The organism is Kitasatospora sp. NPDC085879, assembly GCF_040686255.1.
GTDB lineage: Bacteria > Actinomycetota > Actinomycetes > Streptomycetales > Streptomycetaceae > Kitasatospora.
The window spans coordinates 1-114,315 of the sequence record NZ_JBFBJZ010000026.1 but is presented as its reverse complement, the minus strand read 5'-3'; the positions used below and the strand labels follow the sequence as shown (position 1 = coordinate 114,315).

At 70.5% G+C, this 114,315-nt stretch carries 75 protein-coding genes and 4 pseudogenes; 30 read left to right on the top strand and 49 right to left on the bottom strand.

The window, feature by feature from the left end; all coding sequences use genetic code 11:
- Positions 1 to 94: 94 nt before the first annotated feature.
- From AB0P35_RS21005 to AB0P35_RS20995, 3 genes are all read right to left on the bottom strand, one after another.
- On the bottom strand, positions 95 to 1,582 hold the full coding sequence (locus AB0P35_RS21005; protein WP_363512595.1) for a twin-arginine translocation signal domain-containing protein: 1,488 nt from the start codon (positions 1,580 to 1,582) through the stop codon (positions 95 to 97).
- A 239-nt stretch (positions 1,583 to 1,821) separates the two neighbouring features.
- Complete coding sequence (locus AB0P35_RS21000; protein WP_363512593.1) at positions 1,822 to 2,118, bottom strand: hypothetical protein; 297 nt, start codon at positions 2,116 to 2,118, stop codon at positions 1,822 to 1,824.
- Positions 2,115 to 2,465, bottom strand: coding sequence for a TetR/AcrR family transcriptional regulator (locus AB0P35_RS20995; RefSeq protein WP_363512591.1), 351 nt, complete (start codon positions 2,463 to 2,465; stop codon positions 2,115 to 2,117). The genes AB0P35_RS21000 and AB0P35_RS20995 overlap by 4 nt, the downstream gene beginning before the upstream one ends.
- Positions 2,466 to 2,696: 231 nt before the next feature.
- Here AB0P35_RS20995 and AB0P35_RS20990 point away from each other — a divergent pair.
- Positions 2,697 to 3,317 (top strand): annotated as a pseudogene (locus tag AB0P35_RS20990) (IS5 family transposase); the annotation flags it as partial.
- Between the two features lie 174 nt (positions 3,318 to 3,491).
- Here the strand turns inward: AB0P35_RS20990 and AB0P35_RS20985 are convergent.
- Positions 3,492 to 5,543, bottom strand: coding sequence for an AMP-binding protein (locus AB0P35_RS20985; protein WP_363512589.1), 2,052 nt, complete (start codon positions 5,541 to 5,543; stop codon positions 3,492 to 3,494).
- 14 nt (positions 5,544 to 5,557) lie between these two features.
- A complete protein-coding gene (locus AB0P35_RS20980; protein ID WP_363512601.1) occupies positions 5,558 to 7,132 on the bottom strand; it encodes an APC family permease in 1,575 nt (524 codons plus the stop codon).
- A gap of 750 nt (positions 7,133 to 7,882) precedes the next feature.
- On the opposite strand from AB0P35_RS20980, the gene AB0P35_RS20975 reads away from it, so the two are divergent.
- The 5 genes from AB0P35_RS20975 to AB0P35_RS20955 all read left to right on the top strand — a co-directional run bounded on the left by AB0P35_RS20975 (position 7,883) and on the right by AB0P35_RS20955 (position 18,384).
- Positions 7,883 to 8,632: a hypothetical protein gene (locus tag AB0P35_RS20975; RefSeq protein ID WP_363512587.1), complete on the top strand. Its 750-nt coding sequence runs from the start codon at positions 7,883 to 7,885 to the stop codon at positions 8,630 to 8,632.
- 341 nt (positions 8,633 to 8,973) lie between these two features.
- On the top strand, positions 8,974 to 9,555 hold the full coding sequence (locus tag AB0P35_RS20970; RefSeq protein WP_363512585.1) for a sigma-70 family RNA polymerase sigma factor: 582 nt from the start codon (positions 8,974 to 8,976) through the stop codon (positions 9,553 to 9,555).
- Between the two features lie 14 nt (positions 9,556 to 9,569).
- Positions 9,570 to 11,141 carry a hypothetical protein gene (locus AB0P35_RS20965; protein ID WP_363512583.1) on the top strand — a complete coding sequence of 524 codons (1,572 nt, stop codon included), beginning with the start codon at positions 9,570 to 9,572 and terminating at the stop codon, positions 11,139 to 11,141.
- Positions 11,138 to 15,568 (top strand): FtsK/SpoIIIE domain-containing protein, encoded by a 4,431-nt coding sequence (locus AB0P35_RS20960; RefSeq protein WP_363512581.1) that lies wholly within the window; start codon positions 11,138 to 11,140, stop codon positions 15,566 to 15,568. Before AB0P35_RS20965 ends, AB0P35_RS20960 begins: the two co-directional genes overlap by 4 nt.
- 284 nt (positions 15,569 to 15,852) lie before the next feature.
- The gene (locus tag AB0P35_RS20955) at positions 15,853 to 18,384 is read left to right on the top strand and encodes a hypothetical protein (RefSeq protein WP_363512579.1); all 2,532 of its coding nucleotides are present in this window, start codon (positions 15,853 to 15,855) and stop codon (positions 18,382 to 18,384) included.
- Positions 18,385 to 19,689: 1,305 nt separating this feature from the next.
- Here AB0P35_RS20955 and AB0P35_RS20950 read toward each other — a convergent pair.
- Complete coding sequence (locus AB0P35_RS20950) at positions 19,690 to 20,550, bottom strand: methyltransferase domain-containing protein (protein ID WP_363512577.1); 861 nt, start codon at positions 20,548 to 20,550, stop codon at positions 19,690 to 19,692.
- Positions 20,551 to 20,701: 151 nt separating this feature from the next.
- On the opposite strand from AB0P35_RS20950, the gene AB0P35_RS20945 reads away from it, so the two are divergent.
- Positions 20,702 to 23,566, top strand: coding sequence for an AAA family ATPase (locus AB0P35_RS20945; protein WP_363512575.1), 2,865 nt, complete (start codon positions 20,702 to 20,704; stop codon positions 23,564 to 23,566).
- 34 nt (positions 23,567 to 23,600) lie between these two features.
- Here the strand turns inward: AB0P35_RS20945 and AB0P35_RS20940 are convergent, their stop codons facing one another.
- The 8 genes from AB0P35_RS20940 to AB0P35_RS20905 form a co-directional block, all read right to left on the bottom strand.
- A complete protein-coding gene (locus tag AB0P35_RS20940; RefSeq protein ID WP_363512573.1) occupies positions 23,601 to 23,918 on the bottom strand; it encodes a hypothetical protein in 318 nt (105 codons plus the stop codon).
- Between the two features lie 44 nt (positions 23,919 to 23,962).
- A complete protein-coding gene (locus AB0P35_RS20935) occupies positions 23,963 to 24,325 on the bottom strand; it encodes a hypothetical protein (RefSeq protein WP_363512571.1) in 363 nt (120 codons plus the stop codon).
- A 435-nt stretch (positions 24,326 to 24,760) separates the two neighbouring features.
- The gene (locus tag AB0P35_RS20930; protein ID WP_363512569.1) at positions 24,761 to 25,138 is read right to left on the bottom strand and encodes a roadblock/LC7 domain-containing protein; all 378 of its coding nucleotides are present in this window, start codon (positions 25,136 to 25,138) and stop codon (positions 24,761 to 24,763) included.
- Between the two features lie 48 nt (positions 25,139 to 25,186).
- Positions 25,187 to 26,305 carry a sensor histidine kinase gene (locus AB0P35_RS20925; RefSeq protein WP_363512567.1) on the bottom strand — a complete coding sequence of 373 codons (1,119 nt, stop codon included), beginning with the start codon at positions 26,303 to 26,305 and terminating at the stop codon, positions 25,187 to 25,189.
- Positions 26,306 to 26,580: 275 nt separating this feature from the next.
- Positions 26,581 to 28,227 carry an APC family permease gene (locus tag AB0P35_RS20920; RefSeq protein WP_363512565.1) on the bottom strand — a complete coding sequence of 549 codons (1,647 nt, stop codon included), beginning with the start codon at positions 28,225 to 28,227 and terminating at the stop codon, positions 26,581 to 26,583.
- Between the two features lie 577 nt (positions 28,228 to 28,804).
- Positions 28,805 to 29,080, bottom strand: a complete 276-nt coding sequence (locus AB0P35_RS20915; RefSeq protein ID WP_363512563.1) for a hypothetical protein — start codon at positions 29,078 to 29,080, stop codon at positions 28,805 to 28,807.
- Positions 29,061 to 29,645, bottom strand: coding sequence for a DUF5317 family protein (locus tag AB0P35_RS20910; RefSeq protein WP_363512561.1), 585 nt, complete (start codon positions 29,643 to 29,645; stop codon positions 29,061 to 29,063). Before AB0P35_RS20910 ends, AB0P35_RS20915 begins: the two co-directional genes overlap by 20 nt.
- Positions 29,646 to 29,963: 318 nt before the next feature.
- Positions 29,964 to 31,775: a helix-turn-helix domain-containing protein gene (locus AB0P35_RS20905; protein ID WP_363512559.1), complete on the bottom strand. Its 1,812-nt coding sequence runs from the start codon at positions 31,773 to 31,775 to the stop codon at positions 29,964 to 29,966.
- Positions 31,776 to 32,363: 588 nt separating this feature from the next.
- Here AB0P35_RS20905 and AB0P35_RS20900 point away from each other — a divergent pair.
- Positions 32,364 to 35,369: a ricin-type beta-trefoil lectin domain protein gene (locus AB0P35_RS20900; protein ID WP_363512557.1), complete on the top strand. Its 3,006-nt coding sequence runs from the start codon at positions 32,364 to 32,366 to the stop codon at positions 35,367 to 35,369.
- A 326-nt stretch (positions 35,370 to 35,695) separates the two neighbouring features.
- Positions 35,696 to 36,214, top strand: a complete 519-nt coding sequence (locus AB0P35_RS20895; protein ID WP_363512555.1) for a sigma-70 family RNA polymerase sigma factor — start codon at positions 35,696 to 35,698, stop codon at positions 36,212 to 36,214.
- Between the two features lie 18 nt (positions 36,215 to 36,232).
- Here AB0P35_RS20895 and AB0P35_RS20890 read toward each other — a convergent pair whose 3' ends face one another.
- Complete coding sequence (locus AB0P35_RS20890) at positions 36,233 to 37,015, bottom strand: hypothetical protein (protein ID WP_363512553.1); 783 nt, start codon at positions 37,013 to 37,015, stop codon at positions 36,233 to 36,235.
- 183 nt (positions 37,016 to 37,198) lie between these two features.
- Complete coding sequence (locus AB0P35_RS20885) at positions 37,199 to 37,990, bottom strand: response regulator transcription factor (protein ID WP_363512551.1); 792 nt, start codon at positions 37,988 to 37,990, stop codon at positions 37,199 to 37,201.
- Positions 37,991 to 38,290: 300 nt separating this feature from the next.
- Between AB0P35_RS20885 and AB0P35_RS20880 the strand changes: the two genes are divergently transcribed.
- Positions 38,291 to 38,614 carry a type VII secretion target gene (locus AB0P35_RS20880; protein ID WP_363512549.1) on the top strand — a complete coding sequence of 108 codons (324 nt, stop codon included), beginning with the start codon at positions 38,291 to 38,293 and terminating at the stop codon, positions 38,612 to 38,614.
- Positions 38,615 to 38,644: 30 nt separating this feature from the next.
- Here the strand turns inward: AB0P35_RS20880 and AB0P35_RS20875 are convergent, their stop codons facing one another.
- From AB0P35_RS20875 to AB0P35_RS20830, 10 genes are all read right to left on the bottom strand, one after another.
- On the bottom strand, positions 38,645 to 42,199 hold the full coding sequence (locus tag AB0P35_RS20875) for a right-handed parallel beta-helix repeat-containing protein (protein WP_363512547.1): 3,555 nt from the start codon (positions 42,197 to 42,199) through the stop codon (positions 38,645 to 38,647).
- A 168-nt stretch (positions 42,200 to 42,367) separates the two neighbouring features.
- A complete protein-coding gene (locus AB0P35_RS20870) occupies positions 42,368 to 49,528 on the bottom strand; it encodes a TcdA/TcdB catalytic glycosyltransferase domain-containing protein (protein WP_363512545.1) in 7,161 nt (2,386 codons plus the stop codon).
- A gap of 183 nt (positions 49,529 to 49,711) precedes the next feature.
- Positions 49,712 to 51,607, bottom strand: a complete 1,896-nt coding sequence (gene iolD / locus AB0P35_RS20865) for a 3D-(3,5/4)-trihydroxycyclohexane-1,2-dione acylhydrolase (decyclizing) (RefSeq protein ID WP_363512543.1) — start codon at positions 51,605 to 51,607, stop codon at positions 49,712 to 49,714.
- Positions 51,604 to 52,524: a 5-deoxy-glucuronate isomerase gene (gene iolB / locus AB0P35_RS20860; protein WP_363512541.1), complete on the bottom strand. Its 921-nt coding sequence runs from the start codon at positions 52,522 to 52,524 to the stop codon at positions 51,604 to 51,606. The genes iolD and iolB overlap by 4 nt, the downstream gene beginning before the upstream one ends.
- Positions 52,525 to 52,613: 89 nt before the next feature.
- Positions 52,614 to 54,518: a 5-dehydro-2-deoxygluconokinase gene (gene iolC / locus AB0P35_RS20855; protein ID WP_363512539.1), complete on the bottom strand. Its 1,905-nt coding sequence runs from the start codon at positions 54,516 to 54,518 to the stop codon at positions 52,614 to 52,616.
- Positions 54,515 to 55,429, bottom strand: coding sequence for a TIM barrel protein (locus tag AB0P35_RS20850; RefSeq protein ID WP_363512537.1), 915 nt, complete (start codon positions 55,427 to 55,429; stop codon positions 54,515 to 54,517). Before AB0P35_RS20850 ends, iolC begins: the two co-directional genes overlap by 4 nt.
- Positions 55,426 to 56,475, bottom strand: a complete 1,050-nt coding sequence (locus tag AB0P35_RS20845; RefSeq protein WP_363512535.1) for a Gfo/Idh/MocA family oxidoreductase — start codon at positions 56,473 to 56,475, stop codon at positions 55,426 to 55,428. Before AB0P35_RS20845 ends, AB0P35_RS20850 begins: the two co-directional genes overlap by 4 nt.
- Before the next feature lie 92 nt (positions 56,476 to 56,567).
- Positions 56,568 to 57,359 carry an ATP-binding cassette domain-containing protein gene (locus AB0P35_RS20840; protein ID WP_363512533.1) on the bottom strand — a complete coding sequence of 264 codons (792 nt, stop codon included), beginning with the start codon at positions 57,357 to 57,359 and terminating at the stop codon, positions 56,568 to 56,570.
- On the bottom strand, positions 57,356 to 58,405 hold the full coding sequence (locus AB0P35_RS20835) for an ABC transporter permease (RefSeq protein WP_363512531.1): 1,050 nt from the start codon (positions 58,403 to 58,405) through the stop codon (positions 57,356 to 57,358). The genes AB0P35_RS20840 and AB0P35_RS20835 overlap by 4 nt, the downstream gene beginning before the upstream one ends.
- Positions 58,402 to 59,439, bottom strand: coding sequence for a sugar ABC transporter substrate-binding protein (locus AB0P35_RS20830; protein ID WP_363512529.1), 1,038 nt, complete (start codon positions 59,437 to 59,439; stop codon positions 58,402 to 58,404). The genes AB0P35_RS20835 and AB0P35_RS20830 overlap by 4 nt, the downstream gene beginning before the upstream one ends.
- Before the next feature lie 282 nt (positions 59,440 to 59,721).
- Between AB0P35_RS20830 and AB0P35_RS20825 the strand changes: the two genes are divergently transcribed.
- Positions 59,722 to 60,741, top strand: coding sequence for a LacI family DNA-binding transcriptional regulator (locus AB0P35_RS20825; protein WP_363512527.1), 1,020 nt, complete (start codon positions 59,722 to 59,724; stop codon positions 60,739 to 60,741).
- Here the strand turns inward: AB0P35_RS20825 and eccB are convergent.
- Positions 60,719 to 62,143: a type VII secretion protein EccB gene (gene eccB, locus AB0P35_RS20820; RefSeq protein WP_363512525.1), complete on the bottom strand. Its 1,425-nt coding sequence runs from the start codon at positions 62,141 to 62,143 to the stop codon at positions 60,719 to 60,721. The two genes, AB0P35_RS20825 and eccB, sit on opposite strands and share 23 nt — an antisense overlap.
- 51 nt (positions 62,144 to 62,194) lie before the next feature.
- Positions 62,195 to 63,586, bottom strand: coding sequence for a type VII secretion integral membrane protein EccD (gene eccD, locus AB0P35_RS20815; RefSeq protein WP_363512523.1), 1,392 nt, complete (start codon positions 63,584 to 63,586; stop codon positions 62,195 to 62,197).
- Between the two features lie 181 nt (positions 63,587 to 63,767).
- On the opposite strand from eccD, the gene eccCa reads away from it, so the two are divergent.
- Entirely contained in the window at positions 63,768 to 67,739 is a 3,972-nt protein-coding gene (gene eccCa / locus AB0P35_RS20810; RefSeq protein WP_363512521.1) for a type VII secretion protein EccCa, read from the top strand.
- A 101-nt stretch (positions 67,740 to 67,840) separates the two neighbouring features.
- Entirely contained in the window at positions 67,841 to 70,210 is a 2,370-nt protein-coding gene (locus AB0P35_RS20805) for a hypothetical protein (protein ID WP_363512519.1), read from the top strand.
- Here AB0P35_RS20805 and AB0P35_RS20800 read toward each other — a convergent pair.
- From AB0P35_RS20800 to AB0P35_RS20790, 3 genes are all read right to left on the bottom strand, one after another.
- Positions 70,179 to 70,898 (bottom strand): response regulator transcription factor, encoded by a 720-nt coding sequence (locus AB0P35_RS20800; protein WP_363512517.1) that lies wholly within the window; start codon positions 70,896 to 70,898, stop codon positions 70,179 to 70,181. The genes AB0P35_RS20805 and AB0P35_RS20800 overlap by 32 nt on opposite strands.
- A 63-nt stretch (positions 70,899 to 70,961) precedes the next feature.
- Positions 70,962 to 71,690, bottom strand: a complete 729-nt coding sequence (locus AB0P35_RS20795; protein WP_363512515.1) for an ATP-binding protein — start codon at positions 71,688 to 71,690, stop codon at positions 70,962 to 70,964.
- 351 nt (positions 71,691 to 72,041) lie between these two features.
- Entirely contained in the window at positions 72,042 to 72,470 is a 429-nt protein-coding gene (locus AB0P35_RS20790; protein ID WP_363512513.1) for a hypothetical protein, read from the bottom strand.
- A 256-nt stretch (positions 72,471 to 72,726) separates the two neighbouring features.
- Here AB0P35_RS20790 and AB0P35_RS20785 point away from each other — a divergent pair, with 256 nt between their 5' ends.
- Positions 72,727 to 75,609: an AAA family ATPase gene (locus AB0P35_RS20785; protein WP_363512511.1), complete on the top strand. Its 2,883-nt coding sequence runs from the start codon at positions 72,727 to 72,729 to the stop codon at positions 75,607 to 75,609.
- 158 nt (positions 75,610 to 75,767) lie between these two features.
- A pseudogene (locus tag AB0P35_RS20780) lies at positions 75,768 to 75,948 on the top strand (beta-ketoacyl-ACP synthase); the annotation flags it as partial.
- Between the two features lie 61 nt (positions 75,949 to 76,009).
- On the opposite strand, the gene AB0P35_RS20775 reads toward AB0P35_RS20780, so the two are convergent.
- Complete coding sequence (locus tag AB0P35_RS20775; RefSeq protein WP_363512509.1) at positions 76,010 to 76,531, bottom strand: ATP-binding protein; 522 nt, start codon at positions 76,529 to 76,531, stop codon at positions 76,010 to 76,012.
- Between the two features lie 247 nt (positions 76,532 to 76,778).
- The gene (locus AB0P35_RS20770; protein WP_363512507.1) at positions 76,779 to 79,676 is read right to left on the bottom strand and encodes an AAA family ATPase; all 2,898 of its coding nucleotides are present in this window, start codon (positions 79,674 to 79,676) and stop codon (positions 76,779 to 76,781) included.
- Positions 79,677 to 80,065: 389 nt separating this feature from the next.
- Between AB0P35_RS20770 and AB0P35_RS20765 the strand changes: the two genes are divergently transcribed.
- Positions 80,066 to 80,296 (top strand): hypothetical protein, encoded by a 231-nt coding sequence (locus AB0P35_RS20765; protein WP_363512505.1) that lies wholly within the window; start codon positions 80,066 to 80,068, stop codon positions 80,294 to 80,296.
- 407 nt (positions 80,297 to 80,703) lie between these two features.
- On the opposite strand, the gene AB0P35_RS20760 is transcribed toward AB0P35_RS20765, so the two are convergent.
- The 3 genes from AB0P35_RS20760 to AB0P35_RS20750 are packed head-to-tail and all read right to left on the bottom strand — an operon-like array spanning position 80,704 to position 84,703.
- Positions 80,704 to 82,248, bottom strand: a complete 1,545-nt coding sequence (locus AB0P35_RS20760) for a helix-turn-helix domain-containing protein (protein ID WP_363512503.1) — start codon at positions 82,246 to 82,248, stop codon at positions 80,704 to 80,706.
- The gene (locus AB0P35_RS20755) at positions 82,245 to 83,339 is read right to left on the bottom strand and encodes a DUF917 domain-containing protein (protein WP_363512501.1); all 1,095 of its coding nucleotides are present in this window, start codon (positions 83,337 to 83,339) and stop codon (positions 82,245 to 82,247) included. The genes AB0P35_RS20760 and AB0P35_RS20755 overlap by 4 nt, the downstream gene beginning before the upstream one ends.
- The gene (locus AB0P35_RS20750; RefSeq protein WP_363512499.1) at positions 83,336 to 84,703 is read right to left on the bottom strand and encodes a hypothetical protein; all 1,368 of its coding nucleotides are present in this window, start codon (positions 84,701 to 84,703) and stop codon (positions 83,336 to 83,338) included. The genes AB0P35_RS20755 and AB0P35_RS20750 overlap by 4 nt, the downstream gene beginning before the upstream one ends.
- Before the next feature lie 459 nt (positions 84,704 to 85,162).
- Here AB0P35_RS20750 and AB0P35_RS20745 point away from each other — a divergent pair, with 459 nt between their 5' ends.
- Positions 85,163 to 85,408, top strand: coding sequence for a hypothetical protein (locus AB0P35_RS20745; protein WP_363512603.1), 246 nt, complete (start codon positions 85,163 to 85,165; stop codon positions 85,406 to 85,408).
- Between the two features lie 66 nt (positions 85,409 to 85,474).
- Here the strand turns inward: AB0P35_RS20745 and AB0P35_RS20740 are convergent.
- A pseudogene (locus tag AB0P35_RS20740) lies at positions 85,475 to 86,035 on the bottom strand (ATP-binding cassette domain-containing protein); the annotation flags it as partial.
- Between the two features lie 107 nt (positions 86,036 to 86,142).
- A complete protein-coding gene (locus AB0P35_RS20735) occupies positions 86,143 to 86,520 on the bottom strand; it encodes a hypothetical protein (protein WP_363512497.1) in 378 nt (125 codons plus the stop codon).
- A gap of 712 nt (positions 86,521 to 87,232) precedes the next feature.
- On the opposite strand from AB0P35_RS20735, the gene AB0P35_RS20730 reads away from it, so the two are divergent.
- The 7 genes from AB0P35_RS20730 to AB0P35_RS20700 all read left to right on the top strand — a co-directional run bounded on the left by AB0P35_RS20730 (position 87,233) and on the right by AB0P35_RS20700 (position 93,361).
- The gene (locus AB0P35_RS20730; RefSeq protein ID WP_363512495.1) at positions 87,233 to 87,610 is read left to right on the top strand and encodes an ATP-binding protein; all 378 of its coding nucleotides are present in this window, start codon (positions 87,233 to 87,235) and stop codon (positions 87,608 to 87,610) included.
- Positions 87,611 to 88,382: 772 nt separating this feature from the next.
- Complete coding sequence (locus tag AB0P35_RS20725) at positions 88,383 to 88,763, top strand: STAS domain-containing protein (RefSeq protein ID WP_363512493.1); 381 nt, start codon at positions 88,383 to 88,385, stop codon at positions 88,761 to 88,763.
- A gap of 328 nt (positions 88,764 to 89,091) precedes the next feature.
- Entirely contained in the window at positions 89,092 to 90,546 is a 1,455-nt protein-coding gene (locus tag AB0P35_RS20720) for an ATP-binding protein (protein WP_363512491.1), read from the top strand.
- Positions 90,543 to 90,953 (top strand): roadblock/LC7 domain-containing protein, encoded by a 411-nt coding sequence (locus tag AB0P35_RS20715; protein ID WP_363512489.1) that lies wholly within the window; start codon positions 90,543 to 90,545, stop codon positions 90,951 to 90,953. The genes AB0P35_RS20720 and AB0P35_RS20715 overlap by 4 nt, the downstream gene beginning before the upstream one ends.
- Positions 90,950 to 91,303, top strand: a complete 354-nt coding sequence (locus AB0P35_RS20710; protein ID WP_363512487.1) for a DUF742 domain-containing protein — start codon at positions 90,950 to 90,952, stop codon at positions 91,301 to 91,303. The genes AB0P35_RS20715 and AB0P35_RS20710 overlap by 4 nt, the downstream gene beginning before the upstream one ends.
- On the top strand, positions 91,284 to 91,904 hold the full coding sequence (locus tag AB0P35_RS20705) for an ATP/GTP-binding protein (protein ID WP_363512485.1): 621 nt from the start codon (positions 91,284 to 91,286) through the stop codon (positions 91,902 to 91,904). The genes AB0P35_RS20710 and AB0P35_RS20705 overlap by 20 nt, the downstream gene beginning before the upstream one ends.
- A 140-nt stretch (positions 91,905 to 92,044) precedes the next feature.
- Positions 92,045 to 93,361, top strand: a complete 1,317-nt coding sequence (locus tag AB0P35_RS20700) for a cytochrome P450 (protein WP_363512483.1) — start codon at positions 92,045 to 92,047, stop codon at positions 93,359 to 93,361.
- Between the two features lie 100 nt (positions 93,362 to 93,461).
- Here AB0P35_RS20700 and AB0P35_RS20695 read toward each other — a convergent pair whose 3' ends face one another.
- A complete protein-coding gene (locus AB0P35_RS20695; RefSeq protein WP_363512481.1) occupies positions 93,462 to 94,475 on the bottom strand; it encodes a terpene cyclase in 1,014 nt (337 codons plus the stop codon).
- Positions 94,476 to 94,825: 350 nt separating this feature from the next.
- On the opposite strand from AB0P35_RS20695, the gene AB0P35_RS20690 reads away from it, so the two are divergent.
- From AB0P35_RS20690 to AB0P35_RS20680, 3 genes are read left to right on the top strand one after another with little or no spacing between them, the layout of a single operon-like run.
- The gene (locus AB0P35_RS20690) at positions 94,826 to 95,839 is read left to right on the top strand and encodes a polyprenyl synthetase family protein (protein ID WP_363512479.1); all 1,014 of its coding nucleotides are present in this window, start codon (positions 94,826 to 94,828) and stop codon (positions 95,837 to 95,839) included.
- Positions 95,840 to 95,871: 32 nt separating this feature from the next.
- Complete coding sequence (locus tag AB0P35_RS20685; RefSeq protein WP_363512477.1) at positions 95,872 to 96,834, top strand: hypothetical protein; 963 nt, start codon at positions 95,872 to 95,874, stop codon at positions 96,832 to 96,834.
- Positions 96,835 to 96,887: 53 nt separating this feature from the next.
- On the top strand, positions 96,888 to 98,222 hold the full coding sequence (locus tag AB0P35_RS20680) for a cytochrome P450 (protein ID WP_363512475.1): 1,335 nt from the start codon (positions 96,888 to 96,890) through the stop codon (positions 98,220 to 98,222).
- A gap of 96 nt (positions 98,223 to 98,318) precedes the next feature.
- On the opposite strand, the pseudogene AB0P35_RS20675 reads toward AB0P35_RS20680, so the two are convergent.
- Both AB0P35_RS20675 and AB0P35_RS20670 read right to left on the bottom strand, forming a co-directional pair.
- Positions 98,319 to 99,799: pseudogene (locus AB0P35_RS20675) on the bottom strand (aspartate ammonia-lyase).
- 57 nt (positions 99,800 to 99,856) lie between these two features.
- On the bottom strand, positions 99,857 to 100,855 hold the full coding sequence (locus AB0P35_RS20670; protein ID WP_363512473.1) for an asparaginase: 999 nt from the start codon (positions 100,853 to 100,855) through the stop codon (positions 99,857 to 99,859).
- Between the two features lie 222 nt (positions 100,856 to 101,077).
- Between AB0P35_RS20670 and AB0P35_RS20665 the strand changes: the two genes are divergently transcribed.
- A complete protein-coding gene (locus tag AB0P35_RS20665; RefSeq protein WP_363512599.1) occupies positions 101,078 to 101,533 on the top strand; it encodes an Lrp/AsnC family transcriptional regulator in 456 nt (151 codons plus the stop codon).
- A 1,738-nt stretch (positions 101,534 to 103,271) separates the two neighbouring features.
- On the opposite strand, the gene istB is transcribed toward AB0P35_RS20665, so the two are convergent.
- Positions 103,272 to 104,117 (bottom strand): IS21-like element helper ATPase IstB, encoded by an 846-nt coding sequence (gene istB, locus AB0P35_RS20660; protein WP_363512471.1) that lies wholly within the window; start codon positions 104,115 to 104,117, stop codon positions 103,272 to 103,274.
- Entirely contained in the window at positions 104,117 to 105,385 is a 1,269-nt protein-coding gene (gene istA, locus AB0P35_RS20655) for an IS21 family transposase (RefSeq protein WP_363512469.1), read from the bottom strand. The genes istB and istA overlap by 1 nt, the downstream gene beginning before the upstream one ends.
- Positions 105,386 to 105,943: 558 nt before the next feature.
- On the opposite strand from istA, the gene AB0P35_RS20650 reads away from it, so the two are divergent.
- Positions 105,944 to 106,711 (top strand): DivIVA domain-containing protein, encoded by a 768-nt coding sequence (locus AB0P35_RS20650; protein ID WP_363512467.1) that lies wholly within the window; start codon positions 105,944 to 105,946, stop codon positions 106,709 to 106,711.
- Positions 106,712 to 109,396: 2,685 nt separating this feature from the next.
- Here AB0P35_RS20650 and AB0P35_RS20645 read toward each other — a convergent pair.
- From AB0P35_RS20645 to AB0P35_RS20620, 6 genes are all read right to left on the bottom strand, one after another.
- Positions 109,397 to 109,711, bottom strand: a complete 315-nt coding sequence (locus AB0P35_RS20645; protein WP_363512465.1) for a LuxR C-terminal-related transcriptional regulator — start codon at positions 109,709 to 109,711, stop codon at positions 109,397 to 109,399.
- 71 nt (positions 109,712 to 109,782) lie between these two features.
- Positions 109,783 to 109,974: a hypothetical protein gene (locus AB0P35_RS20640; RefSeq protein ID WP_363512463.1), complete on the bottom strand. Its 192-nt coding sequence runs from the start codon at positions 109,972 to 109,974 to the stop codon at positions 109,783 to 109,785.
- On the bottom strand, positions 109,971 to 110,228 hold the full coding sequence (locus AB0P35_RS20635; protein ID WP_363512597.1) for an HNH endonuclease signature motif containing protein: 258 nt from the start codon (positions 110,226 to 110,228) through the stop codon (positions 109,971 to 109,973). Before AB0P35_RS20635 ends, AB0P35_RS20640 begins: the two co-directional genes overlap by 4 nt.
- Positions 110,229 to 111,509: 1,281 nt before the next feature.
- On the bottom strand, positions 111,510 to 111,701 hold the full coding sequence (locus AB0P35_RS20630) for a hypothetical protein (RefSeq protein WP_363512461.1): 192 nt from the start codon (positions 111,699 to 111,701) through the stop codon (positions 111,510 to 111,512).
- A 428-nt stretch (positions 111,702 to 112,129) separates the two neighbouring features.
- Positions 112,130 to 112,519 (bottom strand): ATP-binding protein, encoded by a 390-nt coding sequence (locus AB0P35_RS20625; RefSeq protein WP_363512459.1) that lies wholly within the window; start codon positions 112,517 to 112,519, stop codon positions 112,130 to 112,132.
- Between the two features lie 1,187 nt (positions 112,520 to 113,706).
- Entirely contained in the window at positions 113,707 to 113,976 is a 270-nt protein-coding gene (locus AB0P35_RS20620) for a hypothetical protein (protein WP_363512457.1), read from the bottom strand.
- Between the two features lie 7 nt (positions 113,977 to 113,983).
- Between AB0P35_RS20620 and AB0P35_RS20615 the strand changes: the two genes are divergently transcribed.
- Positions 113,984 to 114,220, top strand: a complete 237-nt coding sequence (locus tag AB0P35_RS20615; RefSeq protein ID WP_363512455.1) for a hypothetical protein — start codon at positions 113,984 to 113,986, stop codon at positions 114,218 to 114,220.
- Positions 114,221 to 114,315 lie beyond the last annotated feature (95 nt).

Here is a 114,315-nt window from a genome sequence, read left to right as displayed (position 1 = left end):
GCGATGATCAGCCTCATGACCCGCCGACTCACCGGCGAAACCACCCCAACCTGGCGCGGAACCTGACGTCCACAGTCAGGGACGAAACGCCCAGTCAGAGCTGGCTCTTGGGGATGGTGCTGAGCGAGCTGGCCACCCCGTAGGAGAACGCGACGCCGCGATTCCACTGTGTGCGGTCGATCTCGGTGTTGACCACGTTTCCGGTGTCGACCTGCACGAGGCGGTGCGGCGAGTTGATCGTTTGGATGGTCGGGACGCCGGCCTGGTTGAGCGCCGTGCCCTCGCCGTAGAGGTCGCCGCCGGCGCCGGGAAGGAGCACCTTGGTCCGTCGGAAGTCCGCGTAGCGGGAGGCCTGGGCCGAGAGGTTCTGCAGGGCGGCGACCGGGGTGGCCACGTGGACGTGGGGTTCCGTCAGGCCCGTGCTGACGTAGGCGTCCCCCTGTTCGACCCACTGGCGGGCACCGAGGTGCTCCACCGTGAAGCCCGCGACGGCCTTCGACATCAGGTCCGGCCGGGTCTCCACGAACAGCTGAGTGCTCTTCAGTCCGCCGGCGCCCTGAAGGTAATGGCCGGTCGCGTAGACGAAGGCGTAGGTCCGCGGCCGCTTGTTCCTCGGCACGCTCGCCAGCTGCCGGGCCATGGCCCTCAGGACGACGCCGCCGTTCTCCTCGATGGCGTTCTGCCCGTCGGTGTGGGTGTTCAGGATGACCACGTCGTCGCTCGCCCCAGGAACCACCGTGACCAGCATGTCGGTGCTCTCCGCGTACTGGTTCGCCGTGAGCGTGAGCGTCGCGCTGACGGACCCCGACATGGCAGCAGTGCGAACGGGGGCGCCTGCGACCCGGTCGAGCATGATCGCCGGAAGGCCCTGGATCGGCAGGGCGTCGGGAATCCACTGGTTCGCGGTGAAGCCGGGCGAGGAGTCGACCAGCATGACGGCGCCTATTGCACCTGCTTGCCTGACGGCCTCGAGGCCGGGGAACGGTGTCGCCCAGGCGAAGCTGATCGGCTCGGTCGGCTGGAACGTGCCGTCCGGATCGTAGGTGCTGACGACCTGGGGGTCGAACGCCGCGAACGGGTACTTGATGAGCGAACCGATCTCGAAGACGGCGATGTTGCCGTTGAGATCGGCTGCGGCGATCTCTTGGGGTGTCCCGGAGTTGACGTAGACCAGCCTGCCGGTGGCACCGCTCGGGGCGGTCTGTCCGGAGTAGGGGAAGAAGTCCGCTACGGTCACGGGGCCGGGCGCCGGACCGTCGTTCATGGCGAGGGCCTTGCCGGTGCACTCCCAGCGGGTGAAGTACTGCGTGGTGCGCTGGACGGTCAGACCGGCCTGCTGCATACCCTGCGCCAGCCAGTCGATGTACTGGTGGTGGGCCGGGGAGCCGGTGAGGCGCGGGCCGAAGCCCACCATGGTGTTCAGGTCGGCCCACAAGTCGGGGCACTGCGCGCTGGCGAGCGGGCCGGTCGGCGACCAGGTGGAAGGCGTGGGGGTGAGTCCCCACCCCTTTCCGGTCCCGAGGAGGGTGGCGGCAGACGCAGCGCCTGCGGTCGTCAGGAAGGAACGACGGGTCAGGTTCATGGCGTTCTCCTGGTGGAGGCGTGGGCGAATCCAGACCTTCCGCGGAGAACGGACTCTCACAATCACAATTGCATGATTGCCCGACTGTCCGTCAACTGCGTTCTCTCGCAGGGAAAGCGGTGAAGCCGCGCGGGAAGGTGGCCGAATCCTATCCACTTTCCGTCCGGCAGGACATGAGCCTGCAGACCCAACCAGATCGCAGGCGGACACAGCCGCCGCCAAATACCTATTTCACGCCGTCATGGCGTGACGTAGGGCAGCAGGTAGCGCTTGGTGATAACCCGAAGCTCCTGCGCGATAACCTCGCCGTACGGCTCGCCCTGAAACGCCAGGTCCAGCAGCCTGGTGACGGTCTCCGATATCTCGAGGGCGATCGCACCCGCACGGGCGCGCTCCATCTCCGGATTCCCTGCACAGATCGCATCCGCAATGAAGGCGGCCGATCGCCGGGTCGACTGTTGATCCAGCTCGCGCAGCTCGGGAACGGCCTGCAGTGCGCGGCGCAGATCGGCGCCGGCGGGGACCTCGGCCCTCAACCGGACGAATCCGTCAATGGCTGGTCGATCAGCGCGTCCCAGTCGCCGTCCTCGGCAAATCCACTGAGCTGCTCTGCCAGGAATTGGCCCCGCAGGTCCTCGAAACGGGCCGACAACTCCTGCACGATCGCCATCTTGTCCGGGAAGTAGGCGTAAAGGCTGGAAATATTGACCTGCGCCCGGGCCGCGATAGCAATGGTGTTCGGGGTCGGCAGTCCCGCTTCCACAAGGATTTCCGTCGCAGCCTGAAGGATCTTCTCGATCGTGCGGCGCGACCTAGCCTGCACCGGCGTCCGCCGCCGGAGCTGGGGAAACCCTTCGAGAGGGGCCGGGGACGAAGCCGACATGCTCACCGTGGTGCCGGTAGCGCCACGTTCAACCAATGATCCACACCGTGCGCGGACGCTACAGAGCAGGTCCCGCCCGCCCAGGCCCGCGGCGCGAAATGTAAGTAATAGTTTGGCTTCTGTTATAGATCGGCTCCGGATGCGTGTCAAGCTCCAGCCTGATGGGCGGTGGCCCAACCGGCCAGCAGCCCGCCGCCGGCGGCACAGTGGTGATGGCTCGTTGCTTGAGGCATGGGGCGGGGTACGTGGAGTTGGATAGTTCCGGACGGGTTGTGGGAGATCGCGAAGCCGCTGATCCCGCCGGACCGGGTGCGGCCGCAGGGTGGTGGGACGCAGAACACGCCCGATGAGACGCTGTTCGCGGCGATCGTCTACGTGCTGGTCAGCGGGTGCGCCTGGCGTGCGCTTCCGCCCTGCTTCGGGGTCTCCAAGTCCACCGCGCACCGCCGCTTCCTCATCTGGTCCCGGGCCGGGGTCTGGGGCTGGCTGCACAAGGCGGGCCTGCAGCGTCTCGACGACGCTGGCCTGCTCGACGTCTCCCGCGTCGTCCTCGACTCCGCCCACGTGAGGGCCGAAAAAGGGGGCGGACTCACAGGTCCGGGCCCCGTGGACCGGGGCAAGCCGGGTTCCAAGATGCACATCCTGTCGGACGCGGGCGGATTGCCCCTGGTCGTCGACGTCACCGCGGCCAACACCCACGACCGCAAGGCCCTGAAACTCGTCGTGGAGGCCCACCTCGCGAGACGGGCCCGGGACCCGGACCGCTGGCGCAAGCCCGGACGCCTCCACGCGGACAAGGCGTTCGACGTGCCTCACCTGCGAAAGTGGCTACGCGGCAAGCGGATCGGCGTCCTCAGCCGCCTGCGCGATCCTGGCCGGGGCCCGCTCGCTGGTCGCTACCGCCGAGCGGGCGGACGGTGCCCTCGGGGCGTGCCGTGTCAGCTTCGCGGCCCGCCGGACGTCGTCAGCGGGGGTGAAGCGGCAGGCCCGAACTCTCAGGCTCGGCCGCCGGCTCCTGAGTATCGGTCAGGTGGTGCTCGGGGGCTCGCCCTCGTGGGGTTCCAGGTCGCGTGCCCATGCGGTCAGCGCTCGCTTGTCGATCTTCCCATTGGGTAGAAGAGGGAGTTCCGTCCTGATCTCGAAGCGGCGGGGGTGCTTGTAGTTCGCCAGCGACTGTCGGCACAGGGCATCGAGTTCACTGGCGCTCACCCCGCTGCCGGGACGGACTGCAAGATAGGCGATTCCCACTTCGTCGTAGAGGGCGTCGGGCATGGGGACCACTGCGGCCGCTGCCACGCCGGGATGCCGCTCCAGTACCACCTCGACCTCGCGGGGGTACACGTTCCGCCCGCCCGACTTGTACATCTCGGTCAGTCGGCCGACCAGCCGTACGTTGCCGTCCGGAAGGCGGAGGGCCTGGTCCCCTGTGTGGAGATAGCCGTCCGCTGTGAACGCCGCGGCGGTCGCCTGCGGCATTCCGAAGTAGCCCTGCATGGTGCAGGTGCTGCGTGTCTGGATCTCGCCGATCTGGCCGTCGGGAACCGGGCGGCCGTGACTGTCGGCAATCCGGAATTCCAGCCCGGGAGTGGGCTTGCCGATGGTGGTGGCCAGTGTGCCGTCGTCGGCGTCGTCGTCGCTGTAGGTGAGGGCCACGCAGGCCTCGGTGAGGCCGTAGATCATCCCGAGCTGGGCCCCGGTGCGCCGGAGCCGGGCGACGAGATCGGCCGGCATGGGCGCTCCGCCCCAGGTGATCCGGCGCAAGGCGCTCAGATCCGCGGCGTCGAATCCCGGCCGTTCGGTGATCATCCGGAACATGGTGGGGATCCCGCCCCAGAGGTTGATCCGTTCGCTCTGCAAGAGTTCGAGCGCCGCGTCCGGGTCGAAGCGCTCCTGGTACACCAGGCACCCGCCCAATGACACCGGCAGGATGCCGACGTCCATCACCCCCGCGAGGTGGTTGACCGGAAGGTAGGCCAGCACCCGGGGACGCGGCGGCTGCTGACGGGCGGCCTGGATGAGGCAGCCGCGGCCGAGGGCACCTGCGGAGATCATCGCGCCCTTGGGCCGACCTGTGGTGCCGGAAGTGTAGACGAGCACGGCGGTGTCGTCCGGGCGGCAGGCGGCGGCGGCTTCCTGCAGTTCGGCCTCACCGAGGGCGTCCCCGTGTGCGACGAACGCCTCGAACGGTTCGCGCGCGGCGAAGGCGGGCGCGAACCGTTCGGCACGGGGCTCGTCCTTCCAGGTGCCGCCGATCGTGACGATCTGGCGAAGCGCGGGAATGCGGGCGGCGAGTTCGGCGGCGTCCGCCTGGTAGCTGCGCCCGTCGCGGTGGGCGAGAGTGAAGAGCATGGAGGCTGCGCTGTCGGACACCACGTGGGCGAGTTCCTCGAGTGTCTGGCCGGGGTCGAGTCCCACCCAGGTCGCCCCGATCTCGGAGAGGGCGAGAAGGATGGTGAGGAACTCGGGTCGGGGCGTGGTGAGCACCGCGATCCTGTCGCCGCGGCTGACGCCGGAGCGGATCAACGCGGCCGCACACCGTCGCACGTCCCGGTCTCCCTCGGCGTAGGTACGGCGGCTGTTTCCGAGGACATCGAGTTCGACGTCGGGTGAGCACCGGGCCCAGTAGTGAAGGAAATCGGCCGGGCGCCATTCGGTGCCGCGCTCGAGTGGTCCGTCGGTGTGCTCTGTGCCGGCGGGTGGGCCAGTGACGAGTACAGAGGTCCGGTCGACGACCATGGCCGGTTCGTCGGAGCCCGCCAGTTCGAACGTGTTGCGGGTCACGCAGTGCAGCAGGCCGGGTTTGTCGATCAGTTCGAGGAGTTGGGCGCGCAGGCGTACGCGGGCGCCCGAGCGCAGGGGTCGCAGGGAGGTGATCCGGTCTGCTCCGTGGCTGCTCCAGCGGTCGGCGGCGAGGCCTCGTGTCAGGTGTCTCTCATAGAGGTCGGCCAGCATTGACAGTAGGTGGGCTCCCGAGAGGTGCAAGTGGTGGAACTCGCGGTCCAAGTCCACCCAGTCGCTGACGAAGAGCTCCTGCCCGACCGATCGGCGCAGCAGGGTCGGGGTGAGTTCAGGGGGCATGACGGGCTCCGGGGTCAGCGTGTCGGCGGGGGCGGTGCGGCATCTTCCTGATCGTCGACGGTGCTGCCGAACCGCGCGTAGGAGGCCGGGTTGCGTAGGCGCAAGAGCAGGGTCCAGCCGGCTGCAGCCAGCGCGAGTGTCACCACGAGCCACGGGAAGCTGTTGACGAGGGCCGATTCGGTGCCGGCGAGGGTGTCGAAGTTGAGCCAGATCAGGACGGTGGCGGCCAGCAGGCCTGCGCAGCCGAGCGAGGGTGCGGCCACGGTGCGCCACCAGTGCCTGGCCGGGTCTTTCCAGAAGTAGGTGACGACCGCGCCCGAGACCAGCGCTTCGAGGAGCACGATGCCCAGGGTGGAGACGCCGCTCATGGTGGTGGTGAGGTTGCGATAGGGGTCGAGGTCGGCCAGGGCGTAGGCGGCGACGACGGCTACGCACAGGGTGGACTGAGCGAGGCTTGCGGTGTGCGGTGAGTGGTGGCTCGGGTGCGTGCGGCCGACGGCGCTGGGCATGAGTCCTTCGCGGCCCAGCGTGTAGAGGTAGCGGGAGGCGGCGTTGTGGGCGGCCAGCAGGCAGGCGAAGGCCGAGGTGATGATCAGTACGTCGAATACCGACATCATGGTGGTGCCCAGGTAGTTGCGGGCCAGTCCCGGAAACAGCAGTCCCTGCTTCTCCTCGGCGGCAGCGCGGGCGTTGTCGACGCCCAGCGCGCCGACCGCGATCCAGGAGGTGAGGCAGAAGAACACGCCGATCGTCAGGACAGAGGCGTAGGTGGCGCGGGGGATGCTGCGTTCCGGGTTCCTGGTCTCGCGGGCGTACACGGCGATGGCCTCGAATCCGCAGAAGGAGCCGAAGGCGAACATGAGGGCCACGCCGGGTGCACCGGAGAACACGGTGTGCGGGGCAAGGGCAGCGGCGGGAAAGGCCGATGCGCCCTCGGTGATCACGATCGCCGTGTCCAGGATCACCAGAATCGAGATCTCGAGGGCCATGAGTACGGCCAGCACGCGTCCGGACAGCTCGATCTTGCGATAGCCCATGACGGCCATGACCGCGATGAACAGGAAGCTGAGGGGCCACCAGGGTGGGTTGCGGTCCAGGAGCATCCGGATCACGAGTTGGGTGAAGTAGCCGATGCCGCCGGCGAGGGCGATGACCAGGGCGTTGTAGGCGATGAGTGCGAGCACTCCGGCAGCGGCTGCGGGAGGACGGCCGAGTGATTTGAGGATGTAGGTGTAGAACCCGCCGCTGGAGAAGATCCGCCGGCTGATCGCGGCGTAGCCGACGGCGAAGCAGAGCAGGGTCAGGGTCGCGAGGAAGTAGGTTCCGGGGACGCCGGCTCCGTCTCCGATCGCTATCGACAGCGGGACGGTGCCGGCGATGGCGACCAGCGGGGCGGCGGCGGACAGGGACAGAGCCGCCACTTTGGGGGTGGACAGTTCGCCGCGCAGGCCGGGCTGCGCGGTTCCGTCTGCGGGTGGGCCTTGCGGGTTCCGGATCAACACGGATCGACTCCCTGGAAGCGGGCTCGTCTCGCGGTGACGGCGGAGGAGCGTGGGCCGTCGACCGCCCGGGGCGGAATGCGTTGGCATCCGCCGTTGTGTGTCGGGGGCATCGAGGCCGTGCGGCACACCCAACAAATGCAAGTTAATACTTGCATTAGGCTACTCCGGCGAAAATGACGCGTCAACAGATCTACGCGTGGCGCTGATCCGTTCAGACCGGCATGGCACTCTCCTATGTCTGCCCCCGTATGTGCGGTCCCTCGGCGAGGCAGAAGACGCTGCCCGGTCCCAGCTCCCAGAGCCGGCCGGCATCCCGCCTCCGTGCCAGGACCCGCCGGGCCCGCAGTCGGGGCCGACCAAGGATCCACGGTCTCGTCGTCGCGGTCGCCAGAACCTTCGGCTTGCGGTCCGGGTGCGCCACGTCGATGGGAAAGCGCACGCCCGGAGTGTGGACGGCGGACGCCGGTGACAGCGGTAGTACGCCGTCCACGCCGCGCCGGCCAAGCAGTCCCCTGCTTCGCGAACGTATGGACATCGCGATCCTGACCAGACCCGCCGGCCGCCCGCCGACGTAGAGGATCGGGGCGCGGGTCTGCTGCGGGCCTTCGGGTTTCTCCAGTGTCCGTACCCACCTTCGATCAGCGATGGCGTCCCCGGCCGACGAAGAGGCGGCGGGCGCCCAGCAGGAGGGTCGCGCCCAGGCCCGAGATGGTCAGGGCCAGGCCGATCAGCAGGCCCGGCGGGGGTTCGTTCCCGGTCTGGGCCAGCCCACTGGTTCCCAGGTCAGCCGCGGAAGTGGTGACCTGCGACTGGCCGCCGGGCGCCGAGGACGCGGCTGTGCCAACCTCCGCGGTGGGGGCGCCGGGGGCTGCCACGGCCACCGGAGGCACGCCGGGCACAGAGGCGGTTGGCGCCGGAGCCGGAGCCGGCGGTGCAGCGGTAGGCCGCGGGTCGGCTGAGGGGATGGGCGGGATGCCTCCCGTGCTGGGGGGTGGCGCCGGAATGGTGGGTGTGCCCGAGGAAGTCGGCGGCACCGGTGTGGTCGGGATGTCCGTCGGCACAGGCGGCACCGGAATGGTGGGTGCGTCCGACGGGCTCGGCGGCACCGGATCGGTGGGTGCGTCCGACGGGCTCGGCGGCACCGGATCGGTGGGTGTGTCCGACGGGCTCGGCGGCACCGGATCGGTGGGTGCGTCCGAGGGAGTCGGCGGCACCGGTGTGGTCGGGATGTCCGTCGGCACAGGCGGCACCGGAATGGTGGGTGTGTCCGACGGGCTCGGCGGCACCGGCGTGGTGGCCGCGCTGGGCGAAGGTGCGGCATCCGACGGGCCCGACTCGGACGATGCGGTGGCCCCACGTGTGGCGCCGCGCGGCGGCGCGGCGTCGACCGTGGTCGATGTGTCCAACGGCGCCCGGTCCCGCGAGGCAGTGGGTGGTTCCGTGGTGGTCGGCTTCGGGGTGTCGGCCGGCGAGCGCGACGGTGAGCCCGCCGCCGGCGTCGAGCCGGGCGGCGCGGTGTCCGCGGCTGCCGCGGTGACGGTGCCGAGGATCGAGGTGCTCGTGAGCACCGCGATCGCGGTGCTTTGAACAACGGTGCGCGCCGTGCGTGCCACGAATACCCTCCATCGACGGGACCGGCTGCCGGGCGGGAGCCCACGCTGCCCGCTGATCTGAATTCAGGAGGGGAAAGCGGCCCGTTTCAATGACTTCGGCGGCATCTGGGGCCCTGGGCCCAAACGGGGCCGGGACAAGTCGGTCCCGGGACCCATGCCCGTCTTCGGCGGCGCCCGTTATGGTCCCCGCACCGTGGTTCCCCGAAGTACCGGCCGGGGACGGCCCTGGCTCCCGCCCGGGTCGTGACGCCCAAGTGGCCGCCCCTTCCGGAACGGCGTACGGCGCCACGGCCCGGCACAGACGAGGACGGTGCGATGGAAGCCACCCGATCCAGGCCGAAGACGCCCGAGTGCCCCGGTTCCCCGGACGGCCGGTGGGAGGAACGGGACGCCTTCGTCCGCCGGCTCTACGCCGATCACGGCGACTGCCTGCTGAACTACGTGGGCCGGCTCGTCCCCCATGACCCGCACAGCGCCGAGGACATCGTCCAGGAGACGTTCCTGCGGGCCTGGTTCCACTTCGCCACGCTGGCGCCCCAGCAGACCTCCCCCCGTCCGTGGCTGTTCACAGTTGCCCGCAACCTCGTCATCGACTCCGTGCGGCGCAGGCGCGCGCGCCCGTACGAAGTGAGCGCGGAGGAGATCGCAGACCTGCCGGACGAGGAGGGGCTGGACAACACTCTCCTCGGGCAGCTGCTCGCAGACGCACTGGCTCAGCTCCTCCCGGCCCACCGGGAGGTGCTGCTGCACGTGCACTACCTGGGCCGATCCGGTCCGGAGGCGGCGGCGCTACTGGGCGTCCCGCCGGGCACGGTCAAGTCGAGGATGCACAAGGCGGTCCGGGCCATGCGGCGCGTCCTGCACGAGCATGGAGTCAACGGGGTGGCGGGGTTTTGAGGCCGACCGGCAGGATGCTGCTGCTGGGGGCGACCGGACTTGCTGTGCTCGGCCCCGCTCCGGCCGCGACCGCCCTCCCCCCGGCGGACAACAGCCCGGCCTCGCCATACCCCAGCGCGCTGATCAGCAACGTCGGAACCACCCGGGTCGCCGATCTCTCCCACCAGGCCCAGTCGGCCGGCCGTGTCCCGGTCGTGGCCCAGCAGCCCGACGGCAGATGGAATCAGGTCTGGCAGGTCGGGCACTATGCGGGCGGGCTCGTGTTGGAGCTTCGTGCACCCGACGGCCGGGTGCACGTGCTGGAGGAGGGCGCGGACACGCTGGCGGTCGGAACGGTTTTCCGCGGGACGGGCGAGCAGGTCTGGTCGCTGGAGACCGGCTCCCATGGCTATCGCATCCGCAGTATGCGGTACGGCAACTGCCTGACCGACCTCGGCCCGGCCCGCCAGTTGGCCGGCCAGCCGTGCGGAACCGACCAAGCACAGATCTGGCGCTTCGACCCCGTCGCGGTCTCCGGCAGCCCTCCCGCCACTCCTGTCTCCAACCCCGCCGGCACGGTCTCCCCGGACCCCGCGCCGTCCGGCCGTTTCGGGCCGGGTCCTGCGGTGGCCGCGGCCCTCGCCGTCCTCGTGCTGCTGGGTATCGTGCTGCTGCGCCGCGTACGCCGACGCACGGCCCGGCCTTCGCGGGAGCCGGGCCGCTCCCGATTCGCCGCGGGGCGCGGACGCGCGGCGACCGCTCGCTCCTTGGCGGCGCATCTCGCGGATCTCCGTCTTGCGCTCCTCGCCGAGCAGGTGGCCGGCGCGGCCGAGATGGTGACCGACGGCGACGGGGGCGCACCGGCCTCGTGGGTGTACGCGGTGCTGTGCGCCGACCGACACGTCACCGTCAAGCTGGCAGGTGCCGACCTGCCCGCGCCGTCAGGGCCTTGGCGGTGCGGCGACGACGGCCGCACCTGGTCCCTTTCCCGGAACGCGATCGCGGCCCTGCCCCCGCCGGCCGGGAGGCCGCCGTCCTGCTATGTGGCGTTGGGATCGACCGATCACGCGGTCGTGCTGATCGACCTGCTCCGGGCCCCGGGGCTGGTCGCTCTCGGCGGAGACCGGGTGCGCCGCACGGCCGTGGCACGATCGCTGATCCATCAGATCACTACCGGGCAACGTTCCCGCTCGGTGGCGCTCCGGCTGAGCGGCGACTTCGCGCCGGACGGCCGCACACTGGCGGACCTGCTCGACGAGCTGGCCGCCTCACCGGACACCGGCGAGGCGGCGGTGCTGTTCTGCGCCGAACCGTCGCCCGGAGAGATCCAACAGCTGGAGAGTCTCCTGGCGGGCCGCCGGTGGCTGCGCGCCGTCGTGGTCGGGGATGACCCGCCCGGCACCCGGTGGAGCCTCGACGCCGCGCAGGACGGCACCCTCACGGCCGCGCCGCTGGGACTGACCGTCCGAACCGGCTCCGGGGAGGCTCTGCCTCCCGACCCGGCGCCTCCCACCCCCGCACTCCCGGCGCCTCCCGTCCTTCCTGCCGGGCTACGCCGGGTGTCCCCTGACCCACGACCGCCACACCGTCCCGAGGAACTGGCATGACCGAGATGCAGCGACTCTCCCTCAGCACGGCCCGCCCGGTCGACGCCACCGTCAGCGACGTCGTCGTCGGCGTCACCCCGAGCATGCGGATCGCTGCGCTCGCCGACACCCTGTCCCGGCACTCGGGCGCCCCGGTGACCGGCCTCTACCTGGACACCACCCTGCTCGACCCCGAGGCACGGCTGGACGAGGTTCCGCTCCGCGACGGCTGCGTGCTCGGCGTGGACTCCCCTGCGACTGGCGACCGGCACCCGCGGGCCGACTGGGCCCGCGGCCAAGGCCCGGTCATCGCCGAACTGCGCACCGTCTCGGGCCCCGGCGCCGGGCAGGTGCACCGGCTCCGGCCGGCGGTGTACGACATCGGATCGCTCGACGGATGCGCGATCCGGCTGCCTCAGGAAGGGGTACCCGAACGTGCCGTCGTGCTCACCGTGGGCCCCGACGGCATCCTGTGCATCTCCCCGGGGCCCGACCCGGGGGCGCTGCTGGACGGCGACGCCCTGGTCGAGCAGCGGCCCTGCCCCACCGGCACCCAGCTGACCCTGGGCACCGTTCTGCTGGAGATCACCGCCCCGTCCACTGCGGACGCCGCCGTCCAACCATCGCAGGGCGAACTCGGCCTCGACTACAACCGGCCGCCCCGCATCTACCCGCTGCCCGTCTTCCACCGCTTCCGGCTGCCCACACCGCCCGCCCGGCCGACCCGCAGACCCCTGCCCATCCTGATGACCACCGCACCACTGGCCATGGGCATTGCCATGGCGGTGATCTTCCACCGGACCTATTTCCTGTTGTTCGCCTGCTTCAGCCCCGTCATGGCCCTCGCCTCGTACGTGAACGACCGCCGCAACGGCAAACGCAGTTACCGCCGACAGTGCCTGGAGTACCAGGAACGCCTCGCCTACGTGGAGGACGAAGTAGCCGCCGCCGTGGAAGCGGAGCGCCTGATCAGGCGCTCCTCCCATCCCGATCCGGCGCAGGTTGCCCTCACCGCCTGCGGTCCCGGCCGCCGTCTGTGGGAGAGGCGACGCAAGGACACCGACCGCCTGGTGCTGCGGGTCGGCACCGCGGACCAGCCGTCCGGCGTGGTGGTGGAGGACGCCGCGGCCGAGGCGACCGCGGCGGCGAGCGACCCGCCGGTGATCCGGGACGCCCCGGTGCTGCTGCCCCTCACCGAGGCCCACGTGGTGGGTGTCGCGGGCCCCGCCGCCGTCCGTCTTTCCCTCGGCCGCTGGCTCGTCGCCCAGGCTGCGACCCTGCACAGCTCGCGCGACCTGCGGCTATGCCTGCTGTCCCTGGAGGGCCGGGAGGAGGACTGGAGCTGGATCAGATGGCTGCCGCACGCCCGGCCGTGGACGGAACCGGGTCCCGCGGCTGCGGTCGGCACCGACCCCGAGACGGTCGGCCACCGGGTCACCGAGCTCGTCGCACTCATCGAGGAACGCACCCGGGCCCGCCGGTCCGCGTTCGGCGCGGCCTCCGCGGCCGGCCCGGACATCCTGGTCGTCCTCGACGGCGCACGCGGCCTGCGCGACGTCCCCGGCATCGTCCAGGTCCTGCAGGAGGGGCCGGCGGTGGGAGTGTTCAGCATCTGCCTGGACCGCCTGGAGCGGCTGCTCCCGGAGGAGGCCCACGCAGTGGTGGCCGAAGAGGCCGGAACCCTCACCGTGCGCGTCCAAGGACAAAAGCCGGCGCACCGGGTACGGCCCGACCTGGTGGACACCGCCTGGTGCGAGCGCATTGCCCGATCACTGGCACCGGTACGCGACGTGAGCGTCGGCGACGAGACGGCGCTGCCCGTATCGGTACGCCTGCTCGACCTGCTGGGCCCCGACCCGCTCACCCCGGACTCGCTCCGCCAGCGCTGGGCACGGCAGCCGTCCGGCACGTCGGTCGTCCTGGGAGCCGGGTATGCGAACCCGTTCACAGTGGACCTGGTCCGCGACGGGCCGCACGCCTTGGTGGCAGGCACCACCGGGGCCGGCAAGTCGGAGCTGCTGCAGTCCCTGGTGGTCTCGCTCGCCGCGGCCAACCGCCCCGACGAACTGGCATTCGTCCTGGTGGATTACAAGGGCGGTAGCGCCTTCAAGGATTGCGCGCGGCTGCCGCACGTCCTCGGCATGGTCACCGACCTGGATGCGCATCTCACCGAACGCGCCCTGGAGTCACTGGGCGCCGAGCTGCACCGCCGAGAGCGCATCCTGGCGGGCGCCGGAGCCAAGGACATCGAGGAGTACCAGGCGATGCGCGTCGCCGACCCGTCGCTGCCCGCACTGGCCCGCCTCGTCCTGGTGATCGACGAGTTCGCCACCCTGGTGCGGGAGGTGGAGCGGTTCGTCCCCGGCCTGGTCGGCGTCGCCCAGCGCGGCCGCAGCCTGGGCCTGCATCTCGTCCTGGCCACGCAGCGCCCCACCGGCGTGGTCAACGGCGACATCAGGGCCAACACCAACCTGCGCATCGCCCTGCGGGTGACCGACGCGAGCGAGAGCAATGACGTCATCGACTGCAACGACGCGGTGGCGATCTCCAGCAGCACCCCGGGCCGGGCACTGGCCCGGCTCGGCCACGGCCAGGTGGTGCCCTTCCAAGCTGGCTACGTGGGAGCCGTACTCGACGACCGGCCGCAGACCACACCGCAGGGCTGGGCGGTCGCCGTGCCCTGGCACCAGCTGGGACGGCCTGTGGCCGCGCCGACGGCGCCCGCCGCGGACAGCACCCCGCCCGGCCCCAGCGACCTCTCCCGGCTGGTCGACGCCATCACAGCGGCCTCGACCGGCCTCGGCCTGGAACGCGCACCCAGCCCCTGGCTCCCCCGGCTGGCCGACCTGCTCCTCTTGGAGGACCTGCCCGCGCCGTCGGCCGAAGCCCGCGCCGACACGCTCGCCCCCGTCCCGTACGGCCTGGTCGACGAACCCGCCCACCAGCGGCAGACCCCCCTCACCGTCGACCTCACCTCCTTCGGCCACCTGTCCGTGCTGGGAGCCCCACGATCCGGGCGGTCCCAGGTACTGCGCACCCTGGCCGGCGCCCTCGCCCGCGCGCACTCCTGCGCGGACGTCCATCTCTACGCCATCGACGCCGCCGGTGGGGCGCTGGCCGTCCTGCAGGAACTGCCGCACTGCGGCGCCGTCGTGCCCCGCGGCGACCTGGAACGCGTCGAACGCCTGCTGGCCCGGACGACCGAGGAACTGCACCGTCGACAGGCCGCACTGGCGGAACACAGCGCGGCCAACGTGACCGAGCTGCGCGGCACACTCCCCGCGGACCGCAGGCCACCGCATCTGATGCTGATGATCGACGGCTGGGACGCGCTGTCCACCGTCCTCACCGAGTTCGACGGCGGCCGTCTGCTGGCACAAGTCGTCCTGCTGCTCCGCGAGGGCGCCGCCGCCGGAATCCACCTGGTCATGACCTCGGACCGGGCCTTGCTCGGCGGCCGGGTCGGGAGCCTCAACGACACCCGGCTGCTGCTACGCATGGCGGAACGCACCGACTACACCGGCATCGGCCTGTCCAGCAGCCGGCTGCCCACCGTCATCCGCCCGGGAATGGGTTGGCTCTCCCAGGGCAGCGCAGTCCAGGTCGCCGTCCTGGACGCGGACCGCAGCGGCCAGGGCCAGGCCGATGCCCTGCGGCGGATCGCCGCAGCCGCCGCGGCGCGGGACGCGGACGTGCCAACCGACCTGCGCCCCGGACGGATCGCCCCGCTACCCGCTGCGATCGGCTTCGCCGACGCACTGCAACACGTGCCGGAATCCCTGCGCCGCCCGCTGTGGGCCATGGTCGGCGTCGGCGGGGACGACCTGTCCGTCCGCGGCATCGACCTCGCCGGACGCTCGGGCGTCTGCGCGGTGGCCGGGCCGTCCGGCTCCGGCCGCAGCACCCTGCTGATGACCATGGGGCTGTCGCTGCTGGCCGGAGGCACCCGGCTGATCGTGCTCGCGCCACGTCCATCGCCCCTGCGACGGCTGACCGAACTCCCCGACGTCCTGGCCGTCCTGACATCCCCCGACCCGTCGGCCTCCGACCTGCACGCCGCACTGAGCGCAGCGACCGGCCCGACCGCCCTGCTGGTCGATGACGCCGACCTCCTCGACCGCAGCGGCATCGACCCCGCACTGCGGGAGATCGTGGCGACCGGTCGCGACCGGGCCATCGGTCTGGTCTACGCAGGTACTGGTGACCTCCTCGGACAGACGATGATGGGATGGCTGGGAAACGCCCGGCGCGCCCGACAGGGGGTCCTGCTCAGCCCGCGGAGCATGGTCGAGGGCGACCTCATCGGCGCCAGGCTCTCACCGGACCTGGTCCGCCGCCCGGCACGGCCCGGCCGCGCCTACCTGGCGGACCCACGCTCGGCCGCGCCGGTCGCCGTCCTGGTACCGCACACGACACTGCGTGTGCCCGGACCGCGTCGACCCGTCTGACGGCGGGTCGGCGACGCCACTGGATCTCTTCCGGGATGCCCCGGCCTCAGACGGCGATGCAGGACATGGACGGGAAGATCGCGAATTCGCTGGCGACGTGACCGGCCTCTCCCCGCGAGGCCCGGTCCTGTGGTCCTGGTGTGTCCCGGGGTGTTGGGGTGACGGGCCCTGGGGTGGGGGTGGTGTGACGGCTAGGGTCTTGACGCCGCCGCACGGGACTTGACGTGCCGGTATTGTCCGACCCGGTGAAGCCGGGACCCGTCACCGGCCGGAGGGCCCCGTTCGTGTCCACCACCCCCGAAGGACTCGTCGCCAAGATCCTCACAGGGATCGAGTACCCCTCCGCCCGCGAGGACGACCTGCTGGTCCAGGCCCACACCTTCCACGGACTCGCCGCCGACCTGCGCGCCCTCCACGAACGCCAGCAGGCCCTGAACACCTACATCCCCGGCTGGCACGGCCCCGGCTACGACGCCCACCGGCAGGCCCTCGACCGGATCCTCGGCGAACACGGCGGACTGCTCGCCCTGGCCGAGCGATCCGACGCGATCGGTGACGGCATCACTTCGACCGCGGGTTCCACCGCGAAGGCGAAGTACCAGTTCCAGCTCACCATCACCTGGGTCCTGGCCTCGGCCGCATGGGCGATCTACTGCGCCGCCTTCACCGCCGGCGCCTCCCTGACCTGGCTGACCGCGATCGAGGCCGCCGCCCGCACCGCACTCGGCCAGATCGGCCAGTGGCTGGTGCGCGCGATCGCCGCGGCCGGCATGGGCGCCCTGATCGTCGCCGGAACCGACGCCGCCGCCCAGGGCCTCGCCATCGCCACCGGCTACGCGGACCACTTCGACGTCAGCTCCTTCCTGATGTCCGTGGCCGCCGGCGCCATGGGCGGCGCAGTCGGCCTCGGCATCGGTACACTCGCCGGCGCCGCCGAGATCGCCGCCCGCGGCACCACCAATCTCACCACCGGACTGCTCGGACAGACCCTCGTCCAGGGAGCCGGCGGCTACGCGACCCAGCTGGTCATGAGCGCCGCCGAAGGACACCTCAACACCGACTGGGGCGGATTCGTCGCCGGCGCCACCGGCGCACTCGCCGGCCACCTGGTGGCCCGCCACAGCCTCGCCACCGACCACCCCACGGCCACCGTCCACGAACCCCTGACCGATCCGGGAAAAACGGCCACGCCCCCCGGCGACACACCACCGGCATACGGCGATGCAGCGCACGGCGGCAGCGGACGGACCTCGGACGACAAGCCGCCGAGCTACCAGGAGACGATCGCAACCGCAGCCCCACGGCACTGGTCGACCGTCCCCGAGAAGCAACTCCCCCTCGACACCAAGACAACCGGGACCACCAAGTGGATGACCGGCCACTCGGACATCCCCACGAACGATCTCCCGACCCCCCTGGAATCGACACGGTCCGCCGATCTCAGCGTCGAACAACGAACCATCTCTGCGGGGCAACAACCGACACACGAAACCGCCATGGCCCACACACCGGAGCAGACGGCGGCGTACGCACCCGCCCGCTCCTGGGGTGCGGACGGTCCAGCCGTCGGCCACCCCGCATCCCTCGCCACCCCGGAATTGTCCGTCCCGGCCGAACACACCGTCAGCACCGCCGTGGGCGGCCTCGGCGCAACAGCACACCCCGAAACGACACACTCTGCTGCGGCACATCCCGGGCAGGCGGGCGCCGTCATCGCGGACACCGCACCAGGGCACACCGCAACCGCCGGTCCCATGCCGGCCAGCCACGCTCCAACCGTCCCCGAGGTTCAGGCGGCCGACAGTCCTGCGGCGAACACGCCGCAGTCGGGCGGCCCGGGGTCTTCCACTCCTACCGTCTCGACCGCACCGGCCATGGTCGGTGAGCAGGCCGCGCCGCACGTCATGGGCCTGGACACCCCGGTGGGAGATCCCGCGGACACCAGCCACGCCGCGATGGGCCCGGCGGGTGAGCAGGCCGCACCGCACATCATGGGCCTGGACACCCCGGTGGGAGATCCCGCGGACACCAGCCACGCCGCGACGGACCCGGCGGTCGCCACCGGGCCCGCGTCCCGGTTTCCCGAGACGGCGGATCACGGTCTCAACGGCGAACCTGAGATCCGATCCGGAGTCCAGGAGGATGCGTACCCGGTGGGCGGTCCACCGCCTGTCGGACAACAGACCCCAGCGGCACCCGGGCACAGCGGACCGGGACCCGTGGGGGGCGCCGCCTTCCACGATCCGCAATGGTTCACGACCGTGGAACGCCCGGTCTCGGAAGGCACGCAGTACACCACCGTCGGCGACCGTGTGCGGAGGGAGGCCCTGCAAGCCTTCCTCCTGGAGAACCCCCAGGCTCCCGGGGGCGTGGCGGGCCCGACACGCGCCGAAGGCCCGGGCACTGTTGCAGTGCCTGCGGGACCCCGTCCTGCCTTGCAGGAAACTGGTATGCGCGGCTTGGGCCGTCAGGAAATCCGCGACGCGCTCAACCCGCAGGGCACAGTCCGGGGGCCCGCAAGGACAGGAGGCGGGTCGGTCTACGACCCGGCCGTCATCGCGGAGGTCCTCAGCCGGGAGCCCCTCCAGGTCTACTCGTACAGTAATGGGTACGGGTTCGCGTATAGGCGCGAAGCGTTCGCGAAGACCGGGGCGACGTCGTGCGACAGTGAACTGGCCGCATCGGGAAACGGGGCCACAAGCCCGACGTACTCCTATGCGACGAGTCCGACCGCGTACTCCTACCAGGGCTCGCTTTCGACGCAATCGCTCGGCTCTAACGGCTCTTACCCGGCTTCGGAGAGTACGGGCCGTTGACCGGCCGACGAGAGGGCGTCGGGCACGGCCTGCCCGACCCGACGGCCCTCGCAAACCCGGAGGATCTCCTGCCCCGACCCCATGACGCCGGTGATCACGCTGGACACCAGGGTGAAGACGAGCGGAGCACCGACGCTTGCAAGGACGGCCTGGACGCGACGCGGCATTGGCGGGGGGTCATGCGGCGCCTCGTACGCCGAGGCAGACCGGTCCCGTTCCCCGTGCAGCCTGGCCGTGTGGGGCGGGCTCGTGGGGCGCGGCCACCACGCAGAACGGGCATCCGCCCCCGATGACCATGGCGCCACACCACCGGCAGGGGCGAGCGGGGGCGGCCAGGACTGCGTTGAGGAGCCCCTGCGGGTCTTCGACAGCCGCAACGAACTCCACCACCCGGCGGGATTCCCACCAGGCGGCCGCTTGCGGTGCCGGGGGAACCTCCTCGGCCGTACACGCTCCCAGGTGCAGCGCCACCGATGCCGGGGCCCAGCCGGTGTTCCTGGGGCCGGGCCTGCCGCGCAACAGCCTGGTCCGGCGCATTACCGTCCTGGCAGGGGGTCGCCGTGCGCCAGCCCGAGCCACTTTGCCGGCGGGGCCGAACAGGGCAGCGAACGCGGTCCACGGCAGGTGCGCCGACAGATGCGCATGCACCGGGACCGACGCGTACCCGGAGACGCTAGACAGACAGGCTCCGATGACCAGCTCACGGGTGAGTACGGGGGTGGCCGTGACCAGATGGGAGGGCTCGGCCACGGCCTCCGAGAGTACGGTGAGTTGACGGGCGAGTACGGAAAGCGCCAATGGCGGGACGTGGACCTCGACGAGGGACAGGGGCGCCGGTTGGAGCAGGCGACGGGCAGTGCGCAGCCTCACCCTGGTGGCGGGGTCCAGCCAGCTCGGGACGACGAGCAGGGTGTGGGTCGCCCGGGTGCAGGCCGTGGCCAGTTCCTCGACCAGTTCTTCGATGTCCTCATGGCCACGGGTGTCGACGGTCAGCAGTGGCGCCGGGACGTCGTGGAGCGGTACGGGGGGTAGGGCCACGGGGAGCACGATCTGGAGCATGCGCCGAAGCCGCCTTTCTGGACTCCCGATCCAATGAGGGGCTCCGGGGCCCGGCAGCCATCGCCGGGCCCCGGAAGGGGGAGACAAGACTCACCCTGCCCATGGCGGTTGTTGAAGACATCCGCCATGAGGCCAGTGGCGGCGTCGGGCGCAGACGGTGTTGGGCTCCTGGGCCTTTGGGTGTGCCCGCGGGCCCCTGATTTCCCTGCGATCAGGTCCAACAGGCATTGGTGTCACTTGCCGTCGTCAGCCGGGCCCGGCGGCTGTTCCCATGAATCGTCTGCCGGCGCGTCTCGCAGAGTCGGCCTGGACGGGGCGCCGACCCATGGCAGAGACGAGCACCGGTGTTGCCATCGAGAAACCGGGGTCGTCCAGAAGGGTGAGCACGGGATCCAGCCGTTCGGCGGAGAGGAAGCCGTGTTCGATCATCCTCAGGCCGAGGTGGGCCACGCTGTTCCGATAGGCACGGGCCTGCGGGGTTGCGCCGCGCAGGACCGCTACCGTCCTGGTGACGGTGACGTCCGTCAGACCGCAGTCGGCGAGGCTGTCGGCCAGCCTGTGCCCATAGGTGGCGTCGTATCCGAGGGAGGCGACGAAGACACCCACGGCGGGCCAGGCTCGGAGCAGGATCGCCTCGGCCTCGGCGGAGTTGACACGCGGTCGGTGCAACGATCCGCCGAACGTGTCGCTCTCGTCGAACTCCTCGATCAGTACCACGCCGCCGGGGCGGCAGGCCGCGGCTGCGGTCGCGAGTGCGGCATCGCGCTCCGGGAGATGGCTCAGCACCAGCCGCGCGTGCACCAGGTCATACCGGTCGGCAGGCAGCGGGTCCGTGCGGATGTCGTGTCGCAGGACGGTGACACCGGGCGGCAGGTTCTGAAGGAACCTGGTGTCGAGGTCCGTGGCGACGACCTCGCCCGAGGCACCGACCCGGCCGACGGCCCACCGGGCGATGCTGCCAGCGCCGGCACCGACCTCGAGGAATGAGCCGCCCTGCCCCGGCCCGAGGGATTCCAGGAGGCCGATCGTGCAGGTGTCCCAGGTGGCTTCGATGCCCTGGACTCGTTCGAGTTCCGCGGCCCGGGAAGGGTCGAACGCATAGGCCATGGTGCGCCTCCCTGTACTGAGGCTCAGACGGTAACGCGCGAGCAGTCCGCTGTCGTGGGCCCGGGATGGGCCCTTGTTGGGCCTGGTGGCCCCTAGATGGTTGGCGGAGGATCAGGATGTTTCGGGCCTTCCGGGCCGATCGGAGGACGTCATGAGTTTCCGGATGCAAGGTCCGGTCCGGCTGGTCGGGCGGGCTCCCGAGGTGGCAGCGCTGGCGGGGCTGGTGCAGGCCACGGCGGACGGCCACGGCGGCAGTGGGGTCGTGAGGGGCGAGGCCGGCATCGGCAAGACGGCGTTGTTGGACACGCTGGCCGCCCAGTGCCGGCGTGCGGGGTTGCTGGTCCTTCGGGGGGCGGGCGCGAAGCTGGAACGGCGGGTCCCGTTCGCGGCGCTGCACTCGTGCCTTCGGTCCCGTGTCGGCGCGCCGCCGTGTGATCTGGACCGGGTGTCGCGTCTGTTGCGCGGTGAAGGCGCGGCCGCGGGCAGCGACTGGGACGTGGCCATCTCGGAGGCTTTCGTGGAGGTGGTGGGCCAGTGGTTCGCCACCGCTCCGGGAGCCCTGCTGCTGGACGACCTGCACTGGGTCGATCCATCGAGTGCTGCGGTACTGGGCCGCCTGCTGGGTCTGTTGAACCACCTACCGCTGCTGATAGTGGCGGCTGGCCGGCCCGCGCCGGAAATGGCAGGGCTGCTGAAGGAGTTCGAGGCCCGCGGGTCCGAGTCGTGGGACCTCGGCCCGCTCACGCCGCCCGCCGTCGCCGAGTTGGTGCACGACCTGGCGGGCGGCCGTCCGGGCGCAAGGCTGCTGAAGCGGGTGGAACCGGCTGCGGGAAGTCCGTTGTTCCTGACGGAGTTGGTGGCCGCCTACGAGCGGCAGGGCGACCTGTGTGTGCGCGACGGCGTGGCCGAGATCGCAACCGGGCCCGACGGCGGGGACGGGTCGCTGCCGGCCGGTTCACTGGACGAGGTCCTGGTCGACCGGTTCGGATGCTTCGCGCCGCAGGAGCAGGACGTTCTGGAGGTCACAGCGCTGCTCGGTGCCGCCGTCACCCCGCAGGACGTGTCCACCGTCCTGGGCATACCGCTGCGGGAGGTCCTGGAGGCGGTCGGCGGGGCAGTCCGTTCCGGCGTACTCGTCTACAACGGAGGCCGGTTGACCTTCCGCCACGAGCTGATCCGACAGGCCCTGGCCGACCGGATGCCGTCCACCACCCGCAGCGCGGTGCTTGCGCACGCCGGGCACGCCTTGGCTGCGGCTGGCACTCCGGTGGAGCGGTCCGCGCAGTATCTGCTACTTTCCGACCAGCCGTTGGACTTCCGCTCGGTGGACTGGCTGGACGCCAGCGCGGACGCACTGGTGATGCGGGCACCGGAGCTCGCCGTGGACCTGCTGGAGCGCTCCCTGCAGGCTGTGCAGCCCGGGGACGGGCGCACGGGGCGACTGCACCATCAGCTTGCCAGAGCCCTGCTGCGGGGCGGGAATCCGGCCGCCGCAGAGCGCTGCGCCCGGGCGGCGCTGTACACCCCACGTGCCGGAGAGCCTGCAGCTGCGGTGGGACAAGAGGCCGCGCTGCGTTGGCAGCTGGCCCTTTCGTTGCTGCATCAGGGGATGCTTGACCAGGCCGTCGAGGAGGCGGAGGCCGCCATCGCCTCGGACGGTGTGGGTGCGGTCGAGGCAGCCCGGTTCCGGTGCTTCATCGCCCAGTGCCACGGTTTCTCGGGGCGGTTGGACCTGATGGCCGCCGCGGCAGAGGGAGCCCTGGCCTGCGGGCGGGCGAACCAGGATGCCTACTCCACCGCATTCGGTCTGTATCTGCTGGCCGGGATGCGGGCGTCCGCTTCGCATCCCGGCCAGGCCTTGGAGCTGATCGACGAGTCGCTGGCGATCCTGGGAGACCTTGATGTCAGTCCCGACCTGCCGATGATCCCGCACTTTGTGCGGGGCTTTGCGCTGGTGGAACTCGACCGTTTCGCCGAGGCGCGCCGCGAGTTCGTCACAGGTCTGCGCGACTGCGAGTACGGAGGCACGGTCTTCCAGGTGTGGTACCACGTCGGGATGACGCAACTCGGGTACTACGGGGGCAGGTGGGACGACGCTCTGACAGAGATCACGGCGGGCGTGGCGACCAATGACCTCCTCGGGGTCGGCGATGCGCTGCGCAGCATGCAGGCGCTGATCGGCGTCCACCGCGGTCGGGCCCGGGAGTTCGCCGACCTGGTCGAGCACCCGGACCGGGGTTTCGCGGCCGACATCTACGAGTTCGCGCGGCGCTGGGCCAGGGCGCTGGTCCGGGAGGCGGCCGGCGCACCGGGCGACGCACTCGATCTGCTCTTCGACTCCTGGAAGTACGGCGTGCGGGAGATGTCTCAGGACTACCTCCGCTGGCTCTGCCCGGACATCGCCCGGCTGTGCCGTCGGTTGGACCGCACTGATCTGCTCGGTCATCTCACCGCGGAGTTGGGGCGGCTGGCGGCACGCGGTTCGACAGTGAGCATTCAGGGCACTGCCTCGCTGGCCCGCGGGCTGTTGGAGAGCGACCCGGATGTGCTGGGGGAGGCCGCAGGAGCGTTTCGTATGGCGGGCCAGCCGCTCGCGGAGGGATACGCCCAGGAGGGAGCCGCCGAGGTTCTCGCCGGTGCGGGTCGCACCGAAGAGGCGGGCGCCGCGCTCGACGCCGCGCTGGCCGTGTACGGGCAGCTCGGGGCGGTGTGGGACGCCGACCGAGCAAAGCGCAGACTCGCTGAGGCGGGTGTGCGTGTGGCCCGGCCGTGGCGGGTCCGGCCGACGACCGGGTGGGGGGCGCTGAGCAGCACCGAGCATCTGGTCACGGCCCTGGTGTCCGAGGGGTGCTCCGACCGTGACATCGCGGGGCGGCTGCTGGTCTCTCCGCGCACGGTCACGCAGCACCTGGTGAGTGTCTTGGGCAAGCTCGGGCTCTCCACCCGCGCGGAGCTTGCCGCGGTGGCCCGCCGGAACGGCACGACTGTACAGGCTCCCGCGTCAGCGCCGTTCTGACGCCTGGCCGGTACACCGGCCCGTCGAGCGGCTTTCACGGCAGTAGTCGCTCCTGCCAGCGGGCGAATCGCTGCACCGCGGCTGCACCGACACCCCACGGCCATGAGGTAACGACGGCGCCGAGCGCTTGGAACACCGTGGCAGCCTCGTCCGGTCGCTCTGCCGTGACCAGCGCATGGGCCAGGAGGTTCAGGTCGGCAGGGGCGGCGGCGTGAGTGAGGGCACGTGGCCTGGTCCAGGATGAGACCGCCTCGTCCAGGGCCTGCCTGGCGACAGGTGCGCTCCAGCAGTGCCGGACGTTGAGACCGCCGACGCCGGGTTGGGAGACCAGCCGCAGGTAGTTGTCGGTCATCGCAGCCAGGTGAAGGCCGACGGCCGGGGTGCCGGGCGAGATCTTCACGGCAGTGCGGCTCTCGGACGTGGCAGCGGGTCCAGGGCGGCCCGCGGGAGGTCGCCGCTCGGGCTGCCGTGGCACTGTCGGAAGTCGGTGGGCAGGCGCCAGAAGATGTTGGTACCCACCTGGCCGGTGTGTCCGGAGAGGCCGAGGTAGGTCGCGGCGGCGATCGCGACCTCTGCGGTCATCAGGCTGAGAAGCGCTCTGGTCGACACGTCAACGGAACGGTGGCGGAGCAGCCCGCACAGGGTGGGCAGGATCCAGGAGACGTGAAGGCCCAGGGCCGCGAGCACCATGCTGGTGAAGTATCCGAACGCCCCGGTCAGGCCGACGGATAGCGCCGTGTAGGAGAGCAGGGCCGGCATGGCCGTCCCGACGCCCGCAGGTCGGCCCAGTCCTTGTGTCACACAGGTGTACAGAGCACCGGTGCTGACCACGCGCCGGCGCAGTGCCGCGCAGCCCACGCAGAAGCAGAGCTGCACGGCTGCGGCGAAGGCAAAGGCTCCGGGGAGTCCTGGGCCGTTACGAGAGCGGGGGCGAGCGGGAGGTTGCCCACCATGCTGGACAGCGGCCCGGCGGCTGCGACCGCCAGGACCGCCACGCGCCCTGCGGACAAACGCCGTCCGACGTCCCGCCCGCCCTTGCCGCCCCTGCCGCCCGCCGCGGGCGGGAGCGTGTTCACCGGTCGTTGTGGCACCCACACAGTTCAGAGGGACGGACTCGACACCCGGAAGGTGCCAGAGGCCCCATTACTGCGGGCCCCGGAGCCCGTTTCGGGGATGCACACGCCCCCTGCGCGGTCATGCTCCGAAATCCGCCGGAGCCGTCGTTGCCGCGGCGAGCTTGTCCACCAACAGGTGCATGCGGAGGGCGACTTCCGCGACGTCCGCCAGCGCAGAGGCGGATACTGCCAGGTAGCTGGTCTCGTCGACGGCCAGGAGGAACACGAAGCCGCCGACGAACTCGATCAAGGTCTGCTGCCAGGGTGTGGCGTCGGGTCCGCACAGTTCGGCCGCTCTGCAGCTGCCGGACTGCAGGGCGGCGAACTTGGCGGCCTGGTCGCCCGCCACGTGACGGGCGATGCTTTGGGGGTGGGCGCGCAGCGAACCGTCGTGGGACAGCAGGATCGCCTCGCGCGTACCGTGGGCGGCGAGAAGGCCGTCGAGCAGCTGTCCCACCGGGTAGTCCGTCGGGTGTGCGTGATTCACAGCGGGTTCCTCTCGGATTCATTCGGCCGGGTGGCCGTTGCGGGTCTGTCTGACGAACTTCGCCATGGGCCGCGCGAGCCCGTCGGCGGCGTGGTGCGGTGCGGTGGGCGCCTCGTCGGGTGCCGGCCGCTCCTGCTCTGCCGCCGCGGCCAACAGTTCGGCGGGGAGAAGGAGCATGGCCTGTACTCCGCCGTGCGGGGATCGGGCTCCGACGTGGACGCGGAAGCCATGGCGGGCCGCCAGCAGTCCGACGACCGGCAGGCCGAGTTGTGGACGGTCGCCGAGGCTGCACAGGGTGGCGGGCTGCGGTCCTGTCAGCATGGCGTTCGCGCGGCGTAGTTGTTCGTCGTCCATGCCCGGTCCGCTGTCGTCGATGGTGATCACTGCGCCATGGGGTGCCAGTTGGATTCCGACGTCGACCAGGGTGTCAGGCGCGCAGTGGCGGGCGGCGTTGTCGAGCAGTTCCGCAAGGGCGACGGCCACCGGTTCGACGGCCTCGCCGACGACAGTTGTCTCCACCGGCAGGCCCGGCTGGATGCGGCGGTAGTCGCGGATGCGCGAGGCGGCGCCGCGTACCACATCTGTCAGTGGTGCGGGCCGGCGGCGGCGGACCGCGCCCGCTCCACACAGAAGCCCGACAGCCTGGGCTCGCCGCCCGAACTGGGCATTGACGTGATCGATCTCCAACAGCCCTTGGAATACGTCGGGATCGGCGTGGCGTCGCTGCATGGCGGCTATCAGCGCCTGCTGTTCGTCGGCGAGTGCCTGGAGGGAGTCCATGGCACTGCTCACTACGATGTGCGCCTTTTGCTCCGCCTGGGATCGGGCCTCCTCGACGACCGCCATGAGGTCCACCACGGTGTCGAGACTGGCCGCGAACGGGGTTCCGGCGAGCCCGCCGTGCCGGGGTGCGTGCAGGTCTTCGGGCGGAGAGAGCAGGTTGTCGGCAGTGGCAGGCAGCGTACGGGTGGCGAGGTGCGCGGCTTCCTCGTCGCGCAGGCGGGCCGCGGTCAGCAGCTCCGTGACCTGCCGGGCGAGGTCGGTCCTCTCCCGTCTGACGCGAAGTAGCCTGGCCTGGCAGAGCAGGAGTACCGCAAGCAGGCACCACAGCAGGGCTATCGCCAGGGATTGCGTCATGAGGGGTTCCTCGGGAGGTAGCGGTTCGGGTCGGCTTTGCCGGCGCTGCGTCAATCGGGCTTTTTGAACGTGTCTTTGTGTGTTCAGAGCGCCTGGTTCCCTGATCCAACCTCACTGGTTTCGCGCCTCGACGTCACTCGTGCACAGTGCACTCCCCTCCGATGTGCACGGTGCCCGATGCAGCTCCGGTCGCCGATTACCGGGTTGCTGTTCCGCCGGAAGGGCGGCGGTGCTGCCGGGTGCGCGCTGCGGCGCGCACCCGGCAGCACCGGGGCTCAGCTCTCCTCGAAACCCTCGCCGGCCATGACCTCAGCGAGCGAGCGCTCCACCGTCGCGGCGGGCAGACAGAAGCGCACCGCCAGGCAGTAGATCGCCAGGCTGAACACGGCCAGGACGGGGAACGCCCAGGTGAAGCCGAGGACTCCGCTGCCGCCACCGAACGGGCCGAGCGCGCTCAGCACGGCAAGGCCCGCCAGCCAGGGCCCGACCCACAGACCGGCCCGCAGGTCGAGCGGCTGCCGGACGCCATGGGCTCCACGCCCGCGCAGGCTCTGCACGGCGAACAGCACGAGACCGAGCAGGATCGCGATGAACAGCTTCCGGTCGGTCTCCCAACCGGTCCAGAACACGATCAGGTTCGAGGAGTAGAAGGCCAGGAACGGGACGACATCGCCGAGCGGGAGCTTGAAGGGCCTTGCCTGGTGCGGCACTCGCCGTCGCAGCGCGGCAACGACCAGCGGGCCCGATCCGAAGGACAGCACCGTGGCGGAGGTGATGAAGCCGACCATCTTCTGCCAGCCCGGGAAGGGCATGAAGAAGACCAGCCCGGTAACGAAGGTGAGGATGATGCTGACCCACGGCACGCCCCGCGGGCTGAGGTTGGCCAGCGACTTGGGCGCGTTGCCGTTCTTCGCCATCGCGTAGGACAGCCGAGAGGTAACGGTGGTGTAGATCAGGCCGGTGTCGGCCGGGGAGATCACTGCGTCCGTGTACAGGAGGGTGGCCAGCCAGGGCAGGCCCAGCAGGGTCGACAGTGCGGCGAGCGGGCCGAAGGCATTGGGGAAGTCCAGCGACGACCAGCCGTGGGCGAGCAGGTCCTCGGGAAGCGCGCCGATGAAGGCGATCTGCAGAGCCACGTAGATCACCATGGTGATGACGATGGAGCCGATGACCGCAATGGGGACGTTGCGCCGCGGGTTCTTGCTCTCGCCCGCCAGGTCGACGCCCTGCCGGAAGCCGAAGTAGGAGAAGACTACGCCGGCGGTCGCGATGGAGGTCACGATCCCGGACAGGCCGTTGGTGGCGAAACCGTGGCTGTGGAAGTTGGCCGGGTGGAAGGCGGTACCGAGCAGGGCGACGACGACCAGCACGATGATGAGCAGCTTCCACCACACCAGGATGGTGTTGGCCTTCTCGAACAGCTTGACGCCTACGACGTTGATCACGCTGAAAAGCGCGAGGAAGCCCACCGCGACGGCGAGTCCCCCACCGGTCAGGACGGGGACACCACCGTCCGAGCGGGTCAACCAGGGTACGTAGTAGGTGGCGTACTGCAGGGCGCCCTCGACCTCGATGGGCGCCACCGACGCCGCCGCCAGCCAGTTGATCCACCCGGTGGTGAAGCTTGCGAACGACCCGAAGGCCAGGTGCGGGAAGCGCACGGCCCCGCCGGACATGGGAAGCATCGCGCCGAGTTCGGCGTAGGCGAGGCCGATCAGCATGATCATGAATCCGCCGAGGATCCAGGACACGATCGCGGCCGGCCCTGCCTGCCGCGAGGTGCTGAGCGCTCCGAAGAGCCAGCCGGAGCCGATGATGGAGCCGACACCCGTGAAGAGCAGCCCAAGCAGTCCCACGTCGCGGCGGAGGCCGCCTGGGGCCTCCGCCGAGGATGAGTGCTTCTGGGCTTGCGCCAGCGTCATGGTGATCCCTCTTCGATTAAGGGGACGGGGGATGTGCCGTAGGGCATGCCTGCGGGCCGCGCGGGGGCACGGGCCGAGGAGGTGGGACGGATGGGAACGCGGCAGCCGACTCCGCGGACGTATCAGGTACGCGGGGCCGAGGCCGAAGGCTTCGACAGGCCGGCGCACCTCGAAGGAGCGCTCGCCGTATCCGCCGTCTGCGCCGGGCACGAGAACGCGGTACCAGGCCGACGGCCAACGCGCACCCGATCAGACTTCCCGGTCGTGGGGGCCAGGTCGTCCCGTCGGAATTCTTCCCGCTCCGTCAGCTCAGGTACCGCATCTCGCAACCGCACTCACCGGGCCGCCCGATGAATCCTTCGCCTTCCCATCGGGGTGGGTTCGGCGTGGGGATTCGATTCGGTTTTCTCATCATGTTCTGATGATTTCTACCCGGCGTTTCCAACCGCTCTGAGCCTCACGTGCCGACCGCCGGGTGTCAAGGCACACCCGGGCACATCTGAGGTTCCCTTGAGGGTCTTTGGGCCCCCGGTACCGGGGCCTACAACCAGCGGGCCCCGCTCAGAGCGGCATGGTTCTACCAGAAGCTGGCGACTCCGATGCCCCAGCCCATGTCGGCCGCCCCGGCCGCCACGACCACGCCGAGCCCGGCGAGGAGCAGCACCGCGCGAAAGCGCCGCACCGGGTGCCCCGTCTTGCGACCGGTATTGTTTTCCGCCATCTTGACCTGACTTTCCCCGGGGATTTTCGGCTCGCTCCGCGGCTGGTTAACCCCCGATTTTTGGGTTTCCGAATTTCGAGGGTAGCGATTCATTGCCGCCGGCCAAAGGTGTTCAGCGGCGATTGGTGCCATGGGCCCAGAGGCGCCGGTTCCCGGCCGGATCGGCGATCATCAGAACGGCGACCAGTTCGGCGAACCCGATGGCCAGCAGGACATCGCCGAAACTGAACATCACGGCGCCGCCGGCAAGCGGGAAGATGTCGCCCAGCCAGGGGAGGGCGGCGTGCGATGTCATGACGACATGTTTGGCGTCCAGCACCCCGCCTGCGGCTTGGGGCACCCCGACCCAGTGAGGGGGCAGAACGACGGGCATCCTGCCGTTGGCTGCGATCACGGCAGCGTTGCATGCGGCACCGGCGGACCCGACGGCCAGTGGCGCGCGTGCGCGCGGCAGGCCGGCGCTGATGTTGCGGACCGCCCACACCCCGATGACCTCGTACGAAACGACCAGGAGCGGGATTCCCTGCGCCCGGGCCCAGTCGCCGGCGACCGGGAGGTACCCGTTCAATGCGTTGACGAGCGCAGCCGCTCCCAGCAGCCAGCCGTACCGCAGGTCGGCATTGCCCAGATTGGCCAGTCGCCCGCCTGCCAGGTAGCCCAGCAGTACCCCGGCGGTCATGGCCGCAAGGACGGTCATCGGGACGGCTCGTGCGAGGCGTTGGCGGGTGCCTGTGCGTCCGGTGCCCGGGGCGCGGCCCGGTGCCCCGTCCGGACACGCTGGGCGGAATGGTCAGGTGTCCGCACGGCTGCCATGCCCATCCCACTCCTCGGTCTTGCAGCTTGCACGGCGCCACTGCGGCCAGGCCGGGAACCGGCTCTCTTGGGCGCGCAGGTTAGCTGGTTCTTCCGCTCGGTCGGCAGGCCCAAATTCGCCGGCGCCGTGGAACTCGCGGTACCCGTGCTCCGGCAGCGCGGAGGGATGGGTCTTGCGGCCTACGGGTCGGCGGGTGACGGGTCAGTGCGCCGGGTCTGCCGGTCGACCGCAGTCGGCCAATTCGAGTTCCCCTAGCGCGGCGAAGGCGAAGAGGGGGTCGCAGATGCTGGAGGCGTTTCCGACCAGTCGGCGGCGGAGCACCTGTTCTGCCCGGCGCAGGCGGGCGCGGACGGTCTGGGTGTGCACGCCGAGCTGTTGGGCGCTGTGGCCGATGTGGCAGTGGCAGGCCAGCCAGGTCCGCACGGTGGTGCGCAGGTCCGCCCTGTCTCTTTCAAGACGGGCCAGGAACTCGCGGGCCCAGGCGCGGACCGTCGGCTGGTCGAGGAGGTCCACGAGTTCCGGGGCCGGTCCGGGGTTCGGGTGCAGCGGGTTGCGGCCCTGCAGTTGGAGGGCGAGGTCCAGGATGGCTCGGGCATGGGCGTGGCCGAGGTCGAGCCCCAACAGGGCGGTGGCGGTGGCCGTCCGGGTTGCCACGGTGTGGCGGTGGAGGCCCAGGACTTCCGCTGCCTGGACGCCGTGGAAGCGGACGGCGATGCGCAGAGTCGAGGTCAGTGGGTCGCGGGTGTCCGACGGTAGGTGGAGCAGCGGTTGCAGGAGGTTCCGGGCCCAGTGCGCGGCGCGGCTGCCCAGGACGGTGGCGAGCTGGGCTCTGGGGCCGATGTCTGCGGACTGCTCTCTGCGGAGCCGGGCGAGGGCCAGGGCTCGGGAGGCCTCGTGGTGGGACCGGGCCGTCTCGGCCACCGGGACGGTTGTGCCGCGGCGGAGGAGGCGTCCGGGCCCGTCTGCCCCGACTTGGCGCAGGACTCTCGCGAGCGCGTCGGTCTCATGAACGCTGCCCCGCTCGTGGGCGGGCTCGACGACGATCAGGCGGTCGGCCGAGACCGGGCAGCGGACGGTGAGGGCCCTGCCTCGCAGGCGGGCCGCGCACTCCCGTTCGGCCTCGTCGCGTTCTCCCGGTGGGACCTCCAGGAGGTGGACGGTGGTGTTCGGCGCGTCCAGCAGACCCGGGGTGATGTCCTCGGCGCAGCGCCTGGCGCCGTCCGTCTCGCCCGCCATCAGCAGATGGAACACGGCCAGGTTCAGGGCGTCCTGCGTTGCCCGGGCACGGATGCGGCCGGCCTCCGCATGGTGGGTCTGAAGCACGAGGGCGAACAGCCCGGCCGCTTGCGTGATGGACTCCTGGGCCTTGCCCCCGAACGGGTCACCGCCGAGGACGGCCAGTACGTGGTGCGGTGGTCTGGGTCCGAGGGCGAGGAGCGCGAACGGCAGTCCGTCGATGTCCGTCCCGGACGGAGTCGGTCGGCCGGCGCGGGTCTCGGAGACCGCTTCAGAGGCATTCGCCAGCTGTGTCCAACTGCCGGCGGGGGCGGCGGCTACCGGTGCCCCCGCCGGACCCACGAGGACGACAGTCGCCCGGGTGGTACGGGCCAGCCAGTCGACCATCCGCTGCGCAGTGTCCGGGCTGGGCCCGTGGCGGACCACGTCGAGCAGTTCACCGAGCCGGTCCGCATGGTGCAGGTCTTCGCGGTGTCGCTGATCGCTGACGTCCTGAGCCAGACGCTGCCAGGACATGCCGGCGGCGGCGGACAGCAGGGGGATGCCGTACCGGGCGGCCTGCCGGGCGAGGACCGGAGAGATGCCACCGCTGCCCTGGCGGGCGGCCACGGCCAGGGCGGAGGCCCGCAGGCTGACCAGTCGCCGCAGTAGGACGTCGGCGCGGTGCGGGTCGGCGAACCAACCGCCTTCGGCCCGGACCGCCACAACCAGGTCGCGCAGCCCGGTCGCGGCGGCGAGTGAGCCCCAGGTCCGGTCACCGTCGAGAGTGGGCCACACGCCGGAGACGGGGCGCGCGGCAGCACGTTCGGAGAACTGGTCGGCGAAACGGAGACCGGTCGTTCCATGGACCAGGGAGCCCAGTGTCGGCACAGTGCGGAGTCGCTCTCATGTCGGGATGGGCGGCGCGCAGGAACGCCGCGGACGGTCGGCTTGCGACTCTGGGCCTGACGGCATCGCGGTAGTGCGGTCGCCTCGGAAATCGCCGGTTCATGGAATCCGAGCCCGGAAACGCTGTCAACGTGTGGCCGGTGCATCTGCGAAAGATGGGCCGCCCAAAATTCGCCCGTTCGCCATTTGGGCCCGTGGGCTCTGGTGCGGCCCGGTGGCACGCAAGTTGACTGATCTTCATTCTGTGCCCGTGCGGCCGCACGGGCGATCCGCCGGGCCCGCTGAACGAGGACGGCCGGGGACCCGGCGCCGTGGTGCCCGCATCCGCAGTGCATTCCTGACCGGCTGCGTGCCTGCGGGGCGGCCCTGTGCCTCCCGCCGTACCGCGGTGCACCGAGTGCCCGCGCACTGCCGAAGGAAAAATGCATGCTGAGAAGGACCCACCGCCTTGCAGTCCGTTCGGGCCTGCTCGCCCCCATGCTCCTCTTCCTCTCCGTCCTCGGGGACCCGGCCGCTCGGGCTTACTCGGATCTCCCGAACGCGTCCCAACAGATCGTCAGCGACGGCGGCAGGGTGCTGGGCGGGCAGAGCGGTGGCGCGGGTGCGCAGGTGCGCCTTCACACCGTCACGGCCGGAGCCGGCAAATGTCTCGGGATGGCCCCTCCCGCCCGGATGGGGGCTCCGCTGGTGCTCTGGGACTGCGGCACCAGCACTGTGCAGTCGTTCACCCAGCAGGACAACGGCGACGGCACCTGGTCGTACTGGGTCCCCGGCACGACACCGGGGTCCCGGTACTGCATTGATTCGATAGCGGGCCACCACAACAACGGGACCGTCATCGGTTTCTACCCCTGCTCCGGGGCCAACGACCAGAAGTGGGTGGTGGGGCCGCGCAGCCAACTCCAGGCGGTGGACAGTCCGGGCAAGTGCATGGACGAGCGATACTCCCGCACGGACAACGGCACCGTGATGTGGCTGTGGGACTGCGGCAACGACCCAGGTCCGATCCCGGCCGGCGTCGCGCGGCTGCCCGCCCCAGGCATCGCCACGACGAAGCCCCCCAAGCCGACGGCCCCTGCTACAAACCCCCTGCCGTCGGCAACCTCTGTAGGTCCGACATCCTCCGCCGCGACCGCATCCGCCGCTCCCGCCCCGTCCACGGCGGCCGGCGGCAGCCGGACCACGCCGGGCGTGTCCTCCCCCAGCGCAGTCCACCCGCTGCCGGTCGGTTCCGAGCCGTCCGGGGCCTCCGGCTCGTTGACGCCCGTGCTGATCGCCCTGTGTGTCCTCGTACTGCTGTGGCGGATGACCGCGTGGCGGCCGTCGCTGTCGGCGTGGCTCACACGGCTGGCCCCAAGGAGGCGGCCGCTGCGGTGGCGGACGGACCGGCTGGCTCCACCCGTCGGCGCCGTTACGGGCCGCACGAGTTCTGTCCTCACCGGGTCGGCCTCGCCAGGCCCCGACGTGCCTTCGCCCTTGGACCCGGCCAGCAATCACTCGGCGGAGGCAGGGAGCGTCACCTCGGAGGACGACGCGGCGCCCACCCCGCCGACCCGGGCGCACGGGCGCTGGGCACGGCTGGTGTCCGAATTCGCGCGTTCCGCCGCGCGCGCCGACAGCGAGGCCTCTGCGCGGCAGACAGGACCGGACTCCTCCTCCGCCTCGCAGCCGTCGGCGGTCCCGGAAGTGCCCGTGCCCGCATCCGGCGAGAACGCGCCCGCCGAACAGGCCCCGGTCACCTCGCCGACAGGGCACGGCACCGCGATTTCGGGCAGTGGCGCCGCTCCCTCCTCCGGGGTCGTACTCGACACTCCGGAGCACAGGCTGGACCCCACGGCCATGGCCCCCTGGTGGCGGCCGGACCCGGACCTGTTCACCGTCTTCGTCCAGTACGACGGGCTCGTGTCGGGTTTCCGCTTCGGGGGGCGCGTGCTCACTCCTCTCCAGTTCGGTGAACTGGTGCGGGGTCAGGAAGACTGGCAGGGCCGCCCCCTCGTTCTGATCGCCCAGGGGCGGATCGGCGGATGGGCCGTACAGCTTCTCGCCGACCAGCTCCAGGTCCCGGTCGTCTCCGGCGACCAGCGGGGCTGGTGGGCGATGCTCCCCCAGCGGCCTGACCGCGGATGGACCCCGGTGGTGCGCCTGGCCGGCTCATGGCCGTTCCCGGACGCAGACAAAGCCCGGCTCCGCCACTCCCCCGATGCCGGCGTGCAGGCGCAACAAGTCCGCAGTTCGGTGGAGGCCATCGAGGTCGACAATCAGGGGCTGGCCCTCCTGAAGCGAGACCAACCAGGTGCACGGCAGCTGTTGGCGGACTTCGCCGACTGGCGTCGAGCCGCCCCGGCGGGCCTGTACGGCGTCGCCGTACAGCGCTCCGACACCGATCCGGGCTGTCCGTACCTGGTAGGCGACAAGCCCCGTTCGGTGTGGGACGTGGCTTGTGAGCTGTGGCGTCTGCGCGAGCACTGGCGGGCCAGCAAGGCGCTGGCGGTGTTCACCGGAATCTCCGACACCGGCCAGGACAGCGAACTGCGTCTGCTCTCGACTTACTTGCAGACTCCGGTGGTCGCGGCGCCGCCAGCGGCGCCCGCGAATCCCGGTGGGGCAGACACGGCCCAGACTGTCATGACGACCGCTGTGTCCGAGGCCGAGACGCCTACCGCGGCCTCCTCGGCCACAGCGCCAGAGGCCGCGTGCCCGCCGGGAGACGCCGCCACGGCTGCTTCGGCCGGGGAAGGAGAGCCCGCCGGTACGCTGCTGGCGCCGGATGCAATGCGGACAGATCACTCCAGTACGCTCCAGGAGCGTTCGGTGCTGCGTGACGCGCTCCATCGCCGATACGACACTCATGCTCGCGCCATCGCCCAGACCCTGGCGACCAATCCGGGTCTGCGGAGGGCGCACTCCGCGCCCAACGACGGCTCTGACATAGGGGACCTGGTCGCCGTACGGGTGCTGGTGTGCGGCGACCGACCGGTGGACCCGCAGGGCCTTCCTTCCTCCCGTGTGGATGCGGCGTGGGCCGCCTGCGTGGCCTCCGGCCTGCGGCGGCTGCCGTCCTACCGAGGGCCGGTTCACTATCAGGGTGTTCCGGCAGGATGGAGGGCCGACACCCTGGTTCCCGGCCGGACCCTGCGCTGCCCGCAGGTGCTCCGCACCTCCCTGCACCCACCCGTCGGCGCCCAGAAGCGGGCCGTGACCGTCGTGTGGTCGTTGAGCGGACGGCGTACGGGCGTCCTGGCCGTCGCCGACACTGCCGAGGAAGCCGTTTTCCCCGGCAACAGCCTGTTTCGCGTGCTGGAGGTCCGCATGGACGACGCCGGCTCGCCGTCGATAGTCCTGCTGAGGGAGCTTCCTGCCGCAGACGGCCATCGGCAGACGGAGAACACGCCCACTGGCGTGCTCGACAAGGATGACCTGACCGTTCGGGCTCTGCTGCTGGCCTGGCTGAACAACGACGGCCCCGGCAAGAAAGCACAGTAGGAATCGCCGTGCGGGTACGATCGCACCCGCACGGCGATTTTCACAACCTTCACGGAAAGGGCTTCGGTCAGAGCGAAGGGCCGCCGAAAAGCATTTTATGATTCCCAGCGAGGCGCCCGGATCACGCCGCACCGGGGTAGCTCTCGAAACCTTGAGAGTTCCCGGTCCACCGGTTCAGAAATACAGAGTCCCTACCTGGACAGAATGCGCCCTCAGGGCCGCTGTCGAACCTGGAAAGGAGGCTCGCCGGAACCTTTCCCGCTCCTCGCACGACCATCGGATTCTCCGCCTCCGCGAGACTCCGATTCAACTTCCCGGGACACGGATTGAGACAGGACAATCGGGCGGATGATTCATTCCTCCGCGACCTGTACGCGGCCTACCACGGCTCTTTGCTGCGCTACGTGATGAAGGTGGGCGGGATCGACTCCCAGGCCGCCGAGGACCTCGTCCAGGAGACGTTCCTGCGGGCTTGGCGGCACTCCGCTACCCTGCGGGAATCCGCCGGGCGGGTGCGGCCGTGGCTGCTCAGGGTGGCACGCAACCTGGTCATCGACGCGAGCCGGGCGCGCAATGCCCGGCCGGTGGAGACGCATTGTCAACCGGTCGATGCCGCCGGTGTTACGGACAGCGCCGAGCAAGTGGTCGAGGCCCGGTGCCTTGCCTTCGCACTTGCCGAGCTGTCCCCTGTACACCGGGAGATCCTGGTGCACCTGCACTGCCTGGACAGGTCCATCGGAGACACGGCGCGCTCCATGGGCATACCGCTGGGGACGGTGAAGTCGCGCAACCACTATGCACTCAGGGAACTGCGGCGCGCTCTGACACGGCACGGAATCCACTGACCGCGGTCCGGCCGGCCTCTACCAGGCCGCCTGGCCGTCGACCCGGTAGGTGACGATCCCCCGCCATTGGTCGACGACCAAGCGCAGGCCATGGGCGTCAAACACCGGCATCAGGCGATGGATACGAGCCCGCAGGGCCCGCAGCGTCATGGGCTCGCGGGCCGTGCCGAGCAGCTGCTTCAGGTAGTGGCAGCAGATCGGCGACCGGGCCTGGACGATCAAGTCGAACAGCAGGCGCTGGCTCGGCGAGGAACCACCGCGCCAGCCGAGCCCCCGTTCCTCGCCGACCGGCAGACAGCGTCTGAGATCGGCCTTGATCCGGGCCGCCAGCTCGGCCAGCGGAACCCCAGGGTCCAAGACGTCGAATGCTCCGGCGCCGAACGCCTCCAACGTGTCCCGCCCCGAAGGGCGCAGCAGCAGCTCCTGCCCCTGCAGGTTCAGCAACATGCCCTGCCCGTGGTGGCGCAGCACCACCACGGGGGCCACCAGCGCGGCGGCCCGAACGAAGTCCGCCAGCCGCTCGCCCTCCACCGAGTGGTGGAGGGCGAGCAGGATCATCGACGGGCGGGGGTCCAGAAGTCCCCGGCAGGCCTTGTTGCTGCCCCAGGGCAGTGCCTTGCCGACCGGCAGTCCCATCCGCTGCAGCCGCGAGACCAGGTCCCTGCTGTATCCCGCATCGACGGTGACCATCACCAGGGGGGTGGCGGTCGCCGATTCCACTGCCGTGCCTGCCCGCGAAAGCGGCGGGGTGGCGGGACGGACTGCCGTGCAGCGCGACGGATCCGTGGCAAGTTCGGTCATCGTGCGCGTCCTCCTGTCGCCGGCTTCCGCCGGGGCCGTGAAGGTGTGTGGGCCTGGGCCTTGGGCCACGGGTTGCCACGAGGATGCGGCGCTCGAAGCCATCGAGACATCCGCCGGGCGACCAGTGATTTGCGCTGTTCTTCGACGGCCCGCCACCGGGCCGGGCTGCGGATCCGGCCGAGATCAAGCGGAGTCGACCTCGGCGCCCAACCACAGGGCCACGGCCGCGGCACGGCTGCGGACCTGGAGCTTGGCATAGATCCGGTTCACATGGTTCTTGACCGTCTTCTCGCTGAGGAAGAGGGTCTTGGCAATCTCGGGGTTGCTCCGCCCGCGTGCAATGTGATCCATGATCTCCAGCTCCCGGCGGGACAGCTCGCCGACACGGCCGCTGCGCGGCGGCGCCACTCTCAGGGTGCGCGTCGAACGGAGCTTCTCGGCCAGGGCGGTGATCGCCCCCGGGGACAGGTGGGCACGCCCCTGGGCGGTGGCCATGACCGCAGTGATCAGTTCGGCAGCAGAGAACTGGCGGTGCACCAGATAACCTGTGGCGCCGACCCGCAGCGCCTGGTCCACGTCGAAGGCCACGTCCCTGCCCGCGAGCACCAGGACCTTGGAGATCCGGGACAGTTCGGCGAGAACGTGCAGTCCCTCGAAGAGCGGCAGGCCCAGGTCCAACAGCACCACGTCGGGGCTCTGCAACTGGGCCAGCTCGAGGGCACGGCAGCGGTCTCCGGCCTCTCCCACGACCAAGGCCCGCCCGTCGCCGTGCAACAGGCTGACCAGCCCCTTGCGGATCACCAGGTCGTCGTCGACGACCAGGACCCGCACCTGGGCCTCCCCCCCGTCGGCCTTCATCTCATCGATCATCAAGTCGCCCCATGCCGGCTTTCCTCTGGCATTCAACGGCGGTCCGCTCCCGGCCGCGCTGTCGAGTTCAGCCTGGCCGGTGCCGGGCGGCGAATGATCCGCCATTCGGCCTGATCGCATGCCTGCCGACCCGCGCCTGGGCCGTCCCCGCCTTTTCGCTGCGACTCTTGGCCAACGGGCCTCGAATGTCAAGCGAGGAATTTCGGCAGATAAAGGCCTCGGCGATAACATTGGGCCGGACCCAGATTATATGGGCCTCGATAGGCCTCTCGATCTCACCTGCGGGCCCGGTACGGTCTACTCCGACCTGCGCTTCAACCCGGTTCTTGAACAGGCGTTCTCAGGATGCGACCCAAGGGCACTGGGCGCACGGACACAATACTCGCCGGTAATTTGGAGAACAAAGTGTCGGACTACACCGCAGTCGATCCGGAGCGTCTGGAAAGGCTCGCCGAGGAGTTCCGGGAGGCTGGCCGGAATCTTTCTGCCTGCATCGACAAGTACACCCAGACCTGCTCGGATCCCCATGACGGCTACGGCACGCTTCCCGCCGGTGTCCAGGCTGCCGAGCAGTACAGTCTGAGCACCGCCGACCTGACCGCCCTCCTGCGGGATCTCCGCACCAGGTACGACCAGTACGCCGACGGACTGCAGGATTCGGCAGCCCTGTACCGGGCCGCCGAGGCGGGCAATCGCGCGGCCGTCGCCGACCTGGCCAGGAGGCTGTGAGGCTGCGGCCTCACAGCCTCCTGGCGCGGTTCAGCAAGCGCCCTCACCCGCCGGAGAAGGCGCGGAGATCTGCGGCAGGTCCTCGGCCAGCAGGGTGCGCAACTCCTCCCCGGTTGGCCTCACGGTGTTGCTGAGGCGCCCCGCCTGGCGGGTCACCATGGTGTCGAGGACCTGCCGGGCGTACCGCCCATTACCGAAGGAGCGTCCGCGCGGCACCGCTTCGAACTGACGCAGGAGCGCCTCGCGCACGGGCGGCGTGCACACATATCCGGCCTGGGCCGCATGCCCGTCCAGGATGGTCACAAGCTCGGTTGGCGTGTAGTTGTCGAACTCCACAATCCGTGAGAAGCGGGATGCCAGGCCGGGGTTGGTGGCGATGAAGCCCTCCATCTCCTCCGAGTAGCCGGCCGCGATCACCACCACCTCGTCGCGGTGGTCCTCCATCAGCTTCACCAGGGTGTCAATCGCCTCCCGCCCGAAGTCGGTGCCGGTATGACCGACCGGGGACAGGGTGTACGCCTCGTCGATGAACAGCACTCCGCCACGGGCCCGTTCGAAGACTTCGCGGGTGCGCTGGGCGGTGTGGCCGACCCACTCCCCCACCAGATCCGCACGGGAGACCTCGACAAGCTGTCCGCGGGAGAGGACGCCAAGCGCACGAAGCAGCCGCCCGTAGAGGCGGGCAACCGTGGTCTTGCCGGTGCCGGGAGGTCCTGAGAAGACGAGGTGTCGGCTGAGCGAGGGCGTCGGCAGTCCGGCAGCCTGCCGGTGGCGCACCGACGCGAGCAGGTTCACCATGTCCGACACCTCGCGTTTGACCTGTGAGAGGCCGACCATGGCGTGGAGTTGCTCCATGAGGTCGGTCAGGGTCTCCTCGTCGCCGGCCCCGGGGAGGGGCGCGCCGGGAAGCGCGGGCGCGGCGACGTCCTCGGGCAGCAGCCGGGTCAGTTCGGCCGCGCTGGCGTCGGGCTGTTCGGCGAGGCGCTGGGCCTGGCGCTCGACGAGTTCCTCGAAGACCTTTCGTGCGGTGCGGCCGTTCCCGAAGTCCTCGTTCCGCGGCAGGAGTTCGAAATAGTGGGTGAGTGTCTCCCGGGTGTTGCGGGCCAGCTCGTACCGGTGGGCTGCGCACATCTGCTCGACGATGGTGACCAGCTCGGCGGCGCTATAGTCCTCGAACTCGACGGTGCGGGTGAAACGGGAGGCCAGGCCGGGGTTGGATGCCAGGAAGCGTCGCATCTCGTGCGAGTAGCCGGCCGCGACCACCACCACCTCGTCGCGGTAGTCCTCCATCAACTTCACCAGGGTGTCGATCGCCTCCCGTCCGAAGTCCGGACCGGAGCCGCCGTCTCCAGACACCAGGGTGTATGCCTCATCGATGAACAGCACGCCGCCGCGGGCCTCCTCGAACCGTTCTGCGGTCTTGATGGCCGTGCCGCCCACGATCTGCGCCACCAGGTCGAGCCGGGCGACCTCTACCAGGTGGCCGCTGCCGAGAGTGCCGAGGGCGGCCAGGATCTGCGCGTACAGCCGGGCAACCGTGGTCTTGCCGGTCCCGGGCGGGCCGGCGAAAACCAGATGGCGGCTCATGGGAGGTGCAGGAAGGCCCAACTCGCGCCGACGTGCCGCCATCTGGTTGAGATTCACCAGATTGGTGACTTCGCGCTTGACCCCGCCCAGGCCGACCAGGCTCTGGAGTTCGGCCAGAGCGGTGGCCAGGGCACCCTGGCCGGTGTCCCGGTTGTCGGAGGGGGTGACCGACTTGGCGGGGTGCAAGTCGGCCCGGTGGCCATCGACGGACGGGAGGGCCGCAGTGGCAGTGGTGGCGGTTCCGGTGTCGGGGGCACGATTCCCCCGGCTGGTGAGGTTCTCCACCACGATGTCCCTGTCGGGGACGGTTCGGCGCAGGCCTGCGCCGCGGTTGTCCCAGGTGTCGCAGTCGCGCACCGCGATCGCGCCGGTGGCCTGGATCAGCAGTCCGTCCGCACCGTTGGCGTACAGCTCGCAGGCCAGGAGCGAGCCGTGGGCCTGGTCGGTGAAGTGGACTCCCCCGCGCCTGCAGTCGTGTACGCGTGCGCGGGTCAGGGACAGTTCGCCGTCGCCCTGCGCCAGTACTCCTTGGGCGGCGGCTCCGGAAACCTCGCAGTCTCGCAGCACTACGCGTCCCCCGGCTCCGACGAGTACCCCGATGTCGGCGCTGCCGGTGATCCGGGTTCCGACCAAGTAGGGGTTGCCGCCCGCGGAAGCCGCCAGGCCAGCAAGGGCGGTCCGCTGGATCCGGGAGTCCTCGATGCGGCCGCGGCCGTCCTCGGCGACCAGGATGCCGTGGCCCTGGCAGTCGGACACCGACACAGCGCGAATCAGAGGGTTCGCACCGGAGCTGATGCCGATTCCGTGCCCCTGCACGTCCTGGATCTGCAGTTCGGTGAAAGTGCCGGCGGACTGCTCCCGCACCACGACCGCCAGTTCCGCACTGGTGTGGAGTCGGCACGAGGTCAAGGTGGGATCGCTTTCCCCGGTCACCCATACGGAGTTGTAGGTGCTCTCGCTGACCTCGCAGTCCTCGAACGTGCCTCGGGAGCGGTCGGCCACATGGATGCCGTCGCCGCCGGGCCGTACGATCCGGCAGCGCAGGACGGAGGGGTCCGCGCCGCCCGTGAGGACGATGCCGTGGCCTCCAAGATCGCTGAACTCGCAGTCCTCGATGACCCCGCGGGCCTTGCCGGTGATGTGGACGGCGGCGTCGCAGGTGTCGTGGATGCGGGTGCGGACGACCGCGGTGGTGCTCTCCTTCTCCAGTCCGATGGCCGGTCCACCGGTGCCGGACAGGTCGCAGTTCTCGATCCGTCCGCGGGCTTGATTGGTCCCGCAGACCGCGTTGCCCTGTACGTCCCGGACCGTGCACTCGCGCACCACGGGGTCGGCGCCCGAGGCCAGGACGAACGCTGATCCGCCGATGTTCTCTACAGTGCAGCGCTCGACCAGTCCGTCGGCCTCCTCCGCGGCCACGATGCCGGAGCCCCCCGGGTTGCGGACGTCACAGTCACGCAAGGCCAGGGTCGCCCGATTGCTCACGACGACCGCGGCCCAGGAGTCCGCCTCAACGGAGCAGTCCTCCATGGTCAGACGGCCGGTGGCCGCCTCCACAGCGGCAGCCTTGGTGTCCCGGTTGCGCAGAACCAGGCCGCGTAGCGTCAGTGCCTCGGCGGCGAGGACGACGGCGCTGCCGTCCACCGCATGGAGGGTGACGCTGCCCCGGCCGTCCTCGGCGGTGATGCTCACCGGGGTACGGACCACCACGCTCTCCCGGTAGTCACCGGGCAGCACATTGATGATCGCACCGTTCCCGGCTTCGGCCAGCGCGTGGCCGATGCTGGGATAGCAACCCGGCTCACGAGCGGAGACATTGAGAATCCGTCCGCTCATCGGCAGCTCTCCAGGGCGGTGCCAGCGAAGGACAGGGCGTGCCCGGGCATCGACGCAGGAGGCGTCCGTGGGCTGTGGGCACCGCCCGACAGAACGTCTATCTGCGGCACGGGCTGCCTTTCCTTGGTTGGTCCGGTCGGTCCCCGGACGGATGCAGGGCATGCGATCGGCCGGAATCGTCCTGGGGATACGGCCCTGCCCGGCGGCCTGCGTCCGGCTCGGCTCGGCAGGGGTCGGGCAGGGCCCCGTCGGCTGCTCAGCGACGGTCTGCGCAGACTATGCGGGACCTGTCGGCGGCAGGCAGGGCCCATGGGCCCGAAAACCCGGGCCCTACCCGAACCACTTCATGATCTTGGCCAGCTGGCCCGGCCCGTTGATGGACACGTAGCCGGGATTGGGTATCCACCCGGTGGGCATGCCGTCGGGGTCAAGATCATAGGTGCCCTTGATGTAGCGCGGTCCGATGCCGCCGGGGAATGCGATTTCCATCTCCCCCTTGTGCTGATGGCCGGGAAGCGCCCGGTTCACGTCGGCACCTCCGGAGGCCTTGACCATGTACTGGTAGTTGGCCTCCCGGCTCAGCCTCTTCTCGCGGCTGGTGCTGACGAACCCGTGCCCGTTCGAACCGCCGCTGTTCATGACGTGGTCCGGCAAGTTCAACTTGGCGGGGTTCATGGACTGGAATCCCGCGGCGGAAACCACGGCCGACTCCCTGTCGTCGTTGCGCCACAGGGTCCCCTTCTCGCTACGCCAGACCCACTGCTGTGCCTCGGCAGCGGCCGCAAGACGTTCCTCGTCCGTGGGACTTGGCACGACCTCGAGATGCCAGGAAGGTTCTCGGGCCGGTGGCTCCAGGGCAGGGGTGGGGGTGGGTACCGGGGTGGTCTCCTGATTCTCGCTCTCTGCGGTGAGCCACTCCAGGCCGTCCCACCACCGCCGTTGTCCGGGGTCGAACGCCACCCTTCGGGAGTCGAACAAAGTGGCCCACTTCGCGCCCGCCGGCCACTCACCCGATGCTCCGAGGAACCTTTCCACCTCGCGCATCAGCCGCCACGGCCCGGTCACGCTCGCTGCATCGTTCCTCATGTCCTTGGCCCTCGCCTGGAACACGGGGTCGTTCGGATCGGGCAGGCTCTCGAGCACTCCCTTCAGGAAGGCCGATCGCGGCTGCGTCACGATCAGGTTGTTGCCGAAATTACCCCGCTTGTACTGGGCTTCCACGGCCGCACTCAATGCCTCGTGCCCGTCCACTCCCCCGGCCCCGGCGGAGGGCCAGCCGTTGTTCCTGAGGATCTGCTCCATGTGCCCCCAGTCATGGATCTGGGGAGCGAAAAAGGGGATCCCGTCGGCGGGCATGGTCAGGGCGTCGGGAAGTTCTGCCCTCCCGGGGCCCAGGTCGACGTCCAGGTAGACACCGCCCTCTCGGTGCAGCAGCGCATAGCGGGTGATGTCCGACGCCATGGCGAAGGCCTTGTGCTCGACCGCAAAGCTGTACAGGTCCCACGGTTTCCGGGCCGGGGACGGCCCTGGGTCAACTGCACTGTCAAGGTGGGCGAAGAGCTCGGCATCAACCGAGGTGACCTTGGCCCCGGCCGCCGCCAGTCCGGCGAAGAAGTCGGCGTTCGCGGACATCGCGCCCCGGTCCGCCCACATGTTCACATGCCAGCCGGCTTCGCCGGCCTTGGCCAGCCACGCATCGACATTGCCGCGAGCAGCCTCGCTCAGAGTGCCGCCCAGCCAGACGAAGTGGAGCTCACGCGGCACGAGCTCGGCGCCGCGGCTCGCGTCGCCGATGACCACTTGGTGGGGCTGATAGTCGACCGACACCACCGCTCGGCGCCGCGTTCGTGTGTCATGCGGCACCGCACCGCCGATACCTTCGTCCGCTCCTGTGCCTGCGGAACGTTCCTTGATCGGGAACCGATCGGCGGTCAAGACGTCCGAGGCGTCCGGTTGCAGCTCCGCCAGCCGTCCAACCAGCCGTTCCTTCAGAACGTCAGTGACTGCGACAGCTCGCTCGTAACCGGTGCGCGACGCCTGGTCGAGGTCGGGAACCGGAAAACGCTTGCCGTTGCCATAGCCGACGACGTCGATCTCGGGAAGTGGCAGTCCCCGCTTCCAGCGTTCGAGTCCCTGGTGTGCCAATTGGTCGGCCAGCACGATCAGGTCGGTTCTGGCAGCGGGAGTGACCGCCTTGTCCCCCCGAGCGAACCGCACCACCGCCCTGTCCAGTGCCAGCTCGGCGGGCTCCACGGGCCGGTCTCGGATCGGCACAGGCTCGGCCGGGTGATCCGCCAGCGTGTTCCCCCCGGATTCGGCAGCGGCCTCCGACGATGGGGCCTCCGCGGTCGGGGACAGCCTCCTGGAGAACCACTCCCGGACCTGCGGGTTGAGCCGTTCCCGGGGTCCGGGTGCGGGATCGTGAAATGCCGCATACGCCTCGGCGAACCATTCGGACGGTGTGGCGAACTGGTAGTTGGAGACGGCGTACCGGCGCTGATCCGCCAGATAGCTGATCCAGCCGTCCTGCGAACTCACTTGGTATATCCGGCCGTCGATGCTCAGGTCCGCGCCACCGCCGTCGGAGAAGGTCCACGGCTCCGCAAGTGCCAACCGCACCCGGCGCAGAGCCTGCTCCCCCTTGTCCCGCAAGCCACCGCCGAACTGGTGAAAGACGTTTCGCAGGTCCTTCCCCTGCCGGTGCAGTGCCAGGCTGGGCGGGTTGAGGACCGTGGCGAAGGCCTCCACCATCGACATGCCGTACTCGTCTTTCAGACCCGCCTCGGCATCGCTCACACCCACGCTGCGCAGAATGTCCCAGGCGATGGCCCTCCGTTCCGCGAACGTCGGGTGGAGACGCCAGCCGCCGAAGATCTCCTGGGACGAGAAGCGGTCCACCCAGGAAATCTGCTGGTCAACCGCGTGGCCGACCTCATGCCTGAGGGTCCACTCCACCAGGTTGCCGTGAGCCAGGACGTCCGAGACCCCCGCCATGACGTCGCGCCGGCGGTCGCCCAGTTCGAGCGCCTTGTCCTCTCTGGCGCTGATGCCCTCGTGGCCCTGCAGCGCGCCATAATCCATAAGCTGGCGCTGCCAGACGACGCCGCGGTCCAGCCGGGTGTACAGCCACGCCGGCATGCCCAACGGGCGGACCACGGCGATACCCCGCTGTTCGCCAATGTACGCGCTGCTCTGGCCGAGGTCCCGCGGGCCAACGAAGATCGAGGCGAGCTCTGGATTGTCCGCCACGTCTGCCCGGGGCAGTTCTCGCAGGACCAAATCAATCTTGTCGAGGAGCGAGTGGCTCAGCCCAGGACGTAGAACGAGGCCATGGCTTCGCCCCAACAGTTCAGCCCGCGCGGGGGCCCCGTGGTTGAAGAGTAGGCCGGCCAGTCCGTGCCCGCCGGTTCCGAGTAGAGTTCGCGTACGGTCGGACACCGGTTGCGGGCCGCCGCGGTCGCGACCTTGTTCCACGCCTTCCTGCGCGTCGAATGACCTGTCCGTATGGCGTGACTCCCAGGACGCACCGGGTTCCCGCAAGTGGGCCGGGAAGGTACCCGCAGGCAAGATCTGCTCGTCACTGCCCGCCCGGTCTGTGACACCGAGCAGATCCCGAGCGTACGGCGGCAAATCCACGGTGCGCATCGGCCGGTTGTTCGCGTCAAGGACATCCAGAGTCACCGAGTCGACCATGTCCCGGAGATGCGGATCGGCGGCGATCATCCCAATGACGGCATCCCACACAGTTCCGGGGGCGCCGTGCTGCTCGGCCACCGGGGCGTAGCGGGCCAGGTTGAGATTGCCGGGCTGGCTGTGAAGCTCGTGCACCAACGAGGCCAACAGCTTGCGTGCCACCTGCACGGTCTCGTGTGCAGTCGGTGCCGCAGGCCTCGCGTCGATCGTCTCGTGCGCTTGGCCGTCGGGTAGCCAGGAATGGTCGGAACGGACAGTGAACACGTCCTCGGCAACCCGGGGCAGGTGGGTGCGAGTCGCGAGGTCCAGCGCGGCGGCCAGCGGCTCGAACACATTTGGGCTGGGGCCGGTGCGGTGCAAGACCTCGGTGCGCACTGCCTGCGGGTTCTGCGGTCGGATCTGTGGGGCGAGCGCGCGATCGGGATCGGCTGGGACCAGGGCGTCCCGGTGGCCGACCATCAGGGCTCCGTTACGAAGGGCGTTCTCGTAGGGGGTGCGGGTGTAGTTGTCGGCCATGGCCTGCTGGTAGGCGTCGAGGAAGTGGTGCCCAGCTGGGGAGATCAGGACTGCATTGGTGTTGCGTCCCATTTCGGTGCCAACGGCGAAGCCCTGGGGCGAGTTGGCGACCCTCAGCAGTTCCGCTCCGAGGTCGGCGGACAGGATGTTGTCGCCGTCGGAGTAGACCCCGCCGAACCGTCTGAGGATTTCGATACGCAGGATGTCGCTGGCCGCTGCGTAACCCGGGCCGATCTGCTTGGCCATCTCGGTCCGGTAGAGGGCCTGGAGTTCCATGGGGGTGCCGGCCGAGAACACTTCGTCGACGTTGACCAGCCTGACATCGTTCTCCTGCGCCCAGTCGAGCATGGATCGGACTTCGGCCAGTTGGGCGGTCGTCCCAGGCTCCATGGGAAGGGATCGGGCAGCATCGAACTGTTCGCGGGGCACATCCGTCCACATCACGACGTCGAAATCGGTGAGACCTCTGGCCGCGGCTCCGACGTTCTCGCGGAAGACGTGCATGGCGCCTTCGTCACGTAGTGGACCCCCCAGCCAGATGGAATGCAGGGTGTGTGGGATCTTCGGGCGTTTAGGCAACCAGGGGGTGTCCGTGCGGCTCACCCACTGTTGCTGTGACGCCGCGACCCAGTCCGGCCGGTGTTCCAGCGCGGAGGGGACCAGGTCTGCGGGGCGGGGCGCCTCGTGTGTCAGGTCCAGTGCCTGGTAGAGCGCGGAGCGCTGGTCCGCCTTGATCCGGGCAAAGTCGTAGCCGTGCAAGAAGTCCGGCGCAGGTGGTGCCTGCCGCAGGCCGAACACGTCCGGCCCCAAGATTCTGGCCAGGGCTGTGGACGGCACCGCCGCGCCTGCCGACGGGTCGAAGTCGTCGCTGAGCGCCGCCCGCAGCTGCCCACTCCCCTCGAACGTGGTAACCGGTGGAGTGGGCGCCACACCGTTCATGTCCTGTTCGGTGTGCCGGAGCTCCGGGGTCGCGAGGCGGTCGGGCGTCGGGTGGGCGGAGGTGCCCGCGGGGGCCGAGGGCAGAGCGGTGTCGGGGGTGATAGGAGGCCGTTGCTCGTGGCCCGGGATCGGGGGCTCCGGTTGTCCATCAAGCCCGCCCGGCACAGCGTCAGGTGGCAGCACAGGCCCGGCACCGTAGTGGCCGGTCGGGTCTAGAACATCGGCCAGTGCACGGGCTGACAGCACCTCACCGTTGTTCCGGTGAGGTGGCAGGACGGCCGGTGCGGCTTCGTGACCAGCCTGCCCCCCTCTGGCAGGCATCGGCTCATGGAGGGCGGTGGCGGGTGGGACCGGGTCCACAGCAAGCCGGTCCGCCAGTTCTTGTATTCCCCTGTCTCCTTCCGGCAGGGCGCGCTCCCAACGGGGTGGGTCCAGGACGGCACCGCCGACGCGCACGGTTGTGCCCGGGTGTGTCTGCAACGGCGCCGTGTCGGTGTGCACAGGGTGGCCGGGCGCGTTCGGTGCGGCGGCCGAGTGGGCGGGCCCGGGCGCGGGTCGGGGAACCGCTGCTGTTGGTTCCCCGGCGACGCCGACGGTCTGGTGGGTCGTGGCGGCGAGGTGGTGCAGGCCTGACGACCGCTCGACGGACGGAATCGGCGGGGTGTACCGGAGAGCGGCGCGCTGCTGTGGGGTGCCAGGGCCGGTCGACTCGTGGGTGCTGCTGTTGTGCGTGGTCGTGGGGAGCACGCTGGCGCCCTCGGCCTGGCGCGGGATGTCCGGTCGGCCGACGAGAGGGCTGTCCGATCGGACGGAGGTGTGAGCAGTGGCACGGGACTCAGGCGCAGGGTGAGGTGTCGGCCGCGGTTGGGCGCCTGCCTCGGCCGGGTGGGACGAGGGTGCCGCAGGGGCGTGCATGTGTTCCGGCCTCGGTGTCACGTGCAGCCACTGCCCATGGGTGGAGGTGCCGGCGCTTCCGCCGGCGGACGGCACGAACAGCGATCGGTCGGGGCTGGCCACGACTTGTCCGTTCGGTGCCGTCACCTTGACCTGCTCGCGCGCTGCGAACTCGCGAACGGCCGCGATCCCGCGTTCGCCGATCGGTGATGCCAGAACCACTTCCGAGACGGTCACTCCTGCGGCTTTGACGTTCTGCCATGCCGGGGCCAAACGGTGCAGAACGGCATCCGTCGGCAGGTCAGGCGTCCCCACGACGAGTCGCGGCCTTCCGTCGGCTGCGGGCGGGATCGCGCGGACTGCTGCCGCGAAGGCCGAATCCTGCGGTGCCTGCCCCCAACCGTCGGGCCGTACCCACCAGTTCCCCTCCCCCACTGCCTCCAGCCAGTGCCCGTCGCCGGTACCGACCCCCCAGCCTTCGCCGCTTGTCGAGGGCCAGGCAACCGAGCCGAAGTGGTCCTCGCCGCGGCCCGGACGGGGTGCGGGCGTCTCTGCCCGGTGCCCCGCAGCTGGTACGGACTCGCCGTGCGGTGCGCCATGGACGTGCAAGGCGGCCGAGCCTGCACCGGCCACGGCATCCGCAAGACTCAAGTTCGCTTTCCCTTGCGCCGCCCCCAGCCCCGCGTTCGTCACCCAGTTCGTGGCCACCATGTTGGCGAATCCCACGGCCCGTTCGGCGGTCGCCCCCGCAGACTTCCCCAGGAGTGCCCCCAGGGTGTTCTTCAGCGCTTCTCCGGCAGGCCGGACCACCAGTCCCAGTGGCAGGCTCACAGCACCGACCACGGCGCCGCCTATGGCGGACTGTGCCAGCGAGTCCAGGTCGAAGGTGTCGATGTCTCCGCGGAGCAGCTCGATACCCTGTGCACTCGCGTCCGCGGCCACCATGAACAGCACACCGCCGGCAATCGCCTTGACTGCGGCCAGCAGCCAGCGGCTGACAGCGGCCAACAGCTCTTCGGCGGCCGTCTGCAGTACGGCCAGCAACTGCAGCGAGGCGCCTCCCGTGATGTAGGCGCTCGCCAGTGCCCAGGCGGTGGAGGCGAGCAGCCAGGCGGCGATCTCCAGGTCCTGGACCTTGGCCTTCACCACTTGGCCGCGGGCGGTGCGGATGCTGTCCGCCAGGCGGGCTGCCGATTCTCGTGTCTGGGCCAGCCCGCTGTTGCCCAGCACATGCCCCACGCCCCGGTCGTGGGCGTCGCGGCTCTCGCCCCGCCAGCCGGGCACGTGAACGGACTGGGCGGACAGCTGGCCGTGCAGGGCGTCCGCGTCCCAGGCGAGCTGGTCGAACACGGTGGCCGCATCGCGCATGCCGTCTTCGTCCGCCGTAGGCCAGTGTCCGACGAGGATTCCCATCACCGGGTGTGCCCACGACGGGATGTTCAGGGACATCGCCGGCCGGCCTCACCCATCGCCGCAGATCGGGTGCGCGGGCGCCCGGGTATGCCGGCCGTATGGAGGGAGCAGGTGTTCATCGCTCCTCCTGTCCGCTCCGAATCTGTCGGAGTCACCCTCCTGCCGGGGGTGTGAAACGTAGCGGACTCCCCCGACAGGACATAGAGCCCCTGGGCCCAGTCACAGGTGGCGGCGCTGGGTGCGCTTGTGCAGCTCGTAGTGTCGGCGTGCGTTCCTGGCTGCGGCACGAGTGGACTCGGCTGCGACCGGCACGTCCCACCAGGGCTGGGCGGTCAGTGCCTTGGGGTCGGCGGGGGCGGTCTCCACGTAGACCGCTGTGCGGTGTTCGGCGGCTCGGGCTGTATGCAGTGCGGCGCGCAGCTGGCTGGTGGTGTCGGCGCGCAGGACGTGAAGGCCGAGGGAGGCGAGATTGCTGGCGAGGTCGAGGGGCAGCGGGTCTCCGGTGTAGGTGCCGTCGGCGGCGCGGTGGCGGTAGGCGGTGCCGTAGCGTTCGGCGCCGACGTGTTCGGAGAGGTTGCCGATGGAGGCGTAGCCGTGGTTCTGGATCAGAATCGGGATGATTTTGATGTTCTCCTGGACTGCGGTGACGAGTTCGGTGGGCATCATCAGGTAGGTTCCGTCGCCGACGAGGGCGAAGACCTCTCGGTCGGGTGCGGCGAGGCGGATGCCGATGGCGGCGGGGATTTCGTAGCCCATGCAGGAGTAGCCGTACTCAACGTGGTACTGGTGCGGGTCGCGGGGGCGCCAGAGCCGGTGCAGGTCTCCGGGCAGGGATCCGGCCGCGTTGACGAGGACATCGCGCGGGTGCATCACTTCTTCGAGGATGCCGAGGAGTTGGTGCTGGGTGGGGCGGGCGTCGGGGTGGGGGGTGCTGTAGATCTCGTCGACGGTGCTCTGCCACTGGTCGGCGGCATGCCGGTACTGGGCGCGGTGGCCTGTGGTGACCTGGTGGCCGGCCAGGCGGGCGGTGAGCTCTTCCAGGGCGGCGCGGGCGTCGGCGACGACGGGGAGGCCGGCGAGTTTGTGCGCGTCGGGGCCGGCGATGTTGAGGTTGACGAAGCGCACGCCGGGGTGGGCGAAGAGTGTGGCGGAGGCGGTGGTGAAGTCGGTCCAGCGGGTGCCGACGCCGATGACCAGGTCGGCTTCGGCGGCGGCCGTGTTGGCGGCTGGGGTGCCGGTGTGGCCGATACCGCCGAGCTGGCAGGGGTGGTCCCAGGGCAAGGAGCCCTTGCCTGCCTGTGTCTCGGCCACGGGAATGCCGGTGGTGTCGGCCAGCGCCGCGAGGGCGTTCTCTGCGGCACTGTGGTGGACGCCGCCTCCGGCGACGACGAGCGGCCGCGTGGCGTTGCGGATCGCGTGGGCGGCGGTCTCGAGTTCGCCGGTGTCGGGGCGCGGGCGGCGGATGTGCCAGGTTCGGTCGGTGAAGAACTCCAGCGGCCAGTCGTACGCCTCGGCCTGGACGTCCTGCGGCAGTGCGAGGGTGACGGCTCCGGTGTCGACGGGGTCGGTGAGGGTCCGCATGGCCTGGACGGCGGCCGGGATGAGCTGTTCGGGACGCCAGATCCGGTCGAAGTAGCGGGAGACCGGGCGCAGCGTGTCGTTGACGTTGATGTCGCCGGCGTAGGGGACTTCGAGCTGCTGGAGGACGGGGTCGGCGGGGCGGGTGGCGAAGACGTCGCCGGGCAGGAGCAGGACGGGGAGGCGGTTGATGGTGGCCAGGGCTGCGCCGGTGACGAGGTTGGTGGCGCCGGGGCCGATGGAGGTGGTGACGGCGTGGGTCTGGAGGCGGTCGGCCTGCCGGGCGTAGCCGACTGCGGCGTGGACCATGGACTGCTCGTTGCGGCCCTGGGCGTAGGGCAGGTGGTGGGGGCCGGTGCGGTCGGTCTCCAGCAGTGCCTGGCCGATGCCGGCGACGTTGCCGTGGCCGAAGATGCCCCAGCAGGCGGTGATCAGGCGCTGGCGTTGTCCGTCGCGTTCGGTGTACTGGTGGGCCAGGAAGCGGATGAGCGCTTGGGCGGTGGTGAGGCGGACGGTGCTCGGGCGCGTGGTGCTCATCGCGGGGGGCCTTCCGTTGGGGCGGTGTAGAGGGGGAGGCGGGGGTCGGTGGGTTCGGTGTGCCAGGTGTCGCGGATCCAGGTGTGGTCGGGGTGGTCGCGGATCAGCCAGGCTCGTTCGGGGCCGGCCATGACGTTGAGGTAGTACATGTCGTGGCCGGGCGGGGCTGCGGAGGGCCCGTGCCAGCCGTCGGGGACGAGGACGATGTCGCCTGTGCGGACCTCGGCGAGAACGTCGGAGTGCGAGTGGGGGCCGGAGGGGGTCACTCGGTGGTAGCCGGTGCCGGGTCCGGAGCCCGGGGGGTCGCGCAGCTCGAAGTAGTAGATCTCTTCCAGCTGTGACTCGGCGCCTGGTCGGTGCTGGTCGTGCTTGTGGGGCGGGTAGGAGGACCAGTTGCCGCCGGGGGTGAGGACTTCCACGGCGATCAGCCGGTCCGTCTCGAACGTGTGGGCGGCGGCGAAGTTGTTGACCTGGCGGCTGGTGTGTCCGGCGCCGCGTAGTTCGACGGGGACGCTGTGGGCGGGGCCGTAGCGGGGCGGCAGGCGCCGCTCGCAGCGGGCGCCGACGAGGGCGAAGCGGCCGCCGGCGGGGCTGTGGAGATGCGCCGTGGTGTCCCTGGGCAGGTAGGCGAAGTCGCTGACGGCGGTGAAGACGTCGGGGCGGCCGTGCAGGTCGAGGTCGAGGCCCTCGCAGTGGACGCGGACGGCTCCGGACAGGGGCAGCACGATCCATTCGCTGTCTGCGGTGTCCAGGCGGTGGTGTCGGTCGGGGGCGAGGTGGAGGACGCGCAGCGAGGAGTACGTCCAGCCGGCGGTGTCAGGGTCGATCCAACAGGGGTGGCCGGGGCGGGCGGTGCTGCCGTGCGGCCGGTGCAGGTCGTTGGAGGCGGGGGTCGTCGGGTGGGTTCCGTGGCCCATGGGCGGGCTCCTCGTGGTGATGCGGACGGGCTGCTGGGGGTGGGCCGGTGTGCCGCCCGGTGTCGGGACAGGACGGCACACCGGTCGGGTCACCGGGCGAGCAGGGACACGGCGGTGTCGACGGCTTCGGCGATGTCGTCGCCGGGCGGGTAGAGCAGGGTGCGGCCCACGATCAGGCCGCGGACCTGGGGGATGCGCAGTGCCTCGGCCCAGGTGGCGTACAGCCGGTCCTGGTCGGTGCCGCCTTCGCCGCCCAGGATCAGGGTGGGCAGGGTGGTGGAGGACATCATGCGTTCCATCTCGGGTACCACCGGGAGTTTCAGCCAGGTGCGGGCCGTGGTGCGGCCGAGGCCTTGGGCGATGTTGTTGGCCCACATCTGGGCGTCTGCGGTGAGTTCATTGCGGACCCTGCCGTCCCGGCGGCGGGAGGCGAAGGGTTCGACGAGGGCGAGCAGGCCGCGTTCGTTGAGGGAGTCCACGGCGTGGGCTGCGCTCTCGAGGGTGGTTGCGGTGGCGGAGTCCTGGGGGTCCAGGCGCAGGAGCAGTTTGCCGCCGTCGAGTCCTGCGTCCTGGATGCCGCGGGCGTCGTAGCCGGTGAAGCGGTCGTCGAGTTCGAAGGCGGCGCCGGGCAGGCCGCCGCGGTTCATCGAGCCGAGGACCAGTTTGCCGTCCAGGGCGCCGAGCAGGGTGAGGTCCTCGATCAGGTCCGCGGTGCCGAGGAACCCGTCGACACCGGGGCGGGCGAGTGCTTCGGCGCAGCGGGCGAGCAGGTCGTGTCGGTCCGCCATGGCGGTGGGGTTTCCCCCGGCGGCCAGGGCTCCGCGGGCGGGATGGTCTGCGGCGAGGAGGAACAGCGGGCCTCCGAACCGGGCCGGGTCGAAGCGGGGGCGGCTGTTCATGGCGCGGCGGACGCGTTCGGGGTCGGCGGCGCGGATCTCGGTGAGGTGCCGGGGAGTTCTCCGGGTGCTCCGGTCGTCACCGGGGCGGGTGCGGGAGGCCGGGGGAACGGCCAGTGGTGGGGCTCCGGCGGGGCGGGTGCGGTGGCGGTGCAGGAGTTCGGTGATCTCCTCGGGGTAGGGCATGTCGTCGGCGCAGGCCGGGCGTCCGGCGACGAGGGCGCCGGCGGCGTTGGCGGTCTCGATGACCTCGTGCAGCGGTCGCCCGGCGAGCAGTCCTGCGGCGAGGGCGCCGCCGAATGCATCGCCGGCTCCGAGGCCGTTGACGACGTGAACGGGCAGCGGTTCGATGCGGATGTCTTCGGTGGGGGTTCGGGCGAGGACTCCGGCGGGGCCCTGCTTGACGACGGCGAGCCGCACGCCGCGTTCCAGCAGGAGGTCCGCTGCCCGGTCGGGGTCGCGGGTGCCGACGGCCACGTGGACCTCGTCCTGGTTGCCGATGGCGACGGTGGCGTGTTCCAGGGCCTTGGCGTACCAGGCGGGTGCTTCCTGGGGGTTGTCCCAGAAGGCGGGTCGCCAGTCCAGATCGAGGACGGTGTCCGCGCTGTGGTGCCTCTGGCCGGCGGCGAGGAGGGTGGTGCCGCGGGAGGGTTCGGTGGCCAGGGCGCCGCCGGTGATCCACAGCATGCGGGCCTGTCCGAGGACGGACGGGTCGAGGTGCTGCGGGGTCAGATGCTGGTCGGGGGCTGTGGGGAGGCGGTAGAAGAGCAGTGGGAAGTGGTCCGGCGGGTGGATTTCGCAGAAGACCACGGGGGTGAGCAGGCCGGGCACGGTGGCCACACCGCTGTCGTCGACGCCGAAGGTGCGCAGTGCGGTGCGGACGTAGGAGCCGAAGGGGTCGTCGCCGACGGCGGTGACGATGTGGGTGCGCATTCCGTGGCGGGCGGCGGCCACGGCGACGTTGGTGGCGGTGCCGCCGAGGGATTTGGTGAAGGTCTCGACCTCGGCGAGTGGGACGTCGGCCTGCTGGGGGTAGAGGTCGACACCGACACGGCCGAGGGTGATCAGGTCGTAGGAGGTGGGGTCGGCGGGGGTCACCGGGGTACCGCCTGGGAGTGGGCGATTCGGGAGAGGTGGTCCAGGGATGCGCGCACGTCGCGGAGCGGCCCTTGGCCGGCGGTCGGGAGCCCGTTGAGGACCGTGTCCTGCTCCATCACGTACCAGCCCTGGTAGCCGTGGGTTTCGAGGGTGCCGATGAGGGCGGCGAGGTCGACGTCGCCTTGCCCCAGCGGCCGGTAGAGGTCCTCGGCGACGGCCGTGGCGTAGGGGGTGCGTCCTGCGCGCACTTCTTGGGCGCTCGCGCTGTCGACGTCTTTGAGGTGGACGTGGGCGATGCGGTCGGGGGCGTGGCGGGCCAGGGAGACCGGGTCGGTTCCGCCGGCGAGGAGGTGGCCGGTGTCCAGACACAGCGGGACGGTGCTGCCGTCGAGGACGCGCAGCACCTCGTCCTCGCGTTCGACCAGAGTGCCGATGTGGGGGTGCAGGGTTGCGGTGAGGCCGCGGCGGGATGCGGCGGCGGTGATGGCGTCGAGGTTGCCGAACAGGGTCCGCCAGCCGGTCTCGTCCAGGGTGGGGCGGCTGTCGTAGCCGTCCTGGCCGGTGGCGGCGGCCAGGACCAGGGTGGTGGCGCCGCATGCGGCGAAGGTGTCCAGCGCAGCGGTGACGGTGGGCAGCGGGTCGTGGTCGGGACGGTGCAGTACGGCCGGCACGAAGCCGCCGACTGCGTCGAGCCCGTAGGAGCGCAGGGTGTCGGCGCGGTTCCGCGGGTCGGCGGGGAGGAAGCCGTCGGGTCCGAACTCGGTTGCGGTGATGCCGAGTTCCCGCATCTCCTCGAGTACCTGGGTCGGCGGCAGCTGGTGGCCCCAGCCGGGGACCTCGCAGACGCCCCAGGAGATGGGGGCGGCCGCGACCCTGCTCATCAGGGGGCGGTGGGTGGGGAGCGTGGTCATCGCAGGGCCTCCATCGGGTCGGCGGCGGTGTCCTTGAGCAGTTCGGCGATGTCGACCGGGGATCCGGTGGCGCGGGAGAGTTCGCAGGCTTCGGCGATCAGCAGGGCGGCAAGGGCGTCCTCACCGGTGCACGGGCTGGCCCGGCGGCCCCTGGCGACGAGGAGGAAGGCGTCGAGCTCTGCGATGTAGGCGCTGCGGAAGCGGGCGAGGAAGTCCCGCCACGGGGCTTCCGGGGGTGCGGCGGAGTCGGGTTCGGCGGAGGTCATGGGCGCGCGGGGCCCGAGGCCGACGACCAGCTGGTCGCGGCTGCCGGCCAGTTCCATGCGGACGTCGTAGCCGGCCTGGTGGTAGCGGGTGGCGGTGCAGGTGGCCAGGGTGCCGTTGTCGAGGGTGAGCACGGCGGCGGCGCTGTCCACGTCCCCTGCTTCGGCGAAGAACGGCTCGCCGAGGTTGGAGCCGACCGCGTGCACCCGCACGACCTCACGGCCGGTGACCCAGCGGATCGCGTCGAAGTCGTGGACCATGCAGTCCCGGTACAGGCCGCCGGAGGTGGGCACATAGGCGGCGGGCGGCGGGGCGGCGTCGGACGTGGTGGTGCGGATGGTGTGCACGAAGCCGAGCCGCCCGGAGCGCAGCGCTTCGCGGGCGGCGACGTAGCCGCCGTCGAAGCGGCGCTGGAAGCCCAACTGGAGGGCGGTGCCGTGTTCGCGGACTTCCGCGAGTGCGCGCAGTGTGCCTGCGACATCCAGGGCGATCGGCTTCTCGCAGTAGGCGGGCAGGCCGGCCCGGGCGCAGCGGGCGATCAGGTCGGCGTGGGAGTCGGTGGCGGTGGCGATCACCATCGCGTCCGGGGCGGCGGCGAACATCTCGTCCACGCCGGTCAGGGCGGTGACGGCGGCCGTCTCGTGCACGAGCGTGCGGGCCGTTTCCTCGGCGCGGCCAGGGACGGCATCGGAGACCAGGAGGTGGGTGACATCGGGGTGGCGGGCGAGGGTGCGGGCGTGGAACGAGCCGATTCGGCCGGTGCCGAGGAGGCCAACGCGCACGGGGGTTCCTTCCGTAGCGGGGCTGACGGTGTGTCGGGGTGTGTGGAGGTGCGGGGCGCCCGGCCCCGGTGGGGGCCGAGCGCCGCCGGGGGTTACTCGTCCCGCGTTGCGGCCTGCAACTCGTGTGCGAGTGCTTCGAGTTCGGCGCCGCCGGCCATCTGTCGGGTGAGCTCCTGAAGGGAGATCTCGCCCTTCTCGTAGCAGCCCAGGCTGCGGCCGCGGCCCAGCAGCAGGAAGCGGTCGCCGACCGGGTAGGCGTGGTGCGGGTTGTGGGTGATGAGGACGACCCCCAGTCCGCGGTCCCGGGCTCTGGCGACGTATCGCAGAACCACGCCGGACTGCTTGACGCCCAGTGCCGCGGTCGGCTCGTCGAGGATGAGCATCCGGGCGCCGAAGTGCACTGCCCTGGCGATGGCGACGCACTGGCGCTGACCGCCGGAGAGTGTGCCGACCGGTTGTTCGATGTCGCGCAGGTGGATGCCCATCTCGGCGAGCGCGGCGCGGGCGGTCTCCCGTCCTGTGCGCCGGTCGAGCCACCGGAGGGGTCCGAGTCGGCGGACCGGCTCGGAGCCGAGGAAGAAGTTGCGCCACACACTCATCAGTGGGACGACCGCCAGGTCCTGGTACACGGTGGCGATGCCCCGGTCGAGCGCCTCGCGGGGCGAGGAGAGGCGGACCGGGACGCCGTCCAGGAGCAGCTCTCCGCTGCTGTGCTGGTGGGCTCCGGCGAAGATCTTGATCAGTGTGGATTTGCCGGCGCCGTTGTCGCCCAGCACGCAGGTGACTTCACCGGGCCGGACGACGGTGTCGATCCCGCTCAGCGCGGTCACGCTGCCGTACGTCTTGCCCAGGTCGCGGGCTTGCAGAATAGGGGGTGTCGTCATCCTCGCACCCTCTCCGTGCGGCGTCGGACGGTGTTGTTGACCAGGACCGCGGAGATGAGCATCGCCCCGAGGAAGAGCATGAACCAGTCGCTGTTCCAGCGGGCGAAGACGATGCCCTGGCGGGCCATGCCGAAGATCAGGGCACCGATCGAGGCGCCCACCGCGGAGCCGTAGCCGCCTGTCATCAGGCAGCCGCCGATCACCGCGGCGATGATGAACTGGAACTCCAGGCCGACGCCCTGGCCCGCCTGCACGGTGGTGTACCGCAGCAGGTTGATCGCGCCCACCAGCCATGCCGCGGCGGCAGTGCCCATGAAGAGCAGCACCTTGCTGCGGACCACCGGCACGCCGACCTGTCGCGCGCTGGGTGCCGAACCGCCTATCGCGAACACCCAGTTGCCGAACCGGGTGCGCACCAGCAGTGCCGAGGCGGCTGCAGTGACCGCAACCCACCACAGGATCGACACCGGGAACGGCGCCCCGCCCACCTGGACGGTGGAGGCGAAGAGGTAGCCGGCCTGCGTGTATCCGTCCGCCTCACGGATGCCCGAGACCTGCACGGTGCCGGTGACCAGCCGGGTCACACCGAGGTTGAGGCCCTGCAGGGCGAGGAAGGTGCCGAGGGTGACGATGAAGCTGGGCAGGCCGGTGCGCATGACCAGCCAGCCGTTGAGCGCCCCCACGGCGAGAGCGAAGGCGAGCGCCGCCGCGAGCGCCGCCCAGACGTTCCAGCCCGCGTACACGGCCAGCAGTGAGGTGATCAGCGCGGAGGAGGCCGTCATCACGCCGACGGACAGGTCGAACTCGCCTCCGATCATCAGGAGGGCCACAGCCACTGCGGCGATCCCCAGGGTCGCCGAGTCGTCGAGCCAGGTGGCCGCGCCCAGGGTGCTGAGGAACTGGCCGCTGATCAGCGAGAAGAAGGTGAGGACCAGCCCGGCGCCGAGCAGAGAGCCCAGTTCGGGCCGCGCCACCAGGCGGGCCAGCAGCCCGACCCGTCCCGGGGCGGAGGAGGCGGTGGCCGCCTGCTGTCCCGCCGTGGTCATCGGGTGCCTCGGTCCGCGAACCGGGTGACCTGGTCGACGTTGGACTTGTCGACGAAGCCCGGACCGGTCAGCACCGGCATGCCGCCGCCGAGGGTGTTGCCGTTGTCGTGGAAGAGCTTGAGCATCACCACCGCGATGTAGCCCTGCTCGTACTGCTGCTGGTCCACGGCGAAGACCACCGTGCCGGCCTTGATCGCGGCCAGCACGTCCTTGTTGAGGTCGAACGTGGCGACCTGGGCCTTCGAGCCGACGGCGGCAACCGCCGTGACCGCGCTCTGGGCCACCTGGGAGTTCAGGGTGAGCACCGCGTCGATGGAGGGATCGGCCTGCAGCGCGCCCCGGATGCGCGCCACGGTGTCCGCGGGATTGCCGAGGTCGACCTGCAGGTTGGTGACCGCGGCCCCGAAGCCCTGCTTGGCGCCGTCGCAGCGCTGGTTGAGCCCGATGTTGCCGGCCTCGTGGATGACGCACAGGACCTTGGTGCGGCCCAGCTTCTTGAGCTTGGCGCCGGCCCCTTGGCCGGCGACGGATTCTTCCTGCCCGACGTGGCCGATGGCGCCGAAGGAAGCACTCGCGGCGGAACCGGAGTTGATGGTCACCACCGGGATCCCGGCGGCCACTGCCGCCTTGATCGATGACTGCAGGGCGTCCGGGTTGGCCATGGAGACGACCAGACCGCCGATGTGCTGGGCGATCGCGTTGTCGATCAGCTTGGCCTGGCCGGCGGGGTCGGGGTCGGAGTTGTAGGAGACCTGGATGCCGAGTTGCTTGCCCGCGTCCGTCGCGCCGTGCTGCGCCACGCTCCAGAAGGAGTCCCCTGTACCGCCGTGCGTGACCACCTCGACGGTCAGCGGGCCGGCGGTGTCCGCGCCCTTGGCCGCGGTGTTCGCGGCAGAGGGCGGCGCGTCAGCGGATGGGCCGCTGCATGCGGCCAGCAGGGCGAGGGCTGCCGCGGCGGCAGCCGCCGACAGGCGCACGCGGCGCCGTCCGAGGCGGCGCGGCCACTCGGGCGCGGTCGGGTTCGACGTCGTCATGGTGCGTCCTTCCACAGGGGTGGGGCCGCCGGCCCGTAGGGCTCGACGGCCGTGGGGGACAGGTGAACACCGCGCCGCAGCGCGGGGCCACGCAGTGATCCCGGATCGCAGCGCCCTAACCGGGAAGCCGGAATTAGAGCGCTCTAATGACTGAAGCGGCACCACGATGTAGCCTGCCGATCGGCGAAGTCAAGACCGCCCGCACGATGGGCGGGAACCGTTACCCGCCGGCGCCGGCCCTGCCGGTAATCCGCAGGCCAGCACACAGCGCAGGAGAGACAGATGGGCCGACCGACCATGGAGGACGTGGCACGGCGTGCGGGCGTCTCCCGCGCCCTGGTCTCACTGGTGATGCGCAACTCGCCGCAGGTGAGCCCGGGCCGGCGTGAGGCCGTGCTGCAAGCAGCCGCCGAACTCGGATACGCCCCGCACGCCATGGCGAGGTCGCTGGCCAGTCACACCTCGACGGTGCTCGGTGTGCTGGTGTCCGACCTGCACAACGCCTTCTTCGCCGAGGTCGTGGACGGGCTCGACGCCGCGGCCCGGGCCGCGGGCTTCGAGCTGGTCTTCAACACCGGCTGCCGGGACGCCGCGCGCGAGCAGAAGGCCGTCGCCAGCCTGTTGTCCTTCCGGCCGGCCGGGGTCGCGCTGCTGGGCCCCGTCGTCCCCGCGGCCACGATCGCAACCGCGGCCGCAACCTGCCCGGTGGTCCTCGTCGCCCGCACCGTCCGCTCCACCGCGGTCGATCTGGTCAATGACGACGGCCGGACCGGTTCGGCCCTCGCGGTGGACCACCTGGCCGCGCTCGGCCACACCGCCATCGCCCACTTCGACGGCGGCGCGGGTTCACAGGCCGCACCACGGCGACGGGGCTACCAGGAGGCGATGAGCCGCCACGGTCTCGAGGCGCTCGTCGTTCCCAGTGAGTACACCGACACCGCCGGCGCGCGGAGCACCCGCGAACTGCTGGCCGCCAGACCCGCCCCCACCGCGATAGTCGCCGCCAACGACTACAACGCGGTGGGGGTCATCGCTGCACTGGAGGAGGCCGGGCTGCGTGTGCCCGAGGACGTCTCGGTCGTCGGGTACGACAACACCGGACTGGCCGCCATGCACCATGTCGGCCTCACCACGGTCCACCAGCCGGCCGTGGACATGGGTCGGCTGGCGGCCGAGGCGCTGATCGCCCGGGTCCGCGGTGGCGGCTCGCCGGTTCACCGTCTGCTGCAGCCCTCGCTGGTCGTGCGCTCCACCACTGCACCGCCGCGCGCCTGCGGCTTCACGGCGTCGACGGCGCGGTGACGGGCTGCTCCCGGGCGGCGGCCGCGGCGGAGAGCTCGGGACCGGTGGGCAGCAGGTCCAACAGTGCGGACGGAACCGCCACCGGCGCGTTCGAGTTGTAGCCGAGCGCCGACGCCGCATCGCCGCCCAGCGGGTACTTCACCCCCAGGTCGGACACCAGGTACTGCGCGCCGCGCCGGTCGCCGCTCAGCGCGGGGGCCTCGGCCAGCAGGCCTCCGCCCGGGACCACCAGGGCCCGGCCCGCGCCGGCTGCGCCGCCGGCCGTCGAGGGGACGTCCGCCAGGCCGACCACGGCCGACGCCGCTGTCCCGCCGGGGCCGAACAGCAGCCGCACGCAGGGCGCCTGCACACGACCGTAGGCGGCTTCCACCAGCACGGGCGTCGTGGCGGGCAGACCGGCGGCATCCACCGTGTGCCCCGACAGGGCCGCCGCGGCCGCGTCGGAGGAACTGACCGCCACCGCCGTCACCCGCCCGTCCGGGTAGGCGCCACGGCTGCCCGGGTCTCCGAGCAGCAGCGCCGCCTCCAACGCGCTGACCGGCGCGAGGCCGTCCTGGAGCACCAGGAAATAGCTCGTTCCTGGTCCGCCGTCGGTGGTCGTCGTCACCGAGAGGACCTGGCCCACCTTGGACGCCCGGCCACCCACCCGGGGGCCGTCCGCACCCTGGCCGGGCACCGAGGGCGCCCGCAGGTCCGGCCCGGACGGCAGCGCGGCCAGCCACTGGGCCGGAACCCGCCAGGGCTGGTGGCCGCCGTAGCCGAGGGCCACCAGCACCGCACGGTCGGGGACACGCAGGCGGTGGTCGTGCCAGGCCAGGTACAGCACGCCGTCAGGCCCTTCCAGCAACAGGGCGCTGACACCCAGGGGCGCGCCGATCGGCCGGGCGTTGTCGAGCGCCACCGTGGTGCGAACCGCTGTCCCTGCCTGATCGGATGCAGGATCGGCGCAGAGGGTCCACTGCCGGCCGGTGGCGGCCGGACCCGGCTGCGGCAGCGAGTCCGGCGCACCGGGGATGCCCAGGGGAACTCCGCGCGGCACCGCCGCAAGCGTCTTCTGCGCGACGGACTTCACCTGGAGTTGGGATCCTGTGAGCAGCCGCGCCGAGGTGTAGTTCAGGACGGGGTGCAGGACGCCGTCGACAAGGAGGTACCGGGTGCCGGTCTCTTTCTCCACGACAAGCGTGTCGGAAGTCTGCCAAGCGGTGCCCGAGGCCGGGAGCACCAGCCCGAGGACGGCGGCTCCCGCCGCCAGGACGAGGGCCAGCACTCCGCCTCCGACGGCCGCGCCCGTGAACCTGCGCATCGGCGTCTCTGCGGCGTCGGGCTCTCCCCGGGTCAGGGCAGACACCACCCGGCCCAGGACGTAGAGGTGCGCCTGGAGCTGGTCCTGCTTGCTCTGCATCGTCTTACTCCGCGTGTGAGGGTCGTCCGTGGGCAACGCTCCCGGCGTGCATCAGCCGAACAGCCCCCGCAGGTACCCGTACAGCCCCAGTACCTGGCACAGCACCGGGACCAGGCTCAGCGCGGTCAGGCTCTCGGCGAGATCCGCAGCCCGCCCCCAGTAGGGCAGCAGCCTGCGCCCCGGCAGGCGGTGGGCGGCGGCCACCATGACGACGGCCAGCAACACCAGGGCGCCGAGCTCGACCACCAGCCGCTGCGGCGTCGGGGACGGTGCGGCCTCTCTGGTGGCCAGCAGGACCAGGCCCAGCACTCCGGGTACCAGTGCGGCCAGGCGCTGCCAGGCGCCGAGCAGCACCCGGCTGCGCAGGAGCAGCACCAGGCAGGCGATGGCGCACAGCACGGGGGGCGCCCAGCCTGGCGCATGGCCGAGCCGGATCAGGCAGATCGTGCAGAGCGCGCCGAGTGCAACGAACAGCGCGGTCATGAACCGGTCGGTGTTCTTGACCTGCTCCAGCAGCGGCGGGGCCGGGATCGGCTCGACGTCCTCGCCCAGGTCGTCGGCGCCGGTGGGCAGCGCGGTGGTGTGCAGCCTGGCGAGCCGGAATGCGGTGACGGGCACCGACGGTCCCAGTGCAAGAGCGAGACAGAGCAGGACGGCCGCGGCGCCGGTGCCGGTGAGCAGCCCGGTGGCGGCCGGCAGGGCGGCTGCGGCGCCCAGGGCGCCGACGCATGCGGCGCCGACGAACACCGGCCGCCCCGCCGGGCCGCTCAGCGCGCCGAGAACCGCTACGGCCGCCACGGCTGCGCCGGCGGCGAGGAGTTGGCGGGGAGCCAGGTGGCCGACGTACGGCCCGCCGCCTGTGGCGAGGGCCGCGGCGAGCGCAGCGTAGGGCAGTGCGGCCAGTCCCACCGTGGTACCTGCCGAGACGCTTCCCCAGGTCCGTGTCAGCAGTACCGCCCCCACGGCCAGCAGGGCCGCAACCAGTGCGCCGGCGGCTGCCCGCGGCCCGTTCGGGGCGGGGACGAGCAGCACGGCCCAGCCGGTGGCGAGCGCTGCCAGGGCGAAGCCGAGCAGCAGGCGGCGGGTCATCTCCTCGTGCCAGCGGTCCGGACGGGATCGGATGCCGGTCGAGATTCCGTCCACCAGGTCGTCGAAGTCCATCTCGGGCACGGCGTCGGCGCGCGGACGCAGCGTCAGTAGATCCCCGTCGCGCAGGCCGAGTTCCGCGGGTGTGCGGTCCTCGTCCAAGGGTGCCTCGCCGAGCCGCTGCAGCACCCAGCCGTCGTGTTCGAGACCTGCGTCAGCCAGATCTGTACCCGCGTGCTGGAGCACCGCCGGCAGCAGGTCGGAGAGGGTGACGCCCGCGGGGACCGCCACCTCCACCTGCCGGTCCGGGGCGGCGACCACCAGTCTGCACATCTCCCCCGCGCTCTGTCCGCTCACCTCGGCGCACCCATTTCGCACTCATTTCCGAACCTCCGGCAGGGTCCGGCACGTACCTACAAGTGGTGGCCGGTCCCAGAAGGCGTGTGCCCCTGCATCTGTACACGGCCGGGAACTGTCCCCGGGTTCACCCGGACTACGCGGACACGGTTCACCAGCGGTTCTAAGGAGGCCCCTTCACGTGACCACAGTCGTCTTCCGCCGCCCGCTGCGCCGCACCGGACCGGAACTGCCCGGCGGGGAGATCGCCCTCCAGGAACCGCCCGTCCTACCCGAGAGGCAGGGCGGCGGCATGTCGATGGCGATGATGTACCTGCCGATGGGCGTGTCCTCCGGCGCGATGATGCTGATGTTCGTGCAGCCCGGGGCGAAGGCTGTCAGCTACCTGGCGTCCGGAGCGATGGCGCTGTCGATGGTGCTCATGCTGTTCGGGCAGATGGGCAGCGCATCCGGCGAGCGCAAGCGCCGACTCAAAGGTGCGCGGCGCGACTACTTGCGGTACATGACCCAGTCCCGCCGCCAGGTCCGCAAGACCGCGCTGCGCCAGCGGGCCGCGCTGGCTTGGCAGCACCCCGACCCGCGAGGCCTGTGGTCGGTGGCGATGAGCTCGCGTCTGTGGGAGCGGCGGGTCAGCCACGACGACTTCGGAGAGGTACGGATCGGCACGGGTGAGCAACGGCTGGCCTCCCGGATACAGGCACCGCAGACCAAGCCGGTCGAGGATCTGGAACCGCTGTGCGCGTCCGCGCTGCGACGTTTCATCCGGGCGTATGCGGTGGTGCCGGACCTGCCGGTCGCCATCTATCTGCGGGCCTTCGCCCGGGTGCTCATCTGCGGGGAGGACGAGGTGCGACGGGGCATGGCGCGCGCCGTCCTCGCCCAGCTGGCCGTCTTCCACTCCCCCGAGGATCTGGTCATCGCGGTGTGCACATCCGACGAGCACCGCGCCCAGTGGGAATGGGTCAAGTGGCTGCCGCACGCCCTGCACGGCTCCGAGCACGACGCCGCCGGCCAGGTACGCCTGATCACCGACAGCTACGCGGGGTTGGAACAACTGCTGGGTGAGGATTTCACCGAGCGTCCGCGGTTCGATCCGAACGCGGCGCCGAGGAAGAACGAGCCGTACCTGCTGGTTGTCCTGGACGGAGTTCCCCTGCCGGCGGGGGCTCGGATCGCCGAGTCCGGGATGGCCAACACCACCGTGCTGGACGTGTCCGGCTCGCTGCGCTGGAAGGCCGACCGTCTCACTCTGCGGTTGAACGTCGACACCGACTCGATCGAGACGGTGGACAGCGACCGCACGGGCAAGGACGTCGTCACCCGTGTGGGCCGACCCGATCTGCTCAGTGTCAGGCGCTGCCACACGGTGGCCCGCCTGATCGCCCCGTACCGGATGGGGACCTCCACCGAGGCCGCCGACCCGCTGGCAGCCGACCTCGAACTGACTTCCCTGCTGGGCATCGACGATGTGCAGTCCTTCGACCCGGAGACGCTCTGGTCCGCCCGCTCCCCGCGCGAGCGGCTCAGTGTCCCCATCGGTGTGGCCGAGGACGGCTCCCCGGTCGAGCTGGACATCAAGGAGTCAGCCCAGGGCGGCATGGGCCCGCACGGCATGCTGATCGGCGCGACCGGCTCGGGAAAGAGCGAACTGCTGCGCACCCTGGTCATCTCACTGGCCGCCACACACTCCTCCGAGGTGCTGAACTTCGTCCTGGTCGACTTCAAGGGCGGTGCCACCTTCACCGGTCTGGACGCCCTTCCGCACACCGCCGCGGTGATCACCAACCTGGCCGACGAACTGCCTCTGGTGGACCGCATGCAGGACGCCCTGCAGGGCGAGTTGGTGCGCCGTCAGGAATACCTGCGGCGCACCGGATACAGCTCGCTGTACGAGCACGAGCGGGCCCGGCTGCAGGGAGCCCCGCTGGAGGCTCTGCCGACCCTCTTCCTGGTCGTCGACGAGTTCAGCGAACTGCTCAGCACGAAACGCGAGTTCATGGACCTGTTCGTGATGATCGGACGGCTCGGGCGCAGCCTGGGCGTGCACCTGCTCCTCGCCTCGCAGCGGCTCGACGAGGGTCGGGTGCACATGCTGGAGTCGCACCTGTCCTACCGGATCGGCCTGCGGACCTTCTCCGCCGCCGAGAGCCGCAGTGTGCTGGGTGTGTCCGACGCGTACCAGCTCCCGTCCTCTCCCGGAAACGGCTACCTCAAGTCGGACATGAACCTGACGCGTTTCAAGGCTGCGTACGTGTCCGGGCCGCACAGGGCACCCGAGCGCCGCCGCCCCCGCTCGGTGGTGGAGCGGCAGGTCGTCGGCTTCGGCTCCGACTACCTGCCCCTGCCCGTCGCCGAGGTGTCCTCGTCTGCCATCGGACCTGTGCAGCAGACGGCAGGTGCCGATGCGCCGACCCTGTTCGATCTGCTGCTGGAGCGGTTGCGCACCCCCGGGCCGCCGGCCCGGCAGGTGTGGCTGCCGCCGCTGGCGGAGCCGCCGAGCCTGGACCAGCTCATGCCGCCCCTCGTCGCCGACCCCGCCCTGGGTCTCACCTGCTCCGACCCGCAGGCCCGTGGTTCACTCACCGTCGCCCTGGGCATCGTCGACCGCCCCTTCGACGGGCTGCGGGAACTGTTGAGCGTCAACTTCTCCGGCGCGGCCGGCCATGTGGGCATCGTCGGCGCCCCGCAGAGCGGCAAGAGCACGCTGCTGCGCACTCTCATCACCGCCCTCGCCCTGTCGCACACACCGCACGAGGTGCAGGTCTACTGCCTGGACTTCGGCGGCGGCACGCTCGGCAGCCTCGCCGGCCTGCCACACGTCTCCGGGGTGGCCTCCCGGCTGGAGCCCGACCGGGGCGCCAGGATCGTCGCCGAGGTCAGTCAGCTGCTCGCCCGGCGGGAACGCCGGTTCTCCGAGCAGGGTGTGCAGTCGATGGCCGCCTACCGGCGGATGCGCCGGGACGGTGGACCCGGCGACGACCCTTGGGGGGACGTTTTCCTCGTCGTCGACGGCTGGTTCACCCTCCGCCAGGAGTTCGAGGCCTGGGAGGCAGTCATCACCGACATTGCCAACCGCGGTCTCAGCTACGGTGTCCACGTCGTCGTCAGCTCCACCCGCTGGTCCGAGATCAGGCCGTGGACCCGCGACCTTCTCGGCACCCGTCTCGAACTCCATCTCGGCGACGCCATCGAGTCCGAGGTCAGCGGCAAGGACGCGGCCCGGGTCCCGGCCGTCCCCGGGCGCGGGCTCACCCCCGACGCCCTGCATTTCCTCGCCGCGCTCCCCCGCATCGACGGCTCCGGTTCGGTCGAAGACCTTCAGGAGGCCACCGCCGCCCTGGTCACGGAGGTCGCGCACAGCTGGAAGGGCTCTCACGCCCCGGCCCTGCGGATGCTGCCGCACACCGTCCCGGTCGCCGAACTGCCCGTTCCGCACGGCGACCTGCTGGTCCCTATCGGCGTGGACGAGCAGCGGCTGGAACCGGTGTGGCACGACTTCGGGCAGCACCCCCATCTCATGGTCTTCGGCGACACCGAGAGCGGGAAAACCAATCTGCTTCGGCTGATGGCCCGTGCCGTCGTCCACCGGTACTCGCCGCAGCAGGCCCGGATCATGATCGCCGACTACCGTCGTGACCTCTACGAGTGGGTTCCGGAGCGGACCCAGCTCGGCTACGCCGTCTCGGAGTCGGCGCTCGCCGAGATGATGGCCTCCACCGCCCAGACCCTGAAGGGCCGCCTTCCCGGACCCGAGATCACCCCGGACCGGCTGCGGCAGCGGGACTGGTGGGTCGGACCCGAGCTGTTCGTCCTCGTCGACGACTACGAGCTGGTCGGCGGCGGGCTGCACGGCCCGCTGGCGCCACTGCTCGACCTGCTGCCCCAAGGCGCCGAGATCGGCCTGCACCTGATCGTCGCCCGCTCCAGCTCCGGCGCCTCCCGTGCCATGTCCGATCCGGTCCTGCGAAAGCTGTGGGAGCTCGGCACACCCGGGCTGCTGCTGTCCTGCAGCAGGGAAGAGGGTACTTTCCTCGGCGATGCCAAGCCCCGCCTGCTGCCGCCGGGCCGGGCCACCCTGGTCACCCGCCGGCAGAACCTACTGCTGCAGACCGCTTTCCTCGATCGGCCCGACCTCCCCCGCCACGCCGGCTGAGCCGCACACGCCGCCGGCTCGCGGGCGGTTCACGCGCGCGTTCCCCCTGCGTCATCGGCCTGACCCGCTGATGGCCGCAGAAGGAAACCAGCGCGTGAACAATGACCGAGCTTTTCCGGATACCGCCTGGTAGAAGGCCTTTCGGGCGGCCGCGCCGCGCATGCTGTCCGGGTGACGACTACTGCGGCGCACACGCGGTTCGTGTCCGGGCGCGACGGCTCGTCGACCGACCCGGGTCAGCGCCGGTGAGCGCCCGGGGTGCCGTTCTGGAGCCCTCTCACGCCCTGGCTGCCGTCGGGCTGCCCGATCCCGGCGGCAACCCCGGAGTACTGCGCGACAACGCCCAGGCCCACTACGACCTCGCCGCGCAGCTGCGTGCGCACAGCGCCTTCGTCGAGGACCTGGCGCGACAGTCTCAGGCCGTCTGGCAGGGCAGCGCTGCCGACGCCTTCCGGCTCGCCGCCGCCTCCCACTCCACCGACCTGTCGACCACCGCATCGATCGCCGTGAAAACGGCCGAGCAGCACGAAGACCACGCCTCCCGGCTCGGGCAGGCACTGGAGATCCTCAAGGAACTGGCGATCCAGATCGGCGCCACCCTTGCTTTCATCGCCGCCGCAGCCGCATTCCCGCCACTGCTCGCCGCTGCCGAGATGCAACTGGCGGTGTTGGCCGTCGATGCCGGTCGGCTCGTGCAGTGGCTGGCCGACGTGCTCTCCGCGGTCGTCCGCTTCTTCGTGCGGGCCCGGACCTGGATCGCGCAGTTCAGCAAGCTCGTCTGGCGCGGTGAGTCCTTCAGCCTGGGGTACGGCAAGCTCGTCTTCGACGGTACCCGCGACATGGTGGTGGACGTGCTCGCGAACCTGACCGCCCGCGGGATCGGCCACAAGCCGCTCGACATCACCATGCTCTGGAGCGCGCTCGGCAGCGGGCTGGCCGGCGGCCTGCTCGGCGGGCTGGAAGCGAGCGGATTCAAGAAGATCCTCACCGAGGCCGGCGAGGTCAAGCGTGCTGCGGACGGCCTGCCGGAGTTCGTGAGCCTGGGAGAACAGGGGAAGTCCTGGGTGAACTCCCTCGGGAAGGCGCCGACACGGGACAGCGCCGTGGTCGGGCACACCGATGCTCTGGGGACGGGCTCGACAGCCACCGCAGTCGGCACCCCCGGCAACGGGCTCAGCCGGGTGACCAGCAATCTGGAAGGCCTCACCCGGGTCTCCAGTCGCGATGAGGTAAGGGGCGCCGCAGGCGCCTCTGGAGGTTCTGCAGCCCGCTCCGGTCCGGGGGCCTCGGCTGGGCCCCGCCCGTCCGCCGATATGCCCGTTCCCACCCGGGAAGAGATCGCCCAAGCACTCGGCGGCGCCGCCGAGACGGGCCCCCGCGGCGGCGTGCGGTTCGAGGAGGCCCCGGTGAAGTCCGTCGCCACGCGACAGCCCACGCCCGCCGCCCCGAGCCCGGCAGGCTCTCTCGACCGGTTCCTGGCGGCCCGGGCCGGCACGCGTAAGGCGGGGCTGCGGGGACTGCCCGGCGAGGGAGCTCCGCTCGCCCGGCAGACAGCGGCGGCCGACGCCACCCATCGCAGCACGGCCGCGGCGCATCGCGACGCGGAGCTGGCCCTGCGGTCGGCCCGGGAGCAGCTCAGGGCAGCCGAGCAGCTGGCCGCGGCCCGCACCGAGGAGCTCGGCCTCTCCAGAGCGCGAGTGTGGGCGGCCGAGAGCCGGCACGACCTCGCCGAGGTCTTCGGCGATCCGGTGCGGACCCGGCATGCGGCCCAGGAGGTGACCCGGGCCCGGGCCCAGGAGGCGGCCAGCACGCGGCAGCTGGAGACGACGCTGAGCGCGCGAAGTACCGCGGACGCCCAGGTGCGATCCGCCTCCCGTGCTGCCGAAGCCGCAGCGGCCGAGGCCTCGGCAGCACGGCAGCAGCTGGACGCCGCACTGGCCCGACAGCAGAAATGGCAGGAGTTCGCGGACACCGGAAAAGCGCTCCGCGAGGAGTCGTCGGCCCCGACGCTGTTCGCCGACGTCCTGCGGCACAACACCTGGAAGGAGGGTCTGCCCGTCGAATACGGTCTGGTCGTCCGGGACGGCGAAATGCGCCTGCACCCGGTGGGGTGGCAGAAGGAAGGTGTCGGGGGATTCTCCCCGCAGTCCCTCAAGGCCATCGAGGCCCCGAAATCGTGGCGCGAGGCACTGGTGTACGAGCCGGTCAAGGGCTTCTTCAAGGGCTCTCTGAGCAACACCGTCTCCACCGGCATCACCTACCGGCCGGGACAGACCAATCCGCTGGTGTGGGTGGGGGTTCCTATCGCCGGGGTCGGCAACGTGGCCCGCGACCTGCTCAAGGGAGTGTCCGTCAACCGGCTCTTCCCTGACAAGAGCATCGAGGACGCATTGTTCCGCGTCGCCACGAAGAGTCTGGGAAAGCAAGTCATCCGGATCGTCATGAACGAGATCGCTCCCGCGCGGTCGTGACATCCCGGGGCTCGGACCTGCTGTCCTGCCGGTCCGTCCCGAGCCAGTGCGCCATGGCCTCGGCCCGGTTCGCAGCCTGGAGTTTTCCAAGGATGTGGTTGATGTGGTTCTTGACCGTCTTCTCGCTGAGCACGAGTCGGCTGGCGATCCTGGAGTTGGACAGGCCCTGCGCGACGAGATTCATGACTTCCCGTTCCCGCCTGGTCAGTGCGTCGATCTGCCTGTTCTGCGGTGCTGCCCGCACAGGCGAGCCCGTCTGCAGTCGGCCCAGTATCGCTGAGGTGGCCTGCGGGGACAGGTGCGCCAGCCCGGGGCCGGCGCGCAGAACGGCGCGGATCAGCTCGTCCGGGGTGAAATCTCCGTGGACGAGGAAGCCTGATGCCCCCAGACGCATCGCGGATTCGACGGTGGCCGGATCGTGGGTGTAGGTGGTCATCAGCACGCGGGAGATCGCAGCGAGGGGTCGCAGTACGCTCAGGCCGTCAACCTGGGGCATACGGTTGTCCAGCAGGATCACACCCGGTTGGAGTTGCTGGGCAAGGTGCAGTGCCGCACGCCCGTTCCCGGCCTCACCGAGGACGGACAGTCGTGGGTCGGTGCCGAGCAGCGCCCGAAGGCCCATCCGAACCACCGCATTGTCGTCAACGATCAGGACACCGAGGGGCTTGCCTGTCAGGTGGTCGATCATGTCCTGCTGCTTTCTGCGTACGGATGCCGCCAGGCGGGCCGGCGCGGCGCGGGGCGGGGCGGTTCAGGGATGGCAGACGGTGCAGGCGCCAGGCGCGGACGGGTCGGCCGGGCCGACGAGCGGGAGGCGGGCGCGCACCTCGGTACCGCCCTGCCCGCTGCGTCCGATGTGCAGGCTGCCGCCGAGCAATTCGGCGCGCTCGCGCATGCCGAGGACTCCGTAGCGCGCGCCGCGTTGCCGGTCCACCGGGACGGAGGCGGAGTCGAAGCCGTGTCCGTCGTCACAGACCACGGCCTCCACGAGGTGGCCGTCGAGCGAGACCGCCACTCGCAGGTGGGCGGCGGCGGCGTGCCGGGCCGCGTTGGCGAGTGCCTCGTCGACGATGAGCAGCAGTTCACGGCGGACCTCGCCGTCGAGTTCGGCGTCGACGCCTTCGGCTACGTGAACCGTCCAGTCGGTCGCCGCCCTCGCCGACCAGGCAGCGGCAGTGCGTTCAACAGCCTCCCGAAGCGGTTCGACACACCCGACCGTGGGGCTGCGCAGGCCCGTCATCAACTCCCTCGCTTCCCGGGATGCCTGGCGGGCGGCAGCGGCGATCTGTTCGCCCCACTCCACCAGGTCCGCCCGGTCGAGGTGGTCCTGGCGGACCGCACGGGCGAAGGCCTCGGCAGCCAGGGCGATGCCGTCGACGGTCTTGCCCAGCGAGTCGTGCAGGCCACGGGCCAGCCTTGCGCGTTCCGCGTCTGCAGCGCGCTGCGCCTTGTCCTCGCAGGTCCGGCGGCGGGCCGACATGCGGCGGGGCGGCACGGGAGGGCGGAGTACGGACAGGACCGCGGCCGTCGCGAAGAGGACGGACCCGGCGGGGGGAAGAGGCGCAAGGCCCCAGGTCGCCGCGGCTGCGCAGCCGGCGCCGAGAAGGGCGGCGACGGCCCGGAGCGCGGGGCGCGGACCGGAGGCATCCTCCTGCTGACGGTGGGCCATCGTCGGACCTCTCGTGCCGGGACGGGTTCCGAGTACCCACAAGGCCCCGGGCATAGTGTCCTGGGGCCCTGGAAGTTCGGGTAGGTCTCAGCATCCCGGCAGCCATGTCGGGAAACATCCGCCAGCAGGCCAGTAGGCCTCCCACGTGCGGCGGGGCCGGGCCTAGGAGGCCTTCCCGCGCGCCATGCGGCGCTGGCGGAGGGCCGCCTCCACCTCCCGGACCTGGTCGCGCATGGCTGTGGCCCAGTTGCTCTCGCGCTGGCAGAAGTCGAGAAGTTCCCCGTTGTCCGGAGAGGTGCGCAGGAGTCGGATCCTGTGCAGGGCGGTCTGGGCGGTCGCCAGTTCGGACTCGATGTAGAGCCGGACCATCCGGGCGAGCTCGTCGGGGCGCCGGTGGAACACTCCTTCGCACTGCCAGCGGGCGGGGCCGAGATCGAAGAGCCAGGCTTTGGCCGATCGTTCGAAACCCGGCGTGTCAGGATGAGCCACGCTCCCGGGCCACGGCGGGTGGCGGACGACGGGAGCGGTCGGGGCGGTGTCGGGAGTGCGGGTCGCGGGTGGCGCCGCCGCGACGGGCTGTGACAGGTGCATAAGTGGCTCCTTGCTGGTCGTACCGCCACAGACAGGGCGTCGACCTGGGAAGTTCTTGGCAGGCTAACCGGCACCCGGCGGCCTCGAAAGAGGGGCCTGGGCCCCTGGTCCCGGAATTGGATAGGCCCGGGCCCGGCTTTTCGGGCAGGAATGTCGGTCGATTCCCGGGCTGGGCGCGGGAAACGCGCTTTCCGTACGGCGGATGCCCTCCTTGCCGGGGAAAACCCCACAAAGGCGCAGGTATAGGATTTCGCGCATGGAATGGAGCGCTCCGGCGACGACCTTCGTGGGACGGGCCACGGACATGGCCGTGCTCCGGCAGCTGGTGCAGAATGTGGCCGCAGGGCTGGGCCGGGCCGTGTGGGTCGAAGGTGAGCCCGGGATCGGCAAGTCCTCGTTCGTTGCGGCGGCGCTCGCGGACGCCGAGGCCTCCGGTTGCCGGCTGGTCTGGGGCGATGCCGACGAACTGGGTCTGCGCTCCCCGCTGCGGGTGGTACTGGACTGCCTGGGTGTCAGCGCCCACTCCCCCGACGAACGACATGCACAGGTGGCCCGGCTGCTGTACGGCGGCCCCGCGTCGGGGATGCTCGGCGGCGCCGATCCCGTGCGCGCTGCGACAGAACGGCTGCTGGCTCTGGTCGACGAGATGTGCGCCGCCGGTCCGCTGGTCATGGTGATGGACAACGTCCAGTGGGCCGACGAGCCCAGCCTCGTCGTCTGGCACCGGCTTTCCCAGTCCGTCGAGCAGTTGCCGCTGCTGCTGATCGCCGTCTCCCGGCGGCTGCCTCAGCGGGACGCGGTGGCCCAGTTGCGGCAGAGCGTGCTGTCCCGGGGCGGGGTGCAAATTCCGCTCGGCCCGCTCCCCCGGGAAGAGGTGTTCCAGATGGTCGCCCAGACGGTCGGGGCACCACCTGGACCGCGGTTGAGACGGCTGTCCGCGGGAGCCGCTGGCAATCCGTTGTACCTCGTCGAGTTGCTCGACGCGCTCCGGGACGAGGGCTCGGTGGTTGTCGCGGAAGAAGCCGAGCTGGCCGCGGATGTGCCGGACCGGGTGCCGCAGTCGCTGGCTACCGTGATCACCGCCCGGCTGGGTTTCCTCCCCCAGTCCCTGGTGGAGGTGCTGGGCGCGGCGACCCTGCTGGGCCAGGAATTCACCGTCACGGATCTGGCCGCGGTGCTGGGAGCTCCGGTCTCCGCGCTGCTCACCGGGCTGCGTCAGGCCGACGCCGCTGCGGTGGTGGTGGCCTCCGGTGCGGGTCTGCGGTTTCGCCACCCGCTGATCCGGCAGGTGCTCTACGACGGCCTGCCCTCGGCCCTGCGAACCACACTGCACCGTCATGTCGCCCAGGTGCTGGCGGAGTCCGGGGCGGGCGTCGAGCGCGTGGCCGAGCAGCTGATCGCCGCTGCCCCGGCCGTGGACCGGTGGTCCCTGCAGTGGGTGGCCTCGCATGCCCAGGCACTGACGGACCAGGCGCCGCAGCTCGCGGCCGAGTTGCTGCGGCGGGTCGTGGAGCAGAATGCGGGCGCTGGGACGGAGCAGTACGAGGCGGTGGTGTCCGCGCTCGCCAGGGCGCTGTTCCGGCTGGGCCTGCACGACGAGGCGGAGAACCTCGTCAGGGGGCTGCTGGCGCGCTCGCCCGACACCGAACAGGCGGCCGAGATGCGCTGGCTGCTGTCCCGGATGCTGTTCAGTGCGGGCCGCAACGACCAGGCCCGTTCGATGATCGCCCAGGCGCTGACGGCAGGGACGCTGCCGGCGAAGTGGCGAGGGCGGTTCCAGGCGTTGTCCGCGATGTTCATGCGGGCCGACGTGGGAGATCTCCAGGGCGCGGAGCACGCGGCACGGGAGGCGCTGCGGGCAGCGGAGGCCACGGGGGACCGCTTCGGGGCCGGTTACGCGCTGTGTGTACTGGGGCTCGTCGACTCGGTGCGGCGCGACCACGGGAAGGCACTGGAGTCGGCAGACCGGGCGCTCGCCCTGATCGATGACGATCCGGAGTGCGTCGACCTGCGGGCCTGGGCGAGAGAGAGCAGGGTGTTCGCCTTCCAGAACCTGGACCGCCTGGCGGACGCGGAGGCAACCTTGCGGCAGGCCCACGCGGAGGCTGCACGCAGTGGCGAGCCGGCCAAGGCGATCCTGCACATCGGATCGGCGGTGCACGACTTCTGGACCGGTCGCTGGGACGATGCGGTTGCCTCCCTCGATTCGATTCCCGCGCGGGGGCCGGAGTCCACCTACTTCGGGCTGCGTGAGCGCGGGCCGATGCTGTTGCACCACGGGGTGACCGCGTTGATCGCGGGGCACCGCGACAACCGCGAGCTGGCGCGCAGGCATCTGGATGCCGCGGCCAGGCTGCCGGTGGAGACCGTCTCCGACTGGGAGAACTGTGATTTCCTGCTTGCCGCGCAGGCGTTGGAGGCGGAGCGTGAGGGCGGCCCCGAGCGGGCGCTGGTCCTGCTGTCCCAGATCCTGGAACGCCGCCCGGGGCAGATGAGCCTGGTGCACCAGTGGCTGCCCGACCTGGTCCGGCTGGCACTGGACCTCGGTGAGGAAACGCTGGCGCGAGAGGCGGGAGAAGCCTGTGAGGACGAGGCGCGCAGGGAGGCCGTGCCGGCGCGGGCCTCGTTCGCCTCACGGCGTTGTCGCGGGCTGATCCAGGCAGATCCGGCACTGATGCTGGAGACCGCAGAACACTACGCCGCCGTGGGCCGGCCGTTCGAACGGGCACAGACGCTGGAGGACGCTGCCGTTCTGCTGGCCCGCCAGGGTCACGGCGCGGAGGCCAGGACGGCTCTGGTGGAGGCCACATCGGTCTTCACACAGGTGGGCGCGGTCTGGGATGCCCGGCGGGCGGACACCCGGATCCGCCCTTACGGGGTGCGGCGCGGAGTGCGCGGCCCGCGGCCGCGGGTGTCCTTCGGCTGGCCCGCACTGTCGCCGACCGAGCTGCGGGTCGCCCGACTGGTCGCGGAAGGCAAGTCCAACCCGGAGATAGCCGCGGACCTGTTCCTGTCCCGCCGGACGGTGCAGACCCACGTCTCACACATCCTGGTCAAGCTCGGTGCCCACTCCCGGGTGGAAATCGCCACCGAAGCGCTTCGGCACCCTGAGCCGACGGGGAGCGACGCGGTAGCGTGACCTTGCCGGGCTCCCGCGTCCGGTTCGACCGCGTGCCCGGACGGTTGGCTCTAGGCACACAGGCCCAAGATCCCGACTTGGGCCTTTTGGCTGGTCACAGCCCTGCTTAACGTGACGGTCTGAGGACAGTCCCGGCCGGACAGACACGAGGCGGTCACCGGGGTCTGTCGGCCGACAGCCACCGCATCGCGCACCCCAAACCAACAGACCGCAGCATCGCCGCCGCCTTGGAGCGCCTCTTCCGGAAGACCGTGCTCGACGGCGTTGATCGTCCACGTCAACGCACATGCGACCTCGACCCGGCAGGGTGACCTGGCCGAGATCAGAGCACTACGCAGAGCATCGATTGCAGACCAGGCCGGCGACTGCGCCGACCTGGGTACAAGGCAGGTGGCCCGGGTCAGCGCACCAGGCGGGGAAGGGTGATCCAGACGGTCTTGCCGCCGTCGTGGTGGGACTCGGTGTGGCAATGCCCGCCGCTGTCGCCGAGCAGTACCTGGATGATCGGGATTCCGCGACCGGAAGTGGCATCCGAGGGCACCGGGCCGGTGTGTGGGTGTTCCCGGCTGCCGTCCCGGACTCCGAGTCGGAGCCCGCCTTGGCTGTCGAGCAGCATCGTGACGGAGATGAAGGCGGTGACCTGGCCGGCATAGCGGACAGCATTGGTGACCAGTTCGGAGACGATCAGCCGGACAGAGTCGACGATTTCGGACCGGTCGCCAGCTCCCCAACCGCAGAGGATCTTGGAAACCTCGTTACGGGCGACACGGACGGAGACCTCGCAGGGCGGCAGAGCGAAGGTATATCGGCGTCGGGCGGCGGTGGGCACGCGGCGGGCAGGGGGCGCCTGTTCGGTCGGTGGAAGTGGTGCGACTCCGGCGGCGCGCTGATCCTGGCTGCACTCGGCCGATGGGATGAACATGGCTGTGTCCTTGTCGTCAGTACCGCATCGGTCGGCCAGACGGGGTACGGGGGTCGACCGGGGCGGAAGGGGACTTGCGGTCCGGCTGTCTCCGGACCCGGATCCTGCGCATGGTTCCGCCTTCCGAGAACCGTGGTCCCGAGCGGGGCCCGAGAACTTCGCACTTCCTACGCTCCCGCGCCCTGTTGGCAAAGACATCCGCCATCCCGCCTGACGGCGGAGTTCGCCGACCGCGGCGGCCGGGGCCTCAGCAGGCCGCGGTCGCGGAGTCGGCCCGGATCCCCGCCCCGGCTTCGAACTGGCGGGAACTGACGGCAAGTTCAACCCGAGAAGTGATCCCAAGCTTGGTGAAGATCGTGGACAGGTGGAACTGGACCGTACGCGGCGAGAGAAAGAGGCGGGCGCCGATGTCAGGGTTGGAGCAGCCGTCCGCGACGTGACCGACGATGGCCCGCTCCGTCTCGGTGAGCGCTGCCCAACCCGTGCTGGCGCCGCTTTGGGCGCGTCGGCGGATGCGCACGCCGACGGCGGCGAGCCGGTTCTCGGCGCGGCGGGCGTCGTGGACGGCGCGGAGCTGCCCGTACAGGGACTGGGCCGCTTGGAGGCAGGTGCGTGCCGAGGTCGTCCGGCCGTGGGTGGCGAGCAGTACGGCCGCGCTTTCATGGGCGTATGCCTCGTAGAGGAGTTGGCCGCTGTCTTGGAAGCCGCGCGCTGCCTGGAGCAGCACCTGCGGGTCCTGTTCCAGCAGTCCGCGGCTGTACAGTGCCTCGGCGCGCAGGTCCGCGCTCTGCCCGTCGGCTGCCAGGGCGGCCAGTTCCTCGGTGACGCCGCGCAGCCGTCCGGTGTCCTCTGCAGCCTCGGCCAGCCTGGCCAGGTCCGGAGACAGTCTCTGGGTCAGGAAGCGCCGCGCCGGGCTGTCGACACCCGGTTCTCCCTCGGCGAAGAGCAGTTGGGCGGCCTGATCGGGTTTGCCTTGGGCCTCCAGGCCCAAGGCCCTGGCCCAGCGGTACAAAAAGGCGTAGGAGCCGCTGTCCGGGCTCTCGTCCGGGTTCTCGGCGAGGGCGATGCACTCCTGCGGCTGGCCACGGTGCAGCGCGATCACGGCGGCTTGGGTGCGCAGGGCCGGGGAGAGACCGAAATGGTCGACGGTTTCCAGTCCGGCGCCGATCTCCGCGAGCGCGTCGTCCCAGCGACCGCCGGTGAAATGCAGGCGTGCTTTGCCGAGGTGGTACCACGTCAGGTAATCGTGGCCGCCTCGGTCGCAGCCCTGGAGTCCCCGGTCGAAGGCCCGGTGGGCTTCCTGCGAGCGATCGAGTGCGGTCAGCGCCAGGCCCCGGACGAAGTGCGGCGCCATCTGCAGGTCCGGGTCGATGTCCTGGTTGCCCAGCACGGCCAAGGCTTGGTCGGCCAGTTCCAGCGCTTCGGCGGCACGCGTCTCAGGCAGTCGCAAGGCGGCGGTCAGGGTCAGTCCATAGGCGGTGCAGTAGGTGTCGCGGGTGGTTTCACCCGCGGCTGTGGCGCGGCGTGCGCTGCGTTCGGCGTTCTGGGCGTCGCCCATGAAGTAGTGGCATTGGGCGGTGAAGGCGTGGAATCTGGCACAGGCGGAGTGGTCTACGGGCAGTATGTCGAGCGTCGATTCGGCCTCTGTGGCTGCTTGTTGGAGTTCGCCCTGCCGGTACAGGCTCTGAACGAGCAGCCACCGCAGTTCGACGGCCTGGGGGGTCGATGTCTGTGTCCACCGGGCCCGGCGAGCCAGTTCCTCGGCCTTGGTGGGCTGAGCCGACCTGAGGAGGGCGCGCACGGTGTGCAGGTACAGGGGGGCGTGGTGGGGGTCGTCGGCGCCCACCTCGGTGAGGGCCCTGCCCAGTACGTCGGCGGCTGCCGACGGGGAGCGGGTCACCATGGCCGGGGCCGCCTCGGTCAGACGGTCCAGGGTCTGACTGTCCATGGGCAGGGGTACGCGGCGCAGGTAGTCCGCAATCTGCTCGGGTGGGGAGCCGGCCTGGAGCAGCTGTCGACCGACCTGCTGCTCGAGCGCTCCACGCAGAGCGCAGGGTATGTTCTCGACGAGGGCTTGGCGGACCAGGGCGTGACGAAAGCCCAGACAGGTTCCGTCGTCGAGGAGCAGGCCGGCCTCGATGGCGCTCTTGACCGGTTTCCACAGCCGCATGGCCGGGATGTTCAGCACGGTCGAGAGGTCGGCGAGGCTCACCCGTGGGCCCATGACCGCGGCCGCGTCGAGGAGTTCCCTGGTCGCGGCTGGAAGGTCGGCCATCCGCCCGAGGATGGCCTCCGCCAATGAGCCGGGCAGCGGGGCAGGTTCGGGTCCGTCATTCGCGTTGATCTCCGCGATGCCGTCGGCGTTCTGCAGGCGGCCCTGCGTGGTGAGGGCGGCAACCATCTCGGTGATGTACAACGGGTTCCCGGCCGCCGCCGACACGTATGCGAGGAGGCGGGGGCCCGGCTGGGTGCCGCCGGTCAGGCGGGCGAGAAGTTCGATGGTCTCGTCGACACCGAGAGGCGGCAGCGGCAGTATCCGGTTCCAGCGGGTGCGCAGGGTGCGCAGAGCTTGGGCAGTGCTGTCCTCCTGGGCCGCGGGCTGTGCCGCCGCGCACAGCAGCAGCGGCATCTGGCCGAGGACGCGCTGGAGGCGGCCGAGTACCAGCAGGCTGGAGGCGTCGGCCCAGTCCAGGTCGTCCATGAGCAGGGCGACCGGGCCCTGGGTGCACCAGCGGTCCAGCACGGCGAGGAACGCCTCTGCGACGCCGAATTCCCAGTCGGCTCCGCTTGCGCCGCTGCTGCCCATGAGCCGGGCGGTGAAGGGGGCCAGTTCGGTCTGCTGCTCACGGTGCTGGGAGCCGAGGCACGAGCGGACTGCCTGGAAGGGGGTTCGCCGCTCCAGGGCCTCGCCGACGCCGTGCAGGACGCGGAATCCGGCGCTGCGGCACTGTTCGGCCAGCACGTTCATGAGGGCGCTCTTGCCGATTCCGGCTTCGCCTTCCAGGAGGACCGAGGCTCCGTGTCCGGCCCAGGCGCTGGACTGAAGTTCCACCAGCCGGGCGGTTTCGTCGGCGCGCCCCACAAGCACGGTCGGCCGCGCCTGTGCGCGGTGCCCGCCATCAATCGACACCTCGGGTTCCTCCACTCGGGACGACCGTGTGGGCCGCGGTGGTCCTCGAGGGCTTCCCGGGCCTTCCGGTCCCGGCACGTGTGCGCCCTGCAGGTGGCGGACTGACCGCCCGGGCTGTGCCACAGCCCCGGCCCTATATCCAAGCTAATACTTGCTTTTTAATCTAGGCCTGCGGGCCCCGGCCGTCAACGGGCTTCGGCCCGCCCGGCGAGAAAATCGCGCTGCCGGGCGTCCCGACCGGCCCAGCCGGCGTCCGCCGCCGCGCACCGGGAACGAGCCGTTCGGGCCGTGCGCCCGCCATTGCACCGGCCGCCTGTGCGCACGGCATGCCCCGCTGCCCGGCACCTCTCCTACGGTGATCGGCAGATGCCGCTGAGGGCGGCACTGACAGCAGGAGGCCGCCGGTGGACCGGCTGCGCGTGGCCATGGACATCGGCGGCACGTTCACGGACGTCGCGCTCTACGACGGGTTGCCCGCCACGGTGGCGGCCGCCAGCCACGGCGACTCGATGGCGGTCATGTTCGCCGACAGCGACCCGCGGCACGGCGGACAGTTCGTCAGCCTGGAGGCCACCTTGAGCGGCCGGGGTGCCTGGGAGGTTCGGACGGCGAGGACGCCCTCATCAGCAACGTGAACGGCTCGCTGAAGGACGTCCCCCTTGAGGTCCTGAAGGACCGATGTCCGCTGTGAGTCACCCGCTACGGCTTCCGTCCCGACTCCGGCGGGGCAGGCCGCTGACGCGGCGGCAATGGCGTGGTCCGCGGGGTGCACTGCACTCACCGGCTGTGCGGTTTCCCTGTGGTTCGAACGCTCCGTCACCCCGGCCCCGGGCCTTTATGACAAGCACCTGCTGAAGGCCAACGGGCTGCCGCTGCAGGCCGGGGGCTCCGTACGCCGCCTGACGGGCGGCGGCGGATACGGGGACCCGACCGAGCGCGTTTGGCAGGCCGTGCTGACGGACCTGGCCGAGCGGTACCTGTCCGCGGAACGCGCGCAGGCTGTCCACGGTGTGAAGAAGCCGCCGCCCAGCACGCCGACGGATCAGGCAGGGGCACCGGTCGCGCCGCTCGACAGGGCGTAGCAGGCGACGTGCAGAGCCAGTCGCTGGTCCGGCGAGTCCAGATCGACTCCACATGAGCGGATCCGCTCCAAGCGGCCGAGCATGGTGTTGCGGTGCACGCCCAGGCGCGCCGCCGCCTGGCCGGTGGAACCCGCACAGTCCAGCAATGCGCTCAGGGTGCCGATCAGGACATCCGCCTTGGGGTCCGCCGCGAGGTCGGACAGCAGGACGCGGGCCGCGGTGGCGATCTCCTCGACGGGCAGGCAGGCGAGCACCACCTGCAGCCCGAGATCGCTGTATCGCTCCACCGCGCCGCCGTGGCGCCGCACAGCCACCGCAGCAGCCAGGTCCGCCTCGGTCACCGAGCGGCGCAGGCCCGCCACACCGCCACCCGGCCGGCCGACGCCAGCGGCGAGCGGAATCGGGATGCGCTGCGCGGAAAGAGTCCGTCTGACGCGCTCAGCCACGTCTCGGGGCTCGCCGTCCTCGCCGGTGAACCAGGTCACCCAGCCCCGGGACGTGGGCACGACCGGCAGTCCGGGGAAGGATTCCTGCCACAGGTCGATCACGTAGGTCGTGGCCTCGCTGAGCTGCGACGTGCCCTGCGGGGACTGCAGGTAAACGGCGGTGTGCCTGCCGTCGATCCGCCAACCCGCCTCGCGGGCGAGATGCTCGGGCTCGGACGCCGGACCGTGGCCGCCGTCGCGGATGCGGCCGGGCCGGCCGGCGTGGGTTGTCCGTCCGTCCAGCAGAGTCTCCAGCAGCAGTCGGTCTCTTGCGGCGCGATGTGCTGTGGTCAGCCGGGTTTGTGCCACCGACAGTGCGAGGGGGGCCCGGGCCAGGCGCAGGATCGTCTCCACGGTCTCTCGCCAGGCGCAGAACTCTGCAGGCAAATGGGCGACCAAAGTGGCCCAGGGGCGGCCGTCCGGGCCGGGAACAGCAACCTGGAGCCGATGGACACGGTCGTCGGCCCGTGCAGCGACGGCTCGGCCTGCCAGGAGGCGGCCGTCACCGGACAGGAGCGCGGCACTGACGCCGGGAACCTCGCTGTTGATCACCCCGAGAATGTCGCGTGCCTTGCCAAGCTCACCGAACAAGGCCGCGCAGCGGGCGGTCAGTCGGGCGCGGGCGGCATCGGTGTCGGCGATCGTCGCCGCGAGTTTGAGCGCGAGGTCACAGGGATCCTCCACGATGAACAGCGGCATGTGCAGCCGTTCGGCAAGCCGGGTGGTGGGGCCGGTGACCGTGGTCCCGTCGGGGGCGGCGATGCAGGAGGCGTTGCACTCCCAGGCCAATCTCAGGGCGGATTCCAAAGCCCATACTCCGTACCCGGCCGCGGCTGCGGGATGGAGCACCAGGGCGGTGCCCGGTGCGCTGCGGCTGGTGCCGTCCAAGGAGGAGATCAGTGCGACGCCGCAGACCTTTCGGTCCAGGTTTTGGGCGCCGCAGGAGCGGGCGCGGCCGAGCGGGCCCAGGCGCACGAGTTCGGCGACCGTCAGGCGTCCGGGTGCGGGGGGTCGGCTCATCGGTGGCTTGCCTCGCTCGGGTGGCGGACGGGGAAACCGAAGGCGCGCGGCCCGGCCAGGGCGAGGCCCTGGGGGGTGTGCCACCGGGGGTCCGCGGCGATCACGAGGACGTCGACATGATCGCCGACGGCCGCCTGTTCCAGGCCGACCAGGCGCTGCCGCTGCCGGTCGACCAGGCACAGCACGTCCGGCACGGCGGCGACCACTGCGCCGTCGAGCAGGGCCAGAAGCAGTTCGTTCTGCGCTTCCAGGCGAAGGGTTCGGCCGGATCGGCCGGGTTCCTGCACCACGATGCCGGACGGCATGGAGGGGTAGTGGCGGGTGCCGACGGTGCGATCGGTACGGCCGACCTCGACAATGCGTCCGCCCGCAAGGAGACGCGCGCCCACGGTGCGGGTGAGGCCGCCGAGAAGGGCGGTCCGGCCGGACACGGCGGCCAGCAGGCGGCCGACCTCGAGGATCCGGCTGGTCGAGCCGGTGATTGCCGCACGGCGTAACTGGCTGGCGGTGGCCGGGTAGAGGGCGCAGATCATGAAGCCTCCCGAGGCGTCGACGACGCCGCGCAACAGCCGATCTGCGCGTGCGGAACCGGTCTGCAGGACGATCACGTCGCCGGTCTGGCTGCTGGCGGCCAACGGCGCGGCGGGCAGGCCGGCCAGATGGTAAGTGGTTTGGTGGATGAGGGGAAGGATCCGGCCCATGCCGTCACAGTCGACGAGGGGGAGGCCCAGGGCGGCGGCCGCGGCGATGGGGAACAGGGCGTTGGGGCCTGCGGCGTTGAGTGTGGTGACCGCGTCCAGGCGGCGCCCGAGCCTGTCTTCCAGGGCGCGCACGGCGAGGGTGAACTCATCGCCGACGGGCGGCAGTTCGATCAGTGGAGCAAACCCGCCGACTGCTCCGACGGCGGCGCACAGGGCGTCGTCGGGCAGTGTGTCGAGGCCGATCAGTGGTACGGGGCCGTGCCGGCGCAGCAGTTCGTCCGTGCACAGGGTGACGCCGTCGACGCCCGGCGCGCCCATGGCGGGGCAGAGCAGTTGATTTCCTGCCACCAGGACGGGCAGGTCGGCGGCAGCGAGGAAACCGTTGATCATCGGCCGGTTCCTGTTCGGGCGCGGGCTGCGGCACGGATCTGCAGCCGGTAGATGCTCAGGTAGCCCACAGGGCTGGCCACGGAGCTGACGATACGTTCGCTTTGGGCGCCGCCGGTGGCGACCTGGGTGAGGGCTCGCTGTTCGGCCTGTGACTGGATGCGTTCCAGTTCCTCGGGGGCACTGACGGGCACCAGAAGGTCCAGCCAGGCACTGGGTTCGCTGCAGGCCGCGCCGAGGGCGGCAAGGTCGGCCTGGGGGCGCAGGAGGGTGGTTGCACGGCTGGCGGCCTGCAGGAGTCGCTGGGCGTGGACGGCCGCGTCCTCGTCGAGGACGGCAACCACGTCGATCGGCTGTGGGTTGTGGTCGACGAGCCAGGTGTCGGTGGTGGCGGGTCCTGCCGGGTGGGCGGCGATCGCGGCCTGCGGGAGCGTCAGTTGGATGTCGAGGGGGTTGTGCCGGTCCGGCTCGACGTGCGGTAGGTCGTCGTCGATCCGCCCCGTGGTGATGGTGCTGGCGGTGACCAGCGCGACGAGGGCGCGGCGGCGGCCCGCCAGGGCTGCGGCGCCCATCAGTGCGGCCGCGGTGCTCGCGGCCAGGCCCAGGACGGGCAGCCAGCGCAGCCGTTTGGCCGGGATGCGGCCGCCGTCGCCGCTGGCGAACCAGCAGGAGGCCTTGGGCAGGGCGTGGGCGGTGGCCTGCTCGCACTGGTCGATGAGGTGGTCTGCGATGTCCAGCAGGGCGGCGTTGACCACAATGGTCGCCTCGCGTTCGAGCAGTCCGACACCACCGGCCTGGTGGGACAGGCACAGGCGCAGGTTCGGGAAGCCTTCCAGAAGTTGGGCGGCGATCGCCTGTTCGTGATCGGCACAGGCCCCTGCGCCGGTGGCGGTGATCGCCAGAGTGGTCAGGCCTGCGGCCTCGGCACTGCGGGCGCAGTCTCGGGCTGCCTGTACGTCCAGCGGTGCGAGTTCGGCGCCGAAGAGGTCGTGTCCGCCCGTGATCGTGCCCCGCCAGGTGACCAGGGAGGTGACCAGTGAGGAGGGGTGCGCGGCCCGGGGCGAGCCATGCGGGCGGCGGGGGACGACGCGGAGCGCGGCGACCGGTCCGGCGACCGGGCCCTTGCGGGCGTCGTGGCCGGGCGTGGCCAGCGCGGTGAGGGAGGCCGCCAGGAGGGCAGAGACGTCCCAGGTCACCGAGTCGACGGTGTCCTGGGGACGGTCGGCCCCGGGCGGGGTGCGCAGCACGGCGGCCAGGGCCTCGCCGGGGTGCTCGGTGTGCGGTGCGAAGGCCGCGGTGACGACGCGCGGGCCGTTCGCGAGGACGGCATGTGCTCCTGTGGTGTCCAACCGGACGCCGATCCGCATGAGCGGCCTTTCTCGTCTCGTCTTTGGTGCTGCCGGGATGCTAAAACTCGTGGTCAGGCGGGGCGTCTAAGTGCCTGGTCGGTGCCGACGGCGGCGAGGATGAGCGGCCCCTGCACGACCTGTTCGTAGGTGTCCCAACCCAGGAGGTTGAATCCGTCGGACGCTGGGTGCCGCCGATAACGGCGGCTGCGATCGCGGTCGGCTCTGCCAGGGGTGCCGTGCCGGCCGGGGCCGCGCAAACCGCCACTGAGGGTGAGGACCACCGTGCGGGCCGGGTCGGTGTGGAGTGGTGGGGCTACTCGTGCCGTCGGTGTCCATGGGGTTCAGCATGCTGGTGTCCCGGTGCGGTGTGCGTCGGTGCGCAGGAGGGCGAGGAGCAGCCATTTCGCCGAGCAGGGTCTTCTGCTGGCTGTCACCGGAGAGGGTCAGTACCGGGCTGCCCCAGTTCGCGCCGGTCAGGTGGAGGATGCGGGCCGCGGCGCGGGCGGCAACCCGCTCGGTGCGGGGGCGCAGCAGCGCGGCCCGCCGCAGGGTGTGGCCGACGACCCGGACCGTGTCGGTGGTTCGGTCGTCGGCGCCGAAGAGGGCCTGCAACAGCCGGGTGCGTCCGCTACCGAGTCGGCCGGCGAGGCCGAGGATCTCTGCTGCACGGGCTTGGAGGTCGATGGTGTTCGTTACGCCGCACCGTCGAAGTCCGTGCGCTGACAGGACGAGGGGAACGTGGGCCGACGGGGTGGCGGGGGACGGGCTGGGGTGGGGGGCGGTGGGCTCGTCCATGGCCAGGACCCGCGCACCGGCGGCCAGGGCCCGCAGGATCTCCACCCTCTGGCGGTCGGCGAGGGACAGCCGGCCGGCCGATGCCGCGGGGTCGAGGCCGAATCCGGTCTCCTCCAACAGCTGGCGGAGCCGGTCGGCGCGGGTGGAGCGCAGGCCTGCCCGGTGTGCCCAACGGCCGGACAGGACGTCGCCCTGGACGCTCAGCGCCGGTACCACCAACGGCTCTTGATGGCTCATCGCTATCCAGTGGCGGATTGCTCGGCGGGGGTTTCCCGAGGACAATTCCCGGCCGTCGAGCAGAACGCGGCCAGCGTCGAGCGACAGTACGCCGACCAGGGCGCGCAGCACGGTGGTCTTGCCTGCGCCGTTTCCGCCGGCGAGGCCGTGGCTCTGGCCTGCGCGGAGGGTGAGGGAGACGTCGTGGAGCGCGGTGGTGGGACCGTAGCGGATGCGGATGGCTTCGGCTCGCAGTTCGGTGGGGGCGTGCGGGTGCCTCCCGGGGTGGGGGGTCGCTCTCGGTCCGGGCGGCGTGTGCGCCGGTCGGGGCGGTGTCACTCGTCGTACTCGCCCGCGATGTTCTTGAGGGTGTCCGCCGTGCCCGCGGCGTTGGGGACGCCGAAGTCGGTGGCCTTGTTGGTCTGGTTCACGTGCTTGCCGAGGGCTTAGTCGAGTCCGAGTTCCGCGGCCTTGGCGCCCATGATCAGGGGGAGGCAGCAGGCGGCGAACCAGCGGTGCTGCTTGACGGCGTCAACGGCCTGCTTGGAGGCACCGTTGGCTACGAAGGCAAGTGGTTTGCCGGCTACGGAGTGTCTGGCCTGGGTCTGGGCGTCGAAGTTCCCGTCGATGGACCGGGCGCTGGCGCTGTGTGCCTTCGTGTACTGCTTGATGCCGGTAAAGGTCGCCGTGGCGTAGGAGTTGGCCTTGGCGAAGCCGAAGAACGCGATGTGTTTGGGAGCGGGGGCGCCATCCTGGGCGGCCCGGGGCTGCGATGCGCAGCCCGTGCCCGCTGCGGCCGCCGTCCCTGTCCTTCGCCCCACCATGTCTATTTTCTCCCGAGCTTGAAAGGGTGCCGGTCCGTTGCATCGAGCGGACGGCGTTGCCGGGACGCGGGCCGTTTCGCCTGTGCGAGTCGCCGGGGACCCCACCGGAGGGCATCGGCGGCTTCGTGGCACGTTCGGTGTACCCGCTGCGATTGCGTGTCAGGCCTGAGGCAATGGATGTGAGGGCGCTCCCGCGTCGTGATCGACAACCTATCGGCCACACGGGCCCCATGACGTGGGCCTGTGGTACCAATTCGAGCTTCGAGCTGCTGTTTTGATTTTGAGTCAGCGACTGCGACGACAGGGCCACGACGGCGACTTGGTCTGCGGGTCGGCACCCGGGGCCCGGGGCTCACGGGTGCGGCGGGGCGGCATCTGTGCCGTCGACACAGTGCTCGCGGCGCGGGATGTGCATCGGGCCCAAAGCGGGGTGAGGAAGCCGGGCTAGCGTGCTGCACGTACTCGCAACCTGGCTCTGCACGCGGTGGTCCGTATTTCTCTCCGTGCCCGCAGAGCGGTGCAGTTCGAGGAACCCGTGCGGCGTGTGGCGTCCGAGCATCGGGATCTACCGGCGGGCACTCGCCTCAAGACCAGGAAAGGGAGAACGGATATGCCAGTCGCGGCCCTTCACCCCACGGCGCACGGTGCGCCGCAGCCCGCGTGCTGCCGCACCACCGCCAGTCGTTGCGCTCCGGTGGGAGGGGTCCATCGCGTGCTGTTCTCGCCTATACCTCGCGAGGCCAGCCGGGTGCGCCGGTACGTGCGCGGTTGTGTGGTTGCCTCGACGGCGGCCGACCGGCTGCCGCTGGACGAGGCCGAACTGGTCGTCACGGAGATGTTCAGCAATGCGGTCACGCATGCCCGTCATGCCGGCGTGCCACTGATGGTGGTCGTCCAGGAACGTGGCACGTTGCTGCGCCTGGAGGTGCACGATCCGGACCCGTTCATGGGTGCGCGGTCACGCCCGACGGAGTTGGCGCTTTCGGGTCGAGGGCTTTTGCTGATCGCCACGCTGTCGCGTTCCTGGGGGGTATTGCCGTCGGCGGGAGGGAAGGCCGTCTACTGCGAGATGGCGCCGCACACCGCGTAAGGCCACTGGGGCGATGCCGGTGCGACGGCGGCGCGGCGCTGCCAGGGGCCCGGCCCCATTAGGTCGCCGGGCTCAATGTTTCTCATTTTCAAGGCAGTTGGGTCCCACACAGCTTGACACCTCCTATCAGCTGATCACACTCTGTGCCGGGAGCCCGGCCTACCCGGCCACGGGTTCCCCATCTGTTCTTGCGGCCGCGCGGTTCCGCCCGACACCCCTGGGCGGTGCCCTGCAGTCCGTCACGTGCGCCGGCGGGGCGGCGACGGCTCTCCCGCTCCACGCGACGCCTCTCCTCCCCCACCGGGGAGGGGTGTTCGTCTTCCGCGCGACACTGAATCACTCTTGAAGGAGAGGGCGATCGCTGATGGACGGGCGCCGCGGGCACGCGGACCGCACCCCACACGGCCGCGGCGTTCGGACGGCGGAAAGGAGGGCGGTCCGCACCCATCGGCGTCCGGGCCTCCGATAGGGCGGGACCGGCCTCGGTGCCCGCCTACCGGTGCTTTGCCGCCCTTGCATCCGAGCCTGGCTGCACCCTGCGGCAGCCAGGTCGATCCACCCTCGATCGCCGACCGGGGACCTGGCGCTCCCCGCCTTCTGTCGTGCGCCGGATTGCTAAAAGCCGGGCTGTGGCCTGCAGGCCACAGCCCCCATGTAATGGAAGGGTCTGAATCCCATGGCCGAAGTGGGACGGCGCGGCCGTGGCCGCCGCCTTGTGCCGACACATGCCCCCACCCGTACGGACCTGGGCAGAGGACTGGCAGGACTCGCCGTGCAGCAGCAGCCGACGCACCCGGACCAGGATGGCGACCTCGGACTGTGCCTTCCGTCTGCGCCGTTACTGACGACATGGTCCCTGCTCGCAAACGGTACGGCCCGTATCAGGCTTGCCGGCGAACTCGACCTGGCCACCATCTCGGCCCTGGACGAGGCGGTGGCCCACTGTCTGACCCGGCGGCCCCCCGCGCTCGACATCGACGTCGCGGCCCTTTCGTTCTGCGACGTCATCGGTATCCATGCCTTCCTGCGGGCCCGCCACGCGGCGATCGCCGCCCGCGCCGTCTTCTGCCTCTCTCGGCCGCGGGACCAGCTGGTGCGCACCATCGTCGCCGCACGGGCTTCCGAACTCCTCGCGCCCGATCTCGACGGCTGAACGAGCGGCCGACGTGAACGTCGGCCTTGCACCCAGCTTCCCGGAGTAGGGGAGATTCGGTGCAAATCGCCATAATTTGGGCATCTGGGTACGAACCGCGATATGATCCGAACACCGCAGCGCTTCACGGCAGTTGAGCCAGGTCATCCCCGGCGAACCGTGAACGGCCGCGCGGCAGGGCAGGGCGCATCGAGCACCCCTCTTCACTCCCACGCCGGGCATGACGCCCTCGGCATCGTGCGCCCCGCCCCCGTTTCGCCACACCTGTCCGCCGGCCCGGCGGACAGGTGCCCCGGTTTGTGTCCCAGAACCTTCACCGTTGTTGAGGATGTCGATGCTCGGTCGTGGCAGATCACCGTCCGAAGCCGGACGGCCCGTTTCCGCATTCCTGTGGGTGTTGCCGCCCACCGCCGTGGCCGCGTGCGGCGCGGTCACTACATCGGCCGTCAGCGCGGCCTCCCGCATGCCGGTCGGTGTCGGCAGCGGGCTCGCAGCCCTCGGAATGGCCCTCGTGTCGGCGGAGGCGGCCCGCAGGGGCCGCGCCCTGGCCGCGGCACGCGACCGGTGCGCGGCGCAGGAGACCTCTTTCGCCCAGCGGCTGGCACTGCACCGCAGCGCGGCCCTGAGCCTGGCCAGGGTCCTGCTGCCGCAAGCAGTGGCAAGACTGCAGCAGGGGTACCCCGCCGAGGAAGTGCTGCGGGGCAGCTCCTACCCGCCCGGGCTGGACCCGGAGTTCAAGGCCGCCCAGGAGGCGACCTTGCGCCTGCTCGTGGAGGCGGTGCAGGCCGAGGAGGAACTGCGGGACTCCGCCCAGCAGGCGTTCGTCAACGTCTCGCGCCGGGTTCAGGCGATTGTCCATCAGCAGGCCCGCGACGTGCGGGAGATGGAGGATCGGCACGGCGAGGACAATGAGGTGTTCGGCGACCTGCTTCGTCTGGACCACGGGACCGCGCTGATCGGCCGCCTGGCTGACAGCATCGCCGTCCTGGGCGGCGCGCGCCCGGGGCGGCAGTGGCCGCAGGACCTGCCTCTGTTCAGCGTCCTGCGTGGGGCCATGTCGCGAATCCTCGACTACCGCAGGGTGGAACTCCATTCGGTGGTGGACCTGGCCGTGTCGGGGTCCGCCGTCGAGCCGCTGATCCACGCGCTCGCCGAGCTGCTGGACAACGCCACCCGCTACTCGCCTCCGCAGACGCGCGTCCACATGACGGCAGTGGAGGTCCAGTCGGGCGTGGCGATCGAGATCGAGGACGGCGGCGTCGGCCTGAGCGACGAGGCCCGGGCCCGGGCCGACCAGGTGTTCTCCCAGTCGTCGCTCGGACTCGACCTGGCGGACCTGGGCGAGAACCCTCGCCTGGGCCTGTCCGTGGTCGCCAGACTCGCCCAGGCCAACGGCTTCCAGGTGGCTCTTCGGCCCTCCGCGTACGGCGGAGTGAGGGCGATCCTCGTAGTCCCCCAGAGGTTGATCACATCCATGCCGGCAGCCACGGCGGCACCCGGCCCCGAGGCTGTGACCGCCTCCCCGCCCACCACGCCCGCACGGGCGGCGGACACGCCTGGGCAACCGGCCGTCTTGGAGCACAACAGCCGTGGTCTTCCCCAGCGTCGCCGCCGCACCACCGCGGCCCCGGCCCTGCACAACCCTGCCCCGGCAACACCGGCCCCGCCTCCGGTCCAACCGGGCCTGTGGCTGAGCGACTTCCTCCAGGGCGGTGTCGGCGAGAGCCCGGCATCCCCTACCGGCAACAACGACGAACCGTCAGGCAAGGGTAGGCACCGGTGAACCAGACACGCTCCAACATGAACTGGATGCTCAAGGAGCTCGCCGACAGCGTCCCGCTGACGCGTCACGTCGTCCTGCTGTCCGTGGACGGTCTGCGGATGGCTCAGTACGGCGCGGACACCGACACCGCCGACCGGCTCGCCGCCGCCTGCGCCGGCCTGCAGAGCCTGTCCGCGGCGGTCGCCCACGAGTTCCCCCACGGCAGCGGCCGCATGCGGATGGTCGTCATCGAGGTCGACGGCGGATTCTTCTACCTCATGGCCGCGGGCGCCAACGCCTACCTCGCGGTCCTCGCGGACGAGGGTGTAGACGCCGGCCTCATGGGCCTTCGCATGCGCGATCTGGTGGCCCGGATCGGCGCCCACATGAGCAGTCCGCCCCGCATGGAAAGGCACCCGGCCAGGTGAGTACCCCTGATGCCGCCTGGCAGCCCGCCGGCCCGGAGCGGCTGTACGTCATCACCGGCGGCCGCACCGGCCAGGTGGCCGACCTCGACCTGGTCACCCTGATCGTGTCGCGCTCGCAGCCACAGCCCGGCATGGCACCCGAACACGCCGGGATCCTGCAGATGTGCCACTACCCGCTGTCGGTGGCCGAGATATCCGCATACCTGCAACTGCCTCTCAGTGTGGTCCAGGTCCTGCTGGCCGACCTGCTGGCCGAACACCGGGTGGAGTCACGGGCCCCGGTCCCGGCCGCCTCGCTCCCCGACACCGAACTCCTCCTGGCGGTGATGCATGGACTATCCAAGCTCTGACCTGCGGCCGGGCGCCACCGCAGTGCACGCCCTGCCGGCCTCCGTCGCCAGCGCGGTCAAGGTCGTCGTCGTCGGAAGCTTCGGCGTGGGCAAGACGACCATGGTCGGCTCGGTCAGCGAGATCCAGCCGCTCACCACCGAGGAGCGGATCACCGAGGCGAGCATCGGCGTCGACGACACCGCCGGGCTCGAAGGCAAGACCTCGACCACTGTGGCCATGGACTTCGGCCGGATCAGCGTCAGCGACGAGCTGGTGCTCTACCTCTTCGGCACTCCCGGCCAGGAGCGTTTCTGGTTCCTGTGGAACGGATTGTTCGAGGGAGCCCTCGGCGCGGTGGTCCTGGTCGATCCGCGTCGCCTGGAGCTCAGCTTCGACGTGCTCCATCAACTCGAGGAGCGCCGACTCCCGTTCGTGGTCGCCGTCAACCAGTTCGACGGCGCCCCCGTCCACCTGGTGGAGGACCTGCGCGAGGCCCTGGACCTGCCCGCATCCGTACCCATCGTCGCTTGCGACGCCCGCCACCGCGCATCGAGCCGAGACGTCCTGTTGTCCCTGATCCGCTACCTCTACTCCCTCACCACGTCCTCGGAGCGACCGTGACCACGTCTCCCCGCCATGCCGGCCGGCCTGAACCCGACCCTGGCTCCCATCCCGCCCCGCCACCGGGCTGCCCGGCACATGCCGCCGCCGGCCCCGGCGGTGTGGCCCGCCTGTACGGTCCTGCACACGCGAGCGACCCGATGGGCCTGTATGAACGGCTACGCAAACAGCACGGCGCGGTGGCGCCCGTCCTGCTGCAGGACGACGTGCCCGCCTGGCTCGTCCTGGGCTACCGCGAGAACATGGTTGTCGCCCGCACTCCCAGCCGCTTCTCCCGCGACTCCCGCCACTGGCGGCACTGGCCGGACAACCTGATCGCCCCCGACTCCCCGCTCGCCCCGGTTCTGACCTGGCGCCCGGACTGTGTCTCCCAGGACGGCGAGGAGCACCGCCGGCTGCGTTCGGCGGTGACCGACGGCCTGGCCCGCTTCGACCGCCGCGGCATCCGCCGCCACATCCAGCGCTACGCCAACCAGCTGATCGACCGCTTCGCCATGACCGGCAACACCGACCTGCTCGCCCAGTACGCCCAGCAGCTGCCGATGCTGGTCCTCATCCACCTGTTCGGCCTGCCCGAGGAGGAGGGCCCCCGACTGGTCGAAGCCAGCACCGAACTCGTCAGGGGCACCAAAGCCGCCGTCGTCCACAGCGCGTACATCATGGACACCCTGCGCCGTCTGGTAGAACGCAAACGGGCCGATCCGGGGTACGACTTCGCGTCCTGGCTGCTCGAACACCCCTCCCGGCTCACCGACGACGAGGTGCTGCACCACCTGTGGCTGGTCTTGGTCACCGCCAACGAAACCACCACCAACCTGGTCGCCAACACCCTGCGCGTCGTACTGACAGACCCCCGCTTCCGTGCCTCCCTCACCGGAGGACTGATGACCGTCCCGGACGCCGTGGAGCAGGTCCTGTGGGACGAACCCCCCGTCACCGTCTGCATCGGCGGCTACGCCACCGCCGACACCCACCTAGGGGGACGTTCCATCAGGGCCGGCGATCTGCTGCTGCTCGGCCTCGCCGCCGGCAACACCGACCCGTCCATCCGCCCCGATCACAGCACCCCGGTCCACGGCAACCGCTCCCACCTCGCCTTCAGCCGGGGAGCACACGAGTGCCCCGGCCAAGACATCGGCCGGACCGTCACCGGCATCGCTGTCGACACCCTGCTGGTTCGCCTGCCCGACGTACAACTGGCCGTCGCCGAAAGCGAACTGTCCTGGACCTCGTCCACGTGGTCGCGCCACCTGAACGCGCTCCCCGTCACCTTCACTCCCCGCTGGGCGACGGGCACGGGCGAGGCGGGCGACAGCCCGTTCGGAACCTGGGCGGCCCAGACCGCCACGGGCACCGACCCGACTCACGACGACGTCCTCACTGTCCCGGACAACCCTGCGCCCCCGCGTTCCTCCCGCTGGGACACGCTGTGGCGACGCCTGCGCGGACGGGACTGACACTCCCCCACCGGGCCGGTGGGCTGCCGACACTCTCTCGGCAGCCCACCGGGCCGGCACCGGCCCCGGCCGGACGCGTGCCCGAGGCACCCATCGGCGCTCAGCACCCACCGGCCGCAGGACCTCGGACCTCGGGCGCCGCACCACAACCGCGGGCCCTCCCCACCCCGCGACGCCCCACATCCAACGCCCAGTCGTGATGGCTGCGGACCCAGGCCTGAATGGCGCCCATCCCCATCTCCACCACAGCCCGCTGATCGGTCGTCAGCCACAACTCGTCGTACAGCCGTGGCACGCCCGCCTCGAGCTGCCGGTACACCTGCAGCTGCTGCCGGGTCATCCACAGCGCCTCGTCGATCGCGGCCTTCCGGGAGTAGCCCCGCTCGTGCCGCAGGACGGCCACCAGGTTGTGCCCGTCGCCCTGCTGCTCCGCGCACTCCAGCATGTGGATGTCGTTCATCCAGGCGGCCGCGTCCGCAGCGGCCGCGCGCAGCCTGCGCATCAATGGATGGGACGACACCTGGGGCGGCAGCTCGGTCCCATGGGCCCGCTCGGCTGCATCCACCTGATGGATGCCCACCGTGGCCCGCCGCAGAGCCAGGTACCGGTCCAGAGCGAGAACCTCGCCACCTGCCCACAGTTGGGCCTGTGCCGCGTGTGCAGCCAGGCACCGCGCCCAGGAAGAGCAGAAACGGTCGCGCCACGGCTCGGACATCCCCTCCGAGGCCCAGCTCCAGACCTGCGCCCAGGCCGCCGTGATCGGACACCGCCCCATGGGCACCGTCTCGTCGGGCTCGAACGGGAGGACGATCAGCTCGCGGGCCACACACGCGATCCGCTCCGCACGATTTGCCGGGGCGTCGTCGAACTGTTCGCCGAGCAGGAAGGTCAACGAGAACCAGTTCATCAGCATGACCAGGTCCTCGACGCACGCGTGCGGGTACGTCCGCGCAGCGGCCTGGGGCACGTCCCACACGAGGTAGTCCTGCAGTGCCTCCTCACTGCACACCAGCTCCATCGCCCGGATCCACTCGATGTGCCCACTGCGGGCCTCTTCCAGATACGGATTCACCTGCTCGTCGAACGAGATTGAGAACAACACGCCGCGGGGCATTCTTCACCTTTCGCCGGCCTTATCGGAGAGTTGAAAGGCCCTCGGCTCACCCAGGCGCCAAGAGCACTTATCGCTCCAAGGGACACCACTTCCCTTCAGCCTGGACCGGCACACCAAAAAATCCGTGAAACATTTCCGATTGAGCCGCCGGCACCAATCGCTCTTCCACACCAGCTGGCCACGTCCAGGTGTCCGAGCTGCAGCGCTGTACCGTTCGGCGGATCGGATTCCCGGGTCGCCACCGGGGTGGGGACCCAGAGACAGATTGGGCCTGCCTGACGGTCCGCCGATCTCGGTAGTGTCTGCGCCACTTGAGCGCGGTTCTGTTCATTCAGACCAGAGGGGTGTCCGTGGCAGCCGTTTCAGCGGCAAAAGGTAACCGAACCGGGGCAGATATTCTAGGGTGGGCGCAGGAATTAGTTGGGCCTGCGCTGTGGAGTTCGGCGGCACGTTTGCCGAATTCGATCCGCCGAGTCGTCGACCACCATTTCGGATGGTCCGGCGGGGGCGCCGGCGGGGGCAAGGCGCTTCGGCCCGCCCTCGTCTTCCTGTTCGCCGAGGCGGTGGGGGGGTGCGCCAAGGACGCGGTGCCGGCAGCGGTGGCGGTGGAGCTGGTGCACAACTTCTCGCTGCTCCACGACGACGTCATGGACGGCGATGCGGTGCGCCGGCACCGGCCCACGGCATGGACGGTGTTCGGGGTACCGCAGGCCATTCTGGCGGGTGACGCGTTGCTGACGTTGGGCCTGCAGGTCCTCGTGGAGCAGGACAGCCGGGCGGTGCCCCATCTGTCGGCGGCCCTGTGGTCGCTGGTGGAGGGGCAGAGCGCCGATGTCGCGTTCGAGAGCCGTCGCCGCGTGGGTGTGGAGGAGTGCACAACCATGGCCGCGGGCAAGACGGGTGCCCTGATCGGTGCGGCGTGCGTCCTGGGTGCCCTGGCGGGCGGCGCCGACCCCGAACGGGCGGAATCCGCGCGGCAGTACGGGAACCACCTCGGCCTGGCGTTCCAACTGGTCGACGACACGCTGGGGATCTGGGGCGACCCGTCCGTCACGGGAAAGCCGGTGTTCGCGGACCTCGCTGCGCGCAAGAAGTCCCTGCCCGTGGTGGCGGCCCTCACGAGCGGGACGGCGCAGGGCGAGGAACTGGCGGCGCTCTACGGGCAGCCCGGCGCGCTGGACGAGGCGGCTCTGCGCAGGGCGGCGGAGCTCGTCGAGGAGGCCGGCGGCCGACGCTGGTGCGAGGCGAGGGCGGCGGGACACGTCCGGGCGGCCCTCGGTTGCCTGGAGGCTCTCGGGGCGGCAAGCGGCCCACGGGGCGACCTGGACGCGCTTGCGGCGATGGTTGTGGGACGGGACCGCTGAGTGGCACCTGCGCGCAGGAAGAGAAGGGATTCATGGGCATGCTCGCCGGCATCACCGGTCTGGAGGTCTTCGCGGACGAGTGGCCGCATCCCGCGAGGCGTGGAGAGCACTACCGGGCACTCCAGGAGGAACTGACGGGCTGGCTGCTGTCCTTCGGCGCTTTCGCCCCGGATCGGGCGGACCTGTTCGTCAAATCGGACTACCCACTCCTGGCGACCCTCGCGTGGCCGGACGCCGACCGGAGCAAGGCCCGCGACATCTGCGCTCTCGCCGCCACCCTGGCCAGCTGGGACGACGAAGCCGACGACGAACGCGAAGAGGACCGGGCGGGGGCGGTCGCGGCCGAACTGCGCTCGCTCAGAGGCGGCTTCTCGGGCACGCAGACCAAGTGGGAGCCGCTGTACCGCAGCATTCTGGAGGGCTTCGCCGCCCGCATGCCTGCGCGGCAGTTCATCCGGTTCACCGGGTGCCTCGAACGCTACATCGAGGGGTGTCTGCACTGGGCCGGCCTGCAGCTGACCGCGCCCACCACTGCGGACGTCGAAGAGTACGCCCGCAACCGCCACCTCACCGTGGGACAGCCCATCGACATGGTGCTCGTGGAGTACGCCTTGGGCATCGACCTCGACGACGACATCCTGCAGGACGCCACCGTCCGCCGACTGCAGACAGCCCACGTCGACTACGTATGGCTGATGCAGGACCTCCTCTCCTACCGCAAGGAGGTCGCCACCGGCGCCACGAGCAACATCATCACGGTCCTCGCCGCGTCCGGCGGCGGCGACGTCCAGGCCGCGGTCGACCAGACCCACCACGTCCTGCGAACGAAGATCTCCGACTTCGAGGCCGCCTGCGCGGAGCTGGGACACTCCCCGCTCGGCGACCGCCGGGAACTGCAGCGCTACATCCAGGGCCTGAAGGACTTCACCTCCGGGTTCGTGCAGTGGACGATCCGATCACCGCGCTACGACCCCGACGAGTACGCCTGCCTGTAAGCGGTGCCACCCTCCCGTTCCGCCCCCACGCCCACCACACACCCGAGGCGACCATGGCCAGCACCCCGCAGACACCCCTCACCGCCCCGGGACGGATCCCCCTGATCGGGCACACGCTTGCACTCCTGCGCTCGCCCGTGGCCATGCTGCAGTCCCTTCGCGGCCAGGGCGACGTGGTCGTCCTCCGCCTCGGGCTGCGCCCGGTGTATGTGGTCAACTCCACCGCGCTGATCCACCGCATCCTGGTCACCGAAGCCGACCAATACGCCAAGGGGCGGGTGTTCGACAAGACACGCCCCTTCGTCGGCAACGGCATCGCCACCTCCGAGGGCGCTTTCCACCTGCGGCAGCGCCGCCTCATGCTGCCGGCCTTCCACCGCGAACGCCTCCGCGCCTACACGGAGGTGATGCGCGAGCAGACGCTCGCCGTCACCGCCGCATGGCGGCCGGGGCAGCAGATCGATGCGGACCGGGCCATCTACGAGCTAACGTCCAAGGTCACCACCAGAGCCCTGTTCCACTGCGACGCCGGCGACCGTGCGATGGCCGCCGTCCAGCAGTGGCTGCCCGTTTTCCTGCAGGGAGTCATCCAACGGGCGATGTCCCCGCTCGACGGGCTGGAGAAGCTGCCCACGCCCGCGAACCGGCGCTTCGAACGCGCCCGGGCGGGCCTGAGGGAAATCGTTGATGACATCGTGGCGGTCTACCGCGCGGATGCCCAGGACCGGGGCGACCTGCTGTCGATGCTGGCGAACGCGCGCGACGAGGACACCGGCGAGCCGATGAGCCACGAGCAGCTGCACGACGAACTCATGACGATCCTGATCGCCGGGACGGAGACCACCGGCACCGCCCTGGCCTGGCTGTTCCACGCGGTGGGCCGCCACCCGGATGTCGAGGAACGCATCCATCACGAAATCGACACCGTCCTCGGCGGTCGGCCGGTCACCTTCGACGACGTCCCGGCGCTCGCCTACACCCGCCAGGTCATCTTCGAGGCCCTGCGCCTGCACACCCCGACCTGGGTCACTATGCGGCGCACCACCACCGCCGTCGAGCACGCAGGAGTACGCATCCCGGCCGGCGCCGAACTCCTCTTCAGCCCGGCCACCATGCACCGTGACCCTACGATCTATCCCGACGCGGGCCGCTTCGACCCGGACCGCTGGGAACACGAGCCCGAGCGCGGCACCTACCTTCCTTTCGGCGCCGGGCGGCACAAGTGCATCGGCGACCACTTCGGCCTCACCGAGATGGCCGTCGCAGTGGCCACCATCGGCGCGCGCTGGCGGCTCGTCCCCGACCCCGGGTACACCGTCCGCGAGCTTCCCCTGTCGACGCTGCGCCCCGACAGGCTCCCGATGACGCTGGAGTCGCGGCGCCCGTGACCGGGCGGGGATCCACCCCACGGCCGCGGCCCGCACACACCACCCCCGACGGACGACCGGACGCCAACTGGGGCTCGTGCGAGGCCGCGGGTCCGCTCAGGCGTCCACGCGAGCCGACTGGCATGGCACCGCCGGGGCGGTGTTCGGGGATCCGACGAGGTTGTCGGGCCTCAGGATCTCCTGGAGCCGCTCGGCACTCAGCAGGCCCCTGGCGACAGCAAGGTCGAACACGCTGGCACCGGTGGCCAGCGCCTGCTGGGCGATGCAGTCGCCTGCTCGTAGCCGATGTGCGGATTGAGGGCAGTCGCCAGGCCGATCGAGCGGGCCACCTGGTGGGAAAGGTGCTCGCGGTTGGCGGTGATCCCGGCGACACAGCGTTCGGCGAGGGTCAGGCAACCCGCCCGCAGGTGGGTCAGACTCTTGAGCAGGCTGTGCACGATGACCGGTTCGAACGCGTTGAGTTGGAGCTGACCGGCTTCGGCGGCGAAGGTGACGGTGACGTCGTTGCCGATGACCTCGAAGGCGATCTGGTTGACGACCTCGGGAATCACCGGGTTGACCTTGCCGGGCATGATGCTGGAACCGGCTTGCACGGGTGGCAGGTTGATCTCGCCGAAGCCTGCGCGGGGACCGCAGGACAGCAGGCGCAGGTCATTGCAGGTCTTGGAGAGCTTGACTGCGATCCGCTTGAGGACCCCGGAGAACTGGACGAACGCACCCGCGTCCTGAGTTGCTTCCACGAGGTCATCGGCCGTCGTCACCGGGACGCCAGCGATATCGGCCAGATAGCGGCAGGCCAGTGCCGCATAGTGCGGGTGGGCGTTGAGACCGGTGCCGATCGCCGTACCGCCGAGGTTGATCTCGCATATCAGCTCGCACGCCTCGGTCAGGCGACTGCGGTCCTCCTCGATCATGAGAGCGAACGCGGTGAACTCCTGGCCGAGCGTCATGGGCACGGCGTCCTGGAGCTGGGTGCGTCCCACCTTGAGAACATCGGCGAACTCCTCGGCCTTGGCCGCGAAGGCCTCGCGTAGCACCCCCATGGCATCCAGCAGACGGCCGGCCGCCATATGCAGGGCGACGTTGGCCGCGGTCGGATAGATGTCGTTGGTGCTCTGACCCGCGTTCACGTCCTCCAGCGGGTGCAGGTGCAGGTAGTCGCCCTTGGCACGGCCGAGGATCTCCAGCGCCCGGTTGGCGATGACCTCGTTGGCGTTCATGTTGGTGGATGTTCCGGCGCCGCCTTGGAGGACGTCGACGACGAACTCACCGTGCAGCCGGCCCGCGCGGATCTCCGTGCACGCCGCGGCGATCGCCTGCGCCTTGCCCGCGTCCAGCAGCCCCAAGTCGCGGTTGGCCAGGGCCGCAGCCTGCTTGACGCAGGCGAGCGCGGCGACCAGGTCGGGCTGGATGGCAACGGTGGTACCGGTGATGGGGAAGTTCTCCACCGCGCGCAGCGTGTGGATGCCGTAGTAGGCATCGGCCGGGATCTCCCGCTCGCCCAGCAGGTCGTGCTCGATGCGGTGGGCCAGCACGGTGTTGTCGGCCGAGGGAGGACTGTCGGGGGTCGGGGACATGACTGGGCTCTCTCCGTCTGTGTCGGGCCGGGGCAGGAGTTCGCCCGGCAGGGTCGGTCAGGGCCGGGCTTCGGGTGCGGCGGGCGCCGCGGTGAGGATCCGGCGCAGCAGCGCGACGCGTTCGGCCGGGCCTGGGCTGGCCAAGGCCGCGGCGAGGACGGCAGTGCGTGCCTGTCCCGCGCGCAGGGTCCCAGCGGGTACGGCGCCGGCCGCGATCAGATCGACGGCCCCGCCGCGGGTGTAGAGGGGGGTCACGGGACCGGCGGCAACGCGCGTGGTCAAGGCGACGAGGATGCCCGAGTCCACCGCGTCGGCGACCGCCCGGGTCATCGCGCCGGTGGCGTTGCCCGCTCCGGTCGCGACAAGCACGATCCCTTGGGCGCCGGCGGCAGCGGCTGCTCTCAGGAGGACGGGGTCGCCGTCGCAGTGGTGCATGACCACATCGACGCGCGGCGGAGCGGCGGCGGTCGGGAGCGCGAGCGGCAGTGATCGGACAGGGTGTCGTTCCACCAACACGCGGTCCTGTCGGATCACGCCGATCCGCTGGCCAGAGGGATCGGCGAACGCGTCCTGGTCTAGAGTCTGGGTCTTGACGGTACCGCGGGCTGCGTGGAGCAGGCCGTCGAAGGCGACCAGCACCCCCAGGTCGTGAAGTGTCGCCGCGGCGAGCAGGGCATCGCGCAGGTTGCGGCGTGCGTCCGTGTCCCGGTCGTCCAAGGGGCGCTGCGCACCGGTGAATACGACCGGACGCCGATCGTGGTGGTGGATGTCGAGCAAAAACGCCGATTCCTCCAGGGTGTCGGTGCCGTGGGTGACCACCACGCCGTCCACGGTCGGGTCCGCCAGCACCTCGTGCACCGTGCGCAGCAGGGCGAGTTGGTGGGCGGTGGTCAGGTGGGCACTGTTGATCGTGAAGAGGTCGACGACCTCTGCGGTGGTGCCCGGGGTGGTGAGGGCGGCAAGGACCTCGTGGCCGTCGGCCTGGGCGGCATATCCGGAGCCCTGCCGCCGGCTTGCGATTGTTCCACCGGTGCTCACCACGACGACACGTCCCATCGGGTGTGTGCCTCCTTCTGCTCGGGTCCGTTCGGGTCCGGGTGCCAGGTCGCGCGGGGAGCGGGGCCGCCGCAGCCGCGGCGGGCGCCGCGGGGTCTGGGGGATGGTCTCCGCCCAGGACCGGCGGCAGACTGGGCATGAGCGCACAATACGGCCAAACATGCGCAAACGGATTGCGAATTTTTGCGTCTTGATCGCCAGATCCGGGTGGATAATTGCGCCATGGACGAGATTGATCTCAGGATTTTGCGCGAGCTACAGGAGGACGGGCGGCTGACCAACCAGGAGCTGGCCCAACGGGTGGGTCTGACGGCCTCGCCGTGCATGCGGCGGGTGCGGCAGCTGGAGCAGGACGGAGTGATCCGCGGCTACCGGGCCGTCCTGGATCCCGAGGCGGTCGGACGCGGCTTCGAGGTTCTCGTCTCGGTCGAGGTGAAACGCGACCGCCTGGCCGTCGAGGCGTTTGAGGCCGCGCTCCAGGACATCCCCGACGTGGTGGAGGCCTATCGGTTGTTCGGCAGCCCGGGCTGCCTGCTGCGGATCGCGGTCACCGACATCGGCGCCTACGAGCGGCTGTGGATCGATCGGCTCACCTCCCTCTCCGGCATCACCGAGGTCAATTCCCAGATCATCATGAAACGGATCAAGGAACCGCGCGGCCTGCCCGTCGGACGCTGACACCTACAACCCGACGGCGCCGACGGCGGGTTCCCGTTCGGAGCCGGGCAGTTGGGCCTACCACCCCACCCCCGGGCCCAACGGGCTTGGGCCTCCCTCCGGCACGCAGGAAGGAAATAGTGTTCGCCCCAGGGAAGAGTGGTGATCTTCTCCCGACACTGGGGCGACGGGTACGGAACCGCGATTCCCCGTCTGCGGCCGGGCCCTGCACACTGCCCGGCCGCAGACCTTCGCCCCGTGTCTTCAGGTCGGCAGCCATGCCGCCGACGGCGCTCCACGCGGGCGCCGCACCGGCGGCGCGGCATACTTTCCCCCGGAATGCCGCGCCGCCGATGCATCCGCCGCGCCCCAAGAGCCGGGGCCGCGCCGCCGCCTGCTCGGGCTGCCGCCCGCCCTGATTCCCGGCAGCCGAACGACCCCCAAGTACGGTCGGAAAAGCACAGGCTGGCGCCTTGCCGCCAGCAGGTTCAGGGCAGCACCCGGCCGCGGCGTTTCCGGTGCCCCACGGCCCGTCGGCCCGGTCCGTCCGGCGCAGCGGAGTACCGCCCCGGAAGGGCGGGGAGACGACGGCGGCGGCAGCGCCGTTGTCCATCAGCACGGCAAGGGCCGCTCCCCGCTCCGGGCGACAGCCGAACCCTCTCGTCCCGCGGGCTCGGGGCCCTTTCGCATGACCGGCACCCTTGTCCCCCGCAGCGCGCCGGCCAGTTGCGGAATGGGCCGAGGTCAAGCAGGTCATCGGCTGCGAGAGTTGGAGGCCGCCGCCCGGAGTGCCCCGGCTGATGCGCTCGCCTTACCGCGCGAGCGCCCGGCTGGCGGCTCAGCGGTTGGCCCGACCGCTTCAGCCGGGGCACCGCACCACGGCGTCTTCACGCCCTGCGCCCGGTCGGCGCTCCGCCGCACGTTGGCAACAGACAGGGGCAGCCCCTGCGGGCGTCGGCGCTGGGGGCAGGCCCCCGGCTGTCCGCCAGTAGGCGACCGGAACCATAAACGATTCCCACCGAACCATGACAAAGTAGATGGACGTGATAAAAGCTCTACCGAGGACCATCACCTATGCAGCACGGAGCCCACCCCACAGCTCCTGCCCCCCGCGCCGACATCGAGCGCGCTCGCAATTGCACCGAATGCCGCGGCTGGGGGACCGTGATCACCGCCGACGGCCGCCACGAACTGTGCCCCGCCTGCCAATGTCCCGCCCAAACCATCCACGACACCTCACCTGGCGACCGGCGCGAGGGTCCGCAGACGAGGAACCCCCGGGCCTAGCCATCGCGACAAGGGCGTCTCCTGCCCCAGGAGAGAGCCGGCCCGATCGCAGTCACCGGTCCGGTCCGGTCCGGCACGGCTTGGCTTGGCAGGGGTACACCCGCCCGGGCGCGGGTCAGCACGGCGACCGCCGCAACGAAGTCCACGGCCCCCTTGGGCCGCCGGGGGCGGACGGCGCCGTTCGTAGTAGTGGTCAGGAGCTGCGGGACCCGGACCTCGACTGCTGCTTTCACCCGACGCACTTCGCCCTCTCAACTGCCGACTGGCCAGCTCCGGCTCCCTGCGCCGACCGTCGAGGTTCGCATGGTTATGCGGGCCAAGCCAGGCTATTCGAGAGTCCCCGCCCCCCCACTCCCCGGCAGGCATACCGAAGAAGCGCAGGCCGCCGAGGAAAACGGGGGAAATGCTGTCGGCAACGGCTGAAATCGGGCCGGTCTGATCGGGTCAATCGTGGGCCATCGTGCGGTCTTGTTCAGTCGTTGCTGGTGGTCGGGGTGCGGCCGAGTTCGCGGCCGCGCATGCGGTAGGACTCGCCTTTGAGGGAGTGGACCTCGGTGTGGTGGACGAGTCGGTCGATCATGGCGGCGGCGACGGTCTCGTCACCGAAGGTCTCTCCCCAGCGCCCGAAGGGCTTGTTCGAGGTGACGATCACGCTGGCCCTCTCGTAGCGGTTCGAGATCAGCTGGAAGAACAGGTTCGCGGCCTCCGGTTCGAACGGGATGTAGCCGACCTCGTCGATCACGATCAGCGGGTAACGGCCGAGCCTGACCAGTTCGTCCTGGAGCCGGCCGGCCTGGTGGGCGGCGGCGGGACGGTCGACCCACTGGGAGGCGGTGGCGAACGCGACGCGGTGCCCGGCCTGGCAGGCCCGGACCGCGAGTCCGGTGGCGAGGTGGGTCTTGCCGGTGCCCGGCGGTCCGAGGAAGACCACGTTCTCCTTGGCCGCTATGAAGTCCAATGTTCCCAGATGGGCGAGTTGTTGGCGCGTCATGCCCCGCAGATGGGCGAGGTCGAGCTCCTCGATGGTCTTGACCGCCGGGAAGCGGGCCGCGCGGATGCGGCCCTCGCCGCCGTGGCTGTCCCGGGCCGAGACCTCGCGCTGCAGGCAGGCGACCAGGTACTCGGTGTGGGTCCAGGACTCCGCTTGGGCGCGCTCGGCCAGGCGCTCGGCGGCGTCGAGCAGCGCGGGGGCCTTCATCGCGCGGGCGAGGAAGGCCAGGTCGGCGGCGGTCTGCCGGCCCGTTCGGGCCGCCTGGCCGTTCTGCTTGGCCGTGTCGGTCGTGGTGGTGCGACTGGTGGCGGTCGCGGTGCGGGTCATCAGGTGTCCTCCTTTCCGGCGCCGCCCTCGATGAGGGTGAACATGCGGTCGTAGGAGTGGAGTTCGCGTTGCTCGACCTCGATGCCGAGGCTGTCCGGGGCCAGGAGTGCGGCCCGGGCGGCGTGCGCGCGGGCGGCCTGCTGGTGGATGACCTCGCCGCGCAGGGCGTTCGCCGCGGCGGCGTGCTCGGGATCGGTCAGGGTCTGATGCCTGGCCCAGCAGCGGGTGTGCCGGGCGACGATGTCGTTGCCGCAGGTGACAGTGATCTCCTCGTTGTCTGCGCGGACCATGACGCGGTGGCCGATCGCGCGGGGGTGGACGGAGTAGTCGCAGGTGTCGACGCGGATGTAGTGGTCGCGGCCGAGGCGGGTGTGGAAACGCCACCAGTTGGGCGGGGTGACGGGCGGGACGGTGAGCATCGCGGCCCGGTCGGCCTCCCAGCGGTCCGCCGGGCGGGCGTCGATCGAGCGGTGCTGCCTGCGGTTGGCGACCTGCAGCCAGGCGGTCAGCTGGGCGTTGAAGTCGTCCGGGCCAGTGAAGGTCCGGCCGGGCAGGAAACTGGTCTCCAGGTAGCCGTTCGCGCGCTCGACCAGGCCCTTCGCCTCGGGGTCGCGGGGCCGGCAGAGATGCACCCTGACCGCGAGCAGGCCGGCGAACGCGGCGAACTCGCTGGTCGGTCTGCCTTTGCCGACCCCCGGCTCGTTATCCCAGACCAGCATCTTGGGAACGGCGCCCCAGCCGTCGGCCAATAGCCGCCAGTGGCCGTCGATCAGGTCGCCGCTCTGCCTCGAGGGCAGCATCCGGGCGGTGATCACCCGCGAATACCCGGAGACGATGACCAGAACCGGCGGCCGCCCGCACTGCCCATAGCCCACCGGGATGTCCACCGGCGGGAACCACAGGTCGCACTGGGCGAGCTCGCCCGGCTGATAGACCGTCCGCGAGACCGGATCAACGGGCAGGTAGGCCGGCCGCAGCTCGCGGACCCGTTCACGCAGGATCGTCAGGCCGCGCTCCCAGCCGATCCGCTCCGCGATCACCGTGACCGGCATCGTCGGAGTCTGCTTCAACAGCTCCCGGACTGCCGGCTCCACCGCGTCCACCGCCGAGCCCTTCAGCGGCCGCTGGTACTTCGGCGGTCGGTCCGAGGCCAGCGCCCGCGACACCGTGCCCCGAGAGATCCCCAGCTGCCGGGCCACAGCCCGGGCCGACAACCCCTCCGACCGGTGCAACCGGCGAATCTCGGCCCAGTCCTCCACACGGATCACCCTCTCTTCCTCCTGACCTCCGAGCATTGAAGTCACGATGATCAAGAGATCGCAGAGCGACCCTCTTTTGATCCGCCGTCCGTGGTCCTCGTTTCACCCGTCGCCGACAAATGCCCACGTTCACGCTGCCAGGCCGGTCCCGAACCCTGGCAGGCGCGCGCCATTCGGGCGCTGTTCGCGCACCTTCGGGCACTTCAGGCGAGCACGGGTGCAGCCGCGAAGACTCGCCTCATGCGCCCTCGGACAGCACACCGATGCGGAGGGCTGCCTGCCGGATGCGCCAGGGGCACCTGCGTGTGGGACCACGGGCCCAACTCCACGAGAACCTGCGCGGAAAACCTGGACTTCGGACTCACGGAGTAGATACAAAATCCCCATACGACTGTCTGCATACAGACGGCATCGGGCCTTCTGGCCCGGCCGTCGCACCCCGAGGATCCGGGCGCCGGAACACCCGAGCAGCGGCCACGACCCTCCGGCCGCACGGCCCACACAGGTCTGCCGCACGCGCAACCTGCCGATCCTCACGGTCCCCCGACCCCTCTCAGAGGTGAACCCATGCCGCTGACCCTCGAAGCACTCCGCGCCAAAGAGTTCACCACGGTGCGCCTCCGGCACGGATACCGCCCTCAGGAGGTCGACGAGTTCCTCGACGAAGTCGAGGAAGAGTTCTGCGAACTGCTCCGGGCGAACGAGGCGCTGCGTAACAGGCTGGCTGCGGCCGCGCTCGGCGGCCGCGAAGCCGACCAGCACACCCACCTGGGGGGAGCACCGGGGCCGCCCCCGGCCGACGGCCGCCAGAACCCGTCGGAGAAGAGCGCCACCAATGCCCAACGGCTCCTCGAGCTGGCCCAGCAGGTGGCCGACAAGGAAGTCACCGCGGCCCGCCGCGAGGCGGAAGCCACCATCGCCGCAGCACAACGCCGCGCCACCGATCTGGAAGCCGCAGCACGGTCAGCCGCACACGCCCTGGAACAGCAGACCCGAGAGGAATGCCGATCAGTGCTGAACGCATTGGAAGCCGACCGGAGCGCCCTCGAAGCCGAGATCGACAGGCTCCGCACGGTGGAACGGGAGTACCGGTCCAAGGTGAAGTCGTTCCTGAGGCAGCAGATGCAACACCTGGAGCCGGAGGGAGCTGGCACCGATCTTGTCACAGCCGCACAGACGAGCGACATCGCACCGTCCCGCGACCCGCAACTCGTCGGCAGGCAAGACACGGGGAGCCACGAAGAGACCGCATCCACCCAGCACGACGCCCCAAAGGCGGACCCCGCGTCAGGTGTGCTACTCCGTCTCGACAACCAGCGCACACGGCGGACATGAAACCGCCCGCTCCCAGCCAGACACGCCCGCGCGCAGCGCGGCGACCGCACCGCGCGGAACGTACCGTCACAGTCCGCACGGCCACCAAAGCACCGCGTTCTCCCAGGACGCACTGGGAGCAGCCGGGCTGCCAACTGCACAGCACGCGAGGTCACAGCACGGGCCCGGGAGGCCAAACGGGCAAGCCGGCGGATACCGAGGCGCAGCGAATGTCAGCGGACACCGTTGTCCGGAACACGCACGGCCAGGCCCCCGGGAGGGGTGCCTCCGGTAATGAACGGGCGGGCCGTGCAGAGCGGCCCCGGGTGTACCGATGGGTGTGGCCACAGACCGCGCAGCGACACTCGCAGGGAAGAGCCGGTTTCCGCTGTACGCGTCCCGATACGGGCAGCTCGCCGATCTTCGGGGTAGGCGCCCACGCGCAGGTCGGCCCCATGGCTGCACTCTTGCGAGCGGGTCCAAGAGGACCGGCCGCCGGGGACCAACCTGCTCCCGATCGGGGCGGCGGCTGCCGCTGGGGGACGTCTCTAGAGCCGGTCCGATGTACGGCGGGCCGAAACAGGCCATTGCCCGCCCGGGACACCCGTCCCCGGATCTCACCGGCCGCGAGCCGGCCCTGGGCACGTTCCCCGGCCGACCGACCCCGCCTGCCCGCGGACGCCACGTCCTGCCCAGGCCTGCAAGCTCTACCAAACGCTCGCTGTACTCCCCCTGCCTTGCGCAAACCCGTACGGCACCACCCCCAGCCACACCTGCTGCGTGCCCGACCAGCAGATTCCGACGATCATTGGGCCTTGGGAACGGCCCGCACCAGGAGTGCGGCTTCCGGCACATGAGCCGGCGTCGGCCCGGCGACGGTCACTCTGCAGATCCCCACTTCAACACTTCCGCCTCGTGGAACAAGGCGCGCCGAACAACGGCAGCGGGTGGCCCGTCGGGGTGCACCGGGGCAGGCGGACTCCACTCCCCCGACTGCTCTCGACATCGGGCGTCCCCAACAGCGCCGACCGACGGCAGCTTGGTCGGTCTCCTCCAGATGACGTGGCGGATCCAGACCATCAGCGGCGCCACTCGCGACCCGTGTCCGCCTGCCCTTGGCCGGCCGTCGACTGTCCGTGACGCTCAACAGCGGGTATCGCGGGGGCGCCCACGGGCGAGTAACTGGGCGCGGTACCGACGGGGGAATCCGATCCCGGGGTTGTCCGAATGCCGGGTATGGCAGTGGGAATCCGGTCGACGAGCCTGGCCGGGCTGGGGGTCGGCGTCGGGGCCTCTTGCATGTCTACGATCTGGTCCAGGCGGATCACGAGGTTCCGCCGGTTGGGGTCGTGCCCCTCGAAGTCCCAGTCCGTGCTCCACAGTTCCTGGCTGCGACCACCAGCACATGTGGAGACGGGACCAGGGGTGACCCGGATGTTGGGCCGCCATCCCGCGCCCCAGTGGTTGTGTTCCAACGACAGGCTCCACGTGTGCTCGTCGATGACGCGGGAGACCCCCTCGTTGCCAGGAATGATCACAGTTCTCGTGGCGGTCCTGACCACCAGGCGCTGGTCGAATCTGGCGGACTTGGTGACGACCCTAATCCGCCAAGGGCCACGGAAGGTGATCACGGTATTCTCCTGGGGCAACTCGTCGGACAGTGGACGGGAACAGCAGGTCCGGCTGCTGGCTGGCTTACTCGGATGAACGGATTCAGCCGGCCCATGGTTCACCGGTTGTCGCGGGTTCGTGAAGAACTGGCTCTGGATCACTTCCGCGCCAGGGCCCACGGAGCGTCATCAGCGCCGTGATCACGAACGGTCGTGACTGACGATTTCCTCCAAGACCTCTGACTCCACCACGTCGACGATGCCGAGCTCGGCACTGTCACCGCCAGTGGCAACCGCCTGACCGTCCGGGCGCCAGCCTCCTCGTCGTCACCCGAAGGCGCCGCACCCGGCACACGACTGGCAGCGCCAGCGACCAGCTCCCGGGAGCCCGGGGAGCCCGGGGAGCCCGGGGAGCGAAAGTACGCCACATCGATGAGCCTTGCGGGGCAGATCCTTCCCGCAGTGCTCATCGGCTTTCCGATTCGCCCCCATCTCGGTGCTGCAGACACGAGCGTTGCGCGCCACGCCGCCGTTGTGATCGTGCGAGGTGTTCCGGGCACAGGCGCGGGTCCGCCTGGGCGCCCACCGCGTCGGCCGGCCCCTCAAGGCGAACGCACCGGCCCCACGGAGGAGCGACCTGCTGCCAACGTGCGGCGCAGTCTGCCGGGCGGCACACCAGGCACGGAAACAGAAGAGCCGGCGGCGGACCTCGAGCACGGCCTGCCTCCGACCGTCGCAGGGAACCGCGAGGCCCGCCAGGAGAAGTTGGGGTCTTGTCCCGGGCGGGCCCAGCGGAAAGGGGCCACCCTGTTCCGAGGCAACTCTGTGCAAGCAGACCCGCGATGCGGGCACCGTCGGTGTGGTGGGCCAGCGCCTCGGCACTCTCGCGGGTCCGCCGCGGCGTCTGGAGCCCGGCCTTGTTCGGGGCGCCATCACGGGAAGGGCGGTGCGACCGATCGACCAGCTGCCGCAACCAGTGCAGCTTCCCGACACAGTTCAGCTCGATCAGCAGCCGTACCTCGAACCCGACAACCAGGAGCCTTGTCCGTCACCAGGGCGCAGCCAGCGACCAGTTCGGGGCCTGTGTGCTGCCCGGTCACGTCTTCTGCCATCGGATGATCCCGTGGTGGTCGCGCACTTGCCGCATCCCACGAATCGCGAACCGTGGATCGTCGTCGGGTGGTGGCAGGCGCCTTCTCCGCCGCCTGAGCGTCACCGGCAACTGGACCATGCCCGCTGCGGCGACGGCCTCTGCAGTGGAGGCGGCCCCGAGTCGCTGCCGTATGACGTGCATCATGTGATTCACCGTGGCTTCCGACTTTCCCACCTCCTCCGCGGCTCTCGCCTGTGTCATTCCGGAGGCGATCATTCGCAGCAGTGTGAGTTGACGGTCGGTGAGCAACCCCAGCATGGAAATTCTCGTTGTGTTCAACGTTGTGCTCTCTTCTGTGCCTACGTGCCGGCGGCGGGATCCGTGCGGATCTAGCGCCACATGCCGCCCAGCTCGCCGTCTTCGGCGTCATCGAGGTGGCAGCGGCGCTGGTCCAACAGGTAGACATCGACGGCTGCCATGATCCGGTCGGTGGTCTCTGCGAGGACCGGCGCATGCCCTACCAGTCGCTCGACTTCTTGCCTCAGCGCTTCTCTGGTCATCAGGAACTCCTGCATGGTCACTGCGAGTCGCCCTGTCCTGTCGGGCAGGTGGCGCCCGGCGCGGTCGTCGACTGCTCCCGGCTGTGGCGTCCACCGTGCTGCTCAGGGCATCCGGGGCAGCCCGTACAGGAGCTGGCGTCGGCGAGGTTGCACGTCTTGTGGGCGATCTGAATGTTCTCCAGGGTGTCGGGGCCGCCGTGTCCCCAGGGGCGGATGTGGTCGATGTTGACGTCCTGCGAGTGGAGGTAGTCGTCGGGCAGCCGCTGTCCGCATATCCCGCAGGTCCCGGGCTACCGCCGATGGAGTAGTTCGCGCGCCTCGGTCCGGGCCATTCCATAGGCGATGACGTACCTCTCCACACCCGTCACTGCCCCCGCAGATCGCGCGTTCTGCCGCAGCAGACACACCAGTCCTGGGTCTGGACGCCCACTCGCGACGGTTTGAGGCGGCCGTACCACAGATGCCCGGACTGGCACCGGGACCGCTCGCCACCGGGATCGTCCGCCCCGTCCACCGCGGTCTGCGGCTCCACCTCGGTGGCCTGGCAATGGCAAGGGGGCGGGGGATCCGCTGTGCGGGATTTCACGGTCAAGGTGCCACCGCCTCAGACGAGCTGATGAATCGCGACGGCCCCCGGAAAGGGCCCGTCATCCACCACGTTGCGGTCGATCCGGAGCAGGAACATCCGCCATGTGGCGCGTGTCTGCCTTCAGACCACCCTGGACGGGCTGTCCAACGGTGACCACGGCGACAGGACGGCATGGCGAAGGCTGCCCTGGCCCCGCTTCTCCGTTGGCAACCGCACGGCCCGGCGGCGAGCTCCACATGCTGCCGGCTGCATAGTGCTGGGATCGGTCCGGACACGGCCGGACGATCTCACACGGGACCGCTCGGAACCGCGTGGCTCACCGTGCGGGCAGGCGGTACGTGACGCCCATCGCTCAGCCCCCACCTGTGAGGCCCACCGACCCCAAAAGCCGCACTGGGCCTCCCCGTGTGCCATCGCAGCCACTACCTTCCCCGCCGGGGAGAGGAGACGGTGCCGCTCCCCCATCAGGTGGCGCAGCTGCGGCTCGAAGCGGCTGCGCCACTGCCATGCGATGGTGCGTCACCTTGTGCGGTAGGTGACGCACCATCGCATGCTCATGCTGCCCGAGGGCAGCCCGGGGTCCATCGGTGTCGAAGTTGCGCGGGCCGGTGTCGGCCGGTCGCCGGACCGCCCCGAGCCGGCGCAGGGTTCCTGCGTGGGATCGGTCCGGCTCACAGACGATCGATGGCGGCGGCAAACCAGCCTGCGACTCCGGTCCCGATACCGAGCGCGGCGACGGTGCACAGAATCAGGAACGGGACTGCCTCTCCCGCTCTGCGCCGGTGCCGTACGTGTGCGAGCGCGGCTTCCAGTGCATCCATCTGACTGCTGTGGGGCGATCCGGAGCAACGCCGGGTGGATTGGCATCCGATCCGCGAGGCGCGGCACTCCCAGGTCCACTGGCCGGGGGCCTCACGGAACACTCGCACCCGCCGTTCCGTTCGAACCATGCCGACCCGCCGCGTCCTCAGCTGCCGTTCCCGGACTGCCCGGCGGAAGACCCCGTCCGTTGGCGGGGCACTCTCACGGGCATCTCGTACAGCGCCCGGGTGCTCTCCGGGCTCTTGATCTCGTCGATCAGATGGTCGATCTCGGGGTCACCACAGTGGCTCAGACTCTCCACCGCGGCACAACGAGACTCCTCGATCTCCTTCTCCATGACCACCCACTCCTCGCATCCGTACAACTGACAAAACTCAGCCCCCGCTGCCGCGACCGGAGCTCCTCTCTACCTGCGCAGCCCGACCCCCGCCAGAGCCTGCAGGCCCAACACCGAATCCACCGCGCCCTCCCCGATCCGATGGCGGCGCAGAACGGTCCGTCTCTGACTCGAACAGCCCAGCACTCCGGCAGCACACGAACCAGTTGCCGGTCGTCGGCCGGAGCCTGGACAGCTGAGGACCCACCTGCGCCAGCCCGGCTTCTCGGGCCGACCGCCGCCCTTGCTCGAAGCTGCCCCCGCACAGGCCGACACGGACGGTAGACAGGAGCCCCCGTAGCGCGACCGCATGCCTTCCACGCGGGCGAAGCGTCCAAGACCGTCAGCCCCGCGCCTGCCCGACAACCGGGAGGCAGGAGCCACGCGGCTCACGCCGCACACTCCGTGCATCGCCCCGCTGCGGGAAATTGCACCCACACCGTCTTGCCACCGTCCGCATTGCGCCACGTGACAGTGTCTCCGCCCAGCTCGGCGAGCAGCACCTCGATGATCGCCAGGCCGCGGCCGCCGGTCGCGTCCATCGGCGCCGCGCCGGCCGAAGGCCGCCCGGGATCGTTGTCCCCCACGCCCACGCCGAGCCCGCCGCTCTCCCCGGCCTCCACCGTCACGGCTATGCGCGGCGTGACCCGCCCCGCGTGTACCACCGCGTTCGTGACCAGTTCTGTCACGATCAGCGCCACCGCGTACTCCAGGTCCGGCTCCAGGCCGACACCCCATGCCTCGAGAATCCCGGCGACGGCGTGCCGGGCCAGCGGCACGGCCTCCGCTCCCGGCGCCACTGCGAACGTCCACCGGCGTGAAGACCGGTTCACCCGGTCAGTGCCGCGTCCCCCGGAACCTGCCGATCCGTACGACCGCAGTGCCAGGACCTCGGCATCGCCCGAACCGGGACTCCGAGTAGAAACAGGTGCGAGAAACATGAGCAGTCCTGTTGCAGTCAGCAGTGGAGGCGGCCCGGCAGGGCACGTAGGCCCGAAAAGCCGCCGACGAGGGACGCAAGAGCGCACAGGCACTCACCAGGGACGGTCCGGCTCGACGCGGTCCACAGCGACGCTTCTCGACCGACCACCCAACAACCCAAGCAATTACTTGGTTATTCCGGTCTACCCCTCTCACCCCGCCGTGTCAAGCCCCGGGCGCCAGACACGCCGCACCATCGCCTGCGACAACGGGCTGGCCCTGCAGCGTCCCGTTCGGTTTACCGGCGGACGCCTTCACTGGTCGCAACCCATAACGTCGCAGGCGGTGGGGGGACCTCGGACACCGAGAGGTGATTCATGCCTCGAACATCAGTCCTTCGCGTCCCCATACGCACATCTGACGCACCACCAGGCGAGCGGGACGCCGCCGCCCCTCCCAGCCGAAGGCTTTTGGCCGCGATGGCCACGGCCATCGCGGTGATCATGGGGATGTTATCGGCAGGTCCCGCCTTCGCCGTGGGCGAGGCCATCGCCCTCAGTCCCACGCAGGGTCCCGCAGGCACGTCCGTGACTGTCAACGGGACCGGCTGGGTGGACACGGCAAGCCTCGGGCACGCTGTCACGATCAGCATCGGAGCGACACAGGTGGCCAGCGCCACCCCCGCTCCGAACGGCACCTTCACCGCCGGCCTGACGATCCCGGCATCAACCCCTGCCGGCGCAGTCACCATCAGCGCGATCAGCGGGGCCATCCAGACCAGCGCCACGTTCACGGTCACGACACCGAGCCAACAACCGTCGGCGCCATTCCAGGCCCCATCCGCATCCTCCGCACCCTCCGCACCCTCCGCACCCTCCGCACCCTCCGCACCCTCCGCACCCTCCGCACCGGGCGGCACGACCGCTCCAGGGGCGCAGACAGTGCCGGCAACCACATGCAAGAAGATCACGATCCTGTACGCCGGCGGATTCGGCGACAACACCAAGGGACGGTCTTCACCGACCCCCTCACCGCGGAATTGGCATCAGCCGGGCTCGTCGTCGATCACATCGTCCAGGTGGACTACCTGGCACTGCATCCGGTTGATCTCGCCATCTTCCAGGGCAAGTCCTTCCCGGACGAGAACGGCACCACCGCAGCCGAAAAGGCGGTCGTGGCCAGCCTGAACGAGGAAGCCGCGAAACTCGCCACGGACGGCTGCCTTGCTCTCGTCGGCTACTCGACGGGTCGTTGCCGTCGAGAAGGCCCTCAGCACCGGACCCGACGTCGTCGGCTCCACGGTGGGAAGCAGCATCGTGCTGGTGGAGCTGTTCGCCGATCCGAAGGTCTTGCAGCGAATCATCCCGGGTGTCCTGGACCACGAGGTGGGAACCCAGTACAGGACGCGGACCATCACCAAGTGCAACAGCGGCGACTGGCTCTGCAGCCCGGCAGGGCTGGGAGGCCTGACGCTTGAGCAGGCCGCCACGCAAGCGGCGCACTGCCTGATCCGCGACGCGCTGCCGTGTGCCGTCCAACAGCACTTGACTCAGGCCTAGCCTCCGTGTTTCGCTTCGCGTCGGCTGATCTGGGGTGATCTCCAGGTTGAAGGTCGTGGGGTTGCCGTCGGACGGTGGGCATGCCGAGGGCCCGG

Coding starts and splice junctions, on each gene's coding strand:
- AB0P35_RS21005 (WP_363512595.1), bottom strand. CDS start 1,582: ATGAACCTGACCCGTCGTTCCTTCCTGACGACCGCAGGCGCTGCGTCT.
- AB0P35_RS20995 (WP_363512591.1), bottom strand. CDS start 2,465: ATGTCGGCTTCGTCCCCGGCCCCTCTCGAAGGGTTTCCCCAGCTCCGG.
- AB0P35_RS20985 (WP_363512589.1), bottom strand. CDS start 5,543: ATGCCCCCTGAACTCACCCCGACCCTGCTGCGCCGATCGGTCGGGCAG.
- AB0P35_RS20980 (WP_363512601.1), bottom strand. CDS start 7,132: ATGCCAACGCATTCCGCCCCGGGCGGTCGACGGCCCACGCTCCTCCGC.
- AB0P35_RS20970 (WP_363512585.1), top strand. CDS start 8,974: ATGGAAGCCACCCGATCCAGGCCGAAGACGCCCGAGTGCCCCGGTTCC.
- AB0P35_RS20965 (WP_363512583.1), top strand. CDS start 9,570: ATGCTGCTGCTGGGGGCGACCGGACTTGCTGTGCTCGGCCCCGCTCCG.
- AB0P35_RS20960 (WP_363512581.1), top strand. CDS start 11,138: ATGACCGAGATGCAGCGACTCTCCCTCAGCACGGCCCGCCCGGTCGAC.
- AB0P35_RS20950 (WP_363512577.1), bottom strand. CDS start 20,550: ATGGCCTATGCGTTCGACCCTTCCCGGGCCGCGGAACTCGAACGAGTC.
- AB0P35_RS20945 (WP_363512575.1), top strand. CDS start 20,702: ATGAGTTTCCGGATGCAAGGTCCGGTCCGGCTGGTCGGGCGGGCTCCC.
- AB0P35_RS20940 (WP_363512573.1), bottom strand. CDS start 23,918: ATGACCGACAACTACCTGCGGCTGGTCTCCCAACCCGGCGTCGGCGGT.
- AB0P35_RS20935 (WP_363512571.1), bottom strand. CDS start 24,325: ATGCCGGCCCTGCTCTCCTACACGGCGCTATCCGTCGGCCTGACCGGG.
- AB0P35_RS20925 (WP_363512567.1), bottom strand. CDS start 26,305: ATGACGCAATCCCTGGCGATAGCCCTGCTGTGGTGCCTGCTTGCGGTA.
- AB0P35_RS20920 (WP_363512565.1), bottom strand. CDS start 28,227: ATGACGCTGGCGCAAGCCCAGAAGCACTCATCCTCGGCGGAGGCCCCA.
- AB0P35_RS20915 (WP_363512563.1), bottom strand. CDS start 29,080: ATGGCACCAATCGCCGCTGAACACCTTTGGCCGGCGGCAATGAATCGC.
- AB0P35_RS20910 (WP_363512561.1), bottom strand. CDS start 29,645: ATGACCGTCCTTGCGGCCATGACCGCCGGGGTACTGCTGGGCTACCTG.
- AB0P35_RS20900 (WP_363512557.1), top strand. CDS start 32,364: ATGCTCCTCTTCCTCTCCGTCCTCGGGGACCCGGCCGCTCGGGCTTAC.
- AB0P35_RS20890 (WP_363512553.1), bottom strand. CDS start 37,015: ATGACCGAACTTGCCACGGATCCGTCGCGCTGCACGGCAGTCCGTCCC.
- AB0P35_RS20885 (WP_363512551.1), bottom strand. CDS start 37,990: ATGGCGGATCATTCGCCGCCCGGCACCGGCCAGGCTGAACTCGACAGC.
- AB0P35_RS20875 (WP_363512547.1), bottom strand. CDS start 42,199: ATGCCCTGCATCCGTCCGGGGACCGACCGGACCAACCAAGGAAAGGCA.
- AB0P35_RS20870 (WP_363512545.1), bottom strand. CDS start 49,528: ATGTCCCTGAACATCCCGTCGTGGGCACACCCGGTGATGGGAATCCTC.
- iolD (WP_363512543.1), bottom strand. CDS start 51,607: ATGAGCACCACGCGCCCGAGCACCGTCCGCCTCACCACCGCCCAAGCG.
- iolB (WP_363512541.1), bottom strand. CDS start 52,524: ATGGGCCACGGAACCCACCCGACGACCCCCGCCTCCAACGACCTGCAC.
- AB0P35_RS20850 (WP_363512537.1), bottom strand. CDS start 55,429: ATGACCACGCTCCCCACCCACCGCCCCCTGATGAGCAGGGTCGCGGCC.
- AB0P35_RS20840 (WP_363512533.1), bottom strand. CDS start 57,359: ATGACGACACCCCCTATTCTGCAAGCCCGCGACCTGGGCAAGACGTAC.
- AB0P35_RS20835 (WP_363512531.1), bottom strand. CDS start 58,405: ATGACCACGGCGGGACAGCAGGCGGCCACCGCCTCCTCCGCCCCGGGA.
- AB0P35_RS20830 (WP_363512529.1), bottom strand. CDS start 59,439: ATGACGACGTCGAACCCGACCGCGCCCGAGTGGCCGCGCCGCCTCGGA.
- AB0P35_RS20825 (WP_363512527.1), top strand. CDS start 59,722: ATGGGCCGACCGACCATGGAGGACGTGGCACGGCGTGCGGGCGTCTCC.
- eccB (WP_363512525.1), bottom strand. CDS start 62,143: ATGCAGAGCAAGCAGGACCAGCTCCAGGCGCACCTCTACGTCCTGGGC.
- AB0P35_RS20805 (WP_363512519.1), top strand. CDS start 67,841: ATGACCGAGCTTTTCCGGATACCGCCTGGTAGAAGGCCTTTCGGGCGG.
- AB0P35_RS20800 (WP_363512517.1), bottom strand. CDS start 70,898: ATGATCGACCACCTGACAGGCAAGCCCCTCGGTGTCCTGATCGTTGAC.
- AB0P35_RS20795 (WP_363512515.1), bottom strand. CDS start 71,690: ATGTCGGCCCGCCGCCGGACCTGCGAGGACAAGGCGCAGCGCGCTGCA.
- AB0P35_RS20790 (WP_363512513.1), bottom strand. CDS start 72,470: ATGCACCTGTCACAGCCCGTCGCGGCGGCGCCACCCGCGACCCGCACT.
- AB0P35_RS20785 (WP_363512511.1), top strand. CDS start 72,727: ATGGAATGGAGCGCTCCGGCGACGACCTTCGTGGGACGGGCCACGGAC.
- AB0P35_RS20775 (WP_363512509.1), bottom strand. CDS start 76,531: ATGTTCATCCCATCGGCCGAGTGCAGCCAGGATCAGCGCGCCGCCGGA.
- AB0P35_RS20760 (WP_363512503.1), bottom strand. CDS start 82,248: ATGAGCCGACCCCCCGCACCCGGACGCCTGACGGTCGCCGAACTCGTG.
- AB0P35_RS20755 (WP_363512501.1), bottom strand. CDS start 83,339: ATGATCAACGGTTTCCTCGCTGCCGCCGACCTGCCCGTCCTGGTGGCA.
- AB0P35_RS20750 (WP_363512499.1), bottom strand. CDS start 84,703: ATGCGGATCGGCGTCCGGTTGGACACCACAGGAGCACATGCCGTCCTC.
- AB0P35_RS20735 (WP_363512497.1), bottom strand. CDS start 86,520: ATGGTGGGGCGAAGGACAGGGACGGCGGCCGCAGCGGGCACGGGCTGC.
- AB0P35_RS20720 (WP_363512491.1), top strand. CDS start 89,092: ATGTCGATGCTCGGTCGTGGCAGATCACCGTCCGAAGCCGGACGGCCC.
- AB0P35_RS20705 (WP_363512485.1), top strand. CDS start 91,284: ATGGACTATCCAAGCTCTGACCTGCGGCCGGGCGCCACCGCAGTGCAC.
- AB0P35_RS20700 (WP_363512483.1), top strand. CDS start 92,045: ATGGGCCTGTATGAACGGCTACGCAAACAGCACGGCGCGGTGGCGCCC.
- AB0P35_RS20695 (WP_363512481.1), bottom strand. CDS start 94,475: ATGCCCCGCGGCGTGTTGTTCTCAATCTCGTTCGACGAGCAGGTGAAT.
- AB0P35_RS20685 (WP_363512477.1), top strand. CDS start 95,872: ATGGGCATGCTCGCCGGCATCACCGGTCTGGAGGTCTTCGCGGACGAG.
- AB0P35_RS20680 (WP_363512475.1), top strand. CDS start 96,888: ATGGCCAGCACCCCGCAGACACCCCTCACCGCCCCGGGACGGATCCCC.
- AB0P35_RS20670 (WP_363512473.1), bottom strand. CDS start 100,855: ATGGGACGTGTCGTCGTGGTGAGCACCGGTGGAACAATCGCAAGCCGG.
- AB0P35_RS20665 (WP_363512599.1), top strand. CDS start 101,078: ATGGACGAGATTGATCTCAGGATTTTGCGCGAGCTACAGGAGGACGGG.
- istB (WP_363512471.1), bottom strand. CDS start 104,117: ATGACCCGCACCGCGACCGCCACCAGTCGCACCACCACGACCGACACG.
- AB0P35_RS20650 (WP_363512467.1), top strand. CDS start 105,944: ATGCCGCTGACCCTCGAAGCACTCCGCGCCAAAGAGTTCACCACGGTG.
- AB0P35_RS20645 (WP_363512465.1), bottom strand. CDS start 109,711: ATGCTGGGGTTGCTCACCGACCGTCAACTCACACTGCTGCGAATGATC.
- AB0P35_RS20630 (WP_363512461.1), bottom strand. CDS start 111,701: ATGGAGAAGGAGATCGAGGAGTCTCGTTGTGCCGCGGTGGAGAGTCTG.
- AB0P35_RS20620 (WP_363512457.1), bottom strand. CDS start 113,976: ATGCTGCTTCCCACCGTGGAGCCGACGACGTCGGGTCCGGTGCTGAGG.